Here is a 113,881-nt window from a genome sequence, read left to right on the forward strand (position 1 = left end):
TCCGGCTAAGAAAAATCTGTTAATCGAGAGCCCGGCCCTTGCGCCGGGCTTTTCGGATTCATACTTCTGTCATCGCGATGGTTAATCTGGCGGCTTGGGCTTATGTCAGTGCGATGACAAGATTTATATAACTATTTCAATGGCTTGTGAGAGGTCCTTATCAAAAGGATGTCTCTGACTGGGGGGGCGTTCGGCCCATTCTGAGTCAAGCGAATTTTTATTTTTTTTCTTTTTCGCCAGCTAAGCAAAGAGCGAAAAATCAAAACCCTTGATTCAACAGGGATTCTTCTCGGACTCGGAATGCGGCAAGCAAATGGCGGCCGGAGAGTCAACGGCCAGCGCTTAAGGTTGCGTAAAAATCGCGATTGATCTTGCCCATCGATCCTGCCTAAATGCCCTCCACAGGGGACACGGACCACATCTGTAAAAAGAAGCAAAAGAGGCCATTTCGAAGAAATGGTTTCGATGTTTCTGTCCTTTGTATCAGGGCGGCTCCGCGTCGTTCAATCAGACAAGTCGAAGGTGAAAAAACCGGATGGTTCATACCACTCCGGACGGGAAACTTTCGTCCTGTGATTGTGAGGCGGCCATCTGCAGCACCTGCGTCCGGTCGGACGCCTAGAGGTCGCTGCGGCGCTTTGACGGCTGCCTGTCTTGCCCTTTGATCGGCTACGACAAAGGAAAGATGCAGGAGGCCTCGATGGAGGGTGCAAGCGGCGCCCGACGCGAGGCCAAGGTCCAACGCGCGGCTCATCGCTTCGTACGAGGGTGCGACGAGCTGTTGACGAGGAGGAGGATCCGGTACGGCGCGGGAGCGCGTCGAAGGGATTGTTGACGAGAGGCGCGAGGGGACATCCTCCGGCCCAGCAGGGCAGGTGGGTGCGCGTAGCGCGCAGCGAGGCGGGAGATGAGGAGCCCGGCGTCGTCTGCGACTGTGACGTTCGGCGAAAGCGGCATGGCCCATACGGGCGCCGCGGGCGACGGACATAAGAGATGAGGCCGGCAGCGATGACGGCATCTGAACATGAATTGGAAGGCGGCAAAATGCAGATGAATTTGGTGACGGCGGGCGCACTTCAGAAAGAAGGAGACGCATTTCAAGCCGGAAGCAATCTATCTCAGGCGGCGGGGGAAAAAACCGACATGAGGCACGACGCACTGTTCGAGCGGGTAAGTGCGCGTCTCAAAGCTCAAGTCGGTCCGGATGTCTTTGCAAGCTGGTTTGGGCGTCTGAAGCTCCATTCCGTATCCAAGAGCGTTGTGCGCCTTTCGGTGCCGACCACGTTCCTGAAGTCCTGGATCAACAACCGTTATCTTGACCTCATCACCTCGATCTTCCAGCAGGAAGACGGCGAGATCATGAAGATCGAGATCCTGGTGCGCACGGCAACCCGTGGCGCCCGTCCGACCACCCAGGAAGAAGCGCTGCCGCAGGCGGCAGAAGCATCTCCGGCTCAGCCCGCGCGCCGTCCGGCCGCAGCCCAGCCGGTGGCAACCGTTGCCGCGGCGACTGTCGCAAGCATGCAGAGGCCGACCCAGGCGCCGCTCTTCGGCTCGCCGCTCGACCAGCGCTACAATTTCGAAAACTTCGTCGAGGGTTCCTCGAACCGCGTGGCGCTTGCCGCCGCCCGGACGATTGCGGAAGCCGGCGCCGGTGCGGTGCGGTTCAACCCGCTCTTCATCCATTCGAGCGTCGGTCTCGGCAAGACGCACCTTCTGCAGGCGATTGCCATCCAGGCGCTGCAGAGCGCGCGTGCGCCGCGCGTCGTCTACCTGACGGCCGAATACTTCATGTGGCGTTTCGCCACCGCGATCCGCGACAACGACGCACTGTCCTTGAAGGAGTCGCTGCGCAACATCGATCTCCTGATCATCGACGACATGCAGTTCCTGCAGGGCAAGTCGATCCAGCATGAGTTCTGCCACCTGCTGAACATGCTGCTCGATTCCGCCAAGCAGGTCGTCGTCGCAGCCGACCGCGCACCGTGGGAACTGGAATCGCTCGACAGCCGCGTTCGTTCGCGTCTCCAGGGCGGCGTCGCCATCGAGATGGACGGCCCGGACTACGACATGCGCCTGGAAATGCTGAAGCGCCGCCTGGACACGGCCCGTCAGGACGACGGTTCGCTCGACATTCCCGGCGAGATCCTGAGCCACGTGGCACGCAACGTGACCGCCAGCGGCCGCGAACTGGAAGGTGCCTTCAACCAGCTCCTGTTCCGCCGCTCCTTCGAGCCGCAGCTCTCGCTCGAGCGCGTCGATGAATTGCTCGGCCACCTCGTCAACGCCGGCGAACCCCGCCGCGTGCGCATCGAGGACATCCAGCGCGTCGTCGCCAAGCACTACAACGTCTCGCGCCAGGAGCTCGTCTCCAACCGCCGCACCCGTGTCATCGTCAAGCCGCGCCAGATCGCGATGTATCTGTCGAAGACGCTGACGCCGCGCTCCTTCCCGGAGATCGGCCGTCGCTTCGGCGGACGCGACCACACGACCGTGCTGCACGCCGTGCGCAAGATCGAGGAGTTGATCTCGGGCGACACCAAGCTCAGCCATGAGATCGAGCTGCTGAAGCGCCTGATCAACGAATAGTCGAGCCGCATTGCCGCAAAAAAAGCCCGGGTTCGCCCGGGCTTTTTTATTTTACCGGACCGCTTTCAGTGCCGGCCGTGGCGGACGCTTCGTCACCGCATTCCCCACACCCTGCTCGGCTCGTGCCTGTTCGATGATCCAGGCGCGAAAGGCCGTGACCGGCGGGCGGTCGAGTGCGGCCGGCGGGTAGACGAGATGGTAGGCAAGCCCGGTCATCACGCCCTCAGGGAAGGGGGCTTCCAGCACACCCTCCGCAAGCTCGCGCGTGACCAGCGACAGGCGCACCAATGCAACGCCGTCGCCGGCCTTGGCCGCCTCGATCGCGCCGTTGCTGTTGACGAAGACCGGCCCTCGCCCGGCGTCCACCCCGTCGGCGCCCGCCGCATCCAGCCACAGCCTCCAATCCTGACGGTGGACGTCGTGCAAGAGCACATGCGCGGCAAGGTCACCCGGCATGTCGAGTGGGTTCCTGGCGCGTAGTGCCGGGTGAAGGACCGGCACCGGGTCGTCATCGATCAATCGTTCGCTCACAAGACCGTCATAGCGACCAAGCCCATGACGGATGGCGATGTCGACCCCATCGCTGTTGAAGTCGGTCAGCCGATTGGTGGTGCTGATGCGCACGTCGATGCCGGGCACCTGTAACTCGAAGGCGCCGATGCGCGGCACCAGCCACTGCGCGGCAAAGGTGGGCGTGCAGCTGACCGTCAGCACCGGCGCACGCTTGCGCGCCGTCAGTTCCTCGGTCGCCTCGCGCATCATTCGGAACGCGCGCCTGAGCGTTGCGAAATAGGTGCTGCCGTCCTCCGTCAGCGCCAACTGTCTCGGCCGGCGCTCAAACAGCGTCACTGCTAACGCCTGCTCCAGTTCGCGCACCTGCAGGCTGACGGCGCCAGGCGTCACGTTCAGTTCTTGCGCGGCCTTGGTAACGCTTAGATGTCGCGCGGTGGCCTCGAAGGCGCGAAGCGAGGCAAGCGAAGGAAGGTATGTCGACATGGTTTAGCCAAACTCAATCATGTGGCGAGAAATGATCGTTTGTTCGAAGCTCAATATCCTGAGAATAATGGCACAAAGTCAAGATGGTAGATGCCATCACGGTTTAGCCTGACAAACAAACGAGGGTTAAGGCAATGACACAAGCAACGCAGGCCAAGGTCATGGGCGCCCGGGAATGGGGCATGTTGATCCTGCTCTCCATTCTGTGGGGCGGCTCCTTCTTCTTCATCGGCGTCGCCGTCAAGGCGTTGCCTCCGGTCACGATCGTGGCGCTCCGCGTCAGTCTCGCGGCGCTCGCGCTGCTCGCCTTCGTTCGACTGATGGGACTGTCGATGCCGCGCGACCCGCGCGTGTGGTTGGCTTTCTTCGGGATGGGGCTGCTCAACAATCTCATCCCCTTCTCGCTGATCGTCTGGGGGCAGACGCATATCGCAAGCGGCCTTGCCTCGATCCTCAACGCCACCACGCCGCTGTTCGGCGTGATCGTCGCGCATCTCCTGACCGATGACGAGAAGCTGACAGCCAACCGGTTTGCAGGCGTCGTCGTCGGCTTCCTCGGGGTTGCGATGATGATTGGCCCGGCAGCGCTCGGTGGGCTCGGTTCGAACCTGCTTGCCCAGGTCGCCGTGCTCGGCGCAGCGCTCTCCTATGCGCTCGCCGGTGTCTTTGCCCGCCGCTTCAAGCGCATGGGCGTGGTGCCGATCGTGACTGCGACCGGTCAGGTCTCGGCCGCAAGCATCATGCTGGTCCCGCTGTCGCTGCTGATCGATCATCCCTGGACGCTTCCCATACCCGGCTTCGACGTCTGGGCGGCGATCGTCGGCATCGCGCTGATTTCCACGGCGCTCGCTTACGTCCTGTTCTTCCGCATCCTGGAAACGGCCGGTGTCACAAACCTGATGCTGGTGACCTTCCTGATCCCGGTCAGCGCCATCCTGCTTGGCGCTTTGTTCCTCGGCGAAACGCTGGAACTCAAGCACTTCCTGGGCATGACCTTGATCGCGGCCGGTCTGGCGGCGATCGACGGGCGGCTTCTGCGCCTCTTTTCCCGGCCGGCCATCGACACCAAGTTAGAGTGCCGCGACAACGCTTGAGCATTTCTGATTTGCACGCATTGCGGGCCGGTGGGCGAAAGCACCACCGGCCCTGTTTTTTTCATCCGGGTTGTCGGCTATTGCTTGCCGCCACCGTCTTTGTTTCAGGAGCTGGAGTTCCGATGCTTTACGCCGTGTTTTGCTACAATCAAGAAGATGTCACGAACGCCTGGACCAAGGAGCAGGACGAAAAAGTCATGCATGATCTGTTGGCCGTACAGAGCAAATATGCGGAGGCAGGCCGGCTTGGGCCGGTGGCGCGCTTGATGCCGACGACGGCGGCGACGACGCTCCGGCACAGTCACAGCGAGACGATCGTAATCGATGGCCCGTTTGCCGAGACGAAAGAGCAACTGCTCGGTTTCTATGTCATCGACTGTGCGTCTCTCGATGATGCGCTCGAGTTCGCCCGTGATCTGAGTTCTGCCAATCCGGCCGCCGGCTCCTATGAAATCCGTCCTCTTGCCATCTACAAACCCAGTGAGCTTGCTTCATGACAGACACAGCCTGGATAGACCTCGCTCTCGTTTCGGCCCGGCCGCAGGCCGTGGGCGCGCTGTTGCGCTATTTCCGCAACCTCGACACTGCCGAAGAAGCGTTTCAGGAGGCCTGTATCCGGGCTTTGAAGACCTGGCCGAAGAGCGGCCCGCCGCGCGACCCCGCCGCCTGGCTGATCTTCGTCGGCCGCAACAGCGGCATCGACAAGGTGCGCCGCCAGTCCCGCGAGACGGCGCTGCCGCCGGAGGAAATTCTTTCCGACCTCGAGGATCAGGAGGGCGCGCTCGCCGACCAGCTCGACGGCTCCCACTATCGCGACGACATTCTTCGCCTGCTGTTCGTCTGCAGCAATCCGGCGCTGCCGGCAACGCAGCAGATCGCGCTGGCGCTGCGCATCGTCTCGGGCCTTTCGGTCAAGCAGATCGCCCGCGCCTTCCTCGTCAGCGAGGCGGCGATGGAACAGCGGATCACGCGGGCCAAGTCGCGTGTCGCGGCCGCCGGCCTTGCCTTCGAGACCCCGGATGCGGCCGACCGGTCAGATCGGCTCGCCGCCGTCGCCACGATGATCTACCTCGTCTTCAACGAGGGCTATTCGGCGATGAACGGCCCGGAAAGCGTCTCGGCCGACCTGTGCCAGGAGGCGATCCGGCTCGGACGCCTGCTGCTTCAGCTTTTCCCGGCCGAGCCGGAGATCAAGGGGCTGACGGCGCTCATGATGATCCAGCATTCGCGGGCGCGCGCCCGCTTCGACGCCGATGGCGCCGTCATCCTGCTTGATGACCAGGACCGCAGCCTGTGGGACCGCTCGCTGATCGACGAGGCCTTGGCGCTGATCGACAGGGCGATGCAGTACCGCCAACCGGGCGCCTACCAGATCCAGGCGGCGATCGCGGCGCTGCATGCCCGCGCCGAGCGTGCGGATGAGACCGACTGGGCGCAGATCGACCTGCTCTACCAGGCGCTCGAGCGGCTGCAGCCCTCTCCGGTGATCACGCTCAATCGCGCAGTGGCGGTTTCGAAGCGTCAGGGGCCGGAAGTCGCGCTGGCGATGATCGCGCCCTTGGCGGAAAAGCTCTCCGGCTATTTCTATTTCCATGGCTTGAGCGGCCATCTCCTGAAGCAGCTCGGCAAGGTCCGCGAGGCGCGTGTGGCCTTCGACCATGCGATTGCGCTTGCGACCAACGCGGCCGAATGCGCTTACATCCGCATGCAGCTCGACAAGCTCGATGAAACGCCTGGTATCGAGATCTCCGAAAGAAAAATCTGACGGTGCCTGTCGGGATCCCTCATGCGCTTTCGTCCTTGGACCGAGAACGAAATCCAAGGAGAGAAATCAGTGACCACCAGCCTCGTTATGCCCGCCCCAACGGCAAAGTCGATCATCCTCGGCCGCTTCCTCAGCGGCGTGCTAGTCGCCTTCCTGATTTTCGATGCCGTCATCAAGCTTGTGCCGCTTGCTGTCGTCACCGAAACCATGGTCGCGCTCGGCTATTCCGCCGACCAGGGTCTGGCGCGGCTGCTCGGCATTCTCACATTGTTGTGCACGGTGCTCTATGTGATCCCGCGCACCTCGATCCTCGGCGCCATTCTGCTCACCGGCTATCTCGGCGGGGCGATGGCGACGCATCTGCGGGCCGGCAGCCCGCTCTTCACCCATCTGCTTTTCGGCTTCTATCTCGGCGTGATCGCCTGGGGCGGCCTCTGGCTTCGGGATCCGCGGCTGCGCGCCCTCATTCCCTTCAGCAACTGACAGAAACGGAGCGCTCGAAAGACGACCATGACCAAAAAAGTCAACGACTACATTGCCGGCCTCTCCGGTGTCCCGGCCGACGTGGCGAAGCGCCTGCATGGTGCCCTCCTGGCCACAGGCGCGCTCAATGACGCCGTCAAATGGGGCCATCCCATCTATGAGGCCGGCGGCGCGGTCTGTCTGCTCAAGGGGGCAAAGGATTGCGTGACCTTCGGTTTCTGGCGCGGCGCCGAGATGCTTGATCTCGACGCACGCCTGGAGAAGGGCGGCGGCAAGGGCGACATGGCCTATATTCGCCTGCGCACCACCGATGACGTGGACGACGCTCAGGTCGCCCGGCTGGTGGCTAGGGGCATCGAGCTCAACCGGCTGAAGGGCGATCCGATGAAAGCCGCCTAGACGAAACAAACTTGCATCGTGGCCGAAGAAACAGAGCGCCTTTATCGGCTGCGATGCAATATCTCTTCACGGGAACAGGAATTCACGCCAGATCCCGCGAGGCAGCCATGATCCTCTACTATCAAACCCACTCTCCCTTCGCCCGCAAGGCGCTTGTCTTTGCTCACGAGATCGGCCTTGCCGACCGGCTGAAAGTCATCCACCACGAGACGAGCCCAACGCGGCGCAACGACGAGGTCTATGCCGAAAACCCGCTCGGCAAGGTTCCGGTGCTGTTGCGTGAGGGCGAAGAGCCGATCTTCGACAGCGATGTCATCTGCGCCTATCTCGATACGCTGCACGAGGGACGCAAGCGGATCCCCGAGGTCGGCGAACCTCGATGGCGGGCGCTGCGCATGCAGTCGGTGGCGCAGGTTCTTGCCCAGACCGGGATCGGCTTGCGCTGGGAGTGGGAGAGGCGCCCCGAACATCTGCGCTATCCGGAACTCGCCAAGGGCTACGAAGAAAAGATCGAGGTGACCTACGATTGGCTGGAGCAGACGTTATCGCCCGAGGAAGACGTGGATATCGGGCAGATCGCGCTGGCGACGGCACTGTCCTGGATGGCGTTTCGCTACCTGCCGTCGTTTCGCAACCGTCCGAGGCTGACCCGCTGGTTCGATGCATTCGAAGGCCGGCCGTCGATGCAGGCCACGCCGCTGTCAGGTGAAACGTTCGATTGAGTCTGTAGCCGGCGAAGACCGCCTGCCCTCAGGGGCAGGCGAGATCAGCGACCACGGCGTCGAGGATCAGCATGCCGGCCGGCGTGCAGCGCAGACGCGAATTGCCCAGCCGCTCGATGAAGCCGTGATCGATCAGGAACTGCTCGCGCTCCGGGTCCGGGTCGCGGCCGGACAGCGTCTGCCATCGCGCCAAGTCGACGCCTTCCTTGAGGCGCAGACCCATCAGCAACAACTCGTCGGACTGTGCTTCGAGATCGAGGGATTCCCGCTCGATCATGCCGTGACCATGGGTCTCGACGAGCCGCAGCCATTCCTCCGGCTTGCGCTCCGTAGAGGTCGCGATCTTGCCATTGCCGATGCCCAGGCGCCCGTGGGCGCCCGGGCCGATGCCGGCATAGTCGCCGTAGCGCCAATAGGTGAGGTTGTGCCGGCTCTCGGCACCCGGGCGGGCGTGGTTTGAAACTTCGTAGGCCGGCATGCCGATGGCGGCGGTAATGTCCTGCGTCGCCTCGTAAAGCACTGCCGACTGCTCGCCATCAGGCACGATCAGCTTGCCGGCCTTCTGCAGGCCGTAAAAGGGCGTGCCCTCCTCGATCGTCAGCTGGTAGAGCGACAGATGGTCGACCGCATAGGAGACGGCTTCCTTCAGCTCATGCTCCCATTCTTCGACCGTCTGGTTCGGACGGGCATAGATCAGGTCGAAGGACATGCGCGGGAAGATCTCGCGCGCCAGCCGGATCGCCTTCAGCGCGTCCTCGACATTGTGCAGCCGTCCGAGGAACTTCAGATCGCGGTCGTTCAGCGCCTGGACGCCGAGCGAGACGCGATTGACACCGGCAGCGCGGTAGCCGTGGAAACGCGTCGCTTCGACGCTCGACGGGTTCGCCTCCATGGTGATTTCGATGCCGTCGGGCACATGCCAATGGCGAGCGATGCCCTGGAGGATGGCATCGACCGTCGACGGCTCCATCAAGGACGGCGTGCCGCCGCCCATGAACACGCTGGTGACCGTGCGCGGGCCGGAGAGTTCGCGCACCTCTTCCATTTCCTTAAGGAAAGCTGCAACGAAACGCGGCTGGTCCACCGGCTGGTGGCGCACATGGCTGTTGAAGTCGCAATAGGGGCACTTGGCCGCGCAGAACGGCCAATGCACGTAGACCCCGAAACCGGGGTCCATGCCGTCACCGATCGCCGATAGCGTGGCAGTTTGCATTATTGCGTCTCTCATGGTCACTTTCAGTAGAGAGCGGGATGCGGGCGGAAAACCGCACGCACTTTTCCTCATCCCGCTCAGATCAGGCTCCGAGGCAGGTCTCGGCAAAGATCTTGAAGGCGCGGGCGCGGTGCGACAGAGCCTCTTCGTCACCCGGCTTCCAGCCGTGTTTCTCGTCGGCGCTCATCTCGCCGAAGGTGGTCTCGTAGCCCTTGGGCTGGAACACCGGATCATAGCCGAAGCCCTGGCCGCCGCGCGGCGGCCAGACGACGAAACCTTCGACCTCGCCGCGGAAGAGCTCGACATGACCGTCCGGCCAGGCAAGGCAAAGAACCGAGACGAAACGGGCGGTGCGCTCGGAAGGCGTTTTGGCGCCTTTCTCCTGCAGCGCATCTTCGACCTTCTGCATGGCCATGGCGAAGTCGCGGCTGCCATCTTCGCGCTCGGCCCAGTTGGCCGTATAGACGCCGGGCGCTCCATCGAGCGCGTCGATCGCGAGACCAGAATCGTCCGAAAGTGCCGGCAGGCCGGAGGCCTTGGCCGAGGCGAGCGCCTTGATCGCGGCGTTCTCCTCGAAAGTGGTGCCGGTCTCGTCGGGCTCGATGAAGTTGAGGTCTGCGGCCGACTTCGCCTCGAAGCCGAGCGGGCCGATGAGATCGCGGATTTCGCGGATCTTGCCGGCGTTGTGGCTGGCGACGATCAGCGTCTTGTTGTCCAGTTTGCGCATGGTGTCTCGTTTCGTGTTCATTCGATGGACCAGAGGCCCGGTTCCGCACATTCAAGGCTGTTGCCGGCCGGGTCGCGGAAATAGAAGGACCGCGCCCCGTTCGGCCAGCGGGTGTCCGCTTCGATCGCGATGCCCGCCGCTTCCAGTTTCGCCTTCCAGGCGTCCAGCGCTGCGGCGGAAACCCGGAAGCACATGTGGCCCTGGCCGCTCGTGCCGTGCGGGATCGGCGGCTTCAGCGTTTCGGCCGGATTGAAAATCAGAAGCACGCCCGGTCCGCAGCGATAGAAGACGTGGCGGTTGCCGGCACGCGTGATCTTTGCGAGCCCGAGAATGCCACCGTAGAAGGCCTCGGCGGCATCGAGATCACCCACGTAAAGGGCGGTCTCGAGAATGCCTTCCAGCGCCGGGGCCATCTTGACGTTCCTTCCTCAGCCGGCGATCGCCTGCTTCTGCAGCGCGACCAGTTCGGCAATGCCGGTCTTGGCAAGGCCCATCAGGCTCGCGAATTCCTCTTCCGAGAACGGCTTGCCTTCGGCCGTGCCCTGGATCTCGACGATGCCGCCGGAGCCGGTCATGACGAAGTTGGCGTCGGTCTCGGCAGCGGAATCTTCGAGGTAATCGAGATCGATTACCGACTGGTTGGCGAAGATGCCGCAGGAAATGGCGGCGACATGATCCTTCAGGACCTTCTCGACCTTGACCATGTTGCGGGCTTCCATCCACTTCAGGCAGTCGTGGAGCGCGATCCAGGCGCCGGTGATCGAGGCAGTGCGCGTGCCGCCATCGGCCTGGATGACGTCGCAGTCGATCGAGATCTGGCGTTCGCCGAGCGCCGGCAGATCGACCACGGCGCGCAGCGACCGGCCGATCAGCCGCTGGATTTCCTGGGTGCGGCCGCTCTGCTTGCCGCTGGCAGCCTCGCGTCGCATGCGCTCGCCGGTGGCGCGCGGCAGCATGCCGTATTCCGCCGTCACCCAGCCCTTGCCGCCATTGCGCAGCCAGGCCGGAACCTTTTCCTCAAGGCTTGCAGTGCACAGCACATGCGTGTCGCCGAACCGCACCAGACAGGAGCCTTCCGCATGCTTGGAAAAATTGCGCTCGAAAGAAACCTTGCGCATTTGATCGGTTTTTCTGCCGGATGGCCGCATCGTCAACTCCTATCGTATCTCGTGAGCCTTCTACTGCATAATTCCCTAAATCGAAATCGATTTAGGGACAAAATTATGCAGCAGTTTAAGGTGCTGCAGCGACCTTTGGCGCGTCCAAGGATGCGCGGCGCTGCAGAGCATGGCAGAGGTAAAGGGATCCGGTGGAAAGCCGGGCATTCGACCGTTTTTTCCCTTTTGCCAACGGACCGCAGGGACACTATATTCCGGCCACGGCAGGATGTGCCTGCATATGTGGAGTGACATGGTACTGCGCAATCCCGGAGCAAAGGAAATCGCCGCGGCGCTCGACGAGCGCTCGGGCGAAATCTTCCGTCGCATCGTGGAGACCTATCTGACGAGCGGCGAGCCGCTCGGCTCGCGCAACCTGTCGCGGCTTTTGCCAATGGCGCTGTCGCCTGCCTCCGTGCGCAACGTGATGAGCGATCTCGAAGATCTCGGTCTCATCTATTCGCCGCATGTCAGTGCCGGTCGCCTGCCGACCCAGACGGGCCTGCGCTTCTTCGTCGACGCCTTCATGCAGGTCGGAAATCTATCGCCCGAAGATCGCGCCTCGATCGACCGCCATGTCCGGCGCGACGACCATACCCAGCCGGTCGATACGCTTTTGACCGAAGCGAGCCAGATGCTGTCGGGCATGTCGCGCGGCGCGGGTCTCGTCATCACCGCCAAGGCCGATCCGGTGCTGAAGCATGTCGAGTTCATCCGCCTGGCGCCGACCAAGGCGCTGGCCGTGCTCGTCGGCGAACATGACCAGGTGGAAAACCGCATCATCGAGCTCCCGGCCGGCGTCACCAGTTCGCAGCTCACGGAAGCGGCGAACTTCCTCAACGCCCATCTCGCCGGACAGACGATCGCCGAGGTGCGGGCGCAGCTCGAAAAGGTGAAATTGACGGTGCGCGGCGAGCTCGACGCGCTGTCGCAGGATCTTGTCGAGCGCGGTCTCGCCATCTGGTCGGGCAACGAGGGCGACGAGAAGCCGGCGCGCCTGATCGTGCGCGGCCGCGCCAACCTGCTCGAAGGCCTCGAGGGTGCCGAGGACATCGACCGGCTCAGAATGCTGTTCGACGATCTCGAAAAGAAGGACAGCATGATCGAGCTGCTCGATCTCGCCGAAAGCGGCCCTGGGGTGCGGATATTCATAGGCTCGGAAAACAAGCTGTTTTCGCTTTCCGGCTCGTCGTTGATCGTCGCGCCCTATCGCGATGGCGAGGACCGCATCGTCGGCGCCGTCGGCGTCATCGGGCCGACGCGGCTCAACTACTCGCGCATCGTTCCGATGGTCGATTATACCGCGCAGCTGATGTCGCGGCTTTCGCGCTAAGGGCGCTTTTCGTTGCTGCATGTCTCATTGATCGATCTCGATGAAGGACAAAGACATGCAGCAAATCAAAGTGCTACAGCGACCTTTGCGCGTCTGATAAGACGCGCGGCGCTGTAGGAGCGCGATTGAACCCTTGATTTTTCGGCCCCAAACCTCGATATCGGCTTCAAATCCAGTCCCTAAGCATTTTTGCTGAAACGCAGGCTCGCGCTTGCGGCGTGGAAATGCGAAGGACAATAGAGACGACACTGCGGAGAACGTCATGACCGACGATACGAACAAGCACGGACCCGAGGCCACCGACGAGGTATTCGACGCCGCACCGGACGCTGCCGAGGCAGCAGCCGTTGCCGAGCCCGATCCGTTGGAACTCGCCCGGGCCGAAAGCGCCGAGCTGCGCGACAAGTACCTTCGGCTTGCCGCCGAAATGGACAACCTGCGCCGTCGCACCGAACGCGACGTCAAGGATGCCAAGTCCTACTCCGTCGCTGGCTTTGCCCGCGACATGCTGGCGGTATCTGACAACCTGCGCCGCGCGCTCGATGCCATTCCCGCGGAAGCCAAGGAAGCCGGTGAGGCCGGTCTCAACACGCTGATCGAAGGCGTGGAGATGACCGAGCGCTCGATGCTCTCGGCGCTTGAGCGCCACGGCGTCAAGAAGCTGGAGCCGGAAGGCCAGAAGTTCGACCCGAACTTCCACCAGGCGATGTTCGAAATCCCGAATGCGGATGTGCCGAACAACACGGTGCTGCAGGTCGTCCAGGCCGGCTACACCATCGGCGACCGCGTCCTGCGTCCGGCCATGGTCGGCGTTTCCAAGGGCGGCCCCAAGGTCGTCGCTGGCGAAAACGGCGACGCGCCGACCGCCTGATCCTGCTGATCAGAATTCAACAAGAACGCCGCGCGAACTTCGCGCGGCGTTCTTGTTTGGGCTGAGCGCAGCGGCGTGCGTTCGTTCGCCGGCGCTATCCGAACAGTTGCTGCAGGTGATCGTTGAGGAAACGTCCCTCGGGATCGACCTTGGCCCTCAGTGCCCGGAAATCGCCCGCTCGGGGGTAGAGTGCCGTCACATCCTCGGCACCGAGGAAATGCAGCTTGCCCCAGTGCGGCCGCGAACCGTACTGCCTGAGGATCGTGTCCACGTCCTTCAGATATTCCCAATAGTCGGTGCCGGGTTCGCCCGAGACCGAAAGCGTGATCGAATCCTGCTCGAAGAAGGGGCTGATCCAGCCGGTATCGCCGGCGGTGAAGCGATACTCGATCGGGTAGATGCAGGTCGGGTGCTTTTCCAGCATCAGCTTGCGCACCGCCTTTACCGCTTCCTTGCCGTGGGCGACGGGCACCGCATATTCGAGCTCGTGGAAGTTCGGCACGTATTCGATCGGGTAGATCTCCGAGGAATAAGCGATCTTCTCGAACCCGCGCTCCATCGGCGCTTCCTCGGTGATGTCGATCACCTTCATCTCGCAGACGTCGGAGGTCCTGTCCGTGGTCGACACCGAGGCCGTGTCCGGCAGGCAGTAGCAGTGGCGGCTCTCCGGAACCGGGCACCAGAAGAAACCGAAATGGCGGTGCTTGGCGGCAAGCTCGTCGTGCTGTTCGATCATTTCGTCGAAGGTGCAGCGCCAGAGCTTTTCATGGAGATTGTAGCTTTCCATCGCCTGTAATGTGATCTCCGAGATCACGCCGAGCATGCCGACCGAGACGCGCGCCGCCTCCAGCAGATCCGGCGTGGTCTCGTCGACCACGAGGATGCTGCCGTCGGGCTGAACCAGCCGCATGCCGACGATCTGCGAGGCCATGTTGCCGAGCCTGGCGCCGGTGCCATGTGTGCCGGTCGTCAGCGCGCCGGCTAGCGCCTGGCTGTCGATATCGCCCTGGTTGATCAGCGACAGGCCGTTCTCCTTCAGCACCTTGCCGAGCTGGTTGATAGTGGTGCCGGCCTTGACCGCCACGCGCTTGCGGGTGCTGTCGATGTTGACGACGCCCTGCATGCTCGAGAGTGTCAGCTGTAGCCCGCTGGTAAGCGCCACTGGCGTGAAGGAATGTCCGGAACCGGCGCAGCGAACGTTCAGCCCTTGCGCGGTTGCCTCGCGCACCATTTCGGCAAGTGCCGCCTCACTCTCCGGCGCGCCGCGATGGCGCACGATGCATGATTGGTTTCCGACCCAGTTGCGCCAGTGGCCACCTGCCTGAAGCATTTTCCCCTCCCTCAAACCGCGGTGAAGCAATTGTCGACGAACAGATGCGTGCCGTTGATGAAGCTCGCCTCGTCACTCGCCAGAAACAATGCCGCGTTCGCCACTTCCTTCGGATCGCACATGCGGCCCTGCTGCGCGGCGATCGCCGCTTCCGAAACGTCGACGCCGTATTTGCTGAGCCCGACGAGCTCGCGCTTGCCGTGGTCGGTGGCGATGAAGCCCGGGCAGACGGCGTTGCAGCGGATTCCGCGGTCGCGGAATTCCACGGCGATGGCGCGCGCGAACATGTGGCAGGCGCCCTTGGTGGTGTCATAGAGCACCTCCATCGGCGTTGCGGCCACGGCCGAAATCGACGAGGTGCAGACAATGCTGCCGCCGCCGGCCGCAAGCATGCCTGGCAGTACCGCCTTGGTCATCAGGAACATGCTGCGCACATTGACCGCCATCAGCCGGTCCCACTCGTCCTCCTCCGTTTCGAGGAAGGGACCGACGGCGAGGATGCCGGCGTGGTTGAAAAGCACGGTGATGGCGCCGAGGGCCGCTTCAACCGCCTTGACGGCGGACGTCACCTCGGCCGACACCGAGACGTCGGCCGGGGCAAAAATCGCCTCGCCGCCGTTGGCGCGGATCGAGGCGGCCACCTCTTCGCCTTTGCTGCGCGGCAGATCGACGATGCCGACCTTGGCGCCTTCGCGCGCGAAAAGTTCGGATGCGGCAAGACCGCAGCCTCCCGCGCCACCGCTGATCAGCGCCACCTTGCCTGAAAGCCTGCCTGCCATCGTAATCCTCCCCTTGGCGCATCCTTCGCAGCGGTCGCCGATGACGACCCGCGACGGATCCGGTTTCTCACTCCCCTGGAATTATTGTTGACGAGTGAGGGGCTGTCGATATCCCATGGGGGATACGTAGGGTTGGGGGATGACAAGGGAATGCTCGCAAGCGAGTCCGTCGATATCTCGGCGATGATCGGCCTGATCGGCACGGAAGATTTCGGCCGAGCGCTCGATCGGATGCTCCGATCGGTCACCGGCTTCGATCTCTCGGTCGCGTTTGCCTATCCTTACGATGCAAGGCCGATCGTCCTGCATGACGGCTATACGGCCAAGGTGTCGGCAAGTGCGCTTTCCGCCTATCTCGGCGGCGCCTACCTGCTCGATCCCTTTTACGTCGCCTGTTGTGCCGGCCAGCCGGCAGGGCTCTGGCGAATGCGCGAGCTTGCGCCGGACCAGTTCTTCCTGTCCGACTTCTCGTCGTCGGCGGAAGTGCATCCCTGCGTGTCGATGGAATCCGGCGTTCTCGTCGAGGAGGTGGGCTTCGTCATCCCGCTCGATGGTGGCCTGCAGGCGACCTACTCGTTGATGCGCGGCCGCGGCGGCGAGCCTTTCAGCGAGACGGAGCTGGCCAGGCTGCGCGTCTACGAGCCGATCGTGCGCGAGGCCATCAGGTCGAACTGGCGCCAGCAGGGCCAGACGATTGCGCCGTCGCCCTCCGAGGAGGGCGACGATGCGATGGAGGCGGCGTTCGAAAGCCTGTGTTCAGATCTACTGACCAAGCAGCAGCGCAACATCGTGCGCCTCATCCTTAGGGGCCACAGCAACCTGTCGATCGGCAAGGTGATGAACATCGCCGAGGGCACGGTTCGCATCCACCGCAAGAACATCTATCGCCGGCTCGGCATTTCGAGCCAGGGTGCCCTGTTCCGGATTTTCATTGATCATTTGAACGGGCGTCAGCTCTACTGAAGCAGGCTTCGAGCGACTGTGCGCATCCTGCCGGATGCGCCCCGTTGTTCAAGCTCAGGCCGCGTGCGAGGTCGCGTCGTCGTCGAGCAGCGTGTAGATCGCGCTGGCGGAATCGCTCGAGCGGATCTTGGCGACCATGTCCTGGTCGCGAAGCACGCGGGCGATACGCGACAGGGCTTTGAGGTGGTCCGCGCCGGCGCCTTCCGGAGCGAGCAGCAGGAATACGAGATCGACCGGCTGGTCGTCGAGCGCCTCGAAATCGACGGGCGTGTCGAGACGCGCGAAAATGCCGATGATCGAGGGGAGATTGTTGAGCTTGCCGTGCGGAATGGCGATGCCGTTGCCGACGCCGGTGGAACCAAGGCGCTCGCGCTGCAGGATCACGTCGAAGATTTCACGCTCGGGAACCCCGGTGATCTTAGAAGCTTTTGCCGCCAATTCCTGAAGGAGCTGTTTTTTCGAGTTGGCCCTCATGGCCGGGATGATCGCATTTTGATGCAGTAGACCTGCCAATGCCATTCTTTTGTCCTCGTTCGCCGGTTAGAGCCGGACAACATCATCACAAATGCGTCGCAATGGCTCTAACCATCTTTGTCATGGCGGATCCCATGCACAGAAAAGTCACATTTCCGGCCTGGCCGCTGAGTTGCGGGAGAGGGACGCCGGCACGCCGGCATCCCTCTTTTTTCGCTCATGCTTTGATATTGGCAGCATCGATCCAGCCAATATTTCCATCGTTGCGCCTGTAGACGATATTCAGTTCGGCCTTGCCGGGAGTGCGGAACATCAGGACGGGTTCGTCCGTCATGTCGAGCGCCATCACGGCGCTTGCGACAGACATCGTCCTTAATTGTTTCGAGCTCTCAGCCACGATGGTCGGCGCATAATCCTCGGGAACTTCGTCGTCCTCGAACGGCACCGAATCCATCACTGTGTAAGCCACCTCGGCAGCGTTCTGTCCGTTGCCGTTGTGGTGATCCTTCAGCTTGCGCTTGTAGCGACGCAGACGCTTTTCGATGCGATCCGACGCCGCGTCAAACGCAGCCTGTGGATCGTTCGCCTGGCCGTTCGCCTGCATTACCACGCCCGTATCGAGATGAAGCTTGCAGTCGGCGCTGAAGCGCGGCCCGGATTTTTCCACAGTGACCTGGCTTGAATATCCTCCGTCGAAATATTTGGTAACGGCCTGCTCGATCTGCTCGCCAATGCGGGCGCGGAACGAATCGCCGATTTCCATCTGTTTACCGGATACACGCACACTCATGGAGTTTCCTCTCTCGTTCGTGATTTGCGCAGCCAGTCTATTCCAAGCGGTCCCGTCATCCAAGCCTTTCAGACTTGCGAGCGCGCCTCTGTCGCAGCCACCGGTCGCACCGGAGGCTTCCGGGGTGAGCAGTCCCCGGCAATTGCGGCGGGCTCATATCGCCTGTGTCGGAGAGAGTCAATCGAAGGTCGCAAAAAAGTTAATGCGCCTTAACTTCCGGTGCTCAGAAACCGGCGGCCTTGGCGAGCGCGCGCTTCTCCCGCCGGCGCTGCACGGAGGAGGGGATATTCATCGCTTCCCGGTATTTGGCGACCGTGCGCCGCGCGATATCGATGCCGGCCTTCTTGAGGACGTCGACGATGTCGTCGTCAGAAAGCACCGCCTCGGTGCTCTCCTCGTGGATCAGCGTGCGGATCTTGTGGCGCACGGATTCCGCCGAATGGCTGTCGCCACCCTCGGCCGAGCCGATCGAGACGGTGAAGAAATACTTGAGCTCAAACAGCCCGCGCGGCGTCAGCATGTACTTGTTCGAGGTGACGCGGCTGACGGTCGATTCATGCATCTTGATGGCGTCGGCGACGGTCTTGAGGTTCAGCGGCCTGAGGTGCCCGATGCCGTTGACGAGGAACGCGTCCTGCTGGCGCACGATCTCGGTGGCGACCTTCATGATCGTGCGGGCGCGCTGATCGAGGCTGCGCGTCAGCCAGTTGGCATTTTGCAGGCATTCGTTGAGGAAGGCCTGGTCGGCGCTGTTTTTCTGTGTGCCGCGTGACACCAAAGCGAAGTAGTCCTGGTTGACCAGAACGCGCGGCAGCGCATCCGGATTGAGTTCGACCATCCATGAGCCGTCGGGCGCTGCCCGCACGACGATATCGGGCACGATCGCCTCGCTGACGCTGGTCTCGAAGCTGGTGCCGGGCTTCGGGTCGAGCTTGCGGATTTCCGCCAGCATGTCGATCAGGTCTTCCTCGTCGACGCCGCAGATCTTCTTCAGCGTCGCGAAATCACGCCGCGCCAGGAGTTCGAGATTGGCAAGCAGCGCCTCCATCGCCGGATCGAGCCGGTCGCGGGCGCGCAGCTGGATGGCGAGACACTCGCCGAGCGAGCGGGCAAATACACCGGGCGGATCGAACTGCTGCAGCGTCAGCAGCACCCTGAGGACATCGGCATGGGCGGCACCCAGCCGTTCGCCGACCTCGCCGAGGTCCGCCTGCAGGTAGCCGGCGTCGTCGAGCAGATCGATGAGATGCTGCGCGATCAGTCGATCGGAAGGAGCCGGCAGCGCGAAGGGCAATTGCTCCAGGAGCGTTTCGCGCAGGCTCTTGCGGCCGGCGACGAAATCGTCGAGGTCGTAATCTTCGCCCTCGCCGCCGCCGGGCATCGATTTCCACTGGCCAAGCAGTTCCGGCGCATCGGCGCGTTGCGGCGTGGTGTCGTCCTGGAAGACATTGGCGAAATCGGCATCGAGCTGGTCGTCGAGCCGCTCGCCGCTTTGCGACGTGGCGCTGTCATAGAGATCCGCCTGGCCGCCGCCGTCGTCGCTTCCGCCTCTCTCGTCTCCGCCGGCCATCTCGCCCTGCTCCGGGGCGACCTGATCGTCATTTGCCTGAAATTCGAGCAGCGGGTTCTTTTCGACTTCCTGTGCGATGAACTGGTTGAGCTCAAGATGCGTCATCTGCAGCAGCTGGATCGACTGCATGAGCTGTGGCGTCATCACCAGAGACTGGGACTGGCGCAGATGAAGGCTGGCGGACAGGGCCATGCTGACGCGAAACTCCCGAGAAATCTCCAGGGGCCGCGGTGCTTCTCCGGTCGCCGGTCGGGCCCTTTTCTTAATTGGCCCAAAAATTGCTTATCGGAAAGGTTTGGTCAAGCGCGTTCGCGGGCGGAACCGCCCGCGAGGCGGTCTCAGAGGCTGAAATTGTCGCCGAGATAGAGCCGACGCACGTCAGGATTGGTGACAATGTCGTTGGCGCGACCATGCGTCAGCACTTCGCCGGCATGGATAATGTAGGCGCGATCGATGAGGCCGAGCGTCTCGCGGACATTGTGGTCGGTGATCAGCACGCCGATGCCGCGCGAGGTCAGGTGCCGGACAAGCGCCTGGATGTCGGCGACCGAGATCGGGTCGACGCCGGCAAAGGGCTCGTCGAGCAGCATGAAGGTCGGGTCGGTAGCAAGCGCGCGGGCGATTTCGAGACGGCGGCGTTCGCCGCCGGAAAGCGCGATCGCCGGCGACTTGCGCAGATGCGTGATGTTGAACTCGCCGAGCAGGTCGTTGAGCTTGCTTTCGCGCCGCTCCAGGTTCTTGTCGTGAACTTCGAGCACGGCGCGGATGTTCTCCTCGACCGTCAGCCCGCGGAAGATCGACGCTTCCTGCGGCAGGTAGCCGACGCCGAGGCGTGCACGCCGGTACATCGGCATGGTCGTCACGTCATTGCCGTTGATCTCTATCGAACCCTCGTCGACGGGGACGAGGCCGGTGATCATGTAGAAGCAGGTGGTCTTGCCGGCGCCGTTCGGCCCGAGCAGGCCCACGGCCTCGCCGCGCCGCACCACCAGCGACACGCCGTTGACGACCCGACGCTCGCGATAGGCCTTGGTCAGTCCGCGGGCAATCAGGGTGCCGTCATAGCGCGCCTTATCGACCGCATGGCCGGAAGCGACCGCAGTGGTCGCCGACGGCTTGCGGACGCGTTTGCGCTTGTGGAGGAAGGGAAGTTGCACGAGCGGTCTACGTCAGTTCGTCTTGCGGGACTTCGGGTCGAGCTGGATCTGCACGCGGCCGCCGCAGGCTTCGAGCTGGGCCTCACCGGTTTCCATCTGGACGTTAAGCTGGCAGCCGACGAAGACGTTCTTGCCTTCGGAGAGAACGACCTTGTCGCCCTTGAGAACGAAGACCTGCTTGGTCATGTCGAACGAGCCGGTATCGGCCGTCGCCTGCTGCGTGCCGGAGCTCAGGAACACCTTTTCGCTGACCTCGATACGGTCGATGTCGGCGTCGCCGCTCGAAACCGAGCCGCCGCCGGACTTGTAGAAGACGACCATATTGCCGGCCTGCAGCGTCGTCGTGCCCTGCACGACCTTGACGTTGCCGGTGAAAATCGCCTTGCTTTCCGGGTCCTTGATTTCGAGCTTGTCGCTCTCGATCTGGATCGGCTTGTCGTTGGACAGCTCAAGGCCCTTCATCTTGCTCGACGTGGCCTGCGCAAAAGCGCCGGAGGCAATAATCAAAGCGCCCGCTCCGGCAATGGCCAGGCTGGCGGAAATCTTGAAAAATGATGCGGTTGTGACCGACATGGAGTGCACCGGGTCCTATTTCGCGTTTTTGCGGATGGCGGCGGGCTCGACGTTCACCCTCACCATACCCTCGAAAATTACAATACGTCCCTTATCCGTCATTCGCAGCGTCTGCGCAATGATCGAACCACCCTTCATGCTGATCGCAACGGGCTGCTTCGTTTCCATCTCGCCGGCATTGATGTCCAGATAGGCCGACTGGAAGTCGGCGTTGATGCCATTATTGACGGAAATGGTGAACGGGGCGTTCATGTCGAGCGTATTGGCGCCGCGATCATAGATGCCGTTGGTGGCGTCGACGGTCGCTATCATCGAATCCTTCATCGGCATTTCTGCATGGATCGTCTGCAGCGTGATGATGTCGGGGTTGGCGATATCCTGAAGCGCCCGCTGGGCCTTCATCGAGTAGCTGATGCCCTGCTTGTTGCGACCGGAGATCGCCGGATTCTTCATGACGATCTTGCCGTCCTCGATCGTCGCGGTCTCGATCTGCAGGTCGACGGGCATGAACGCGCGCACGAAGGACACGGCGGCAAAAATGACGGCAATGACGCCGGCGATGATCGGCAGGATGATCTTCAGGCGGCGCACGCGCGCGGAATGCCGTGCGGCGAGCGCATAGGCGTCGGCGGAGCTCGCACCCGTATCGGCAAAGATGCCCGGGGCTGGCGCGTGGTTCAACATGGAAGGGCCTGTCGGTTCTACTGCTTTTGTCGCTGACCCAACGTGGGGGTCATTTACATACATTGGTGTAAGTCGTCGCAAATATGGATATTTTTTGCTGACGCACAATGGCGCCGCAAAAAAACTCGGGTGAAGCGCAAAAACGCCAGCCGCGGCTTTCAACCGTGGTCAAGCGCGTCTATGGAATATGCCTCTTCGCGCGCAGATAGCACGTTCCCGCGGAAACTGACAGAAGCAGCGCCAACAAATCGGGAGAAACCCACATGGACGAACTCGCCATCGCCGATCGCCGCAGCCTGCGCCGGAAGTTGAGCTTCTGGCGCTTTGTGGTCGCGGGGCTGCTTCTCCTCGTCGCGCTCGCGATCTTTGCCTGGTCCGGGGCTGCCGACGACGTCGGCCACAACAGGCAGCATGTGGCGCGCGTTGCCATCACCGGCCTGATCCAGGATGACCGCGAACTGCTCGAGCGCCTGCAGAAGATTGCCGACAACGATAGCGTCAAGGCGCTGGTCGTGACCATTTCATCGCCGGGCGGCACCACCTATGGCGGCGAGGTTATCTATAAGGCGATCCGCAAGGTGGCGGCCAAGAAGCCGGTCGTTTCCGACGTGCGCACGCTTGCCGCCTCGGCGGGCTACATGATCGCGCTCGGCGGCGATACGATCGTTGCCGGTGAGAGCTCGATCACCGGCTCCATCGGCGTCATCTTCCAGTATCCGCAGGTCAAGGAGTTGATGGACAAGCTCGGCGTCTCCCTGGAATCGATCAAGTCGCGGCCGCTGAAGGCGGAACCTTCGCCCTTCCATCCGGCGAGCGACGAGGCGAAGGCCATGATCCAGTCGATGATTGACGACAGCTACGCCTGGTTCGTCGACCTGGTTGCCGACCGCCGCAAGTTGCCGCGTCCGGATGCGTTGCTGCTCGCCGACGGACGCATTTTCACCGGTCGCCAGGCGCTAAAGGCCAAGCTCGTCGACAAGCTCGGCGGCGAGGACGAAATTCGCGCCTTCCTCACGGAGAAAAAGGTGTCGAAGGACCTGCCGATCGTCGATTGGGAAGCCCCCCGCAAGACCCTGCCTTTTGGCCTCGGCGCGCTGGTCGGCAACTGGATCAAGATGTTGGGATATGACGCTTTTCCGGCAATGAGCGGGCTCGAAAAAATTGCAGGCGACAAGTTGTTTCTTGACGGTCTTGTTTCGGTTTGGCAGGTTGATGGCCAATGAGCAAGGCGACATATACCCAGCCTGAGCCGTCGAGCGATGTCGGTGATTTTGCAAATGCCGCGCACCGCCTTGCGGAAATCACAATGCAGACCGAAAAAGCAAAACAAACAAGAATTTGAGGGGGCGACAGTGATCAAGTCAGAACTGGTGCAGATTGTTGCGGCTCGCAATCCGCATCTCTACCACCGCGACGTCGAAAATATCGTCAACGCGGTCCTCGATGAGATCACCGACGCGCTCGCTGCAGGCAACCGGGTCGAACTGCGTGGCTTCGGCGCCTTCTCGGTCAAGAACCGGCCGTCGCGGTCGGGGCGCAACCCGCGCACCGGCGATTCCGTTTTTGTCGAGGAAAAATGGGTACCGTTTTTCAAGACCGGCAAGGAACTGCGCGAGCGGCTCAACCCGGGCATGAACGGCGAAGACGAGGATTGATCATCCTTGGCGGTCGCCAGAGACCCCTAACGACCCCTTTTATACGAGGCCCGTTGCCGGCAAGCGTCCGGCAAAGCGCACGGGCGTCGGTGAGATGGAGCGATTGAATGTTCAAGAAACTGATCAACATCGTTGTTCTCGTGCCGGTCGCTATCATCCTGATTGTGCTGAGCGTGGCCAACCGCCAGAGCGTAACGCTGGCGCTGAACCCCTTCCGGCCGGAAGACAGCGTGCTTTCCGTGAGCGCGCCGTTCTTCGTCTTCCTGTTCCTTGCGGTCATCGTCGGCGTCATCCTCGGTGCCGCCGCGACCTGGTTCAGCCAGGGCAAGTACCGGCGGCGCGCGCGCAACGAGGCGAACGAAGCAGTGAAGTGGCACCGCGAGGCGGAGAAACACCGCAGCCAGGCGGAAAAGCTCGCAACCCAGGCGACGCTCGCAGCGCCGCAGAACTGATCAGAAGTTCACAAGCCTGCGAAGACCGAGACGGGGCGCCCGTTCGGTCCGCGTCGCCTCTTTAGCTCGCAGCTTCCGCCGTACCGCCGACGGCGGCGCTAAAATCGGCGAAGAATTGCTGCGCCAGTTTCTTGGCGGTTGAGTCGATCAGGCGCGAGCCGAGCTGCGCGAGCTTGCCACCGATCTCCGCCTTGACGTCGTAATGCAGCACCGTTTCGTCCCCGTCCGCTGTTAAGGCGACGTCGGCGCCGCCCTTGGCAAAGCCGGCGATGCCGCCCTTTCCTTCGCCCGAGATCGTATAGCTCTGCGGCGGATTGAGATTGGAGAGCACGACATTGCCGGTGAAGGAGGCCGAGACCGGGCCGATCTTGATCTTCACCACGGCCGCAAGCTCGGTTGGCGACGTCATCTCCAGCGACTGGCACCCGGGAATGCATCGCTTGAGGATTTCCGGGTCGTTGAGGCCGCGCCACACCGCGTCGCGCCCAGCCGCAATCCGCTCTTCGCCGGTCATGTCCATGCGTTTTCCTCCCCCCATGCGACGCCGCGCGCCCGATATCGACGCGCAAATGTCGCTTCGACACACTAGACCTGCCGCGGAATTTTGTCGCGAAGCCGGTTCCAGCCCAAGAAAATTCGCAGCGGGTTCTTGCGCGTTATCTTCGCAAAACGGAAACGGCTTTGCCAAGAGCATCAGCGATGCTATTTGCAGCTTCAAGAGATGCCGCGGCTTCAGGCTGCGGCGACAAACCTCATGGCGTCCGCCGGCCCGTCCCGGATACTGCGCAGGCAGGCGGCCCATGCACTAACAAAGCCCAGGGATTTCAGCGTGAAGGAAAAGGACCGGCGGTCGAAGAATGCCTCCGTGACGACGGCCAAGGGCCGTGGTGCCGAAGCGCGTGGCGGCGGCCGCCACGATCAGAAACGTTCGGCACCGCCGAAGGGCGGCGGCTTCAAGGAACGGCCGGCGCGACCGGCGGCAGCACAGACGGCGGAGACGCGCGAGAAGCCAGCAAAACATACGCCTGCACAGGAAACGCCGGCGCGGGTGATCGCGCGGCGAACGGGGGAAAAGCCGGCCGAGCGCATACCGCTCATTCTCGAAACGTCGGACGCATCCGGCTATCACCTGATCGACAGCGGCGCCGGCGAAAAACTTGAGCAATACGGTCCCTACCGCATCGTGCGCCCCGAGGCGCAGGCGCTCTGGCCGCGCAGCCTGCCCGATAGCGTCTGGGAAAAAGCCGACGCGATCTTCACCGGCGACACCGACGAAGACGGCATGGGGCGCTGGCGCTTTCCTGGCGCCGTGCTCGGCGAGACCTGGCCGATGCAGCTTCTCGGCACCGATTTCCACGGTCGCTTCACCTCGTTCCGCCATGTCGGTGTGTTCCCGGAACAGCTCGCGCACTGGAGCTGGGTGAAGGATCAGGTGGAAAGGGCTGGGCGGCCGCTGAAGGTGCTGAACCTCTTCGGCTACACCGGCGTCGCCTCGCTGATCGCCGCCAGGGCCGGCGCCGAGGTGACCCATGTCGACGCCTCCAAGAAGGCAATCGGCTGGGCGCGCGAAAACCAGCAGCTGGCGCGGGCCGAAAACCTGCCGATCCGCTGGATCTGCGACGATGCGATGAAGTTCATCCAGCGCGAAGAGCGCCGCGGCAGCCGCTACGACATCATCCTGACCGACCCGCCGAAGTTCGGCCGCGGGCCGAACGGCGAGGTCTGGCAGCTTTTCGACCATCTGGCGGCGATGCTCGACATCTGCCGCGAGATCCTGTCGCCGGAGGCGCGCGGCCTGGTGCTGACGGCCTATTCGATCCGGGCGAGCTTCTACTCGATCCATGAACTGATGCGCGAGACGATGCGCGGCCACGGCGGCCGGGTGGAGTCGGGCGAGCTCATCATCCGCGAGGGCGGGCTTGACGGCCGCGAGCCGGGCAGGGCGCTTTCGACCTCACTCTTCAGCCGCTGGGTACCGCAATGACGAACGACAGAAGCGAACACGGCACCGGTCGTGTCGGTCAGGTGAAGGAGGTCACGAGCCTCACCAACCCGATCATCAAGGACATCCGCGCGCTGACGCAGAAGAAGCACCGCGACGAGACGCGCTCCTTCATGGCCGAGGGCCTGAAGCTGGTGATCGACGCGCTCGACCTTGGCTGGAAGATCAAGACGCTGATCTATGCCAAGGCGGCCAAGGGCAAGCCGCACGTGGAGCAGGTGGCGGCAAAGACCTTCGCCAAGGGCGGCCTGGTGCTGGAAGTCAGCGAGAAAGTGCTGTCGACGATCACGCGGCGCGACAATCCTCAGATGGTCGTCGGCATCTTCGAGCAGCGTTACCAGTCGCTGAAGGACCTGGAGCCGCAGCTGGGCGAAACCTATGTGGCGCTCGACCGCGTCCGCGATCCCGGCAACCTCGGCACCGTCATCCGCACCGCCGATGCCGCCGGCGCTTCCGGCGTCATTCTCGTCGGCGAGACCACCGATCCGTTTTCGCTCGAAACCGTGCGTGCGACCATGGGCTCGGTCTTTGCCATGCCGGTGGCGCGCGCCAGCGTCGAGGACTTCATCCGCTGGCAGAAATCCGCCGGCGTGAAGGTCGTCGCGACCCATCTCGCCGGCGCTGTCGACTATCGCACCATTGACTACAAGACCAAACCGGTCGTGCTTCTGATGGGCAACGAGCAGTCGGGTCTGCCGGAGGAACTCGCTCGAGAAGCCGGTGCGCTTGCCCGCATCCCGCAGGCCGGCCGCGCCGACTCGCTCAATCTGGCGATTGCCACCGGCATCATGCTGTTCGAGGCGCGCCGCCACCTTCTGACCCTGGATGCCCGCGCATGAGCGAGAAGCAGGTGCTGTTTTCGCGGCCGCTGCCGATCGCGGTCTTCATCGTCTTCGCGCTCATCGCCGACCAAATAATCAAGTATCTGGTCGAGCTTTACCTGCCCTTCAATCAGGCGGTCCATGTCGTGCCGATGCTGGCGCTCTACCGCACCTACAACTACGGCGTCGCCTTCTCGATGCTGTCGGGCATGGAGGGCTGGTTCATCGTCGGCATGCGGCTCACCGTCTGCGCCTTTGTGCTCTGGCTGTGGAAGCGCACGCCGAAGGATCGGTTCTTCGCCCATTTCGGCTATGCGCTGATCATCGCCGGCGCGCTCGGAAACCTCGTCGACCGGCTGCTCTTCGGCTACGTCATCGACTACATCCTGTTCTATACGGAGACGTGGTCTTTCGCCGTCTTCAATCTGGCCGATACCTTCATCACCATCGGTGCCGGCGCGATCATTCTTGACGAACTATTGCACGCGAAAAAAGCGGATCGCTAAGATTTTATCGAAGCCTTGAAGCCATTCGGAACGCCTGTCGTGTTAGCCGGAACGCATGAGCGAACCGTCACGACTGCTAGAGCGGATCGAAACCGGCTTCAGGAGAGACGCCCGGGCGGGTAAGGCTGCGTCGGTTTCGGCGCTTCCGCTCGATGGGCCGGCGTCCCGTCAGGTGTCGGCGCAGCCGGCTTCCGGCGCGCGCTCTGCGCTTAGTTACGTATCCATGGCGCTGCTCGGCCTGGTCGCTTCCGGCCTTGTCCTCGTCGTCGGCATGACTGCCGGCTTCCACCTGTTCGCCGCGGCGATTGCCGCGGCCGGCGTGGTCGGTGCGCTTTTGCTCGCCGTCGAAGCCATCCGCGCGTTTGATAGCGTGCCGGTTTCCGATGAGGTGGAGCGGGACCAGGATTGGCACCGCTCCGAAACCTCGGCGTTGCTTTCGACCATTCACGATGCGCTGGGTGACCTTGCGATCATGCGCGGCATGGACGGAAAGATCGTCCACGCCAATGCTGTCTTCCATCAGGTCTGCGGCCGGTCGGATGTCCGGGGCATGGCCTGCGGCGCCCTCGGCCTGAGCTTCGAGCCGAAGGCTGCGCCCAATCATTACCTCGTGCGCATCGCCGCGGCCGAAGGCATCCGCCTTTTCGATTGGCATGACGTGATCGCCCGCGATCCGGCGAGCGGCAAGCTCATGCGTCACAGCATTGCGCGTGATGTCACCGAGGAAGCGCGCGCCGCGCGCGAGCGTGAGGCGGCGCGCCGGCGGGCCGAGGAGGCGAGCCAGGCAAAGTCGCGGCTGCTCGCCACCGTCAGCCACGAGATCCGCACGCCGCTTTCGGGCATTCTCGGCATGAGCCATCTGCTCGGCCAGACCCGCCTGTCGAGCGAGCAGCAGAACTATCTCGCCGGCATGCAGCAATCCGGCCACGCTCTGGTCCAGCTCGTCGAAGACCTGATCGACTTCTCGTCGCTTTCAGCCGGCCGCTTCCAGTTTCGCCCCAGCCGCCAGGATCCGCGCGGCGTGATCGAGAGCGTCGTGGAAATGCTCTCCAATCGCGCCCACGAGAAGGGCATCGAGATCGGCGCCACCGTTTCCGTCGACGTGCCCGCGCTGATGGCTTTCGACGCGGCGCGCCTGCGCCAGGTGCTCTTCAACGTCATCGGCAACGCGGTCAAATTCACGGAAGTCGGCGGCGTCTTCGTCAGCGCCGACACGATCGAGGATTGCGTGCGGATCCGCATCGACGATACGGGGCCGGGCATGTCGCCCGACGACCTGAAGCGCATCTTCGAGGAATTCGAGCAGGCCGGCAACGACGAGCAACGCGCCAAGGGCACAGGGCTAGGCCTCGCGATCTCCAGGCGCATCATGCAGGCCTGCGGCGGCAGTCTCACGGCCGCAAGCGCGCCCGGCCGCGGCAGCCGCTTTGAAATCCGCCTGCCGCTTGCCGAAGTCGAGGCGATTGCGTCGGAGCGCCGCTCCACCCTCGCCGGGTCGCATGTGCTGGTCATGGCTCCCGATGGCCCGGCCTCGGCGGCGCTGGCGGCAACCATCGCGACGCTTGGCGGGCGCTGTCATCGCGCAACGACGCTTGCCGCAGCCCAGCATGTTCTTGCCGATGTGCAGGCAGGTGGCGCGCCACTCACCGACGTGATCGTCGACCACCGGCATGCGCAGCAGTACGAGCAGCTCCTCGCACTCCAGCCGGCCATCGGCCGGCTGGAGGTTCGCCGTACCTATCTGATCAATCCGGAGGAGCGCAACAGCCACCCTGTCAACCAGATGGATGGCTACGAGGCCTGGCTGATCCGGCCCTTGCGCGAAAAGTCGCTGATCGAAGTGCTGCTCGGGCGCCTGAAGGGCATCGAAAAACGCGACGCGATCAACGACAACAGGCCGGTCCTGCGCGAGGAGCCCGCCGTTGAACCCGTCCGCCGGCCGGGACACGGCATCCTGCTGGCCGAGGACGATCCGATCAATGCGTTGATCATCCGCACGCTGTTGCAGCGTTCGGGACACGCGGTGCAGCTCGTCAGCGACTTCGCGGGGGTCGCCGAGACGCTGCGAGCCCCTGCCGGAAACGCCTTGCCGGAGCTTCTCGTCACCGACCTCAATATGCCGGGTGGCGACGGGCTTTCCATGATGCGGCACATCCGTAATGACGAGGCAATACGCTCCTTGCCAAGGTTGCCGGTCATCGTGCTGACTTCCGATATCCGCGAGGATATGCGCGACCGCCTGCTTGCCGCCGGCGCCGATGTGGTGTTGGCGAAACCGGCCGACCCGCAGGTGCTGACCTCGGAGATCGCGCGTCTGCTGCGCAAACGGTAACTCTTGCGATGGTTACGGTATTGATCGGGCGGCGGGGGTTGTACGCAACTTTCATGTCACTATGTTGTTGCAGAAACGTGGTCTAAGCCCCCGCAGACAGATTTGATTCGGGATAACGCGGATGGCCATCGAGCTACTGGATTCAGCGAACGTGGTTGACACTTCTCAGGCTTGCATCGGCACGAAAGCTGCCGTCCCGACGACCGACGTGCTTGGCCGGATCGCCAATCTTGAGACGCGCCTTGCCCGCACGGCATCGGAAATCGATGCTGCCCAGGCCGTGCGCTACAAGGTTTTCGTCGAGGAGATGAAGGCGCAGGTCGGCCCCGAGGCCGATCGGCGCAAGCGTGACGTCGACAGCTGGGACGCGATCTGCGACCACCTGCTGGTTCTCGACACCTCGATCGAAGGCGACGCCGAAGATCAGATCGTCGGGACATACCGGTTGCTGCGCCAGGATGTGGCTGAGCGCTCCGGCGGCTTTTACTCGTCTTCCGAATTCGCGATCGACGCGCTTCTCGCCCGTCATCCGACCAAGCGCTTCATGGAGCTCGGCCGCTCCTGCGTCCTGCCGGACTACCGGACCAAGCGCACGGTCGAACTCCTGTGGCAGGGCAATTGGGCCTATGCGCTCAAATACGGCATGGACGCGATGTTCGGCTGCGGCTCGTTCCCGGGTGTCGTTCCGGCCGAGCATGCGCTGGCGCTGTCCTTCCTGCACCACAACATCCGCGCCCGCGACGACTGGGCCGTCAGCGCACGGCCCGAGCTGCACCGGACGATGGATTTGATGCCGGCCGAGGCGATCAATGCCAAGAAGGCGCTCGCCGCTCTGCCGCCGTTGATCAAGGGCTATATGCGCCTCGGCGCGATGGTCGGCGATGGCGCCGTGGTCGATCATGCGTTCCGCACCACCGACGTTCTGATCGTTTTGCCGATCAGCAATATCTCGGGCCGCTACCTCAACTACTACGGCGCAGATGCCGGACGTTTCGGTGGCGCCGCCTCCTGACCGGGTCCCGGTGAGGTTAACCAATTATTAATGATGGATTTGACTTTCAAGGTCGAAAGAGAGACATGTATTGTCATGTTCTTCTCTAATTTCATGACGAACGAATAGAGAAAATAAATGGAGAAACTGCCGATCTTCCGGGGGTCGACAGGTATATGGTTCCCAAGACTCCGTCTTTCATTACCTTAAACATAAATGCATTGCCTGTTATTAAGCCCGCCTCCTTTTCGGAAAGCGGGCTTTTCTTCTTTATAGTTGTATCGAATTGCTACCAATCGGGGTCGCGCGTTGACCCGAATGAAGGCGGCTGCACCAAAATGAAGCAGCCGCCGGACCGGCAATGCCGGTCCTACATGCCGGCGTTGTAGGCCGCGATCGCCGCCATGTTGACGATGTCGGAATCCTTGGCCGACATCGAGACGATCTGGATCGACTTGTCGAAGCCGACGAGCAGCGGGCCGATCACCGTCGAGCCGCCGAGTTCCTGCAGCATCTTGGTCGAAATCGATGCCGAGTGGAACGCCGGCATCACGAGCACGTTTGCCGTGCCCGAGAGGCGGCAGAACGGGTATTGCTCCATGACGCGAGCATTGAGCGCCACGTCGGCGGCCATCTCGCCGTCATATTCGAAATCGACGCGGCGCTTGTCGAGGATATTGACCGCTTCGCGCACCCGCTCAGAGCGTTCGCCCTGGGGATGGCCGAAGGTGGAATAGGCAAGCATTGCCACGCGCGGCACGTAGCCAAGCCGCTTGGCGAGGCCGGCTGCTTCCTCGGCGATATCGGCAAGCTCCTCCGAAGAGGGCATGTCGTGAACCGCCGTGTCGGCGACGAGCACCGTGCGGCCGCGGCAAAGCGCGATCGAGACGCCGATGACGCGGTGGCCGGGCTTCGGGTCGATGCAGCGACGCACGTCTTCGAGTGCCGTCGAATAATTGCGGGTCAGGCCCGTCACCATGCCGTCGGCATCACCGAGCGCCACCATGCAGGCGGCGAAGTGGTTGCGGTCGTTGTTGATCAGGCGCTGGGCGTCGCGGAAGAGGAAGCCCTTCCGCTGCAGGCGGGCATAGAGATAGTCCGTATAGGCGCCGACGCGCTTGGAAAGCCGCGCATTGACGATCTGGATGCCGGGGCGGTCGAGGTCGATGCCCTCGCGCTCTGCCGTCTCGCGCATGCGCTCCTCGCGGCCGAGCAGGATGGCGGTGCCAAGCTGCTGGTTGGCATACGCGATTGCAGAACGCATGACCTGCACCTCTTCGCCCTCTGCAAAGACGATGCGCTTCGGCTGGCGCCGGACGCGCTCGTAGATGCGCTGCAGCGTCGAGGCGATCGGGTCGCGGCGGGCGGAGAGTTGCCGGCCATAGGCTTCGAGGTCGGTGATCGGTTTGCGGGCGACGCCGCTTTCCATCGCCGCCTTCGCAACCGCCATCGGGATCGCCGAAATCAGCCGCGGGTCGAAGGGGACCGGGATGATGTATTGCGGACCGAAACGCGGACGGTTGCCCTGGTAGGCTGCGGCGACATCGTCAGGAACGTCTTCCTTGGCAAGGCTCGCCAGCGCTTCAGCCGCTGCGATCTTCATCTCGTCGTTGATGGTCGTCGCGCGCACGTCTAGCGCGCCACGGAAGATATAGGGGAAGCCGAGCACGTTGTTGACCTGGTTCGGATAGTCAGAACGGCCGGTGGCGACGATCGCGTCGTCGCGGATGCGGGCGACTTCTTCCGGCGTGATTTCCGGATCCGGGTTGGCCATGGCGAAGATGATCGGCCGCGGCGCCATCGAGCGCACCATGTCTTCCGAAAGGGCGCCCTTGGCCGAGAGGCCGAAGACCACGTCGGCGCCGTCGAGCGCTTCGGCGAGCGTGCGGCGCTCGGTCTTGACCGCATGCGCCGACTTCCACTGGTTCATGCCCTCGGTGCGGCCTTCGAAGATCACGCCCTTGGTGTCGCAGAGGATGATGTTGTCAGAGGCAAAACCCATCGACTTGATGAGCTCGATGCAGGCGATTGCCGCCGCACCCGCACCGTTGCAGACGAGCTTCGTCGTCTTGAAGTCGCGACCGGTCAAGGCCAGCGCGTTGATGAGGCCGGCTGCGGCGATGATCGCCGTGCCGTGCTGGTCGTCATGAAACACCGGGATGTCCATGACCTCGCGCAGCTTCTGCTCGATGATGAAACAGTCCGGTGCCTTGATGTCTTCGAGGTTGATGCCGCCGAAAGAGGGCCCGAGGAAACGCACGCAGTTGATGAACTCGTCGACGTTTTCGGTATCGACTTCAAGGTCGATGGAGTCGACGTCGGCAAAGCGCTTGAACAGCACGGCCTTGCCTTCCATGACAGGCTTTGACGCAAGTGCGCCGAGGTTGCCGAGGCCGAGAATGGCCGTGCCGTTCGAGATCACGGCCACCATGTTGCCGCGCGTCGTGTAGTCATAGGCGGTGTTGGGGTCCTCGGCGATCGCCTTCACGGGGACTGCGACGCCCGGAGAATAGGCAAGCGACAGGTCGCGCTGGGTGGCCATCGCCTTGGTGGGAGAAATCTCCAGCTTTCCGGGACGACCCTGCGAGTGAAAATCGAGCGCTTCCTGCGCGGTGACGCTCGTCATGGTGCGATCGGTCTTGTCGGTGGCCGGCATGTTTCCTCAATCCTCCTGTGGGCGAGCCTTGCGGCGCGCCTCTTTATGGTTGTCGTCTATAATTCCTTGGCGATAGTGTGCCATCTCTTTTTTCGGGACAATCATGAATTTCGTGACAGACTATTCGACCCGCGCGGGGGAGGTTTTATCCGCAGCCGAATTGGCGAGCGAGGAAAGCCGTTCCACGGCGACGCCGATGATGGAACAGTTCATCGAGATCAAGGCGAACAACCCGGATTCGCTGCTGTTCTACCGCATGGGCGACTTCTACGAGCTGTTCTTCCAGGACGCGGTCGAAGCCTCGCGCGCGCTCGGCATCACGCTCACCAAGCGCGGCCAGCACATGGGTCAGGAAATTCCGATGTGTGGCGTGCCGGTACATGCGGCCGACGATTACCTGCAGAAACTGATCGGTCTCGGCTTTCGCGTCGCCGTCTGCGAGCAGGTGGAAGACCCGGCGGAAGCGAAGAAGCGCGGCAGCAAGTCGGTGGTGCGCCGCGACGTCGTGCGCTTGGTCACTCCGGGCACGATCACCGAAGAGAAACTGCTTTCGCCGTCCGAGACCAACTATCTGATGGCGCTGGCGCGCATCAAGAGCGGGTCCGAGCCTGCCTACGCGCTCGCTTGGATCGACATTTCGACCGGCATCTTCCGCCTCGCCGAGACAGCCGAGAGCCGGCTGCTTGCGGACATCCTGCGTATCGAGCCGCGCGAACTGATCCTTGCAGACACCGTGTTTCACGACCCGGAACTAAGGCCCGTCTTCGACGTGCTCGGCCGCGTTGCCGTGCCGCAGCCGGCGGTCTTGTTCGACAGCGCCACGGCGGAAGGGCGCATCAGCCGCTACTTCGGCGTCAAGACGCTTGATGGCTTCGGCACGTTTTCCCGTGCGGAACTCGCAGCCGCTTCCGCGGCGATCTCCTATGTCGAGAAGACCCAGCTTGCCGAACGCCCGGCACTCGGCACGCCGGAGCGCGAAAGTGCCGCCTCGACCTTGTTCATCGATCCGGCGACCCGCGGCAATCTCGAACTGGTGAAGACGCTGTCCGGCGCGCGCGAGGGCACGCTGCTGAAGGCGCTCGACCGCACGGTGACAAGCGGCGGCGCCCGCCTTCTTGCCGAGCGGCTGATGTCGCCGCTGACCGACCCGGACCGTATCAATGAGCGTCTCGATTCCATCGAGATCCTGGCGGACCAGCCGTCCTTTGCCGGCGACCTGCGCGATGCGCTACGTCGCGCGCCGGATATGCCGCGCGCCCTGTCGCGACTGGCGCTCGGGCGCGGCGGCCCGCGCGACCTCGGTGCCATCCAGGCCGGCTTGCACGCGTCTGCGTCGATTTCGCGGTTGATGGCGGCGGGCACCCTCTCGGACGAACTGAAGGATGCGCGCGCCGCAATCGATGCGCTTCCCGCAGGCCTGCTCGGCCTGCTCGATGCGACGCTTGGCGACGAGCTGCCGCTTCTGAAGCGCGACGGCGGTTTCGTCTGCGAAGGCGCCAATGCCGAGCTCGATGAGGTCCGGGGCCTGCGCGACCAGTCGCGCCGGGTGATCGCCGGGCTGCAGCTGCAATATTCCGAAGAGACCGGCATCAAGTCGCTGAAGATCAAGCACAACAACGTGCTCGGCTACTTCATCGAGGTGACGGCGGGCAATGCCGGCTCGATGACCGACACCGACGCCGGTCGCGCCCGTTTCATCCATCGCCAAACGATGGCGAACGCGATGCGCTTCACCACGACGGAACTGGCCGAGCTTGAAAGCAAGATCGCCAACGCCGCCGACCGGGCGCTGTCGATCGAGCTCGCAGCCTTCGACCAGATGACGGCGGAGGTCGTTGCCGCGGCCGAGGTGCTGAAGGCGGCAGCGTTCGCGCTTGCGACCCTCGACGTCTCGGTCGGGCTTGCGGTCCTTGCCGAGGAGCAGGCCTATGCCCGCCCCACCGTTGACCGCTCGCGCATGTTTGCCATCGACGGCGGCCGACATCCGGTGGTCGAGCAGGCACTGAAGCGCCAGGCATCGAATGCCTTCGTCGCCAATGGCTGCGATCTCTCTCCGCCTGAGGGCGAGGAGGGTGGCGCGATCTGGCTGCTCACCGGTCCCAACATGGGCGGTAAATCGACCTTCCTGCGCCAGAACGCGCTGATCGCGATCATGGCGCAGATGGGCACCTTCGTTCCTGCCGCGAGCGCCCATATCGGCATCGTCGACCGGCTCTTCTCCCGCGTCGGCGCCTCCGACGATCTGGCGCGCGGTCGCTCGACCTTCATGGTCGAGATGGTCGAGACCGCGGCGATCCTCAACCAGGCGACCGACCGCTCGCTGGTGATCCTCGACGAGATCGGTCGTGGCACCGCCACCTTCGACGGCCTGTCAATCGCCTGGGCGGCAGTCGAGCACCTGCATGAGGCGAACCGCTGCCGCGGCCTCTTTGCCACCCACTTCCATGAACTGACCGTGCTCTCGGAAAAACTCGGCCGTCTCTCGAACGCGACGATGCGCGTCAAGGAATGGCACGGCGATGTGATCTTCCTGCATGAGGTCGGTCCGGGCGCCGCCGACCGCTCCTATGGCATTCAGGTCGCGCGTCTCGCTGGCCTGCCGGCCTCGGTCGTGGCTCGCGCCAAGGACGTGCTCGCCAAGCTCGAGGACGCCGATCGCAAGAACCCGGCGAGCCAACTGATCGACGATCTGCCGCTGTTCCAGGTGGCGATCCGTCGTGAAGAGGTGAAGCCCGCCGGAAACTCCAAGATCGACGAGGCGCTGAAGGCGCTGAACCCCGACGACATGACGCCGCGCGAGGCGCTCGATGCGCTCTATGCGCTGAAGAAGGAACTGAGCGCCGCCAAGGCGGGATGACAGGACGTGCGTGCGGTTTTCCGCTCGCACTCTATCACCCGTTGGCCGAAGCGGCGCTACGCCTTTTTCCTGTGCAAGCCGTCTGTAAAAAGGCTATACAGCGCCGCACGCTTTTGCGGGCGCGGCGCTCGAATTGTTGTGTGGTCTTTATTCGGCCTCGGTCGCAAGGATCATGCAGGAGCGCTTGACAGCGAACGACCACGCAACCAGTCGGACAGGACGCCCCTCGGCACTTCATGGGCAGACACGAAACCTTCTTTCCCGAAATCCTCGACGTCGCAGCGCTCCGGGCAAAATGCGACTTCATCGCCTCGGCCCACGCCGAACAGCGCGACCCGATGCGTCAGGCATTGCTGGCGGCTTTCAAGCAGGCAAATGTCGCCGGCCGGGCGAAGGCCCGCGAGCTGTTCAACGCCGATGGTGCTGGCATTCTCTGCGCCGAACGTATTTCCTGGCTGCAGGATCAACTGATTACAGTGCTGCATGATTTCGTGCTGAACGAGATCTTCGACGCAGCCAATGCACCGCCCGCGTCCCGGATCGCCGTGACGGCGGTCGGCGGCTATGGCCGCGGCACGCTGGCGCCGGGTTCAGACATCGATCTTCTGTTCCTGCTGCCGGTCAAGAAGGCCGTCTGGGCCGAGCCGGCGATCGAGTTCATGCTCTATATACTCTGGGATCTGGGCTTCAAGGTCGGCCACGCCACCCGCACCATCGACGAGTGCATCCGGCTATCGCGCGCCGACATGACGATCCGCACGGCCATCCTCGAGACGCGCTATATCTGTGGCTCCGAGACATTGTGCGCCGAGCTTGAAACGCGCTTCGATCATGAGATCGTCCGCAACACCGGCCCGGATTTCATCGCCGCCAAGCTTGCCGAACGCGACGAGCGCCACCGCAAGGCCGGCGACACGCGCTACCTCGTCGAGCCCAACGTCAAGGAAGGCAAGGGCGGGCTTCGCGACCTGCACACGCTGTTCTGGATCGCCAAGTACTTCTACCGGCTGAAGGACACCGCCGACCTCGTCAAGCTCGGCGTGCTTTCGCGGCAGGAGTACCAGCTCTTCCAGAAGGCCGAGGACTTCCTCTGGGCGGTGCGCTGCCACATGCATTTCCTCACCGGAAAATCCGAGGAACGGCTCTCTTTCGACATCCAGCGCGAGATCGCCGAGGCACTCGGCTATCACGACCATCCGGGCCTTTCAGCCGTCGAACGCTTCATGAAGCACTTCTTCCTGGTGGCAAAGGACGTCGGCGATCTCACCCGTATCTTCTGCGCAGCACTCGAAGATCAGCAGGCCAAGGACGCGCCCGGCATTTCCGGGCTCATCGGCCGCTTCACCCATCGTAGCCGCAAGATTGCCGGAACGCTCGATTTCGTCGACGACGGCGGTCGCATCGCGCTTGCAAGCCCCGACGTCTTTAAGCGCGATCCGGTCAATCTGCTGCGCTTCTTCCACATCGCCGATATCAACGGGCTGGAATTCCACCCGGCGGCACTGCGCCAGGTCACGCGGTCGCTGAGCCTGATCAAGCCGGCGCTGCGCGAAAACGAGGAGGCGAACCGCCTCTTCCTGTCGATCCTCACGTCCCGCCGCAAGCCGGAGCTGATCCTCCGGCGCATGAACGAAGCCGGCGTGCTCGGCCGCTTCATTCCGGATTTCGGCAAGATCGTCTCGATGATGCAGTTCAACATGTATCATCACTATACGGTCGACGAGCATCTGCTGCGCACCGTCGACGTGCTGTCGCGCATCGAAGGCGGTATCGAGGAGGAGGCCCATCCGCTCGTCGCCAAGCTGATGCCGGGGATCGAGGAGCGCGAGGCGCTCTATGTCGCCGTGCTGCTGCACGACATCGCCAAGGGCCGGCCGGAGGATCACTCGACCGCCGGCGCCAAGGTGGCACGCAAGCTCTGCCCGCGCTTCGGGCTGTCGCCGAAGCAGACGGAGCTGGTCGCCTGGCTGATCGAGGAGCATCTGCTGATGTCGATGGTCGCCCAGACGCGCGACCTCAACGACCGCAAGACGATCGTCGACTTTGCCGAGCGGGTACAGTCGCTTGATCGGTTGAAGATGCTGCTCGTCCTGACCGTCTGCGATATCCGCGCCGTCGGCCCGGGTGTCTGGAACGGCTGGAAGGGACAGCTTCTGCGCACGCTCTACTACGAGACCGAGCTGTTGCTGTCGGGCGGCTTCTCCGAGCTGTCGCGCAAGGAGCGTGCGGCCCATGCCGCCGTCATGCTCGGCGAGGCCTTGACGGACTGGTCCGAGAAGGAGCGCGAGGATTACGTGCGCCTGCACTACCAGCCCTATCTCCTGACGGTGGCGCTGGAAGACCAGATCCGGCATGCGCGCTTCATCCGCGAGGCGGATGCCGCCGGCAAGGCGCTGGCGACGATGGTGCGTACCCACCAGTTCCACGCGATCACCGAAATCACCGTGCTTTCGCCCGACCATCCGCGGCTTTTGACCGTGATTGCCGGTGCCTGTGCGGCCGCCGGCGCAAACATCGTCGACGCGCAGATCTTCACGACCTCGGACGGCCGTGCGCTCGATACCATCCTCGTCAACCGCGAGTTCGCCGTCGACGAGGACGAGATGCGCCGGGCAGCGAGCATCGGCAAGCTGATCGAGGACGTGCTTTCGGGCCGCAAGCGGCTGCCGGAAGTCATTGCCAGCCGCACCAAGGTGAAGAAGCGCACCAAGGCGTTTACCGTCACGCCGGAAGTGACGATCAGCAACACGCTGTCGAACAAGTTCACCGTGATCGAAGTCGAAGGCCTCGACCGTCCAGGCCTCTTGTCCGAGATCACCGCGGTGCTATCCGATCTTTCGCTCGACATCGCCTCGGCCCACATCACCACCTTCGGTGAAAAGGTGATCGACACCTTCTACGTCACCGATCTCGTCGGCCAGAAGGTGACGAGTGAAAACCGTCAGATGAACATTGCCGCCCGCCTCAAGGCCGTCATGGCCGGGGAGGGGGACGAGGCGCGCGACCGCATGCCCTCGGGCATCATCGCGCCGCCCCCGGGCGTTTCCTCCGCTCAAAGAACGACAAAAGCCGAAACATGAGTCTGGTCAAGAAATTTGCAACCGTCGGCGGCGCGACGCTCGGAAGCCGCCTGTTCGGCTTCATCCGCGAAACCTTCATGGCGGCAGCGCTTGGCACCGGCCCGGTTGCCGACGCCTTCAACACCGCCTTCCGTCTGCCCAACACCTTCCGCCGGCTGTTTGCCGAGGGCGCCTTCAATTCCGCTTTCGTGCCGCTCTTTGCCCGGGAAATCGAGGCGAACGGCATGGATGGGGCGCGGCGTTTCTCCGAGGAGGTCTTTGGCGTCCTCTTCACCGTGCTCCTGTTCCTGACGATCGCGATGGAACTGACGATGCCCTTCATCGTCAGCAACCTGATCGCGCCCGGCTTTGCCGACGATCCGGAAAAACTCGGAAGCACCATCGTCTTTGCCGCGATCATGTTCCCCTATCTCGCCTGTATGTCGCTGGCGGCGATGATGGCGGGCATGCTGAATTCGCTGCACCGCTATTTCGCGGCGGCGATCGCGCCGGTCTTCCTCAATTTCATCCTCATCGGCGTGCTCGGCTATGCCTGGTATGCGGGCCAGGATCCGATCGCGGTCGGCTACGGCCTTTCCTGGGGCGTCATGGCCGCCGGTCTCGTCCAGCTCGCAATCGTCTGGATCGCCGTGCGCGATGCCGGCATCAAGATCGGCCTTCGTCGCCCGAAGATGACCGCCAACGTGAAGCGCCTGCTCGTACTGGCGCTGCCGGCGGCGATCACCGGCGGCATCACCCAGATCAACCTCCTGATCAACACCAACATTGCGTCTGCCCAGGAAGGTGCGGTGTCGTCGCTCGTCTATGCCGACCGTATCTATCAGCTTCCGCTCGGCGTCGTCGGCATTGCCGTCGCAACCGTGCTTCTGCCGGAGCTCGCCCGCGCGCTGCGTTCGGGCAATGTCAACGAGGCCTCGAACCTGCAGAACCGCTCGGTCGAGTTCACGCTGTTCCTGACGCTGCCGGCCGCCGCCGCTTTGCTCGTCATGTCCGAGCCAATCGTCCGGTTGCTGTTCGAGCGCGGCAAGTTCTCGCCGGAATCGACCATCATCGTCGGTCATATCCTGGCAATTTACGGCCTCGGCCTGCCGGCCTTCGTGCTGATCAAGGCCTTCATTCCCGGCTTTTTCGCGCGCGAGGACACGCGCACGCCGATGATCTTCGCCGCGATTTCCGTCGTCGTGAACGTGTCCCTGGCGCTCACCCTGTTCCCACGGCTTGGCGCGAGCGGCATCGCCACCGCCGAGATCGTTGCCGGCTGGGTGAATGCCGTGCTGCTTTTCGCAACGCTTGTCTGGCGCGGCCATTGGGGCAGGGACATCCCGCTTCTGACCCGTATCCCGCGTCTCGTCCTCGCGGCGGCGGGCATGGCGGCGGCGCTGTATTACGCTGTCGGCTGGTTCGCTTTCGAACTGTCCTCTGCCGCGTCCCTGCTGACGCGGGCAACGACGCTGACGGGCCTGGTCGCAGTCGCCATGGTGATCTACTTCGGGCTCGCCTTCGGCCTCGGCGGCGCGAGCCTCGGCATGATCCGCCGCAACATCAAGCGGGGCGCGAAAGCGCCTGCGGAGCCTGCAGCAACGCCGGAGGCGGGTGACTGATGCGCCAGACGATCGCACGCATTGCCCTGGTCGTGCCGGATTATGACGCCGGCATCGCCTTCTATTGCGGCAAGCTCGGTTTTGATCTCTTGGAGGACACCGTTCTCGACGCCACCAAGCGCTGGGTCGTCGTCCGTCCCAAGGGGGCCGTCGAAACGGCGCTGCTGCTTGCCAAGGCTGACGGCGAGCGCCAGCAGGCGGCGGTCGGCAACCAGACCGGCGGGCGGGTCGGGTTCTTCCTGTTCACCGACGATTTTTCCCGCGACCATGCGGCGATGCTGGCCGCAGGCGTCGTCTTTCTGGAGGCGCCGCGCCATGAGCCCTATGGCACCGTGGCGGTCTTCAGCGATCCCTTCGGCAACCATTGGGATCTGCTGCAGCCGGCGGGATGAAGGGGCTTCTCCGAGCCTCTTGATTGCCTCTCATCCTGCGTGCATAAGCCAGTCCGTTAGCTACATGGGCGATCATGCCCTGGGGCCCTCCACCAGCCTATTGAGGACGACATGAACGAATTTAAGCCGCTCGTATTCTCCGGCGTTCAGCCGACGGGCAATCTCCATCTCGGCAATTATCTCGGCGCGATCCGCAAGTTCGTGGCGCTGCAGGAAAACAACGATTGCATCTATTGCGTCGTCGACCTGCACTCGATCACCGCGCAGCTCGTGCATGAGGACCTGAAGGGGCAGATCCGCTCGATCGCCGCCGCCTTCATCGCTTCGGGCATCGATCCGAACAAGCATATTGTCTTCAACCAGTCGGCCGTGCCGCAGCACGCGGAACTCGCCTGGATCTTCAATTGCGTCGCCCGCATCGGCTGGATGAACCGCATGACGCAGTTCAAGGACAAGGCCGGCAAGGACCGCGAGAATGCGTCGCTCGGCCTGCTGGCCTATCCGAGTCTGATGGCGGCCGACATCCTCGTCTATCGCGCCACCCATGTTCCCGTTGGCGACGACCAGAAGCAGCACCTGGAGCTGACGCGTGATATCGCCCAGAAGTTCAACATCGACTTCATGGAGCATATTCGCAGCGCTGGTTACGGTGTCGACATGGTTGTCGGCGAAGAGCCGATCCATGCCTACTTCCCGCCGGTCGAGCCGCTGATCGGTGGCGCTACGCCGCGCGTCATGTCGCTGCGTGACGGCACCAAGAAGATGTCGAAGTCGGATCCCTCCGATCTCTCGCGCGTCAACCTGATGGACGACGCAGAGACGATCTCGAAGAAGATCCGCAAGGCCAAGACCGATCCGGACGCGCTTCCGAGCGAAGTGGACGGTCTGAAGGGTCGTCCCGAGGCGGACAACCTCGTCGGTATCTACGCGGCGCTGTCGGACAAGACCAAGGAGCAGGTGCTCGCCGAATTCGGTGGGCAGCAGTTCTCGGTCTTCAAGCCGGCGCTGGTCGACCTTGCGGTTGAGGTTCTCTCGCCGATCACGGCCGAGATGCGCCGCCTGATGGGCGACACCGCCCATATCGACGCAATCCTTAGGGATGGCGGCGAGCGGGCGCGGGCGCGGGCAGAAAAGACGATGCGCGAAGTGCGCGAAATCATCGGCTTTCTGCAGTAAATTGATTGGGTCCGGGGAACTCCCGGACCCAGTTTCATTTTGATGGTCGGACTTCGCTAGCCGAAGTGAACCTCGACCGGAAAGCCTCGGGCACTTTTCCGTGCCCTCGTCCGAAACGCAAAAATCAGACCTTGCGGCGGCTCGCGCGGGATGTATTGTTCACCCTATGGTCTCGACCCGACTCTCTCGACTTGAAGGACACCGCCGCAAATTCATGGCGGTGATAGACGATACCCCGGAATGCGGGCGCGCCGTGCACTATGCGGGCATGCGCGCCAAGAATTCCAATGGTGGCCTCGTCCTGCTCTATGTGATCGCCGACGGCGACTTCCAGCAATGGCTGGGGGTCGAGGAAATCATGCGTGCGGAAGCACGCGAGGAGGCCGAGGCGACGCTCGCCAAGGTGTCCCAATCGGTCCGCGAGCGGATCGGCATCGAGCCCGAGGTCGTCATCCGCGAGGGCACGGCCACGGAGCAGATCCACGCGGCGATCGAAGAAGATCGCGACATCGCCATTCTGGTTCTCGCGGCCGGCTCGGCGAAAGAAGGCCCCGGTCCGCTGGTGTCGTCCATTGCCGGCAAGGCCGCGGCCTTTCCGATCCCCGTCACGGTCATCCCGGATGCCTTGACGGATGAGGAGATCGACGCGCTCAGCTGACCTGCGTCGCTATGTGCTCTTGCGACTAGACGGCCATGCTCCTATATTCTTTTGAATTATTCTAAAAAGCTGGGCGGATGCCGCTCCGGCGAAACGGAGACAGACATGTTCATTCAGACCGAAGCCACGCCGAATCCGGCGACGCTGAAGTTTTTGCCGGGCAAGGTCGTCCTGGAAAACGGCACGGCCGAGTTCCGCGACGAGGAAGAAGCACGCGCCGGCTCGCCGCTCGCGGCACGGCTGTTTTCGATCCCCGGCGTCACCGGCGTCTATTTCGGCTACGATTTCATTACCGTCAGCAAGGAAGGCCAGGAATGGCAGCACCTGAAGCCGGCGATCCTCGGTTCGATCATGGAGCACTTCATGTCGGGCCAGGCGATCATGGCTGGCAGCGGCCGCGCCGAGCAGTCCGACGAGGAAGACGAGTTCTTCGACGAGGGTGACGAAACGATCGTCGCCACGATCAAGGAACTGTTGGAAACCCGCGTACGTCCGGCCGTCGCCCAGGATGGCGGTGACATCACCTTCCGCGGCTTCAAGGATGGGACTGTGTTCCTCAACATGAAGGGCGCCTGCTCCGGTTGCCCGTCGTCCACCGCGACGCTGAAGCATGGCGTGCAGAACCTGCTGCGCCACTTCGTTCCCGAGGTGGAGGCCGTCGAGGCCGTCTGATATAGCGCGCGCCTGTCCGGCGCGCCGGTTTCGCGTATCGATTTTGCCGCAAAGCCCGATCGGCTTTGCGGCTTGTGGCGTCTGAAAGATCCTGCGTTGAAATGATTGTACTTGCGCTCGACACGTCCGGTTCCGGTTGCTCCGTTGCCGTCTATGACAGCGAAACGGAAGCCGTGCTCGGGCGTTCCGGGGCCGATCTCGGCAAGGGACACGCCGAGCGGCTGATGGAGTTCGTCGACGAGGCATTGGCTGCGTCCGGCCGGTCGCTTGACGCTATCGACCGCATCGCCGTCACTGTCGGCCCGGGATCCTTCACCGGCATTCGCGTCGGCGTAGCGGCCGCTCGCGGCCTGGCGCTTGCGCTCGGCAAACCCGCCGTCGGCGTCTCGACACTTGCGGTCGTGGCCGAGGGGCTGCGCCGGACGGCCGCCGGAAAGCCCGTCCTTGTCGCCATCGACGCCAAGCGGGACGAGGTCTATCTCCAGGCTTTCGATGCGACCGGTAGCGCCACGGGTGAGCCCGAAGCACTCTCCGTCGGAAGTGCGCGCGAACGATTTGCCGGTTTCGACGGCGTCATAGGCGGCTCCGGCGCGCATCTCGTCGCTGCCGATCTACCGCTCAAGCCTTCAGAACTCATCGATGTCGCCGCCGTCGCCAAACTTGGTGCCGCTGCCGATCCAGCCTCGGCCAAGCCGCGTCCGTTATATCTCCGAGGCCCCGACGCCAAGCCGCAGGCGGGCTTCGCGATTGCCCGAGCATAGACCGAGATGAGCTTCACCGATTACTTCACCCGCCGCACCGAGTTCGACATCTTCCCCTTGGAGGAGGCGGACCTGATTGCCGCGGCGGCGCTGCACCGTCAGCGTTTCGCGGCCCCGTGGAGCGATGGCGAAATCCATGCGCTTCTGGTCCAAGAGACGGTGTTCGGCTTTGTCGCCCGGCAGACCAATGGCAGCTTTCGCCCGGCATTCGGTGGGTTTGTCCTGTCGCGTGCGGTTGCCGGTGAGGCGGAAATCCTGACGATCGGTGTCGAGCCGCGTTATGCGCGCTCCGGTCTCGGCTGGCGGTTGATGCAGGCGGCAATGCGTGAAGCGCTGGTCAAGGGCTCCGAGGCCCTGTTCCTCGAAGTCGACGAGACCAACCAGCCGGCAATCGGGCTTTACCGTAAGCTCGGCTTCAACAAGGTCGCCGAACGCCGCGCCTATTACCAGGACAAGGCCGGCCAGCGGACCGCCGCGCTTGTCATGCGGCTCGATCTTCGCTAGTCCCGACACGGACAGGGGCAGGATGAGGAAGGCCAAGGCGGTCTTCCGCCCGCATCCCGCATTACCCTATCGGAACAGGTCACGATGATCGCGCCGCGGTTCGGCTCCAGATCATCGAGATTCTCAAGGTCTCGCGCAGGAAAACTCTTCCCGGATGGTCAATTGGCTACGGATCGCGATCTTCGCAGCGCTTCTGGCGCTGGTTTCGCTCGTGCTGATGCCGCTTCAGGTCGTCTGCCTCTGGCTTGATCTGAAACCCCGGCGCCGTCTGCCGCGATATTGGCACCGGCTCGCCTGTTACCTTCTTGGCATAAAGGTGCGCGTTCATGGCATGGCGGATCGCCGCCGGCCGCTTTTGATCTGCGCCAACCACGCCTCCTGGAAGGACATTCTGGTGCTCTCCTCGGTTGCCGACGTCGTCTTCGTCGCCAAGTCCGAGGTGAAGGGCTGGCCGGTCTTCGGCGTGCTTGCCCGGCTGCAGGCGTCGATCTTCGTCGAGCGCGAGCAGAAGCGCTCGACCGGCAAGCAGGTGAGCGAAATCGGCGAGCGCATGGCGGCCGGTGAAATCGTCGTGCTCTTTCCCGAGGGAACGACCTCCGACGGCAACCGTCTGCTGGAGATCAAGACCTCGCTTTTCGGGGCTGCCGCTTCCGCCGTGCCGCATTCGCCGACCGGTCTCGTGCATGTGCAGCCGGTCGCGATCTCCTATACCGGTATCCATGGCATGCCGATGGGCCGCTTCAACCGGCCGATCGCCGCCTGGCCGGGCGACACCGAACTGGTGCCGCATTTGCTCGGCATCCTGCGTGAGGGCGCGATCGAAGTCGACGTCGATTTCGGTGAGGCCATCGATTACGACCGCCATACCAATCGCAAGGAGGTGAGCCGCACGGTCGAGCAGCGCATCCGCAGCATGCTGTCGGATCGTCTGCGCGGGCGGGCTTGAAACGCCCCGGGCAAGGACCGCTGCGCCGAAAATACTTCAACTTCCGACCGCTTTGCACTAAAGAACCCGGCATGACCCAGGAAACCGCCCTTCTGTCGACGACGCCCGCCACGGGCGACGAGCGCGCCCCGGCCCGCAAGGTCTTCGTCAAGACCTACGGCTGCCAGATGAACGTCTACGATTCCGACCGCATGACGGACGCCCTGTCGCGGGACGGCTACGTCTCGACCGATGTGCTGGAAGACGCAGACTTCGTCCTGCTCAACACCTGTCACATTCGCGAGAAGGCGGCAGAGAAGGTGTATTCCGAACTCGGCCGCCTGCGCGATCTGAAGAAGGAAAGGGCCAAGGAAGGCCGCGAGATGGTGATCGGCGTTGCCGGCTGCGTCGCGCAGGCCGAAGGCAACGAGATCCTGCGGCGCGCACCGGCCGTCGACCTGGTGATCGGCCCGACCACCTATCACCGGCTGCCCGAGGCGCTGAAGCGCGCCCGCAGCGGCGAGCGTGTCGTGCAGACGGAGTATGCCGTCGAAGACAAGTTCGAACACCTGCCGGCACCCGACAAGGCAAAGACCCGCATGCGCGGCGTTACCGCGTTCCTGACGGTTCAGGAAGGCTGCGACAAGTTCTGCACCTTCTGTGTCGTGCCCTACACGCGCGGCTCCGAGGTTTCCCGCCCCGTCGCCCAGATCGTCTCGGAGGCGGAAAAGCTGGTCGAGGGCGGCGTGCGCGAGATCACCCTGCTCGGTCAGAACGTCAACGCCTGGCACGGCGTCGGGCCCGATGGCCGCGAATGGGGCCTTGGCGACCTGCTTTCGCGTCTTGGCGAGATCGGGGGTCTTGCCCGGCTGCGTTACACCACCAGCCACCCGCGCGACATGGACGACAGCCTGATCGAGGCGCATCGCTCGATGGTAAAGCTGATGCCCTACCTGCACTTGCCGGTGCAGTCCGGCTCCGACCGTATCCTGAAGGCGATGAACCGCAGGCATACGGCGGCGGAATATCTGGCGCTGATCGCGCGCATCCGCGCCGTCCAGCCGGACCTCGCATTGTCGGGCGATTTCATCGTCGGCTTCCCCGGCGAGACCGATGAAGACTTCGAGGACACCATGCGCCTCGTCGAAGCCGTGGGTTATGCACAGGCATTTTCATTCAAATATTCGACCCGTCCCGGCACGCCGGGCGCCGAGCTCGGCGACCAGGTTCCCGAGGACGTGAAAGCCAAGCGCTTGGAAAAATTGCAGGCTTTGCTGTTTTCCCAGCAGCGCGCCTTTGCCGAGTCCTGCGTCGGCCGCGAAATCGACCTGCTTTTGGAGAAGGAAGGGCGCATGCCCGGCCAGCTCGTCGGGCGATCGCCGTGGCTGCAGCCGGTGAATGTTGATGCAAAAGCATCGCAAATCGGTGACATTATCAAGGTGCGAATCATCAAGGCCGGGCCGAACAGCCTGTTTGCGGAGATGATCGGGTAAGGACCGAAAACAAGGAGCCTGAACCGCTTGAACGGACACGAATTGATCTCTTCATCCACGCGCCAGTCGAAAACAACTGCGACAGACGCCAATCACTTCGTGCTGACCTTCGAGAACAATCGGTTCGCCAGCGAGCTCTTCGGCCAGTTCGATCAGAACTTGAAGCTTCTCGAAGAGCGCCTGCGCATCGACGCTCGGCCGCGCGGCAATTCCGTCGCGATCTCGGGTGACGTCGTCGCCACCAACCAGGCCCGCCGTGCTCTCGATTATCTCTACGGGCGGTTGCAGGGCGGCGCGTCGATCGATACGTCTGATGTCGAGGGTGCGATCCGTATGGCGGTTGCCGCCGACGATCAGCTACAATTGCCGACCATGGAGCGTAAAGCCAAATTGACAATGGCGCAGATTTCGACGCGCAAGAAGACGATCGCCGCGCGTACGCCAACGCAGGATGCCTATATCCGAGCGCTCGAGCGGTCCGAGCTCGTCTTCGGCGTAGGCCCCGCGGGTACCGGCAAGACCTATCTTGCCGTCGCCCACGCCGCACAGCTGCTTGAGCGCGGCGCCGTCGATCGTATTGTGCTCTCTCGCCCTGCCGTCGAGGCGGGCGAGCGCCTGGGCTTCCTGCCGGGCGACATGAAGGAGAAGGTCGATCCCTATCTTCGGCCGCTCTACGACGCGCTCTATGACATGATGCCGGGCGACAAGGTCGAACGCGCGATCACCGCCGGGGTCATCGAAATCGCGCCGCTCGCCTTCATGCGCGGCCGTACGCTCGCCAATGCTGCCGTCATCCTCGACGAGGCACAGAACACCACATCGATGCAGATGAAGATGTTCCTGACCCGTCTTGGCGAAAACGGCCGGATGATCGTCACCGGCGATCCGAGCCAGGTGGACCTGCCGCGCGGCGTTAAATCGGGCCTGGTCGAGGCCCTGCAGATCCTGAGAGGGGTCGAGGGCGTTTCGGTGGTCCGCTTCAAGGATGTCGATGTCGTTCGCCATCCGATGGTGGCGCGCATCGTCAAGGCCTACGAATCCCATACGGCCGTGCACGACGAAAGCGAGCAGGGCGACCGCTAACAGGCGGTCGCTGCGATCATGACGGCTTTGGATATCCAGATCAGCGTGGAAGAGGGCAACTGGCCGGACGAAGAGGCGTTGCTCGCCTTCTCGTCGCCCGTGCTCGAAGTGGCGGCAGCCTTTCTCGCAAGCGAAGAAAAGCAGCCGTTGCCGAAGATGCCGCCGGAGCTCTCGCTCGTCTTCACCGACGATGCCTCCATGCGCGCGATCAACGCCGAGTGGCGCAACCAGGACAAGCCGACCAACGTTCTGTCCTTCCCGGCCTTTCCCGTGACGCCCGGATCGATGCCCGGACCGATGCTCGGCGACATCATCGTTGCCCGCGAAACCCTCGAGCGCGAGGCGGTGGAGCTCGAGAAGTCCTTCGATCAGCATCTGACGCATCTTCTCGTGCATGGATTCCTGCATCTTTTCGGCTATGATCATATGGAAGATGATGAAGCCGAAAGAATGGAAAGCCTGGAGACTCGCATTTTGGCGCGTCTTGGCTTATCTGACCCCTACGGGGATCGTACCCCGGATTAACAGTTTGGACCGATGAGCGATTATAAAACACAGCCTGTCGCGCTGGCGACCGAGGAGGCAGATGCCTCCGGAGAGGCGGAGGCGGGCAGTAGTAGCACCGCCACTCGACACGAGGGCACGAAATCCACTTCCACCTTCTGGAGCCGGGCCGCGCGCCTTTTGCGCGGCGCAAGTCCATCGAGCCTGCGCGAGGATCTTGCTGACGCGCTGCAGACCGATGCCGACAGCAACACGGTCTTTTCGCCCGGCGAACGGGCGATGCTCAACAACATCCTGCGCTTCCGCGAGGTCCGGGTCGAGGACGTCATGGTCCCGCGCGCCGACATCGAGGCGGTCGATCAGAGCATCACCATCGGCGAGCTGATGGTGATCTTCGAGGAATCCGGCCGCTCGCGCATGCCGGTCTATAGCGACGGGCTCGATGACCCTCGCGGCATGGTCCACATTCGCGACCTGCTGTCCTACGTCACCAAACAGGCCCGCAATCGCCGGCGTAACGGCAAGGCCCAGGCGTCGACGACGGCTGCGTCCGAAAAGACGCCGCGCTCGCCCAAGGCAAGTTTCGACCTTTCACGTGTCGATCTCGGCAAGTCGTTGGAAGAGGCGGGCATCGTCCGCCAGCTTCTCTTCGTGCCGCCCTCTATGCTGGCCTCCGACTTGATGCAGCGCATGCAGGCGGCCCGTATCCAGATGGCGCTCGTCATCGACGAATATGGCGGAACCGATGGCCTCGTCTCGCTCGAAGACATCGTCGAGATGGTCGTCGGCGACATCGAGGATGAGCACGACGATGACGAAGTCATGTTCGCGCGCACTTCGGACGATGTCTTTATCGCCGACGCTCGTGTCGAGCTGGAAGAGATCGCCGCGGCGATCGGTCCCGACTTCGACGTGCGCGAACAGCTCGAAGACGTCGACACCCTCGGCGGCCTGATCTTCGCTTCACTGGGCCGCATTCCCGTACGCGGCGAGGTCGTTCAGGCGATCCCGGGCTTCGAGTTCCAGATCCTCGACGCCGACCCGCGCCGCGTGAAGCGCGTCCGCATCATGCGCAAGCGCCCGCCCGCCCGCCGCCGCGTCCTGAGACCGGAAGGCGAGACGATTGCGGAGACCGGTGCGCTCAATCGCGCCAACGGTGCAGCCGCCCCCGAGGCAGCGGCCGACGAACAATAATTGTCCGGTTCCCGCGCGTTTCTGCGCGCGCGGGAAGTCCTCCCCCCACCTGTGACATCTCCCGAGGCTGTGTCGTAAACACCGACCAAGGGCCGGAACCGTCGTCTCGCCCCCCTAATCCAGCCCCGAAAGGGGACAGGCAGCCGGTTTTTTGAAAGACTGGCCCCGATTGATTCGGGTGTTGTTTCGCTCCTTCGCTGTGGCAGGCTGCGGGATCGACTGGAGGCTGTATGGCAAGATTGGCTGGCAGGGTGATGCTACTTTCCGGGTTCCCCCGGGCTTTGCTTGCTTTCTTCGCGGGGCTGCTCGCGGTTCTGGCCCAGCCGCCCTTCGGCATCTTCGCCTTTGCTTTCGTCGCTTTCCCGATTCTCGTCTGGCTGCTCGACGGTGCGACCGGAAGTCCGGACGGTGGCTTCATCCGCCGGCTCTGGCCGGCTGCGGTTGTCGGCTGGTGGTTCGGCTTCGGTTACTTCCTCGGTGGTCTCTGGTGGCTCGGCAATGCGCTGCTCGTCGAGGCCGACGAGTTCGCCTGGGCGCTGCCGCTCGCCGTCGTGGGCCTGCCGGCCTTTCTCGCGCTGTTCTATGCGCTGGCGACGCTGATCGCCCGCCTTTTCTGGTCCGACGGCGTCGGGCGCATCGCCGCACTCGCCCTGGGCTTCGGGCTTGCCGAATGGCTGCGCAGCTTCCTCTTTACCGGCTTTCCCTGGAATGCGATCGGCTATGCGGCCATGCCGATGCCGCTGATGATGCAGTCGGCAAGCGTCATCAATCTCGCGACCGTCAACATGCTCGCCGTCTTCGTCTTTGCCGCTCCCGCCCTGATCGCGACGGGCCGCGGGAGCCGGATCGGGCTCACGATCGCCGTCGTGCTTTTTGCCGGCCATGTGGGCTTCGGCTTCTATCGCCTGGCGCAGCCGGCGCCGGCCTCGCCCGAGCCGCCGCTGGCCGTGCGCCTCGTCCAGCCGGTGATCGACCAGGCAAAGAAGCTCGATGACGGCGAGCGTGCCGCGGTGTTCGAGGAGCATCTGGCTTTGACTGCCGTGGCTCCGGAGAAAGACGGCAAGCGGCCGGATATCGTCGTCTGGCCCGAGACGTCGATCCCTTTCATCCTCACCGACAATCCGGACGCACTGGCGCGTATCGCCGAGGTGCTTGATGACGACCAGATCCTGATTGCCGGCGCGGTGCGCGTAGAGGATGCCGGCGCCGGTCTGCCGCCCCGCTACTACAACTCGATCTACATGATCGACGGTCGGGGCCAGATCATCGGCGCTGCCGACAAGGTGCATCTGGTGCCTTTCGGCGAATATCTTCCCTTCGAGGATCTGTTGTCTTCCTGGGGCCTGAGTTCGGTCGCCGCGTCGATGCCCGGTGGCTTCACAGCGGCCAAGAACCGTTCGCTGCTGACGCTGCCCAGCGGCCGCACGCTGTATCCGCTCGTTTGCTACGAGGCGATCTTCCCGGACGAGATCGATGGGGCCGCGCGCCGGGCCGATGTGCTTCTCAATGTTACCAACGACGCCTGGTTCGGAGATACGCCAGGCCCGCGCCAGCATTTCCATCAGGCACAATTAAGGGCCGTTGAAACCGGCACCCCCCTTGTCCGAGCGGCAAACAGCGGTATATCAGCAATTGTTGATGCACGTGGGGTTTTAATGGTAGGATTATCCTACAATTATAGGGGAGTGGTCGACACACTTCTGCCGGGAAGGATGCCTACCCCGTTGGACGACGCTATGCGAAGCCGCGTTTTCTGGCTGGGTGCGATCTTCCTCCTTCTGGTTGCAGTGTTTTCGCGTTTTGGTTTTAATATTAGGAAGAATTGACCTAAAACCCCTAAAATTGCATAGTGGTCCGCACCATCGTCCTTGTTGTGCTGGCTCTGTCCTTATCACCCTGGCGGTCGCTTCGGTGAGCGTAGGTCTCATGCTGGGCGATGGATAAACGAAACAGCGTGTTTGGGAACGCAGATATGATCGAAAACAAGAAGAAGCCGAACCCGATCGACATTCATGTCGGAAGTCGGATTCGTCTTCGCCGTACGATGCTTGGCATGAGCCAAGAGAAGCTCGGCGAAAGTCTGGGGATCACTTTCCAGCAGATCCAGAAGTACGAGAAGGGCACGAACCGCGTCGGCGCCAGCCGGTTGCAGAACATTTCAGGCATCCTGAACGTTCCGGTTTCCTTCTTCTTCGAAGACGCCCCGGGCGATAACGCTGCCGGTCAGTCCGGCATGGCAGAAGCTTCCAGCTCGAACTACGTCGTCGATTTCCTGTCGTCCTCCGAGGGGCTGCAGCTCAACCGCGCTTTCGTCAAGATCACCGACCCGAAGGTTCGCCGCCGGCTCGTCGATCTCGTCAAGGCACTCGCTGCGGAAGCAGAAAGCGAATAGTTCCAACGTTCCCGTCGGGACTTGAAAAACAAAGCGGCCATTTGTGCCGCTTTTTTCTTGCGCGCCTTTCCCTCCGGCGCACCAAAGTGATTGGCTGCAATGGCGATATAAAGATATATTTATGTCGTTGTGTGCTTGTTTTTCGGTCGCAAAACCACTAACACCGTGCCAGCGCTTTTTCTTCATTGAGGGGACTTCCCGCATGCGTGCAAACTACCTGTTCACGAGTGAATCCGTAGCCGAAGGTCATCCGGACAAGGTGTGTGACCGTATCTCCGACGAGATCGTGGACCTGGTCTACCGCGAAGCGGCCAAGACCGGTGTCGATCCCTGGGGCGTGCGTATCGCCTGCGAGACGCTGGCGACCACCAACCGTGTCGTGATTGCCGGCGAAGTGCGCCTGCCGCCGAGCCTTCTGAAGAAGGACAAGGACGGCAACGACGTCATCAACCCCTCGAAGTTCAAGTCCGCCGCCCGCAAGGCGATCCGCGAGATCGGCTATGAGCAGGACGGCTTCCACTGGAAGACGGCGAAGATCGACGTGCTCCTGCACTTCCAGTCTGCTCACATCGCTCAGGGCGTCGACAGCGCTGCCGACAAGCAGGGCGAAGAAGGTGCCGGCGACCAGGGCATCATGTTCGGCTACGCCTGCCGCGAGACCGCCGAGCTGATGCCGGCGCCGATCTACTATTCGCACCGCATCCTCAACCTGCTCGCCGCTGCCCGCAAGAAGGGCGAGGGCGAAGTCGCCAAGCTCGGCCCTGACGCCAAGAGCCAGGTCACCGTACGCTACGTCGACGGCAAGCCGGCGGAAGTCACCTCGATCGTTCTGTCGACGCAGCACCTCGATGACACCTGGGATTCGGTCAAGGTTCGCTCGGTTGTCGAGCCCTATATCCGCGAAGCCCTCGACGATCTGAAGATCGCCGACGACTGCACCTGGTACATCAACCCGACCGGAAAGTTCGTCATCGGCGGCCCGGATGGCGATGCTGGCCTCACCGGCCGCAAGATCATCGTCGACACCTATGGCGGTGCCGCACCGCACGGCGGCGGCGCCTTCTCGGGCAAGGACACGACCAAGGTCGACCGTTCGGCCGCCTATGCTGCCCGTTACCTGGCAAAGAACGTCGTTGCCGCCGGCCTGTCCGACCGTTGCACGATCCAGCTGTCCTACGCCATCGGCGTCGCCCAGCCGCTGTCGATCTATGTCGACCTGCACGGCACCGGCAAGGTTTCGGAAGACCAGGTCGAGGATGCGATCCGCAAGACGATGGACCTGTCGCCGACCGGCATCCGCCGTCATCTCGACCTCAACAAGCCGATCTATGCCAAGACGTCTGCCTATGGCCACTTCGGCCGCAAGGCTGGCCGCGACGGTTCCTTCTCCTGGGAGAAGCTCGACCTCGTGAAGCCGCTGAAGGCTGCGATCGAGCAGAGCGGCGCCGTCAACGGCCGCGCTGCCGCCTAACAGGCGATGGGGCGCGGCGTCACGCCGCGCATTGAAGATAGCGCAACGTCCTGCTATCAGGCGATTGCGAAAATCAAGGCGGGCGCTCCGACAAGGAGCGCCCGCTTCGTTCATTTTGATTTTGGGTTGGCCTGATCCAGATCGGTATGACCAAGGGAAAGACGACATGACCGAACCGCGCCGCGCCAGAGCAACCGAGGCCTTTTTCGGCCGCCGCAAGGGCAAGCCGTTGCGCGAGCGGCAGGCGGCGCACCTGGAAACCGTGTTGCCGACCCTGAAGCTCGACCTTTCGAGCCCGCCTCCGGCGGACCTGAAGACCCTCTATCCGCAGGGCGTGGACCGCATGCGCCTCGAAATCGGTTTCGGCGGCGGCGAACACCTGATCCACCGTGCGGCCGAAGCGCCGTCGACCGGCTTCATCGGCGTCGAACCCTTCGTCAATTCCATGGCCAAGCTCGTCGGTCATATCGAGGAGCGCGGCGTCAGCAACGTCAGGCTCTATGACGACGATGCCACCCAGGTCCTCGATTGGCTGCCGGCCGCGTCGATCGACCAGATCGACCTGCTCTATCCGGACCCGTGGCCGAAGCGCAAACACTGGAAGCGCCGTTTCGTCTCCAAGGTCAATCTCGATCGCTTCGCCCGCGTGCTGAAGCCCGGCGGCGTGTTCTGCTTCGCCTCGGATATCGATACCTATGTCAACTGGACGCTGTTGCACTGCCGCGATCACGCAGCCTTCGAGTGGACGGCAGAGACGGCTTCCGATTGGCTGACGCCCTATGAGGGATGGCCGAGCACGCGCTACGAGGCCAAGGCACGCAGGGAAGGGCGAAGCTCCGCCTATCTCACCTTCCGGCGCGTCTAAAGCAATTCCAGGAAAAGTGCGAAGCGGTTTTCCGTCCGGAATTGCGGACTGGAAGATCAATTCCAGGAAAAGTGCGAAGCGGTTTTCCGTCCGGAATTGCGGACTGGAAGATCAATTCCAGGAAAAGTGCGAAGCGGTTTTCCGTCCGGAATTGCGGACTGGAAGATCAATTCCAGGAAAAGTGCGAAGCGGTTTTCCGTCCGGAATTGCGGACTGGAAGATCAATTCCAGGAAAAGTGCGAAGCGGTTTTCTGTGCGGAATTGCGGACTAGCAGATCAATTCCAGGAAAGGTGCGAAGCGGTTTTCCGCTCGCGCTTGCGTCGCTCTCGAGAGCGACGGCTTCCATTCAAGCGTCCGATTGCCGTCTCCACCGACGGCAGCCTGTCAGTGCAGGGTGACCGTCTTCAGATCATCCTCGGCCGCCTTGAAGAAGGTGCTGGAACGATTGTCTGTCAGAAGGATCGGCGTGCCGTCGGCGCCGAAAAGCGCCCAGAGATCGATACCCGGTCCCATCTCCGGCGCTTCCGGGAAGCAGCGCGAGACTTCTTCCGAGCGCATTTTCCGGATGTAGCCGATTTCGCCTTCGCCGAGATGTGCGAGGTCGTTCTTCGACAGCGACGAGCTGATGTCTTTCAGTCCCATGGTGACACTCCGTGGTCGCCGGTGAGGGGAGAATCCCGCCGGTTATCCTACTCTGGGACTGAAATGTTAATTTTCTTTACCATACGAACCGGTTCGGGACGAACGAGGTCGACGGAGAGCAGGCCGTTGCGCAGTTCCGCGCCCAGAACCTTCATGCCGTCGGCGAGAACGAAAGTGCGTTGAAACTGGCGTGCCGCAATGCCGCGGTGCAGGTAATCACGGTCGCCGTTGTCGATCTGCCGGCCGCGGATGACGAGCTGGTTCTCTTCGGTGGTGACTTCCAGATCTTCTTCGGAAAAGCCTGCCACGGCGAGCGTGATGCGCAACCGTTCCGGTTCGTCGGTCGAGGCATCGCCGCGAACGCGTTCTATGTTGTAGGGCGGGTATCCGTCGTTGCCCTTGGCAATCCGCTCAAGGGTCTTTTCCATCGTATCGAAACCCAGCAGAAGCGGGCTCGTAAAAGGGGTAATTCGGCTCATTCTTCAAGTCCTTGCGAGATCAAGCGACCGTTGTTCGGACCTGCCTTGCAGCATCCTTTCCGCAATATGGTAGCTGTGCGCAATGAGTGCAAGCCGCTTGCCTCCGGCGTGCACGCAAATCATAGTCCGCTCTCGCAGAATCCGGGAATGGGACAAAGGAACGCCAGGGCGTTTACTCCCGTCCGGCCCAATGCAACGTATCGATCGCGCCGAACAACGTGGTCCAGGGAGGACGAGAAAGTGCCCGTGCCGAGAAAGATAATCATAGACACCGACCCCGGGCAGGACGATGCCGCCGCCATCATGCTCGCCTTCGGCAGTCCGGAAGAGATCGACCTGCTCGGTATCACCGCGGTCGCCGGCAACGTGCCGCTGGCGCTGACGGCCCGCAATGCGCGCATCCTGTGCGAGCTCTGCGACCGGCCGAAGGTTCGGGTGTTCTCGGGCGCCGACAAGCCGATTGCTCGCCCGCTGGTGACCGCCGAGCACGTGCACGGCAAGACCGGCCTTGACGGCCCGGAGCTTGCCGAGCCGACAATGAAGCTCGAGGAGCAGCATGCGGTCGACTTCATCGTCGAGACGTTGCGAAAGGAGCCAGAGGGCACCGTGACGCTCTGCACGCTCGGCCCGCTCACCAACATCGCGCTGGCCCTGCAGAAGGCGCCTGACATTGCGCAGCGGGTCAAGGAACTGGTGATGATGGGTGGCGGCTTCTTCGAAGGCGGCAACATCACGCCCGCCGCCGAATTCAACGTCTACGTCGATCCCGAGGCAGCCGACATCGTCTTCCGTTCGGGCGTTCCGATCGTGATGATGCCGCTCGATGTCACCCACCGGGTGCTGACCCACAAGGCGCGCGTCCAGAAGATCCGCGACATTGGCAGCCGCCCGGCGATCGCCATGGCCGAGATGCTCGAATTCTTCGAGCGCTTCGATATCGAGAAGTACGGCACCGATGGCGGCCCGCTGCACGATCCGACGGTCATTGCCTATCTGTTGCGCCCCGAGCTTTTCACCGGCCGCGATTGCAACGTCGAGATCGAGACCAAGTCGGAGCTGACGGCCGGCATGACCGTCGTCGACTGGTGGCAGGTCACCGGCCGGCCGCACAACGCCAAGGTTATGCGCTTCGTCGACGACCAGGGCTTCTTCGACCTTTTGACCGAGCGGCTGGCTCGCATCTGAGCCTCGGCTCAATCATCGTAGTTCAAACAAAAACGGCGCCCCGAGAGGCGCCGTTTTCTTTTCTCGTTCCGTTGATCAGAACTCTTCCCAGTTGTCCTGGGCAAGCGCGTTGGCGCCGGAGGTCTGGGTCAGCACCCGCTGCGTCGAAGCCGAGTAGCTGCTTCGCGCTGGGTTCGCCGCCGGAGCGGGCCGCGCCTCGCGGGCGGGGGCCGGGACCGGAGCGGGGCGTTCGGCCGCGCGCATGCGCTCGGCCGTGCCACGCAGCATAGCCGCCGAGGACGGTTGGGCCGATGCGGTCGCCTGCGCGACCCGGAAGCGGGCCACGAGCGTGTTGAGCGTTCGGGCTTCTTCGTTGAGCGCCATGCCGGCCGCGGTCGTTTCCTCGACCATGGCGGCGTTCTGCTGGGTTACCTGGTCCATCTGGTTGACGGCGGAGTTGATCTCCTTCAGGCCGACGGCCTGTTCCGAAGCGGAGCTGGAGATCTGGCGGATGAGGCCGTTGATCTGCACGACCTGCTCGGCGATCTTTTCGAGCGCGCCACCGGCCTTGCCGACGAGATCAACACCTTCGCGCACCTGGCCGGCCGAGGTGTTGATCAATGTCTTGATCTCCTTGGCGGCATTGGCAGAGCGCTGGGCGAGTTCGCGCACTTCCTGGGCGACGACGGCAAAACCCTTGCCGGCCTCACCTGCACGCGCCGCTTCGACACCGGCGTTCAGCGCCAGAAGGTTGGTCTGGAAGGCGATTTCGTCGATGACGCCGATGATGCGGCTGACTTCGTGCGAGGACTGCTCGATGCCCTTCATCGCGGCAATCGCCTTCTGCACCACCTCGCCCGACTGTCCGGCATCGCTGCTGGCCACATCCACCGATTTGGCGGCGACCTTGGCGTTTTCGGCGCTGGCGTTGACCTGCGAGGTCAGCTCGTCAAGAGCCGCTGCTGTCTCTTCCAGGCTTGCAGCCTGCTGTTCGGTCCGGTGCGACAGGTCGTTGGCGGCGCTGCTGATTTCGCTGGTGCCGTTGCCGATGTTGACGACCGAATGGTTGACGGTGCGGATCGTCTCTTCGAGGCTTTCCATCGCCGCGTTGAAGTCGCGCTTGAGCTGCGCGTATTCGCCCGGGAAATCGTCGGTGATGCGGAATGCGAGATCGCCGGACGACAGATGCGAGAGACCCTTGCCGAGGCGGGCGACGATGTCGCGCTGAAGCGCGCTCGATTCTGCACGCTCGGTTTCCGAGCGGCCGCGTTCGCGCTCGGCCTGTTCGCGCTCATGGCGGGCTTCGCCTTCGAGGCGCTTGGTGTCGGCAAGCTGATGGCGGAAGCCTTCGAGCGCCTTGGCGACTTCACCGGTTTCGTCGGAACGATCCTGGCCGGCGATCGCCTTGGTGTAGTCACCGTGGCTGAGGTCGTTCACGTCCTTGACGAGGCTTGCCAGCGGCTTCTGCACGAAACCACGAACCGCGAGATAGAGACCGAGCAGCACAGCGCCGAGCACGACGAGGCCGCCGACGATCATCATGTAGGTCTGATCCTTGACCGGCGCATTGATCGCGGTGCGCGGCACGTCGACGAGCACGACCCAGCTGGTGTTCACGCCCGAGAGAGTGAACGGATAGACGAGACGGTCGAAGGGTTCGTTGCCGTCATAAGAGAGGTTGGAGATGATGCCCGGCTTGCCGGAGGCGAGCGCGTTCTTGACGACCTCGTTGCCTTCTCCGTCATACTCCTTGAGCAGAAGGTCCGGGATCGGTGCGACCAACCATTTGCCGGTCTGCGACAGCAGGTAGACGCGACCGGTGTCGAAGGGCTTCAGCTTCGAGAGGCCATCGCCGAGCGAGGCGAGCGAAATGTCGACGCCGGTGACGCCGAGAAGCTTGCCGCCGGACATGACCGGGTAGGCGATCGAGCTCATCGCGGTCGGAACGTCGGTGTCCTGCGCGGTGTAGGGCTGGGTGATGGCACCCTTGCCGCTTTTTGCCGCGAGTTTGTACCACTCGGCCGCGTAGTCAGCGCCGAAAGTGGAGTACTGGATTTCGTTGGTGCGGCTCTTCGACCAGTAGGGCGTGAAGATGCCCTTGTCGTTACCGCCCAGTTCCTTGTTGTTGACGAGGTCTTCCTGGCGACCATCGAAAGCTTTGGGTTCTTCCGCGAACCAGCTGCCGAAGGCGAACGGGTTCTGCTCGAGGTTTGCCCTGAGGATGTTGATCACCCCGGTGCGCTCCAGCGACTTTTCGGCATGTGCGCGGCCGAGGATGCCCGCCATCGAGCGGGCAGCACTTGCAAGCTCGCCGATGTCGCCGGCAATGTCGGAGGCAATCGCGCGGGCTTCGCCGCCTGCCTGTTCGAGGACCAGCGTTTCGACGCGGTCCTGGGTCTGGGATATGAGAACGAAATTCGAGGCAAGCAAGACAAGTGCGATCGTGCCGCCTGTCACCGCGATCAGTTTGGTCGCCAGCGATTTGGCTTGGAACTTGAACATGAAATCCTCACGTGCTGGGAGGTTCGCAGGTTTTCACCTGCGGTGGACGCATTTCGCAATGGGGGTGAACTCCATCATGGAGCGTCAGATGCCGACCGGCATGTTGGAGACGACCAGGCGCTTTGGCCGGTTTTCTCACGGTCCTGAATAGACTGGAGATTCTTAAGATAGGGCCAACACGGACGCTGTTTTACGCATCGCTTGCATAAAATTGCACGCAAAGTTTTATGTCCGCGACATCGGCTGTCCGGATTGCGCAAGCGGCCGTCGGGAGGGTGAAATCTATGCGGGCCAGGGCCTGGGAAAAATGAGACGGGCGACTTCGCCCGTCTCAAGTGCGTGCTTTCTGGCGCAGGATTTAGAGACGCGACGCCACGTCCGCAGCGAGCGGGATCGAGGGCTGGGCGCCGCTCTTCAGGCAGGCGAGGGAGCCGGCGACTGCTGCGCGGCGCAGAGCGTCGGGGAAGGCGATGCCAGCATCGAGGCTGGCTGCGAGATAACCGCAGAAGGTGTCGCCGGCGCCGACGGTATCGACCGGCTCGATCTTCAGGCCCTTGGCGCGCTGGATCTCGCCTTCATGTACGGCCACCACGCCTTCGGCGCCGAGCGTGACGATGACCGTCTGGCCAGTCTCCGCGTGCAGCGCCTTCATCGCTTCTTCGCGCTCAGTGCTCCCGATACCGCTCTTGCCGGCCAGCAGTTCGAATTCGGTTTCGTTGGCAATGACGATATCGGCCATGCGGCCGAGGCGGGCTGCGTCCGGTGTCAGCGGCGCGATGTTGATGACCGAACGCACGCCCTTCTGTTTGGCGGCGGTGAGCGCCTTCTCGACCGAAGCGGCCGGAATTTCGAGCTGCAGCATCAAGGTATCGCTGGGCTTCATGCCGTCGACGGCCTTCACCGCATCGGCTTCATCGACCGTCGCATTGGCGCTGGCGACGACGACGATGACATTTTCGCCGTCACCGCCGACGAGGATATGGGCGGTGCCGGTCGGCTCGCTGACCGTCTTGGTCAACGACAGGTCGGTGCCTGCACCCTTCAACAGTTCGAGCGCGCCGTCGGCAAAGCTGTCCTTTCCTACCGCGCCTGCCATCTGCACCGTCGCGCCGGCACGTCGTGCGGCCAGCGCCTGGTTTGCGCCCTTGCCGCCGGCGGCGGTCGAAAAGCTGGTGCCGGCGACGGTTTCGCCGGGCTTCGGAAGGCGCGCGGTGGTGGCGATCAGATCCATGTTGATGGACCCAAAAACAGTAATCATGTGAAACTATCCTGTCGGCTTTGCGAATTGGGCCGGAGAGTGCCCGACAGCCTCAGTCCTCGTCAACCACCCGCAGGCGCAATTGCCCGACCCGATTGTCGACCGCGGCACGTGGTTCGTCCGCGTCCCGTGTGCCGCCTTCCGCTTGCAGCTCTAGGGCCTCGATCTTGGCCCCGCGGCGGGTGAGCTTGCTGGAGGAAACGAGGATGTCCTCGACATCCTTCTGGCTCATGGCGAAATGGCCCTGCAGCTTGCGCACGCGCTCGTCGAGACGGTCGAGATCCTCCATCAGCCGCGCGACTTCGCCCTGGATCAGGTGCGCCTGCTCGCGCATGCGTGCATCCTTGAGGATCGCCTGGATCACCTGGATCGACAACAGCAGCAGGGAGGGCGAGACGATGACGATCCGCTGGCGGTGCGCCTTCTGCACGATCGCTTCGAAATGCTCGTGGATCTCCGCAAAGATCGATTCCGAGGGTACGAAGAGGAAGGCGGTATCCTGCGTTTCACCTGGGATCAGATACTTGCCGGCGATGTCGCGCACGTGCGTTTCCATGTCGCGGCGAAAGAGTTGGGCGATCTGCTGGCGCCGCTCCGGGGTCGGAGCATCCCGCATCGCGTTCCAGGCTTCGAGCGGAAATTTGGCGTCGATGACCAGCGGCGGCTGGCCGTTCGGCATGCGGATGGTGCAGTCGGGCCGCACCCCGTTCGACAGCGTCGCCTGGAATTCGAAGGCACCCATCGGCAGCCCGTCGGCGATAATCGCTTCCATGCGCGACTGGCCGAAGGCGCCGCGCGTCTGCTTGTTCGATAGAATCGCCTGAAGTCCGGCCATGTCCTTGGCGAGCGACTGGATGTTGTTCTGGGCCGTGTCGATGACCGCGAGGCGTTCCTGCAGCCGGCGCAGGTTCTCGTGTGTCGCCTTGGTCTGCTCGCTGATCGAGGCGCCGATGCGATGGGTCATGCCGTCGATGCGCTGGCTGAGTGTCTGGTTGAGCTCCGCCTGCCGGGCGCCGAACACCTCGGCCATGGCCGCGACCCGCCCTTGCATCTCCGTCTGTGCTGCCAGCAGCATTGCCATCTGTTCCTGCCGCTCGTCGTCGCGGGGATTGCGCCGGCGCGAGAGCGCCATCAGGCCGGCAACAGCCAGCACAAGGCCGGCGGCAATCGTCAGATGGCCCAGGGTAATCGGCAGGGTGCCGATGAAAAACAACGGCTGGGCGAAGGGAAGGGGCGCGGGTTCCATGCGCCAAACCTAACAGATTCTCTCGCGAAGTGTAGATCAAAACAAGAACATATGTGCGCGGCGGTTAACGCCCGACGAGGGACGAGCGGGTGCCGCAGGTGGCAAGGCAATTTCCTTGCGCGTCGATGGAAAGATCGGCTATGGGAGCATCATGACCATCAAGCCGCTTATCATCCTTCCCGATCCTGTGCTTCGCCAGGTTTCAACGCCGATCGAAACCGTCGACGCGGACGTCCGCCGTCTGGCCGATGACATGCTCGAAACCATGTACGATGCCCCCGGCATCGGCCTTGCCGCGATCCAGATCGGTGTCGCCAGGCGCATGCTGGTGCTCGACGTTTCGAAAGAGGGCGACGAGAAGACGCCACTTGTCTTCATCAACCCCGAGATCGTCGCTTCGTCCGACACCTATTCGGTTTACGAGGAAGGCTGCCTGTCGATCCCGGACTACTACGCCGAGGTCGAGCGCCCCGCTGTCATCACCGTCAAGCACCTCGACCGCGACGGCAAGGAACAGACGATCGAGGCCGAAGGCCTGCTCGCCACCTGCCTGCAGCACGAGATCGACCACCTGAACGGCGTGTTGTTCATCGACCACATCTCCAAGCTCAAGCGCGACATGGTGATCCGCAAGTTCACCAAGGCTGCCAAGACGCGCGGCGCAAAGGCGATCTGAGCCTTCGATCGCGGAAGATCACGCGAAATTTTGAAGGCGGAAACCCATTAAACATTCCAGGAAGAGCGTGAAACGGCTTTCTTGGAATTGTCCTGTTTTTAGAGAATGAGATCATTTCGCCGTTTCCCCGCATGAAGTGATCTGAAAGGACGGAGTTACCGCCTTGTCGCTTCGCATCATCTTCATGGGCACACCGGAATTTTCGGTGCCGACACTGGCGGCACTTGCCGAGGCGGGCCATCAGATCGTCGCCGCCTATACCCAGCCGCCGCGGCCGGGTGGCCGCCGCGGGCTCGATCTGCAGAAATCGCCGGTGCACCAGGCGGCCGAACTGCTGGGTATTCCGGTGCTGACGCCGGTCAACTTCAAGGACGAGGCGGACCGCCAGACCTTCCGTGATTTCGACGCCGACGTCGCCGTCGTCGTCGCCTATGGCCTGCTTCTGCCCGAGGCCATCCTCACCGGCACCAAGCTCGGCTGCTACAACGGCCACGCCTCGCTGCTGCCGCGCTGGCGCGGTGCAGCCCCCATCCAGCGCGCGATCATGGCCGGCGACCACGAGACCGGCATGATGGTGATGAAGATGGAAAAGGGGCTCGATACCGGCCCGGTCGCCCTCACCAAGACGGTTCAGATCGGCGAGACGATGACCGGGGGCGAATTGCACGATCGCCTGATGCAGGTCGGCGCCAGTCTGATGCGGGAAGCGATGGCAAAACTCGAGGCCGACGATCTGCCGCTGACGGTCCAGGCCGAGGACGGCGTCGTCTACGCCCAGAAGATCAGCAAAACGGAAACCCGCATCGATTTCGCCCGTCCCGCCCGCGAGGTCCACGACCATATCCGCGGCCTGTCGCCATTTCCGGGCGCCTGGTTCGAACTTGAGATCGCCGGCAGGCCGGAGCGCATCAAGGTTCTGAACTCGGAGCCCGCTTCCGGCGAGGCCGAGGCCGGCACGGTGCTCGACGATAATCTGACGATTGCCTGCGCCGAGGGCGCCGTTCGGCTCACCCGCCTGCAGCGCGCCGGCGGCAAGGCGTTGGGTGCGGCCGACTTCCTGCGCGGAACGCCGGTTGCGCCCGGCACGAGGCTCGGCTGATGCCGCGGTTCAAGCTGACCGTCGAATATGACGGCTCGGACTATGTCGGCTGGCAGCGGCAGGACAACGGAGAGTCCGTCCAAGGGGCGATCGAAAAGGCGATCCTGTCGCTGACCGGAGAGACCGTGTCGATCCGCGGCGCCGGCCGCACCGATTCCGGTGTGCACGCCAGTGGCCAGGTCATGCATGCGGATCTCACGCGTCCGTGGAAGCCCTACACGCTGCGCAACGCGCTAAATGCCCATCTGGGGCTTGCGGGCGAGCGGGTGGCGATTCTCGAGGCCGAGGAAGTGTCCGAGGAATTCGACGCGCGCTTCTCGGCGCTGCGCCGCCACTATCTCTACCGCATTATCTCGCGGCCCGCGCCGCTGGCGCTTGAAGCCCGGCGCGCCTGGTGGGTGCCGAAGCCGCTCGACCATGAAGCCATGCATGCAGGCGCCCAGCGCCTCGTCGGCCATCATGACTTCACCACCTTCCGCTCCGCCCATTGCCAGGCGGCGAGCCCGGTGCGCACGCTCGATCGGCTGGACGTCGCGCTTGTCGCCGGCGTCATCGAGATCCGCGCAACGGCGCAGAGCTTCCTGCACAACCAGATCCGCTCCTTCGCCGGCTCGCTGAAGCTGGTGGGCGAAGGCAAGTGGACGCCGGATGATCTGCAGGCAGCGCTTGAGGCCCGCAACCGCAAGGCCTGCGGCCCCGTGGCGCCGCCCGATGGGCTTTATTTCCTTCAGGTGGACTACTGATCCCGAAGTCCTAGCTTGTCGGGATCAGACCGAAGAAGCGCTGCAAGAGATCGCCGATCATCATCGACGGCAACAGGAACAGCGCCGTCAGCGCCGAGGCAAGCAGCGTCTGGTTGCCGGTCACCATGCGCAAGAGCCGGAAGAGCACCGCAACGCTGATGACGAGCAGCGTCAACCAGATGAAGCTCGTCAGCCCCTGGCTCCCGGGAATGACGACACGGATCGCCGCCGGCACCGCCATGGCGTAGGAGAGCGGAACCGAGAGCCAGTTTGTGGTAACGACGATCGGTACCACCGCTCCGGCAAATCCGAGTGGGCGCGAGAGAATGGCGATCAGCACCAGCGGCAAGAGCCAGCTGACGAGATCGACGACGAGCAGCTTGAAGATGAAGCCGATGCCGATCGTGGTGCCATCAGGCATGACCGAGAGGTAGTAGAGCCGCCAGGACGCCCAGGTGACGGCGATCGCCGGCAGGCACCAGAGCATGGACGTGAACGAGCGCCAGAGGCCACTCTCGCTGAAATCGAGCCAGCGGAAGCCTTCTTCGTTACCCTGCGCCAGGAGCCAGAGCCCCCGGATATAGGCAAGCACCTCATCAAGCAGCGGCATGGCCGAACCAGCGGGCGATGAAGGTTTCATAGATATTGGTCAGGGTCTCGAGGTCGGCGACGGCGACCCGTTCGTCGACCATGTGCATCGTCTGGCCGACGAGGCCGAACTCGACCACCGGGCAATAGTCCTTGATGAAGCGCGCATCCGAGGTTCCGCCGGTCGTCGACAGCTTCGGCTGGCGCCCCGTGACGGCTTCGACCGCGCCGGAGAGCGAATCGATCAGCGCGTTGTTGCGCGTGAGAAACACGTGGCTCGGGCGCTCGGCCCAGACGATTTCGTAGCGAACGGGGGCGCGGTCCGGACGCAGGCTACCGCTTGCCGCGGCACGGTCGAGCCGGGCGATGATCTCGGCCATCAGGCTATCCGCCGTCCATGTGTCGTTGAAGCGGATGTTGAAGGCGGCCGTCGCCTTGGCCGGAATGACGTTGACGGCACTGTTGCCGACATCGATCGTCGTCACTTCGAGATTGGAGGGCTGAAAGCTCTCGGTGCCGTTGTCGAAGGGTGGGTCCATCAGCGCCTGCGTCAGCTGCAGGATGCCGCGCACCGGGCTGTCGGCGAGATGAGGATAGGCCGCATGGCCCTGCACGCCGTGAACGGTGATGCGGCCGGACAGCGAGCCGCGCCGGCCGATCTTGATCATGTCGCCAAGGCTCTCCGGGTTGGTCGGTTCGCCGACCAGGCACGCATCCCAGCGCTCGCCCTTGTCGGCCGCCCATTGCAAGAGCTTGGTGGTGCCATTGATCGCCGGTCCCTCTTCGTCGCCGGTGATGAGGAAGGAGACCGAGCCCTTCGGGGCGCCATGCTTTTCGACATGGCGGGCGATTGCCGCGACGAAGCAGGCGATGCCGCCCTTCATGTCGACGGCGCCGCGGCCATACATCTCGCCGCCGGCAATGTCGGCCGAAAACGGACCGTGGCTCCAGGCGGCCTCGTCGCCGACGGGAACGACATCCGTATGCCCGGCAAACATCAGATGCGGGCCTTCGGTTCCAAGCCGCGCATAAAGGTTCTCGATGTCGGGCGTGCCAGCCTCCTTGGCCATCACGCGGTCGACCGCGAAGCCGAGCGGCTTCAGCATGGCTTCAAGGGCTGCAAGCGCGCCGCCTTCGGCCGGGGTGACTGAGGGGCAACGAATGAGGGTGGCGAGATTGGCGATCGGATCGGTGGAGGTCATCTAACGTTATGCCGTCTGCATGGCCACGAAGGGCCTTGGGAATGGAGGCTGCTGGTTTATCCGATCGCCAGCGAACTGTCACGCAGGATGGGGCACGCGAGACGGGAACTGTGGCGTCGAACGCAGAACGGCGCCGCGCCTGGGCGGAGGCGCAGCGCCGCAGCTTCAACGGGCCGGAAGGATCCGGCCCGCCTGAAGATCGCGAAGGGAATGGAGAAGGGCTTATTCTCCGGGTGCGAGATGCGGCGCCTCGATATGGGCTCCCGCGTGCTTCAGAGGCCGCTCGCCAGCGAGCTTGCGGATCAGCACGTAGAACACCGGCGTCATGAAGATGCCGAAGGCGGTGACGCCGATCATGCCGGCAAAGACCGCGATACCCATGGCCGAGCGCATTTCCGCACCGGCGCCGGTCGACATGACAAGCGGCACCACGCCCATGATGAAGGCCATCGAGGTCATCAGGATCGGGCGCAGACGCAGCCGGCTCGCTTCGATCGCCGCCTTGACCGGCGTGCTGCCCGACAGTTCCAGTTCGCGGGCGAACTCGACGATGAGGATGGCATTCTTCGCCGATAGCCCGACCAAGACGATCAGACCGATCTGGGTGAAGACGTTGTTGTCGCCTCCGGTCAGCCAGACACCGACGAGTGCCGCCATGATGCCCATCGGCACGATCAGGATGATGGCGATCGGTAGCGTCAGGCTCTCATACTGGGCCGCAAGCACGAGGTAGACGAGCAACAGCGCCAGCGGGAAGACCAGGATGCCGGAGTTGCCAGCCAGGATCTGCTGGTAGGTCAGGTCCGTCCATTCGTAGTCGATGCCCGGAGGCAGGGTTTCAGCGGCGATGCGTTCGATGGCTTCCTGCGCCTGGCCGGACGAGAAACCCGGTGCCGGGCCGCCGTTGATGTCGGCCGACAGGAAGCCGTTGTAGCGGATCGCCCGTTCGGCGCCGACCGTCTGCTCGACCTTCAGAAGCGCCGACAGCGGGATCATCTCGCCGGATTGCGAACGCACCTTCAGCTTGCCGATGTCGTCGGCATGGCTGCGGTAGTTCGCATCCGCCTGGACGCGCACGCTGTATGTGCGGCCGAAGGCGTTGAAGTCGTTGACGTAGAGCGAGCCGAGGTAGATCTGCAGCGTCTCGAAGACGTCGGTGACGGCCACGCCGAGCTGGCGTGCCTTCACGCGGTCAAGGTCGGCATAGAGCTGCGGCACGTTGATCTGGTAGCTCGAATAGAGACCGGCCAGCTCCGGTGCCTGGTAGGCCTTGGCGAGGAAGGCCTTGGTCGCCTCGTCGAGCGCCTGGTAACCGAGGCCGTTCTTGTCCTCGAGCTGCAGCTTGAAGCCGCCGGTCGTTCCGAGACCCTGGACGGGCGGCGGCGGGAACATGGCGATGAAAGCATCCTGGATGACGCCGAATTCCTGGTTGAGCTGCATGGCGATCGCGCCGCCGGACAGTTCAGGCGTCTTGCGTTCCTCGAAGGGCTTGAGCGCGACGAAGACGATGCCGGAGTTCGACGAGTTGGTGAAGCCGTTGATCGACAGGCCCGGGAAGGCGATGGCGTTTTCGACGCCCGGGTGCTTGAGCGCAATTTCGCTCATCCGCTTGATCACGTCTTCCGAGCGGTCGAGCGTGGCTGCGTCCGGAAGCTGGGCAAAGCCGATCAGGTACTGCTTGTCCTGCGCCGGTACGAAGCCGCCGGGGACCGCGCGAAACAGCGTGAAGGTGACGCCGAGAAGCACGACATAGACCACCATGATCAGCGACTTGCGTGTCAGGATGCGACCCACACCGCGGCCATAGGCCTCCGAGCTTGCGCCGAAGAAGCGGTTGAAGCCGCGGAAGAACCAGCCGAAAAGCCTGTCCATCAACCGCGTCAGCCAGTCCTTCGGCGCGTGGTGGTCCTTCAAGAGAAGGGCAGCCAGCGCCGGGGAGAGCGTCAGCGAGTTGAGCGCCGAGATCACGGTCGAGATGGCGATCGTCAGCGCGAACTGGCGATAGAACTGGCCGGTGAGGCCGGTGATGAAGGCGAGCGGCACGAACACCGCGACGAGCACCAGCGCGATCGCGATGATCGGACCCGAGACTTCCTGCATGGCGCGGTAGGTCGCCTGGACCGGCGACAGTCCCTGCTCGATGTTGCGTTCGACGTTTTCCACCACGACGATCGCGTCGTCGACGACGATGCCGATCGCAAGCACGAGGCCGAAGAGGCTGAGCGCGTTGATCGAGAAGCCGAAGACATACATGACGGCGAAGGTGCCGACGATCGAGACCGGAACGGCGACGAGCGGAATGATCGAGGCGCGCCAGGTCTGCAGGAAGATGATGACGACGAGCACGACCAGCGCGATCGCCTCGAGCAGCGTGTCGACCACGGATTCGATCGAGGCGCGCACGAACTGTGTCGTGTCGTAGACGATGCCGTAGTCGACGCCTTCAGGCATGGTGAGCTTCATCTCGGCCATGGCCTTGCGGACGTCGTCCGAAATCTGGATCGCGTTCGATCCAGGCGCCTGGAAGACCGCCATGCCGACGGCCGGCTTGTTGTCTAGCAAGGAGCGCAGCGAGTATTCGGACGCGCCCATTTCGACGCGGGCGACATCGCCGAGCCGAGTCACTTCGCCCTGGGCGCCGGATTTGACGACGATGTTCTCGAAATCCTCAGGCGTCTGCAGACGGCCCTGCGCGTTGACCGAAAGCTGCAGATCGAGACCTGGGACGGAAGGCGAGGCGCCGATGACGCCTGCCGCCGCCTGGACGTTCTGGCCGCGCACCGCGTTGGCGATATCGCCTGCGGCAAGGCCGCGCTCGGCTGCCTTCTGCGGGTCGATCCAGATGCGCATCGAATAGTCGCCGCCGCCGAAGATCTGCACCTGGCCGACACCTTCGATGCGGGCCAGCCGGTCCTTGACGTTGAGCACACCGTAGTTGCGCAGATAGTTGATGTCGTACTGGCCGTTCGGCGAAAGCAGGTGCACGACCATGGTCAGGTCGGGCGAGCTCTTGACGGTGGTGACGCCGAGGCGGCGCACCTCCTCGGGCAGCCGCGGCTCGGCCTGCGAGACGCGGTTTTGGACGAGCTGCTGCGCCTGGTCCGGATCGGTGCCGAGCGCGAAGGTGACGGTCAGCGTCATGAGGCCATCGGCGGTCGCCTGGCTCTGCATGTAGAGCATGTCTTCGACGCCGTTGATCTGTTCTTCAAGCGGTGTCGCCACCGTTTCGGCGATGACGGCCGGGTTTGCGCCCGGATACTGCGCGCGCACGACGATCTGCGGCGGGACGACTTCGGGATATTCGGAGATCGGCAGACCGGTCATGCCGATCAGGCCGGCCACGAAGATCAGGACCGATAATACGCCCGCGAAGACCGGGCGGTCGACGAAGAAGCGTGAGAAGTTCATGGTATCCCCCTTGGGATGCGTTCGGGCAGACCTCCGGCGGGCGCGGCGAAAAAACGCGCCGCGCGGCCATGTCTGCAGAGTGATGCCTTGGCTGGAGCCTCTTCACACCGGGCGAAGAGGCGCCGGGATTACTTGGCGATAGAGGCGGTCGTTTCCTCGACCTGCTGCGGCGCCACGACGACGCCGGGGCGAACCCGCTGCAGGCCGTTGACGACGATGTTCTCGCCGGACTTCAGGCCGCTTTCGACGATGCGCAGACCGTCGGAATTCGGCCCCAGCTTCACCTGGCGATACTCGACCTTGTTGTCGGTGCCGACGACGAAGACGAATTTCTTGTCCTGGTCGGAGCCGATGGCGCGGTCGCTGATCACAAGCTTTTCCTCGGGGTCCGGCTCGCCGATGCGGATGCGGACGAACTGTCCGGGGATCAGCCTGCCGTCGGCGTTTTCAAGCGCCGCGCGTACCCGGATCGTGCCGGTTGCCGCATCCACCTCGTTGTTGATGAGCTGGATATGGCCCAAGATCGGCGTGCCCTCGTCGGCGGCGGTGCCGACCTGGACCGGCAGGCGCTCGATCGCGTTGCCGCCGGCCGATGCTGCGAGCCGGGCGAGAGCGGTGGTGACCACTTCTTCGCTGGCGTTGAAGCTCGCATAGATTGGATCGACCGAGACGAGCGTTGTCAGCACAGGCGAGGCGGAACCGGCAGCAACGAGGTTGCCGGCGGTGACGTCGAGCCGGCCGACGCGGCCGGAGATCGGCGCACGGACCTCGGTGTATTGCAGATCGAGTTCGGCCGTGCGCAGCGCCGCCTTGGCCGAGCGCACCTCCGCCTGAGCTTCGTCATAGGCGCTGGCGCGCTGGTCGACGCTGCTCTGCGGCACGGCGCTGGTGGTCACCAGCTTGCGGCCGCGCTCGAGCTCGATCTTGGCGAGCGAAACACGCGCTTCGGCAGCCTCGACCTGGGCCTTTGCCCGCTCGACGGCTGCGGCATAGGGCTCGGGATCGATCGTCACCAGGAGGTCACCTTGCTTGACCAGCGCACCTTCGCGGAAGTGGGCTTTCAGGATGGCGCCGCCGACGCGCGGGCGCACCTCGACACGCTCGATCGCTTCAAGGCGTCCGGAGAATTCCTCCCAGGTGGTGATGCGCTTGGACTGCGCCCGCGCCACCGAGACCGGCACGGCCGGCGGAGGAGCGGCGGACGCATCGGTCGCGGCATCGGCCTCGAAATGCTGCGGCAGGCCGAACATGACGGCGGCGCCGCCGCCGACAGACAAAAGGATACTCAGGCCGGCGCCCCAGAGGGCCCGGCGGGTCACTGTCGATGTCATCTTTTCTCTCCTTGCCGGTTGGGAGCCGGCGCTTTGCGTTCGATGCCAGATCGGGGAATGAGCCTCTGAGCGGCCCCGCCTAACGCACCGTCATTTCCGCCGGCTTTGCCCCCGCCTTCTGGAAGAAGCGGGCGAAGATGCCGGTAATTTCCTTCTGCTGTGCCGACCAGCTTTCGCCGGTGCCTGCGTTCTGCGGCAACCATCCGGCGCGTCCGGGCAGCACGTGGGATTCGACCGCCACGCCCGCCTTGCGCAGGCGCTCGGCATAGGCTTCAGCCTCGTCGCGCATCGGGCACTCTTCGCTGGTCACGATCAGCGAAGGCACGAGGCCGGCGAGCCGCGTACAGTGGGCCGGCGCGGCGTAAGGGTGGGTGAAGCCACCGTTCTGGCCGAGATAGCGCTGCCAGCCGTCGGCGATCGATTGCGCCGAGGACTGGGGACAGTATTGACGGAACGATGCCGTTGCCAGGCACGGATCCAGCATCGGCGACAGCAGGATCTGGCCCTTGAGATCGGTCAGATACTGGTCTCGCGCCATCAGCGCGGCCCCGGCGGCGACATTGCCGCCAGCCTCTTCGCCGGCCACGAACAGCGACGACTTCTTGTGTGCGAACTGCGGGCAGCGCGCGCGCATCGACGACAGCATGGCATAGGCGACATCGAGGGCCGCGGGAAAGGGGTTGAGGCAGGCCGCGGAATATTCCGGAGATATCACCACCGCTCCGGCTGCCGCGAGTGCCTCGGCAACGCGCTCGCCGGCAGCGATCGTTCCGCCGACGAAGGAGCCGCCATGCAGGTGCAGTACGATCGGCGGCGGATTAAGCAGGGTCTCGCCGCGGTAGACGCGTGCGGTGCACGAGCCTTGGCCCGTCTGCATCGTCTCCACTTTGAACTGTTCGCCCATCTCTCTTGCCTTCGGCCCGAGCCAAACCCACATGTGGCGACAACACGCCACGACAGGAGAATAGCATTGTCTTCTGTCTGGAATAGTCTTTTCAATCTGATTACACTATTCGTATTCTCGAACAATTACGGCTCTTGAAAATGGACCAGCTCACGGCCATGCGCGCCTTTCTCCGGGTCGTCGAAACCGGAAATTTCACCCGCGCTTCCGCTTCGCTGAATATGCCCAAGGCGACATTGACCAATCTCATCCAGGGATTGGAGGCGCATCTGCGCACAAAACTTCTGAACCGCACCACCCGCCGGGTGCTGGTAACGCCCGATGGCGCGCTCTATTACGAACGCGCGGCACGCCTTTTGACCGACCTCGACGAACTCGACGGCAGTCTTTCGAGCGCCCAGACCTTGCCGAAGGGACGGCTCAGGGTGGAGATGGCAAGCGCGATTGCCAACCTGATTGTGATCCCCGCGCTACCGGAGTTTCACAAGCGTTATCCCGACATCCAGATAGACCTCGGGGTCTCGGACAGGACGGTGGACTACGTGGCCGAGAATGTCGATTGCGCCATCCGCGTCGGTGCGCTCACCGACCAGTCCCTGATCGCGCGCCGCATCACCGAGATGAGCTTCGTCGCCTGCGCAGCGCCCGATTACCTCTCGCGCCACGCGATCCCGCAGCATCCGTCGGATCTCTCGAAGAACTGCTACGTCGTCGGCTACTTCCGGCCGCAGACCGGGCAGCAGTTGCCGTTCTACTTCAAGCGCGGCAACGAGGAGATCGAGGTGAACGGCCGCTATGCCGTGGCGGCGAATGAAGCCACCACCTATCTCGCGGCGGCGCGAGCCGGCCTCGGCGTCATTCAGGCGCCGCGTTTCATGGTGCGCGAGGACCTCGAGACCGGCGCCATGCGGCCGGTGCTGGAGGATTGGGAAGTCGAGCCCATGCCGATCTATCTCGTCTATCCGCCGAACCGGCATCTGAGCAGCCGGCTGCGCGTCTTTGCTGACTGGGTGGTCAAGATCGTCGCCCAATCGCAGCTCGACGCTGCCTGACCGTCACGCGCGCTGGCTCGGTGCCATGCATGATCCGCATTGCGCTGAGCGTCCGGGTGGAGTGCCGGGACCGCTCGCTCCCGGTCCTCGGAATAACAAAAAAGGCGCCGCGATCGGATCGCAACGCCTTGTTGATTGGCTTTTGGGTTGCCGTCGCCGGGCTCAGCCCTGGCGGTTCTTGGCGTTGCCCTTCGGCTTGGTTTTGGGCTTGAAGCCGCCGTCCTTGCCAGCGTCCGGCTTGCCCTTCTTCTTGTTGCCCCAAGGCTTTTCGGCGCCCTTCGCCGGCGGCCTGTCCTCGGTATGGGCAGGCCCATCGCTATAGGCGGCCTTCTTTTCGAACTTGCGCTTCGGCTTGAAGTCGCCGCGGTCGTCATTGCGAGCGGCGTCGTCGGAATAGGGGCGCTTCTTGGCAAAGCCCGGCTTATCCTTGGAGAAGTTCGGCTTGTCCCTCGAGAAACTCGGCTTTTCCTGGCGCTGCTGCGACAGATCCGGCGCGCCGGCGAGCGGCTTCACGCGGATGCCCTTCTCCAGCATCTTGTCTTTGCCGATCGCTGACAGGAAGCGTTCGGCACCCTCGGCGGTCATCTCGACGAAGGTCTCTTCCTGCTGCATTCGGATCGCGCCGATGTCGCGCTTGGTCAGCTTGCCGTGACGGCAGAGCATCGGGATCAGCCAGCGCGGCTCGGCACTCTGCTTGCGGCCGACGGACAGCGAGAACCAGCTGCCGTCGCTGAAATCGGCCCGCTCGGCGCCGAAGTCCTCGCGCGGGGCACGATCATCGCGCGGTGCGCGTTCGTCGCGGCGCGGCTTGGCGCCGACAGCGACTTCGATCAGGTCTTCCGGAGCGGACCGTCCCGAACGGAACTGGCGTACGAAGGCGGCGGCCATCTGCTCGGCACCGTGGCGCTCGATAAGTGCTGCCACGATCGCCTGTTCGTCCTCGCGGATCGGCTCGGCAAAGCTCGTATCGGCAAGCAGGCGCTCGTCGTCACGTTGGCTGACCTCGTCGGCCGACGGCGGGCGTGCCCAGGTCGCGGTAATCCGGCCCCCGTCGAGCAGGCGCTCAGCCTTGCGGCGCTGGTTGACCGGCACGATCAGTGCGCTGACGCCCTTCTGACCCGCGCGTCCGGTGCGGCCGCTGCGGTGAAGCAGCGTCTCGGAGTTGGTTGGCAGATCGGCGTGAATGACCAGTTCCAGGCCCGGCAGGTCGATGCCGCGGGCGGCAACGTCGGTCGCAATGCAGACGCGGGCACGGCCGTCGCGCATGGCCTGCAGGGCGTGGGTGCGTTCGTTCTGGCTGAGCTCGCCCGAAAGCGCCACCACCGAGAAGCCGCGGTTGTTGAAGCGGGCGGTCAGATGGTTGACCGCGGCGCGGGTCGAGCAGAACACGATGGCGTTGCGCGCTTCGTAAAAGCGCAGCACGTTGATGATCGCGTTTTCGCGATCGTTCGGCGCAACGGTGAGCGCGCGGTATTCGATATCGACATGCTGCTTCTGTTCGGAAGCGGTGCTGATGCGTACGGCGTCGCGCTGGTAGTTCTTGGCGAGCGTTGCGATCGACTTCGGCACGGTCGCCGAGAACATCAGGGTGCGGCGATCGTCAGGGGACTCTTCGAGAATGAATTCGAGGTCTTCGCGGAAGCCGAGGTCGAGCATTTCGTCGGCTTCGTCGAGAACGATGGCGCGCAGCGAAGAAATGTCGAGCGAGTTGCGGCGAATATGGTCACAAAGGCGACCGGGCGTGCCGACGACGATGTGGGCGCCGCGTTCCAGCGTGCGCTTCTCGGTGCGCATGTCCATGCCGCCGACACACGAGGCGATCGTCGCGCCGGTCTCACCGTAGAGCCACTCAAGCTCGCGCTTGACCTGAAGCGCCAGTTCGCGCGTCGGTGCGATGGCGAGCGCCAGGGGGGCACCGGCAGGCCCGAAGCGGCGTTCATCGCCAAGCAGCGTCGGCGCCAGCGCCAGGCCGAAGGCGACCGTCTTGCCGGAACCGGTCTGCGCCGAAACCAGGGCGTCGCGCCCGGCGAGTTCCGGATCGCGCATCGCCTGTTGAACCGGCGTCAATTCGTTGTAACCGCGTTTTGCCAACGCCTCGGCGATCGCAGGCGCGATCCCTTCGAATTCAGTCATATCTTGTCTTTCGGATATCGGTCGTAGAGCCCAGGACGAACGGATCGTCTCGGCGCCAATTGCCGCGGCCAACACGTCGCGGGCCTGTCATGGCGCGCTACATACGCGCTCACGCGGTTCTTGTACAGGGGCGAAGGGTTCAAGGGCCGGGTTCGTCGCTGCGCGCGCCGAACTCGTTGGGCCCCTGATCGCCCGGCCAGAGGCAAAGGGCGATGAAGACGACCGGGCTCAAGACCGGGATAAACAGAGTGAGGGAAAGCGGGCCGGGATAGCCGATATCGTGCAGGCGCTTGATCGCCAGCATGGCGATGGAGGGCAGCGAGACGAGGCTCGAGACGACGAATGCCAGCGTCCAGAGCGCCAGCACCGTCTCATTGCCCTCGTTGGCAACCATTCGGGCGACCATGAAGCCGCCGATCAGGAACCAGAATAGCCAGGAGAGAAAGAAGGGCAGGCGGCCGATGCGACCGGAGGGGCTGAAGAACAGCCAGGTCATGCTCGGCTGCGGCCCCTCCGGTGTCATCGCGATCAGTCCCGAAGCAGTTCGTTGATGCCGGTCTTCGAGCGGGTCTTCTCGTCGACGCGCTTGACGATGACGGCGCAATAGAGGTTCGGCGCCGGCTGGCCGTTGCCCATGGTCGAGCCCGAGGGCATCGAACCTGCGACGACGACCGAGTAGGGCGGCACTTCGCCATAGGTCACTTCGCCGGTGGCGCGGTCGACGATCTTGGTCGACTTGCCGATGAAGACGCCCATGCCGAGGACCGAGCCTTCGCGCACGATGCAGCCTTCGACGACTTCCGAGCGGGCGCCGATGAAGCAGTTGTCTTCAATGATCGTCGGGCCGGCCTGCATCGGCTCCAGCACGCCGCCGATGCCGACGCCGCCCGAAAGGTGCACGTTCTTGCCGATCTGGGCGCAGGAGCCGACCGTTGCCCAGGTATCGACCATCGTGCCTTCGCCGACATAGGCGCCGAGATTGACGAAGGAGGGCATCAGGATGGCGTTGGGGGCGATGTAGGCCGAACGGCGCACGACGCAGTTCGGAACGGCGCGGAAGCCGGCCTTCTCGAACTCGTTGACGCTCCAGCCGTCGAACTTCGAGGGCACCTTGTCCCACCAGACCGACTGGCCCGGGCCGCCCTTGACGATTTCCATCGGGTTGAGGCGGAAGGAGAGCAGTACGGCCTTCTTCAGCCACTGATTGACCGTCCAGTTACCGTCTTCGCCGCGCTGTGCGACGCGGACCTTGCCGCTGTCGAGCAGGTTCAGCGCCGTCTCGACGGCATCGCGCACCGCGCCGCGCGTTCCGGTGTTGACGGAGTCGCGGTCTTCAAAGGCGGCTTCGATCGTCTGCGACAGGGAGGCGAGGTCGTGGTTCGTCATCGGAATTCCTTAAAGTTCGGCGGTTATCCTGCGAAAGCTCTACTGCATAAATCCGAAAATCGGAATCGATTTAAGGACAAAATTATGCAGCAGATCTAGCTGCTGCAGCGACCTTGACACGTCCTGAGCGGCGGTGGCTGCACGACGTGATCCTGAAATGTTGAAGGGCTTTTCAGGTCCCTGGAGTGGCCGGGGCTTGGCAAACTGAGGCGAACACGGCACTACAGCGCCGCGTACCCGTTCGGGATGCGCAAAGGCCGCCGCAGCGCGCTGATGCGCTTGCGACCTTCATGACCGAGGATTGAGGATAGGACGCGTCTGGACGAGATGCCGATTGTCCGGAACGCGACGGGAAAGACGAGAATATGGCACGCATGAAGAAGCGCGCTCTGCGCCGCAAAGATGGGGTCTGGGATCCGCTGGCCGACAGCTCGCAGAGCCGGCAACGCGCACAGACCGTTCCGGTCACGCCGCAATCGGCTTCGCCTTCCTATCGCCTCGCCTATATCGACGACGATTTTCTCTGCCGCGAAGAACTGCGCCCGATCCGGCTGCAGCTCGAACTCCTGAAGACCGAAATGATGCTGGAAGAGCGCGGCATCAACTCCACCGTCGTCATGTTCGGCGGCGCTCGCATTCCTGAGCCCGGCGGCGACGCCTGGGCAGCGAAGAACGAGACGCAGCGCAAGAACCTCGAAGCCGCCTCGGTCTATTACGAGGAAGCACGCAAGTTCGCGCGGCTCTGCTCCGAGCATTCGGCCAAGCTGCACTACAAGGAATATGTCGTCGTCACCGGCGGAGGCCCGGGCGTGATGGAAGCCGGCAATCGCGGCGCCGATGATGTCGGCGCGCCGTCGATCGGCCTCAACATCGTGCTGCCGCACGAGCAGGCGCCCAATCGCTACGTGACGCCCGAACTGTCGTTCAACTTCCACTATTTCGCCATCCGCAAGATGCACTTCCTGTTGCGCGCCAAGGCCGTCACCGTTTTCCCGGGCGGCTTCGGTACGCTGGACGAGCTCTTCGAGACGATGACGCTGATGCAGACCGGGCGTCTTGCGCTGGTTCCGCTCATTCTCTTCGGGGAAAAATTCTGGCGCTCGATCGTCAATTTCGAGGCGCTTGCCGAATTCGGCACGATCGCGCCGAACGACGTCGATCTGGTCCAGTTCGTCGAAACGGCTGATGAAGCCTGGGATATCATTTCCCGCTTCTATGAAACGGTCGACCCGAAGTCCGTTCCGATGGCAAATGGCCGCCGCTGATCGCAGCGGTCCAAAAAAAGCGCATAGCCCCTCGCTGGGGGAGCAAGGGGCTATGGGCTAGGCAGGAGCCTCTCCACCGGGCGGTGGGGAGAGAGAAGAGCTCCCGTCAGATCTTTTTGGTGAAGTCGGCCGCGTCTATGACGCCGTCGCCATTCTTGTCGCGCCGCTTGAACATGGCTTCCGCGGCGCTTGAAACTTCGCTGGCGCTCAAGGAACCGTTGCCGTCGGCATCGACGCGCTTGAAGGCCTTCGGGCGCAGCCCAGGCAGCATGGCCGGGCGGGCTTCCCTCAGCTTGGCAAGGGCGGTCTCGCGCTCCGTGCCTGTCTTGGCCTTGGCTTCCTTCCAGGTCTTGCGCGCCTCACGGAAGGCCTCGCGCTTGACCTTCATTTCTTCGGCGCTGATCTGCCCGTCGCCATTGGTATCGAAGGTTTTGAAATTGTCGGAGATCCGCGCCTGGAACTCGGTGAGCGAAACCTTCTGGTCCTTGTTGGTGTCGAGCCGCTCGATCATGTGCTGGCCGCGCTGCTCGGGCGTCATCTTTTCGCGGGCAGCAAAGGAGGGGGAGGCCATTCCGGTGACGGCGACGGAGAGTGCAGCCACGCCGAGGATCAGGGTCTTGTTCGGCATCATGCGTCCTTTCGATCGGTTGTTTCTGATCGCAAGGATAGACGCGGGTGCAGCCGACGCCAGTTAAACTTTGGTAATTTAAGTCATTGGCCGAAAAGAGGTTTTTCGGCGGCAAAATTGTGTCGCAGCGGGCGGGACGCCGTCTTTGCGGCGTCCGCCAGCGCCACTCTAGAGATCTGTGAGGAGGCTCCGCAGGAAGCCGGCGAGGTCTTCCGTCACGTAGTCGATCTGCTCGTCGGTGTCGTTCGACTTTTCCCACGATTCCGCAAAGGTGTATTCGAGGTTCTGCGGCACCAGCAGCACCGTCTTCATGCCCAGCGCCTTCGGCACGAGGAGATTGCGCGGCAGGTCCTCGAACATCACGGCATTGCGGGTATCGACCCGGTGCAGGCTCATGAACTTGTCATAGGTCTCGCCCGCGGGCTTCGGCACGAAGTCGGCGGCGACGATATCGAAGATGTCGTCGAAATGGTCGAGGATGCCGAGCGCCCGGGCCGTCATCTGCGCATGGGCAACGCTGCCATTGGTGAAGATGAACTTGCGGCCGGGAAGCGACTTGATCGCTTCGCCGAGCGCCGGGTCGGCCGGAACGATCGAATAGTCGATCGCATGGGCCTGCTCGAGGAACTCGTTCGGGTCGATGCCGTGATGGACCATCAGGCCTTTGAGCGTCGTGCCGTGGTCGCGGTAATAGTCCTTCTGCAGCTTCTTGGCGTCGGCCGGATCGAGCGACAAAAGCTTCGCCACATAGGCCGTCATGTTGCGGTCGATCTGCGCAAACAGGTTGACGTGGTGGGGATAGAGCGTGTTGTCGAGGTCGAAGACCCAGTCGGTGACATGGGCGAATTCGGAGCGGGTCGGCAGGCGGGCGAGCTTTTTCATGACCGCCTTATGACACGACCGACCGTGGCGGCAAACGGGAAAATGGCGATGCGGGGCCGGGCGTAATGCTGGCGCATAGATTAGCGCTTTGAATTGGCGGTTGTGCGTGGCATCTTCCGGCTCGCGCGGTTTTTGGCTCGGGGATGCGGATGCCAATGTCGAACGAAGTATTCTATCTGCTCTTTCTGTTCGGGTTTTACACGTTCACCGTCGTTACCTATTTCGCGCTTGGCTATGGCATCACATGGCTCAACGAGCGCAATCCCGAGCGAAAGATCCAGAAGGGACGCGGTTCCGACAAGCGCCGCAGCGCCGAGATCCGCCAGAGCCTCAAATCGATGTTCAGCGCCTGCCTGCCGCTGACGATCGGTCTTTACGCCCAGCAGAAGGGCTGGGCGCCGGCGCCCTGGACGCTCACCTGGTGGAACGCCCTGCCGCTCTTCGTGCTCAGCATGATCCTCTACGATGCCTGGTTCTATTTCATGCACCGGCTGCTGCACACCAAGTGGCTCTATCCGCTGCATGCCCTGCATCATAAAAGCGTGGCGCCGACGATCTGGAGCACCTATTCCGAGGACGTCTTCGACAACTTCCTGCTTCAGAGCTTTTCGGCCGTCGTCGTTTTCGTCGTGCCGTTTCCGCCGCTGGTGCTCATCGCCCATCGGCTGTTCGAACATTTCAACGGCATGATCGGCCATTGCGGCTTCGAGTATTTTGCCGCCTCCACCGCGCGCTACCCGTCTCCGCTGCTGTGCACGACGTTCCATGATCAGCACCATTCGGGCTTCAGGTACAATTACGCCAACTACTTCTCCTTCTGGGACCGTGTGCTCGGAACGCTCGCGCCGAACTACGATCAGCGGGTAAAGACCTTCGAGGACGAGGCGCCCCGGATCACGATCAGCGAGGGCACGGAGCTCGCAGAGGCGCGGGAAAGGGCGGAGTAGCAACCGGTCCGTTAGGTGGTCCTTGGCAACGAGCCGGCCTGCATGCTAGCTCGAAACGATGGAAACCTGGGTCCTCATCACCATCGCCGCGGCCTTCCTTCAGAACGTCCGCTCCGCAATGCAGAAACACTTGAAAGGCGTCATGGGCACGACGGGCGCGACCTTCGTGCGCTTCGGCTTCGGCCTGCCGTTCGCCTTCCTCTATCTCGTTGTGCTCTGGCAGGTGGTGGGCCGTCCGCTTCCGGTGCCGAACGGCACTTTCTTCCTCTGGGCGGTGATCGGGGGGCTGGCGCAGATCGCCGCAACCTTCCTGCTCGTCCATCTCTTCTCCTTCCGCAACTTCGCCGTCGGCACCGCCTATTCGCGCACGGAACCGGCGCAGGCAGCGCTTTTCGGCCTGATTTTCCTCGGCGAAAAGGCGAGCGAGGGCACGCTGGTGGCAATCGCCATCTCGGTCGTCGGCGTGATGCTGATTTCGGTGGCGCGCACGACCCTGAGTGCGCGCACGCTGGTGACCTCGGTATTCTCGCGCACGGCCGGCATCGGCTTGCTGTCCGGCACCTTCTTCGGCCTTTCGGCCGTCGCCTACCGTTCGGCGTCGCTGGCTCTGGCGCCGAGCCTGCCGGCACCCGACTACATGATGCAGGCAAGCTTCACGCTCGGCTTCGTCATCCTCTTGCAGACCGTGGTCATGCTGATCTGGATCGTGCTGCGCGAACGCGACGAGCTGCCGCGCATCGCGGCTGCCTGGAAGCCGGCCTTTGTCGTCGGTTTCGTCGGCGCGTCTGCCTCCTTCGGCTGGTTCATGGCGATGACCCTGCAGCAGGCGGCCGTCGTCAAGGTCGTCGCCCAGGTGGAAATGCTCTTCACCTTCGCCTCGTCCTTTTTCATCTTCCGCGAATGGATCAACAGACTGGAGCTATTGGGTTGCCTGCTGATCGTGCTCGGTGTCGTCATGCTGGTGCTGATCTGAAAAATAGACGCCCGAAAACCGGCGTCTCCCGAGCCGTGGTCATGCTAGAACCGCGGCATGTTGTTCGATCTTCCCTCCGATGAAACGCTCTACGACGCCTTGATGGCGCGCAGCAGCGAATACGAAGGTTCGGCCTTCGTCTGCGTCAAGACAACAGGCGTCTTCTGCCGCCTGTCCTGCCCGGCCCGCAAGCCGAAGCGGGAAAATACGATCTTCGTCAGCTCGATCGGCACCTGCCTGGAGACGGGGTTCCGTCCCTGCCAGCGCTGCCGGCCGCTTGCCACGTTCGGCGCCAAGGATCCGCTCGTCCAGGAGCTTCTGCAGGCGCTGGAAGCAGCACCGGAGCGCCGTTGGAGCGAGGACGACATCGTGCGCCGCGGGCTTGATCCCTCGACCGTCCGGCGTGCCTTCAAGCGCGCGCTCGGCATCACCTTCCTCGATCTCGCGCGCCATCGTCGCCTGGGGCTCGCCGCCCGCCAGCTCGCCGACGGTGGTCGGGTGATCGACGCCCAGCTCGAGGCAGGCTACGAGTCGCCGAGCGGGTTTCGCGTAGCCTTCCAGCGCCTGCTCGGCGATGCGCCGGCGGCAGCCCAGGGGAGGGCGCTGCTCTCGTCCGACTGGATCGAAACGCCGATCGGGCCGATGGTCGCGGTTGCCGATGCGACGCACCTCCATTTGCTGGAGTTCCACGAACGCAAGGCGCTGCCGACGGAGCTGGAGGCGTTGAAGCGCGCGACGCGCTCGGCCATCGTCCCCGGCCGGACGGCGCCGATCGATCAGATCGAAGGCGAGTTGAAGAGCTATTTCGCCGGCGAGGCGGGCGGATTTCAAACTCCGCTTGCGCCCGGGGGAACGCCCTTCGAGCGCAACGTCTGGGCGAAGCTCGTGAAGATTCCCGCCGGCGGGACACGTTCCTATGGTGACATTGCCCGCGAGGTCGCTACGATCCAGTCCGCACGTGCGGTCGCCAAGGCCAACGGTTCCAACCGGATCGCCATCGTCATTCCGTGCCACCGTTGCATCGGCGCGGATGGCTCATTGACCGGTTACGGTGGCGGGCTCTGGCGGAAACAGTGGCTGCTTCGGCACGAGGCGAAAATGAAACCAGTCAGCCTGTTGGTGGAGGAAACACAATGAACCAGAAGGAAAAGGCGCTCGCCTTCGCCGCCCTGCATAAGAAGGGTGACCCGGTGGTGCTGTACAACATCTGGGACGCCGGCAGCGCCAAGGCCGTGGCAGAGGCCGGTGCCAAGGCGCTTGCGACCGGAAGCTGGTCGGTGGCGGCCGCCCACGGCTTCGGCGACGGCGAGAAGGTGCCTCTGGCCTGGCTTGCCGATATCGCACGCCTGGTCGTGGCGAGCACCGACCTGCCCGTCAGCATCGATTTCGAAGGCGCCTACTCCGACGACGCGGCGACCGGTGCCGCCAATGTCTCGCGCATCCTCGACGTCGGCGCCATCGGCATCAACTTCGAGGACCAGATCGTCGGCAAGGGCGGCGTGCACCCGGTCGAAAAGCAGGCGGAGCGCATCCGCGCCATCCGCGAGATGGCTGACCGGCGCGGCATCCCCCTGTTCATCAATGCCCGCACCGATCTCTTCCTGCAGGAGGGTGACGAGAGCCGGCATGCCGGCCTCGTCGACGAGGCGATCGCCCGCGGCAAGGCCTATGCCGAAGCGGGCGCCAGCGGCTTCTTCGTACCGTGGCTGGTGGACGAGGCGCTGATCGCCAAGGTCTGCGCCGCCTCGATCCTGCCCGTCAACATCATGATGCGCCCGGCCGCACCCGACCTGAAGACGCTCGCCCGCGCCGGCGTGTCACGCGTCAGCTACGGCCCGGGCCCATACCGCGTGATGATGGAAGAATTGAAGGCGGCGGCGACCGAGGTCTACGCTCCGCGCTGAGCTCGGGGCTCGATGAAATCGCGCTGCGCAAGTTGCGCGATTTCACCGCGAAAACGTACGTTTTTGGCCGCAGCCTGGAGCTGTTATTTCCGCAATCTTCAGCTTTATCGTGTCTCTGGCAATTCTTTGCGACCCAAGAGGCACCGTATGAAGATTGTTCTGCTCAATCCGCCGCATACGGCCATCGGCAGCCGTATTCCCGACGATCATCTTCCGCCGCTCGGCCTGCTCGCCGTTGGCGGGCCGCTCATCGATGATGGCCACGCCGTGCGGCTCATCGATTGCGAATTCGGCCCTTTGGGCTTCGAAGAGATTGTCGCACGCGTGCTCGACGACTGCCCGGATCTTCTGCTGATCGGTCATTCGGGGTCGACGTCGGCCCACCCGACGGCCAAGCGTATTGCCAGCGATGTCAGAATGACCGCACCGTCCGTCCGGGTGATCTATGGCGGTGTGTTCCCGACCTATCATTGGCGCGAGGTTCTAAGCGAGAGCGGCGCCTTCGATTACGTCGTCAGGGGAGAGGGCGAAGAGACAGTGCGACGGCTCGTGCGCGCCCTGTCATCCTTAGAACCCTTGAGCGAGGTTCCGGGCATCGCCTATCGCGATGATGACGGGGTTGCGCTCGCCACCCGTCCGACCGAGGCGATCGCCAATCTCGATGCCTACCGCATCGGCTGGGAGTTGATCGAGCATCGGCACTACAGTTATTGGGGCGGAAAACGCGCTGTCGTGCTGCAGTTTTCGAGAGGGTGCCCGCATTTGTGCAACTATTGCGGCCAGCGCGGTTTCTGGACGCGATGGCGGCACCGGGATCCGGTCGCGTTCGCTAAGGAGATCGCCCGCCTCCACCGTGAAGAGGGCGTGGAACTGATCAATCTCGCCGACGAAAACCCGACCTCGTCGCGCAAGGGCTGGCTCGCCTTCCTGAACGCCATGATCGCCGAGAACGTGCCGGTGCAGATCGTCGGCTCGACGCGGGCAGACGATATCGTGCGCGATGCCGACATATTGCACCTCTATCGCAAGGCCGGTGTCGTGCGTTGGCTGCTCGGAATGGAAAACACTGATGACGCGACGCTGAAGCTGATCAAAAAGGGCGGGACGACCACGAGCGACCGGCAGGCAATCGCGCTCCTGCGCCAGCACGACATTCTTTCAATGGCCACCTGGGTGGTCGGCTTCGAGGAGGAACGCCTGAGCGATCTTTGGCGTGGTTTCAGGCAGCTTCTTTCCTACGACCCGGACCAGATCCAGGCGCTCTACGTCACGCCGCACCGGTGGACCCCGTTCTTTGGCCTCGCCAGGGATCGCACCGTCATCGAGCCGGACATGCGCAAGTGGGATTACAAGCATCAGGTGCTGAAGATGAAGCACCTTCACCCGGTCGTGCTTTTTCTGAGCGTGAAATTGATCGAGGTCGCGATCCAGGCGCGGCCAAAGGCCCTTGCGCGCGTCCTCCTGCACCGCGACCCGCAGCAGCGCCATTCGATGCGGTGGTACACCCGCATGGGGCGCAGGGTCTGGTTTCACGAGCTCTACGAATTCGCCTTCCGCCGCCGCCATTTCGCCGCCGGGCCGTCGCTTGAGGTGTTCTGGGGAGCGCCGCAGGAGGCCGAGGAGGAATCGATGTTACCGCCCCGCAGGCGCCATCCATCGGACAGCGCGGCCGCATAAAAAATCCGGAAGCTGTGTGAGACGGCTTCCGGATCCTCGTCACGTTATTGCCGATCGGGTTGCGTCAGGGCACGATCAGCGTGCCGGCGCCGCGCTCGGTGAAGATTTCGAGCAGCACCGAATGGGCCGTCTTGCCGTTGAGGATGACGACGCCCTGAACGCCCGCCTTGATCGCGTCGATGCAGGTCTCGACCTTCGGGATCATCCCGCCGGAAATCGTGCCGTCGGCGATCAGCGCGCGGGCCTGGGATACTGAGAGTTCCTTGATCAGGTTGCCCTGCTTGTCGAGCACGCCGGGAACGTCCGTCAGGAACAGCAGGCGCGTGGCGTTCAGCGCACCGGCGATGGCGCCGGCGAAGGTGTCGGCGTTGATGTTGTAGGTGTGGCCGTCACGGCCGGGCGCGACCGGCGCGATCACCGGGATCATTTCCGAGCGGGCGAGCAGGTCGATCAGCGTGCGGTCGACTTCGACCACTTCGCCGACGAAACCGAGATCGAGGACGCGCTCGATATTGCTATCCGGATCCTTGACGGTCTTGCGTGCCTTTTCGGCGAAGACCATGTTGCCGTCCTTGCCGCAAAGGCCGATTGCCCATTCACCCGTCTGGTTGATGAGCGCGACGATCTCCTTGTTGATCGAGCCGGCGAGCACCATCTCGACGATCTCGACCGTCTTTTCGTCGGTGACGCGCAGGCCGCCTTCGAACTTCGATTCGATGCCCATCTTCGTCAGCATGGCGCCGATCTGCGGGCCGCCGCCATGCACGACGATCGGGTTGACGCCCGACTGCTTCAAAAGCGCGATGTCGCTTGCAAAAGCGCGACCGAGCTCGCTGTTACCCATGGCGTGGCCGCCATATTTGACGACGATCGTCTTGTTCTCGTAGCGCTGCATGTAGGGCAGGGCCTGGGTGAGCAGGCGTGCCTGGATTTCACTTTCATTGGCGGACATGGCGGACCCTCGAAAAATACCGGCTGCTGTTTAGCGCAAGTTCCGGATCGATGGAATGATCGGAGAGCAACATAAAGGCCGAATGACGATACGGCTGGTTCAAAGTGAACTGCGCCCTATCTCTGGAGAGATGAGGCTTCGGGGCGCGTTCTATGATCGATGAGGATATAGCCGGCCTGCTTGGCCGCGTTTCGCTCGGCGATCGCGACGCCTTCGCCGAACTGTATCGGCAGACCAGTCCGAAACTCTTCGGCATCTGCCTGCGTATTCTTGGCAATCGGGGCGAGGCGGAAGAAGCGCTGCAGGAAATCTACGTCAAGATTTGGCAGCGGGCTGGCCGGTTTTCGCAAGGACAGGCGGCTGCGGGTTCCTGGCTGGCGGCAATAGCGCGTAATCAGGCCATCGACTTCATCCGGGCGCGCAAACCGGCTGCCAATGTGATTGACGAAGCCTACGATTTGGCTGATCCTGCTGCCGATCCGGAAAAGTTGGCAGTCGTGAGAGCAGAAGGCAGGCGGATCGACGCCTGCATGGAGGAGCTTGAAGAAGACCGCGCGGAAGCGGTGCGGCGCGCCTACGTCGAAGGCCTGAGCTACCAGGAACTGGCTGACGTCTTCGCGGTGCCGCTGAACACTATGCGGACTTGGTTGAGGCGCAGTCTCCTGAAGTTGCGAGAGTGTATGGAGCGATGACGACACCAACCCCAGAGGGCCGGGACTTTCGCCGCGACGAGGTGATCGCGGGCGAGTATGTGCTCGGCGTGTTGTCTGCCGACGATCGCCGCAAGGTCGAGGCCCGGCTTGCTTCCGATCGCAACTTTGCCGCCATGGTCGACCGCTGGCAGAGCAACCTTTCCTCCTTCGACGACGCCTATGATCCGGTGGTGCCCCCACCTAGGACGTTCTCCGCGATCGAACGGCAACTTTTCGATACGTTGCGGTCGGAACCTGTACGGTCCCGCGGGCTCTGGCACTCGCTGGCACTCTGGCGAGGATTGGCGCTTGCCTCGTTCGCCGCCCTGCTGGTGATGGGCGCCTCAATGGCCGGCCTGTTCGAGACGCGGTCGACCGGTGCCTCGCTTGTTGCCGAGCTCTCGGGGAAAGGCAGCGCCATCGATCTCGTCGCCCGCTTCGACCGGGCATCGGGCCGCTTGCAGGTAACGCCGGTGGCCGCCAGCCAGGCGGAACAGAAATCCCTCGAACTTTGGCTGATCAACGGCAGCAATCCGGCAATCTCGCTCGGTGTCCTGCCGCAGACCGGGGAGGGCGAAATCGCCGTGCCGTCGACCTTCCGCTCGCGGATCTCCGCCGGCTCGGTTCTTGCCGTCAGCGTCGAGCCGCTCGGCGGTTCGTCGACCGGCGTGGCCACCGGACCGATCATCGCGCTCGGCAAGGCGCGAAACCTCTGAGCGCGTGATATCGATAAATATCCTTATTTATCAATCGACTAACTTCCCTGAAAATTCCTGAAACTCTTTCTCCCGTCGTTCCGTTGCTTGTCTTGTTCCCCCCGTAGGGAACGGCAGCTTCGGCGGGCGGCCCATGCGCCGCCTCCCTCAACAGGAAGGAAGAGAAGATGTTCACGTCTGCCATCCGCTTGGTCGCAACAGCGTCCGTCCTCGCAGCAAGTGCCTTCGTCGCCCATGCCGAAAATCCGATGGTCGGCGGCGCGCCGATGTATGCGGAGAAAAACATCGTCGAGAACGCCGTTAATTCCAAGGATCACACCACGCTGGTCGCGGCCGTCAAGGCAGCCGGGCTGGTGAAGACGCTGGAGGGCAAGGGGCCGTTCACGGTGTTTGCGCCGACGAATGCCGCCTTTGACGCACTGCCGGCCGGTACCGTCGACACGCTTCTGAAGCCGGAGAACAAGGACAAGCTCGCCAAGGTCCTGACCTGCCATGTCGTTGCCGCCGACGCGATGTCGGCGGCGATTACCGAGATGATCAAGAAGGACGGTGGCGAGCATGACGTCAAAACGGTCGGCGGCTGTGTGCTGAAAGCCAGGGAAGACGGCGGCAAGCTGATGCTGACCGATGAAACCGGCGGTACGGCGACGGTAACGATCGCCGACGTCAAGCAGTCGAACGGCGTCATCCATGTGATCGACAAGGTGCTCCTGCCGAAAGGCTGAGTTCGGCGGCGCCTGGCCGCTGCCGGCGGCCTGGCGCTTGCCATCGGTCGTATGACCGATGGCCCTTCACCGCGTCACGATGCTTTGAACGGCATTGTTTTGCAGCGGGTGTGTCCGGGCGGTATCGTCTATCGCGACATCCGACAAATCGACAACGTACAGCGCACCGCGCGAATGATCGTGACGCGCTTTGGGCCAAGTGGGAGGTTAGCATGATCAGCCGGCGCGTCTTCCTGATGGCAGGCACGGCATTGGCCGCAGCATTCGCGTTGCGCGGGCTCACGCCACTTGCATGGGCAGCGGGAATGGAGCCCTTCGAGGTCGTCAAATCTGATGCCGAATGGCGGGCAGCCCTCACCGACGACCAGTACCGGATCCTTCGGCACGAGGACACGGAGCGTCCCTTTACAAGCGCGCTTAACCACGAGAAGCGCAAGGGCACCTTCCAATGCGCAGGTTGTGCACTGCCGCTCTATTCGTCCGAGGCGAACTACGACAGTGGCACGGGCTGGCCGAGCTTCTGGCAATCGCTCCCCAATGCCGTGGCGACATGGGAAGACAATTCGCTGCTCATGACCCGTACGGAATGCCATTGCCGCCGTTGCGGCGGCCACCTCGGTCACATCTTCGACGATGGCCCGCCACCGACCGGCAAGCGCCATTGCATCAATGGCCTGGCGCTCGCCTTCGTGCTGTCTCGATAAGCCAGCCGGACGATTAGGCGCCGGCGGGCGGTGCAGCCGCTGTTGTGCCGGAGAGCGCTGCCTGCAGCTTCTGCTCCTGTTCGGGCGAAAGCGACGTTTTCAGCACGCGGCCGCGCAGGTCGGGGAATTCGGCGAGAACCTTTTCCGGCTGAACCTTGCGCACCAGGATGAACAGAGCGGAGGAATTGTTCGGGATGGTGTTGCCGAGCGACTTGATGAATTCGTCGTCGATACCGTAGTCGCTGAGCGAGCCCGAGAGGGCGCCGGCACCCGCGCCGAGCGCACCGCCGATTGCAAAGCCTGCCAGCGGATTGAGGAACAGGAGGCCGACCAGGCCGCCCCAGAGCGAGCCGGAGAGCAGGCCCGAGGTGGCGCCGACGGCGGTCAGGTTGAGGCTCTGCTTGAGGTGGACCTTGCCTTCGGTGTCGCGCACGACGACCACCGCATCCTCGAGGTCGATCAGATATTCCTTCTTCAGCCCGGCGAGCCGGACCAGAACCCTGTCAGCCTCCTCGGGGGAATCGAACCCGACAACGATCAAATCGGACATGTCTCACTCCTATCTCTGGCCGCGCCACCGTTCTGGACGCAACGCAGAGATAGAGCGGATTGCATGTCGGGGTAGTGACAGAGATCAAAGACATCGATTTCGCATGGGGGCCCGTGCTCTCCGCGCGATGCCGGATGCCCTGCAGCCCTTTAGCGCGCGATCGCAGTGCCGATCGCCGCCCGCAGCTCTTCGAGCCCTTCGCCCTTTTCCGAGGAAGTTGCGAGGACTTCCGGGAAGGCGGCGGGATGCTTCTTGATCTTTTCGAGCGTCTCGGCGATCAGCCGCGGCACGCCGGCGGCCTTGATCTTGTCGGTCTTGGTCAGCACAAGCTGATAGGAGACGGCTGCCTTGTCGAGCAGGTCGAGCACCTCATCGTCGTTCTTCTTGATGCCGTGGCGGCTGTCGATCAGCACGTAGACGCGCTTCAGCGTCGAGCGGCCGCGCAGGTAGTCGAAGACCAGTTTTGTCCAGGCATCGACCTGTTCCTTCGGCGCCTGGGCATAGCCGTAACCGGGCATGTCGACGAGCGCCATCGGCGGCAGGTCGTCGGCCTCGCCGGAAAATCCATCCGGTACGAAGTAGTTGAGTTCCTGCGTGCGGCCCGGGGTGTTGGAGGTTCTTGCCAGACCCTTGTGGCCGACCAGGGCGTTGATCAACGACGACTTGCCGACGTTCGAGCGACCGGCAAAGGCAATCTCGGCCGGTCCTTCCGGCGGCAGGAATTTCATGGCGGGGACGCCGCGAATGAAAATCCACGGCCGGCCGAACAACGGCTTGTCGTCTTTGGGTCTGGTATCGGCCATCGGCGGTCGGTCCTTCATCGAGAAAGTCCTTGGCTTCAAGGTTTTGGCCGTGGATGTCAAGGCGTCGGCGTGCGGACCGGCCGTGTGGGGATGGTTTGCGTCCGCCGGAATTCGTTGAGCAGGTAGGCCAGCAGCGCCAGGAGAACGAAGGTGCCGCCGACGATCGTCCGGCTGCTCGGCACCTCGCCATGGATGATCGCGACCCAGAGCGGCCCCAGCACCGTTTCCGCCGTCCCGAGCAGCGCGGCCAGCGCCGAGGGCACCAGCCGGGCACCGGTCACGAAGAGCGCCATGCCAAGCCCTAGGTTGAAGGCGCCGAAGACGAAGAGCAGCGCGAGCTCGCCTCCAGTCACCGCCAGGCCCGAGGACTGACTGGCGGCAATGCCGCTTGCGGCAAAGCAGCCGAAGCAGGTCGCCGGCGTCATGCGCACATGCGGGTATCGGCGGGTAATGACGGTTGCCAGCGCGAAGACGACGGGGATCAGCAGCGCCAGCGCATCGCCGACCGGTGACATTGTTCCCGTCAGGCTTTCCGAGACCATGATCCCGACGCCGAAGATGACCGCGGTGATCGCGCCCCAGGTGAAGCGCGAGACCCGCTCGCGAAACAGCACCCAGCTCATCAGCGCCGCAAACAGCGGCACCCCGGCGCCGAGCAGAACGACATTGGCGATCGTCGTGTAGGAGATCGCAATGATGAAGGAGGTCGAGGCGATGGTGAAACAGAGCCCGACGGCGATGCCCGGCCAGCCCATGCCCTTGAACAGGGCCACCGTGCCGCGCGGTCCGTCACGCACCAGCATGAAGGCGAGCAGGAACAGGCCGGCAAACAGGCAGCGCCAGAAGACGATCGTCCAGCTGTCGGAAATGTGCAGGAACCGCGCAATCGCGCCGCCAAAGCTCCAGAAGAAGGCCGAGCCGAAGACGAGCAGGGCGCCAAGCTTCTCGTTGGCGGCGAACGGGGCGGAGGTGGCCGACGGGTCGGTCATGATAAATTGTCCTGGAGCAGGGGCGCGCTGATTTCAATAACGCCAGATGCCCGGACCGCACGTCCGCGTCAACGCCATCCGCGTGTCGCGCCGCGGCGTGGAAACAAAAAAGCCCCGGACCGAAGTCCGGGGCTCTGCGATTGTGGTACCGGCAGGCGTCATTCCGCCGGTTTGGGCTTCTTCGAGAACAGGCCCTTCAGATTATCGAAGAGCTCGATCTTCACGCCCTGGCGCTTCATGATGATCGACTGCTGCAGCACCGAAAGCGTGTTGTTCCAGGCCCAGTAGATCACGAGACCGGCCGGGAAGGAGGCCAGCATGAAGGTGAAGACCACGGGCATCCAGGTGAACAGCATCGCCTGGGTCGGATCCGGCGGCGTCGGGTTCATGCGCATCTGCACGAACATGGTAACGCCCATGATCAGCGGCCAGACGCCGAGGTGCAGGAAGGCCGGACCGTCGAACGGCAAGAGGCCGAAGAGGTTGACGATCGTCGTCGGATCCGGCGCCGACAGATCGTGGATCCAGCCGAAGAACGGCGCGTGGCGCATCTCGATGGTGATGTAGATCACCTTGTAGAGCGCGAAGAACACCGGGATCTGGATGAGGATCGGCCAGCAGCCTGCCAGCGGGTTGATCTTCTCTTCCTTGTAGAGCTGCATCATCGCCTGCTGCAGCCCCATGCGGTCGTCGCCGAACTTCTTCTTCAGTTCCTCCATCTTCGGCTGAACCTTCTTCATGTTCGCCATCGATGCGTACTGCTTGTTGGCAAGCGGGAAGAACAGACCCTTGACGACGATCGTGGTGATCAGGATCGCGATGCCGAAGTTGCCGAACAGACGGAAGAAGAAATCCATCATTTTGAACATCGGCTTGGTGATGAAGTAGAACCAGCCCCAGTCGATCAGCTTGTCGAAGTTGGGGATCGAGTAGGCCACTTCATAGTTGTCGACGACAGGAACTTCCTTGGCGCCGGCAAACACGAGGTTCTTGATTTCCGAGGACTGACCGGGCGCGACCGTGATGGCGTCGCTCTTGTAGTCGCTCTGGTAGCGCGCGCGACCGTCGGTGAAGTGCGTGAAGCGCGTGTCGTAGGGGGTTGCCTGCGGCGGAACGATCGCCGCTGCCCAGTACTTGTCAGTAATGCCGAGCCAGCCGCCGGTTGCCTTGCCCGGCTCGACCGACTTTTCGTCCTCGATCTTGCCGTACTTCAGTTCCTGCAGGCCATGCTCGCCGAGCACGCCGATGAAGCCTTCATGAAGTACGTAGACGCTCGGCGTCGTCGGCTTGTTGAAGCGGGTCACGCGGCCGTAGGAGGAAAGGCTGAGCGGCTCGGCTGCACCGTTCTTGATGCTGTCGACCACCTGGAACATGTAATGTTCGTCAACCGAGATGGTGCGGTTGAAGGTGATGCCCTTCTCGTTGGTGAAGGTCAGCGTCACCGGGGTCGCCGCGGTCAGCTTGTCGCCGCCCGAAAGCGTCCAGACGGTCTGCGGGCCGGGCACGGTGCCGGTTGCGTCGCTGCCGACATAGCCAATTTCGGCGAAGTAGCCGTCGACCGTTTCGGCCGGGCTGAAGAGGGTGATGACCGGGCTCTTCGGATCGACCGTCTCGCGGTATTCCTTGAGTTTCAGGTCGTCGAAGCGGGCACCGGTCAGGTTGATGGAGCCGGAAAGCGCCGGCGTGTCGATCGCAACGCGGGCCGATTTGGCAATCGCCTGGTCGCGGTTTTCACCGGCGCCCGGGATCGCGCCGCCGCCCGGCAGAGCCTGGCCCGGCGTCGCTTGAGTCGGCGTTGCCGACTGCGATTGCGCCTGCTGGGCCTGCAGCGCTTCCGCAGCGATGCGTTCCTTTTCCATCTTCGGATTGACGTAAAGGAACTGCCAGGCAATGAGGATCAGCACGGACAGGCCAATCGCCACGAAATAGTTGCGGTTTTTTTCCATCATAGTTTCCTGGAACCGGCCGGCGGCCGCTTCTGTTTCGGCTTGTTTTCGATGCGCTCGTGAAGGCCCCGGGTCAAGGCGTCGAAGGGAGCATTCAGGAGTTCGCGTCGGGCGACAATCACATAGTCGTGTCCGGGTTTCATTGCAAACCCGGCGGAAAGCCGCACCGCCTCTTTCAGGCGTCGGCGCATCCGGTTTCGCTCGACGGCATTGCCGTGTTTCTTGGTGACGGTGAAGCCGACGCGGGCTTCGCCTTCCGGATCGTTGCGGTCGAGCACTTCGAGGAGAAACAAGGGGCCTCTGCGGCCTTCTCCGGCCCGAACGGCCAAAAACTGCGGACGGCTTTTCAGCCGCCCGACAGTCGTTTTGTCTTTATCTGACGTCATGTGCCCGGACACTGGTTTCGGGCAACTTCGGCTTAAGCCGAAAGACGCTTGCGGCCACGGGCCCGGCGGGCCGAGAGGACCTTCTGGCCACCCTTGGTAGCCATACGCGAACGGAAGCCGTGGCGACGCTTGCGGACAAGCTTGGACGGTTGGTAGGTACGCTTCATTTATTTAATACCGCGGTGTGCGGCCCTTCTTGGGTTTGCGTGTAGCAAGGAGCGTTTACGTTATCGGACATGGCTCCGCCATTTCGGGCAGGAGGGCTTGACCGGACGTGCGCGGCTTATAAGGGGAATTTTCCCGGAAAGTCAATTGCGGGCGGCGATTCAGTGGCGACAGCACCGCAAAAACCGCCGGCGCACCCGCCAAAGGCGATCCGTCGGGCCGCGAAAAGGAAGGCCAACTAGCCGAGATTGGTAAATGGAGCCCTAACTGGATCTCCCCAGAATGCCGGTCGAGGGCGACGAGCTTTATTAACCACGCCTATTTTAGGGTCCCTCCGGTGCATATGGGGCGGCGGCATGTCCGATAATCGGAAGCTCTCGTCACTCCGTGGAGGTCGGGATGAAAATACGCGGTAAGATCAATCTAATTGTCGGCATCATGAGCGTGCTGGCGGTTGCGGTGACCGGCATGTCGCTGGTTGCTGTCAGTAAATACAACGAAAAGTTCCACCAGTACGAGAACGTGGCGAAGCGCGCCTTCTACGCGGAACGCCTCAATCGTCTGGTGACCGCGGTCGTCATGGAATCGCGTGGCATCTATGCCGCCCCGACCATCGAGAAGGCCAAGCCCTTTGCCGAGGGCATTCGCAAGAATCTCGACAAGATCGACACGCTGCTCGCCGATTGGCGCCCGCTGATCCCCGCCGACACCAAAGCGTCCTTCGACACGCTGGTCGCCCGCGCCGCGGAATTCAGGACCTTCCGCGTCGAGACGGCGCGGCTTGGCGAAGAAGTTTCACCGCAGGCTGGCAACGAGCAGGGCAATACCGACGCCAATCGCGCCAACCGCAAGGCGTTCCAGGAGCAGATCGACGGCGTCGTCGACATCAACCTGAAGACGCTTGAAGTCGTGACGGCTGACGTTGCCACCTTCGAGCGCAGCGTGATCATCACGATTCTTGCTATCGCCGGCCTTGGCCTCATCGCCGGCATTGGAGCGGCCTTCTACATCGCCACGAACCATTTGAGCCGTCCGATCCTCGAGTTGACCGGCAAGATGAAGCAACTGGCTGGCGGCGATCTCACCGCGGACGTGCCCTTCGTGGGCCGCAAGGACGAGATTGGCGAAATGGCAGAAGCCGTTCAGGTCTTCAAGCAGAACGGCCTGGCCGTACGCGACCTCAACGCGCAGGAAGCGGTACTGCGTGAAAAGAGCGCCGACCTGCAGTCGAGCATCGGCGTCGTTGTTGCGGCCGCTGCCGCCGGTGATTTCACCAAGCGCATCGGCAAGGACTACGAGAACGACGACCTCAACCGCTTTGCTGGCAGCGTCAACGAGCTGGTCGGCAGCGTCGATGCCGGCATCGCCGAAACCCGCCGGGTGATTGCGAGCCTTGCGGCCGGCGACCTGACCCAGAGCATGAACGGCCATTATCAGGGTGCCTTCGCCGAGCTGCAGAAGAACGTCAACGAAACCCTTTCCACGCTGCAAAAGACGCTGCGCGAGGTCCGTGTGACCACCGACTCGATCAACGGCAATTCGTCCGAGCTGCGTTCGGCCGCCGACGATCTGTCGAAGCGGACGGAGCAGCAGGCCGCAGCCCTTGAGGAAACGTCTGCAGCGCTCGACCAGATCACGGTTGCGGTCAAGAGCTCCACCGAGCGGGCGCAGGAAGCGACCGTCATGGTCAACGAAGCCAAGCACAGTGCCGCGCAGTCGGCGGCCGTCGTGCGCAACGCCGTCGACGCCATGGGCCGCATCGAGCAGGCCTCGAGCGAAATCGGTCAGATCACCAACGTGATCGACGAAATCGCCTTCCAGACCAACCTGCTGGCGCTGAACGCCGGCGTCGAGGCAGCCCGTGCCGGCGATGCGGGCAAGGGCTTCGCGGTCGTCGCGCAGGAAGTGCGTGAGCTCGCCCAGCGTGCCGCAAGTGCCGCCAAGGACATCAAGTCGCTGATCTCGAAGTCGGGCAGCGAAGTGGCAACCGGCGTCCGCCTGGTACAGGAGACCGGTTCGGCACTTGGCGAGATCGAGGAACGGGTCCTGAAAATCAACGACCACATCCACTCGATCGCGACGGCCGCGCGCGAACAGTCGACGGGCCTCAGCGAAGTCAGCACTGCCGTCAACCAGATGGACCAGGTGACCCAGCAGAACGCCGCCATGGTGGAAGAGGCGAATGCCGCAACCCACAAGCTCTCCGGCGAAGCCAACAATCTCGCGAGCCTGATCGCCTACTTCAAGGTCGACAATGTTGCCGCCCGGCCGATCGCCGTGGCTCGGGAGACGGCCCAGCCGGTCGCATCGCCCGCCCGGCGCATGATGGGCAACGTCGCCCGCGCGTTTGGCGGCGGCGGCTCCGCTGCGGCGGTTGCCAAGGACGATTGGGAAGAGTTCTGATCGGCGAATTGCCTCGCCAAGTGATTGGAGCCCGCGGTGCCATAAGGTGCCGCGGGCTTTCTGTTTCGTGAGCCTTCCAGGCTTGCCCTCGATCAGGCCGCACGGCTGTCCTTGTCGTCGGCAAGGACCGCCACTCGAACTGTTCCCTGGGTGACTTACACCGATGCCAATTCTGTGCAGGTAGGTCGAGCCGAGGCGGCGGCGCGCCGAAATTTGCTTCGGCGATGCAAGGGGAGAAAAATGGGCGGGACGCGATCCTTTGTCATGATCGACGGCACGAGACGAAGAGACAGCCGCGCCTATGCCGCACCCTCTAAGGTCCGTCTGCGATTGGAAAAACGGTGGCCATCTCCTATTATGCGCCCCAGGCGCGATGCCCCATGGCCCGGATGTTCATACGGGGTCCCAGGCGTTTTGGTTGACGGGCAGGAAAGTTTGTAAGGCATGGCGGAAGAAACACGTCCGGCGATGGCAGGCGAGGCATTGAGAACCAGTGCCGGGTTTTTCCGCGGCCTATCCGGCAAGCTGCTGCTCTTGACCATTGTCTTCGTCATGCTGGCGGAAGTGCTGATCTTCGCGCCGTCGGTTGCCACCATGCGCATTCGCTGGCTCGAGGATCGGCTGAATACGGCAGCCGCTGCTGCCGTCGTCGTCGATGGTCTGCAGAATGTCGAACTGCCGCGCAGCGTCCAGAAGGACACGCTGATGGCGACCGGCACGAAGGCGATCGTCATCCGGCGCAAAGACGCCTCGCGCATGATCGCGCTCACCGACATGCCGCTTGAGATCCAGGGCGAGTACGACGTCGCCAATTCCACAGCCGTCGCAGCCATCCGCGATGCTTTCGATACGCTGCTCTTCGGCGGCGACCGCGTGATCCGCGTCTATGGGCCGCTCGGCGAAAGCGATGCGACGATCGAGCTCCTGATGAAGGATGCGAGCCTGCGCAAGGCCATGCTCGTCTACTCGCGCAACGTCTTTGTCCTGTCGCTGATCATTTCGCTGATCACCGCGGCGCTGATCTTCCTGGCCATCAACCGCATGCTGATTGCGCCGATCCGGCGCATGACGGCCAACATGCAGGAGTTTTCCAACGATCCGGCCGATCCGGCCCGCGTGCTCGTGCCGCCGCAGGGGCACGACGAACTCGCCGTCGCCGGGCAGCATCTCGCCAGCATGCAGCGCGAGCTGCAAAAGACGCTGAAGCAGCAGAAGAGCCTGGCCGAACTCGGGCTCGCCGTGTCGAAGATCAACCACGACATGCGCAACATCCTGTCCTCGGCGCAGTTGATTTCCGACCGCCTGGCCGACGTGGACGACCCGGTGGTCAAGCGCTTCGCGCCGACCCTGCTGCGCACCATCGACCGCGCCGTCGGCTACACCCGCGAGGTCCTGTCCTACGGTCGCACGACCGAGGCCGAGCCGCATCGACGCTTCGTTGCGCTGAAACCGCTGGTCTCCGATGTCGCCGAATTGCTGGCGATCGATCCGCAATCCGGCATCGATTTCCAGATCCAGATGCAGGACGACCTCGAGGTCGACGCCGACAGCGAGCAGCTCTTCCGGGTGGTGCACAACATCTGCCGCAACGCCGTGCAGGCGCTGACCAATCACGAGCCGGAGGATGGCCGCCCACGCACCGTTGCCGTTTCCGCCATGCGCATCGGCAGCGTCGTCACCATTTCCGTGGATGATACCGGGCCCGGCATGCCGCCCAAGGCGCGGGAAAACCTGTTCGCCGCTTTCCGCGGCTCGGCGCGCTCCGGAGGCACGGGGCTTGGGCTGGCGATCGCGCGCGAACTGGTGTTGGCCCATGGCGGCACGATCGCGCTCGTCGAAAAGCCGACGCCGGGCACGCTGTTTCGCATCGAGCTGCCCGACCGGCCGGTGCCGCTCGACGCCTTCCGTTCGAAGTTCCGCCATTAGCGCCGCACATTCACCCTCTTGAGTGTCGAGCCGGAGCCGTTGGTGATTCCATATTTGGGCGGGGTCTGACCGACCACCGCGCGCGGCTCGTCTGGCGCATGGGCGGCGGAGGTGGCACCCTTCAATTATTTTTCGCAGCCAGGTCCTGCGGCGGCACCCCTTACTTTCCAGCGGGTTCAGCGCCGGCGCGGTTGCCTCGGTCCACAGCAAAGCGGGCGTGCCGTCGTAAAAATGAAATTTTTTACAGAACGGCGCTTGCAATCCCCGAAAGGACCCTTTAGAGAACCGCTCACGCAAGCGGTTCGACCGCTTCAGGCAAAAGCACCCGTAGCTCAGCTGGATAGAGCACCAGACTACGAATCTGGGGGTCAGGAGTTCGAATCTCTTCGGGTGCGCCATTCTTTTCAAAGACATAGATGATGTCTAGATCCGGTTCTTCCGGATCGCCACTTGGGTCGCGCGTCGCGACCTTGCGTTTCGCGACGCGCCTCTCACATCCTTCAAGTGTCGTCATGAGATCGAGCCCTGCGATCGCGGATCGCCAAGGAGAGCGCTCAAGAAGCTGACGCTGCCGACAACGGAAGCGGAGTCGGCGCGGGCCGAGCCAGTAGGGCAAGTGAACCTATTAGCGTAACCTGACGTCAAGTGTAGATTAAGCATATGCCAAATCCAATTGGTGCCGCGCTTACTTTTGCCGCGCCTCGGAGATCAGCCCGTGCATGCGGGCGATGTTGTTTTCGAGGTCCCGTTTGAATGCAGAGAGTTCGTCGAGTTGGGCGTTCGTCTTGTCGAGTTGGGCTTGCAGGATTTCCAGCACGCGCTCCTTGCCCCGGATGCCGCTTGCATCCTCGAAATAGAGGTCGATGACAGCGGCGATCTCGTCGAGGCTGAGACCGAGACGTTTCAGCGCCGCGATCTTCTCCAGTCGTTTCGCGGCGGTCTCGTCATAGTATCGGTAGCCGGCCCCTTCGCGCTCGGCCGGCTTCACCAGGCCCAGCCGCTCGTAGTAATGGATCGTGCGGTGGCTGACGCCGGCCCGTTCCGACAGTTCCCCAATTTGCATGAGCGACGACAATCCGGCACCTATCTAAAGCTGACGTTGGGTGTAGATTTAGAAGGCAATCTACCATTCGTCAATGGCTGTCGTGCCGCTTGTTTCGCGCGCGTCAGCGGGAGCTCCGGCAACGCTGACCCTCGAAAGGATTAGGAGACAATAATATATGTTAGTATATAATGATTTACACTGCTCGCGCGCGGTGTCGCGGCGGCAATGAGCCGGGCTGCAACGATCAAGAATCCGATCACGAAAGCGCGGGCGGGTTCACGATCTTTTGACGCCGAAGTGTGAAAATCGGTCCCTCGGCTCCCTATATGAAGGAGGAAGGGGCCGCTGAAGAAAGGAGGTGCCGATGTATCGCTATATGATGAAAGAACTGCTGGTGATTGTTGCTGGCCTTTCGGTTTGTGCCTTCATGATCCTGTTCTTCCTGATCCATTCGACGCCCAACCTCTGACGGTCGCCGAAACGCGCATCTTGAGCGCTTGAACGCCGGCATCAATGCCGTTGCGCCAGGATTTCCATAGTGCGCCGATCCTTCTCTCCCGCGAAATAGCGCGCAAGCGCCGCTCCGAACGGCCCCCCGTCTTTCTCGACCTCGGCAAACAGGGTCATCGATGACCGGAACTTCATGTCATCGGGGCTGGAGAAAATGTCGTGGGCCGATCTGCCCGTAACCGCATTGGTCCGCTCGGTGCATTCGCGCAGCCTGGGGCCGAGCACCGGATGGGCGAGATAGGCCGACGCTTCGCCGAGCCCGGATATCGCATAGCGCTCTGCCATTGCCGAATGGCCAAGGCCAGCAAGCTGCGGAAAGACGAACCACATCCAGTGCGTTCGCTTTTGGCCGTGCGCGAGTTCATCGAGGACCGCGGCATAGACGCGGTCCTGTGCGGTGACGAACCGCTGCAGATCGAAGGGATCGCTCATGTCGCTGCCCCCTTGGTCGCCCCGTCGGTGAGGCGTCAGTTACCAGCGATCATGAACATGAACCTTCACCAGCCGCGCGTAAACCGCGGCAATCGCCGCCTTGGTCTCGTCGTCGATGGCGGCAAGCGCGCTGGCAGCGGCGTTGGATTGCGCCTGAGCCTCATTGCGGGCGCCCGGGATCACCACGGAGACCGCCTGCTGCTCGAGGATCCAGCGGAGCGCAAACTGCGCCATCGGCACGCCCTCGGGCACCAGCGGGCGAAGCTGCTCGACGGCTTCCAGCGCCGCCTCGAACGGCACACCGGCAAAAGTCTCGCCGACATCGAAGGCTTCGCCATGGCGGTTGAAGTTGCGGTGGTCGTCGGCTGCGAATGCGGTATCCTTGCTGATCTTGCCGGAAAGCAGCCCCGAGGCGAGCGGCACGCGCACGATGACGCCAACATTCTTTTTCTGCGCTTCCGCGAAGAACAGCTCGTGCGGACGCTGGCGGAAGATGTTGTAGATGATCTGCACGGTCGCAACGCCGGGATATCCGATCGCCTTCAGCGCTTCCTCTACTTTTTCGACTGAGACGCCATAGTGGCGGATCTTGCCCTTGGCAACGAGCCGGTCGAGCGCGCCGAACAGTTCCGGCCTATAGTAGACCTCGGTCGGCGGGCAATGTAGCTGCACCAGATCGAGCGTCTCGACGCCGAGATTTGAAAGGCTGCGGTCAATGAAGGCCTCGATGTTTTCGCCAGTATAGCCTTCGGTAACATGCGGGCTCAGCCGGCGGCCGGCTTTGGTTGCGACGAAGGGCTTGTCGCCCCCGCGCTCCTTCAACACCGCTGCAATGATCTTTTCGGAGCGGCCGTCGCCATAGACATCGGCGGTGTCAACGAAGGTGACGCCAGCATCGAGCGCGGCATTGAGCGCGCGCTTGCCGTCTGCCTCGCTGACATCGCCCCAGGAGCCGCCAATTTGCCAGGCGCCGAAGCCGATTTCGGATATGGTTGCGCCGGTCTTGCCAAGAACTCTCGTCTTCATCGTGCTGTCTCCTGTTTGTGCGTCGCGGATCATACGCTGGCTGGGGCGCTTCTAATATGACTGTTCGGATCGAGTAAATTAGCGCGGGACGTGGCGCAGGATACCGCGCACATTTTTCGGCAGTGACCCGTTCGTTACGGTCGGTGCTGCGTCATGGGGTTTCTCGGACCTAAGAGGCAGAGGCTAGTCGTCCAGCGAAACCACGGCCTTGCCGCGGCTGAGGTCAACGACCATGGCGAGGATCGCCTCCGCCTCGTCCTTGCGAACCTCCACCGTCAGCACGGGCCCCTTGTCGGTGAAGCTCTCATTGATGATCGCCACATCGCGCGCGAGAAGCCGCGCCTTGATCAGCGCCATGTCGGAAAAGTCGAGGGCGACGGTGGCGCGCACGGTCTCGATCATCTCGATCTTTTCCGCCGCCCTGAGGCACAGCGCCGCCGTGCCGCCATAGGCGCGCACCAGGCCGCCGCTGCCGAGCAGGATGCCGCCGAACCAGCGGGGGACCACGACCGCGACGCGGTCGAGCTCCTGGCCGTCTATGGCCGCGAGGATCGGTTTCCCGGCCGTGCCGCTCGGCTCGCCGTCGTCGCTGAAGCGATAGGCCTGGCCGATGCGCCAAGCCCAGCAATTGTGGTTGGCGGTGGGGTCGGAGTGGGAGGCGAGGAAGTCTTTTGCCGCCTGCTCATCGGCAATGGGCGCGGCAAAGGCCAGAAACCGGCTCTTCTTGACGTCCTGGTTTGCCGTTTCGATGCGCTTGAGGGTGAACATGGCTGCTTCCGTTTCTCAGACGCTGATAACGGATTGTTGGGGGCGGCGCCACGGTGGATGCAGCTTGTGCTCTGGTAGATGCGGTCACGATGGAGACCGCACACACTTCGCCGTTGTCCCGGAACGAGTGCAGGGGCGAGGACGCCCTATTGGTGAAATGTCAGTCAGTTTAGCCCTCTCCCACGACGGGAGAGGGCGCTTCGCAAGATATGGAACCGATCAGCCGATCGCCATCAGGCTGGCATTGCCGCCGGCCGCTGCCGTGTTGATCGAGGTCGAGACCTCCTCGAGCAGCCAGTTCAGGCAATAGGCGTCGGGGTTCTTGACGATCTCTTCGCTCGAAGCCGCCTGGACGAGAACGAGCGGGCCGGGAAGGCCGGCGATCGTCTTGCTGACTTCGCGCACGCGGGCGCCGTCACCTTCGACGAGCGCGCCTGCGAACGGACCGTCGGCGGCCCAATCCTTCGACCAGGAAAGGCGTGCGGCGATGCTCGCCGGCAGATCCTTCAGCGAAGCATGCAGACCGGAAGCCGCGTCGACGACGACGGTGTTGCCGGTCGCAAGGGCGGCACCCAGCTGGTGGTAGAGGCCGGTTTCGGTGGTCGGAACCAGCAGCACGCGGCCACGCGGATGCAGCGCATAGAGGTTGCGCTCGCCGACCGGGCCCGGAAGTTCCGAGTGAAGCCCGAGGGCCGAGTTGCTGCCGGCGGTGCGGGCGGCTTCGGCTTCCGCCTTTTTACCCTTGCCGTCGAGCCACTTGGCAAAGTCGAGCAGAACAGGATCGGTGTGAACCGAGCTGTGCTGCGGCGGGACCGGGGCGGTGGCGACGAGGCGGCCGAGATAGAGCGGGCCGCCAGCCTTCGGGCCGGTGCCGGAGAGGCCACGTCCGCCGAAGGGCTGAACGCCGACGACGGCGCCGATTACGTTGCGGTTGACGTAGAGGTTGCCCGCCTTCACCCGCGAGGTGACGTGGGCGATGGTCTCGTCGAGGCGCGTGTGCAGACCGAAGGTGAGGCCGTAGCCGGTGGCGTTGATGTCGTCGATCAACCGGTCGAGATCGTCGCGGCGGTAGCGGATGACGTGCAGAACCGGACCGAAGACTTCGCGCTTGAGGTCCGAGAGCTTGTCGAGCTCGATGATCGTCGGCGGCACGAAGGTGCCCTGTTCGGTGCCGGAAGCAAGGCCGATCTGCTCGACTTTGCGGCCGAGGCCGCGCATGGCATCGATGTGCTTCTCGATGATGCCCTTGGCCTCAGCGGTGATAACAGGGCCGACATCGACCGAGAGCCGGTCGGTGCGGCCGATCTTGAGCTCATGCAGCGCACCCTTCAGCATCGAAAGCGTGCGGTCGGCAACGTCTTCCTGCAGGCAGAGAACACGCAGCGCCGAGCAGCGCTGGCCGGCGCTGTCGAAGGCCGAGGCGATGACGTCGCCGACGACCTGTTCGGCAAGTGCCGAGCTGTCGACGATCATGGCGTTCTGGCCGCCGGTTTCGGCAATCAGCGGGATCGGCCGGCCGGCGGGCGACAGTCGATCGGCAAGCTGCGCCTGGATCAGGCGGGCGACTTCGGTCGAGCCGGTGAACATCACGCCGGCGATCTCAGGCGCGGCAACGAGCGCCGCACCGATGCGGCCGTCGCCGGGGAGCAGCTGCAGCGCGTCGGCGGGAATGCCGGCCTCGTGCAGAATGCGCACGCCTTCGGCGGCGATCAGCGGGGTTTCTTCAGCGGGCTTCGCCAGCACCGGGTTGCCGGCGACGAGCGCGGCGGCAATCTGGCCGGCGAAGATCGCCAGCGGGAAGTTCCATGGGCTGATGCAGACGATGGGACCAAGCGCCTTGTGAGCCGGGCCGAGCGTGCGACGCGTCTGTTCGGCGTAGTAGCGTAGGAAGTCGATCGCTTCGCGCACTTCGGCAATGGCGTTCGGCAGCGACTTGCCGGCTTCGCGGGCGATGAGGCCGAGCAGGGTTGGCATGCGCGCCTGCATCAGGTCGGCAGCGCGGGTAAGGCAGGCGGCGCGCTCGGCGGGCGAGACGGCGGCCCAGCTCGCGGCGGCCTTGGCGGCAAGCGTCGCTGCCTGGCGGGCGTCGGCTTCCGATGCCTCGGTGACCGAGCCGACCACGTCGCGGTGGTCGCCGGGGTTGACGACGGCGCGGGTTTCGCCGGAGGCAGGCCCCGTTGCCAGCTGCGGAACGGCCTTCCAGTTAACCGTCGCACTTGCCTGGAGCGCTGCGGTCAGCGAGGTCAGGCCGGCTTCGTTCGAAAGGTCGAGACCGGCGGAGTTGCGGCGCGTGTCGCCGAAGAGGTTGTCGGGCAGCGCGATCTGGTCGTGCGGTGCGCCGACGACCGGCATCGCGCGCACGATCTCGACCGGATCGGCAATCAGTTCGTCGACCGAGACCTTCGGGTCGGCGATGCGGTTGACGAAGGAGGAGTTCGCACCGTTTTCGAGCAGGCGGCGAACGAGATAGGCAAGCAGCGTCTCGTGCGTGCCGACCGGCGCGTAGATCCGGCAGGGACGGTCGAGATTGCCCTTGCCGACCACCTCGTCATAGAGCGGCTCGCCCATGCCGTGCAGGCACTGGAACTCGTACTTGCCGACCTTGAAGTCCTTGCCGGCCATTTCGTAGATGGTCGCCAGCGACTGCGCATTGTGGGTCGCGAACTGCGGGAAGATCACGTCGGTTGCGGCCAGCAGCTTCTTGGCGCAGGCGATGTAGGAGACGTCGGTGTAGATCTTGCGGGTATAGACCGGGAAGTCTTCGAGACCGTCGAGCTGCGCGCGCTTGATCTCGGCGTCCCAGTAGGCGCCCTTGACGAGGCGCACCATGACGCGGCGGCCGGCGCGGCGCGCAAGGTCGATGATGAAGTCGAGCACGTATGGGCAGCGCTTGCCATAGGCCTGGACGACGAAGCCCATGCCGGCCCAGCCGGCGAGATCCTTGTCGAGGCAGAGTTCTTCGAGCAGGTCGAGCGAAAGTTCGAGACGGTCGGCTTCCTCGGCGTCGATGTTGAGGCCGATGTCGTATTTCTTGGCGATAACGGCGAGCGCCTTCACCTTCGGCAGAAGCTCTTCCATGACACGCGACGCCTGCGAACGGGCGTAGCGCGGGTGCAGCGCCGAAAGCTTGATCGAGATGCCGGGGCCTTCATAAATGCCGCGGCCGGCCGATGCCTTGCCGATGGCATGGATCGCCTGCTCGTAGTCACGGTAGTAACGCTCCGCGTCGGCAGCCGTCGTCGCCGCTTCGCCGAGCATGTCGTAGGAATATCGGAAGCCCTTCTGCTCGAGTGCGCGCGAACGGCGCAGCGCCTCGTCGATGGTTTCGCCGGTGACGAACTGTTCGCCCATCATGCGCATTGCCATGTCGACGCCGCGGCGGATGACCGGCTCGCCGCAGCGGGCGATCAGGCGGGTGAGCGCGGCGGAAAGGCTGCGGTCGTTGACGGTTGAGGTCAGCTTGCCGGTGACGACGAGACCCCAGGTGGCGGCGTTGACGAACAGCGAGCGGCCACCGCCGATATGCGACTTCCAGTCGCCGTCGGCGATCTTGTCGCGGATCAGCGCGTCACGGGTTGCGGTGTCCGGAATGCGCAGCAGCGCTTCGGCCAGGCACATCAGCGCCACGCCTTCCTGGCTGGAGAGCGAATATTCCTGCACGAGGCCTTCGACGCCCGAACCCTTGTGCTTGGCGCGTAGCGCCTCGATCAGCTTGCGCGCCGTCTTGGCGGCGGCCGCACGGGTGGTGGCGTCGAGCGTTGCGGCTTCGACCAGTGCCGGCAGCGCTTCCGTTTCCGGCCGGCGGTAGGCGGCGGTGATCGCCTGGCGCAGCGTGCTCTGCGGTCGGACTGGCGGGGCGAACTCGGCAAACGGAGCCTGAGGCGCGCCGGTCTCTGCAGTGGTCTTGTGAAGCGGTGTCTGGCTCATCGAGCGCTATCCTCCGGGAAGCGGTTTTGAAGGCGCGGCGCGCCCTCGATCGTGGGCGGAAAATACGCTTCCTTTCGCCGTACATCCATCCGGCAAATTTGATCTTTAGCGGAATGTTTCACCGTCCCACGCGCGCGGCGCCGCAGAGGATGCGGAATGTTCGCAATATCGCCGGATGATCCGGTGTTATGCGGCCTTGCCGAAATGCTTCTCGCGGGCCATCAGGCACTCGTCATCGCCCGGCATGCAGGTGCGACAGACGATCGGTCGGATCGCGTAGATCTTGCAGCCGACATGGTCGCCGAGCTTGCCGTTGAGCGCCAAGCAGCGATCGTCCTCGCAACGCATGCCGCCGAGATCGGCGGACACATACTCCGCCGGGATCAGGTCGAGCTCCTCGTCCGTCTCCAGCGAGAAACGCGGCCAGTCGGCCGAATAGGCGCAGCAGGCGCCGCAGCTCTGGCAATCGAAGCTTTCGTCGAGGGATACGGGTTCGGTCATGCCGTCAAACTAGCATGAAGGCCGTGCGTTCGAAATGGCCTTACGCGATGGCGGCATCCCGGCGAGCGATCTCGTAGTCCTCCGTATGCACCAGCACGCCATCGGCGGTCACGACAGCGATGCCATAGGCCGCCGGCTCGTCGACCGACAGCGACGCGTCCGGTGCGTCGAAGGGCATCGGCTGCTGGTGCACCGGGCTCTTGAAGACCGAGAAGGGAATGCCGCGGGAAGAACCACTGATCGTGCGGTGCACATGGCCGGCGAAGATGTGCCGGACATTGCCGTGCCGTTTGACGAGATCATAAAACTCCGCCTCGTTGGCGAGCCGGATCATGTCCATGCCGCTAAAGCCGGTCCTGTGCGGCGGGTGATGCATGAAGATGAGCACCGGCCGGTCGCCGGCATCGGCCAATTGCCGGTCGAGCCAGGCGAGCCGCTTGGCGCAAAGTACGCCGGCATGGCTGGTCGGATAATCATAGGGCGGGGCAAACAGCGTATCGAGCAGGAGGACGCGGCAGTCTGCAAAATCGATCGCCTGCTGCACGAAGCCGTTCTCGTCGGTCTCGGCATCGGCAAAGACGTCGCGGAACACCTCGCGCCGGTCATGATTGCCGATGGTGATGGCGACCGGCGGCGTAAGCTGATCGATGAGCCGCTTCAGGCGCTCGTAGGACGCGCGGTCCGCGTAGTGGGTGAGGTCGCCCATGAAGACCACCCGGTCTGCGTCCGCATGGTAGCGGTTGACATGCGCGATGCCGTTGGCCAGCCGCTGATGGGGGTCAAGGCCGATGATTGTTGTACCCTCGGGCACCATATGCAGGTCGGTGAAGATGATCAGCTTTGTCATGGAGTTCCAGAGGGTTGCGTCCGATTGGCCCAAGCTGTCGCGCCGACGGGCGTGCGTCAAGCCGCATCTTTGGGCTCGACAGACGAACTGCGGCCCGCGGTTTTTCTTGCGGGCGCCCGCGGAAAGCGGTAATGCAGGCGCATCTGATATATCAGCCATGGTCGCCGCTAAGGCTATGGCAAACGCGTTGGAGAAACGGCATGCGGTGGAAGCGCACGATCCAGTTGCTGGACGTTCATTGCGAGGGTGAAATCGGCAAGGTCGCGATCGGCGGCGTGCCGAAGATCCCGGGCAACTCGATCGCCGAGCAGCTCAACCATATCAACACGGTCGATGACAGCCTGCGCCGGTTCCTGTGCCTGGAGCCGCGCTCCGGCTCGATCGGATCGGTCAACCTTTTGGTGCCGCCGAAGCGGCCGGAAGCTGATGCCGGCTTCATCATCCTGCAGGCCGACCAGGCCCATGCCATGTCCGGCTCGAACTCGATCTGCGTCACGACCGCGCTCTTGGAATCCGGCATCATAGAGATGAAGGAACCCGAGACCGTCGTCATGCTCGACACTGCCTCCGGCCTCGTCAAGGCGACCGCCACCTGCCGCGACGGCCGCTGCGAAAAGGTGAAGCTGACGATGGTGCCGTCCTTCGTGCATGAGCTCGACGTCGAGGTCGACACGCCGAAGTGGGGCAAGATCAAGCTCGATCTCTGCTACGGCGGCATCTTCTACGCCCTGGTCGATGTCGGCCAGATCGGTACCACGATCGACAAGGCGAACGCCCGCGAGATCGTCGAAGCCGGCATGATCCTGAAGGACATCGTCAACCGCACCATCCCCGTCGTTCATCCGGAAATCCCGGAGATCAAGGGCGTCGCCTATGTGATGTTCCGCGATGTCGAGGCTGACGGCACGATCCGCACCTGCACCACGATGTGGCCGGGCCGCGTCGACCGCTCGCCTTGCGGCACGGGCAGCTCCGCCAACCTTGCGACGCTGCATGCGCGCGGCAAGGTCAAGGTCGGTGACGTCCTGAAGTCCCGCTCGATCATCGGTTCGGAATTCGAAGTGGGCCTCGAAGGGGTCACGACTGTTGCCGGTCGCGAGGCGATCATCCCGACCATTGCCGGTCGCGGCTGGACCTTCGGTCTGCACCAGGTGGCGCTCGACCCGTTCGATCCGCTGGCCGATGGCTTCGCGCTCACCGATACCTGGGGGCCGCAGGCAGGCGAAATCCGCTAGTCGGTCGCGTTCTTAGGGGGTGTTCTAAACGAAAACGCGGGCCGAAGATCATGGGATCTCCGACCCGCGTGGCCCTTGGGAGGCGTGTTCGATTACTTGATGCGGCTTGCCTTGGGGAGCATGGCTGTCTCAAACCCATCGCTTACGCTGAGTGCGGCGAGCTTCTGGCCGGCAAACGCATCGCCTTCATTGGCGGCCTTGCGGAAGATTTCCCGTGCCGCGGGGATGTCCTTGTTGATGCCTTCGCCGTTCTCGAGCATCAGGCCGAGATTGACCATGGCATCGACATTGCCCCTGTCGGCGGCAAGCCGGTAGAACTTGGCGGCCTTCGCGTTGTCCTCAGCGACCAGCTTTCCTTCATCAAGGATGACCGCGAGATTGAAGGCGGCGACGTCGTCGCCGGCGAGGGATGCCCGCTCGAACCATGCGATCGCGAGTTCGCCGTTGACCGAGGTTCCCATGCCGTCGCGATAGGAGACGCCGAGATTGTAGGCGGCGAGAATGTTGCCGGCGGCGGCGGCCTTCTGGTTCAGCGCGAATTCGGTGGCGGTATCGCCTTCTTCGCCGACGAGAACGGCATAGTTGGTCATGGCCAGCGCGTGGCCATGTTCGGCGGCTTCGCCGAGAATGCGTTGCGACTGGATCTTCTGGCCGGCCTTGTCGAGAACGCGGGCCAGCTGAAACTCGGTGCGGGCGCCACTCTTCTGGTTATAGGCCTCGCGGCAGGCCGACAGCGCGACGCCGATCTTGATGTCCTCAGTGGCAACGGCCGGGAAGACCATATTGCGTTGCAGGTCGAAAATGCTGCCTGCCTCGCGGTCGCAGACGTCGGCTGCGGAAAGCTCGGCGGCGCGGGCTGAAGGAAGTGCGATCGCAGCAACCGCCAGCAAGCTGACGACAGCCAGGAATACGGCGTTGATGATGCGGGTGCCGGATGCGCTGCGATTTTCCATGAAGCTCTCCCTTCTCTTGACGGTGAACTTATCCCTGCTCGTTGGAGACGGCTGTTCCGGCGGGAACAGCCCGGCAACGAAAGCTCGGGCGAAGTGGGGAGGGACTGCTGCGGGCCGGCCCTGCGCCCGCTTGCATCCGGGAGCGCCGGGGCTATCCTCGCAAGGCGGCAGCGATACGGGAGATAAGCGATGGAAGATCTGGCAGCGTCGATGCGCAAGATGCTGGTGAGCCGGCGCGTCGTCGTCGGCGGTCTGTTGCTGACGGCGGCCGGCGGTGGTGCTACGCCCGCCTGGGCAGGCTCAGCCCTTGGCGAGGCAACGGAGATCCGCGGCGATGTCCGGCTGAGGCAGGCAAAAAAGGATAAGCCACTCGCCGTCGGCGGTCAGCTGTTCGAGAACGACCGCGTGCACACGAACGCCGAGAGTTTTGCAACCTTGAATCTGGGCACGGATACGCGCGTGCTTCTGGGCGCCGAAACCGAACTGCTCGTCGATAGCTTCATTGCCGGGCAGGGCGGCACGCTCGAGCTTGGAACGGGCCGCATGGTCTTCGACCGGCCTGAGGGGTTGCCGAAGGTCGATGTCGCCGTCCGCACGGCCTTCGGCATGATCGGCGTGCGCGGCACCAAGTTCTTCTGTGGTCCGAGCCGGGCCGCCTTTGCCGTCTTCGTCGAACATGGAAGCGTTTCGGTCGCGCGCGGCGGCGTAACCAAGATCGTCGCTGCGGGGCAGGGGGTGGAGTTTCATCATCGCGGGGACGTCCCGAGCGAGCCCGCCAACTGGGGCGAGGCGCGCATCAAGGAGGCCTATGCCAGCGTCGGCCTGACGCGCTGAGCTGACGCCGACATTATCCGAAGCGGCGGGTGCAGACGGCGCGCCGCCTCAGTCGGCGACCGTGAACAGTTCCATCGTCGAGAACCCGCGGATCTCGTGGCTGCCAAGCGGGCGAAGCGGCCTTTTGCTTTCCTGAGCGGCAGCGGGCCCGACGCAGATCGCCGTGCCGAGAAACTTGTTTGCCTCCTGAAGGCGTGCCGCCAGATTGATCGCATCGCCGTGGGCCGTGTAGTCGAGCTTGCCGCCGGCGCCGACCTCGCCGACGACGGCCGGTCCGGTCTCGATCCCGATCCGCGTACGGCCGAAACCGTTGGAGGCGAACTGCGGACGCCTGCGCATCTCTTCCGTCAGCGCATGGATCGCCTTGGCGCAATCGATGGCCCTGTCGACATGATCAGCCAGATCCTCCGGGGCGTTGAAGAACGCGTGCACCGCATCGCCCACCACCTTGTCGACCATGCCGCCATGGTCGGCTACCAGCGCGTTGACTTCGGCAAAATAGATGTCGAGCAAGGCGATGAGCTCCCGCGGCTTGAGCCTCTGCGACAGAGTGGAAAAGCTCTCGATGTCGGTAAAGAGCGCGGTCACCTGGCGCTCCTCGCCAGCCATGCGGGCAAGTCCGGGATTGTCGATGTAGCGGGCGACCACCGACTGCGGCAGATATTGCGAAAACTTCTGCCGGGCCGTCGCTTCCGCGCGCCGGACCTGGGCAAATTGCAGGACGCTGGTCACCGCGAGGACGGCAATAAGCGCGACCGAGACGCTGACGGCATCGATGAGCCAGCCGCTGGCATCGTAGACGACGGCAGATGCAGCGACCGCGGCGGCGACGGTGCAAAGGCCGAGCGCCGCCGATGTCAGCGGCCGCAGGCGGGTGGCGGCAAAGGCGATGCCGAGGCCGGCGACAAGTGCGGCCACGGCTTCGGCAAGCGGCAATCGGCCGTCGCGCTGCGGCAGGAAGCCGGTCATGATCGCGTTGGCGATGTCGGCGTGGATCTGCACCGAGGGTTCGAGCGGCATCGAGGCGCTCGGTCTGAGGCCTCCGAGGCTTGGCAGGCTGCTGCCGATCAGCACGAGTTTGCCGGCGAAGCGTTCGGGCAAAGCCTTGCCGGACAAGACGTCGGCCGCCGAAACCGTACGTTCGCTGAGCCGTTCCTGAGAACTTGCGACGAAACGCAGGCTTCCGGTGTCGTCGAGCAAGATCGTTTGCCCGTCGATGCGCATCCAGGCCGGCTGGCCGCCGAGGATGGGCGTGCCGCCGCCCCGCATCTGCCGGGCCGCTTCGATCGCCAGCGTCGGATAGGCGTCGTTGCCGAGGATGGCATAGGCCTGAACCCGGCGTATGCGCGCATCCTCGTCGCCGACGAGAAACGAGGCCGCCGCCGCACTCGCCTGATCCATGAAGGCCCGGCATGACGTTTCCGCGCCGTCGAGAAACCACAGTTCGGGCGCGGTGAAGGGTCGGCTGAGCGCCAGCGGCGGCACGGGACGCGGCAGCTCCTGCACCGTATCGGCGACGAGAAAACCGAGAACGACGGCGGTCTTCGAAAGTGCTGCGGCAAGCGCCGGGTTGCCGTCGGAGCTGGGGTCGCAATCGGCGCTGAAGACGAAATCGACTGCAATCACCTTGGCGCCCGCGGTCGCGAGTCGCGACAGAAGCTCGGCGGTCGCTGTCCGGTCCCATTCACCCGAAGGGCGCGACTGGTGGGCCTGCCGGTCGATGTCGACGACGACGAGGTCGGGCGACTGGGGGGCAGGAACCCATTGCGTCAGACTGTCGAAGAACAACTCGCGCTGGGTTTCGAACAGCGGTCCGGCGTAGAGATAGAGTGCTATGGCCGCAAGCAGGCTCGTGAGGCAACCGCCGGCGAGCGGCGTGAAACGCAAACGCCGGCGTGGCTCAACGACCATGCGGTCTAGTCCTCCTCGGGGTCAGCGATGCTCTGCAGGCGACCGACCTTGCAGGCGATGATGCCTTCGTTGCGCTTGATCGCACCGCTCTCCTCAAGCCACTGGATGGCGCGGTTGACCTTGGGTCGGCTGGCGCCGAGCACGCCGGCGATGTCCGTCTGGCTCATGGTCAGCCTGAGATTGGCACTTTCCGGCAATTCGTTGCCGTGGATCTGCCGGAGGGTCGCGAGGAAGAAGCGCGCCACCCGGGCGTTGAGGTCGTAAAGCGCGATGGTTTCCAGCCGCTCCGTCGTGTCGCGAAGCTGGGCGCAGAGAAAGCGGATGACCGCTTCGGCCGCCTCCCGTCGATTGGTGACGATGTCGAGAAAGGCCTTCTTGCCGATTACATAGCCCTCGGAGGCGGTCGTGGCGGTCGCATCGGCCGAACGGGTCTGACCGTCGAGCACCGCCATCTCGCCGAAGATCGCGCCGGCTTCGTGCTGGCGCAGCATCAGTTCGCGGCCCTGCGGCGTGATCAGCGACAGCTTGATGCGCCCGGAGATGACGACAATCATGTAATTGCCTTCGTCTCCGCGCTGGAAGATCACGGTGCCGGCCGGCCATTTCCGATAGGTCGCGATATTGGCAAGTTCGGCGATAGCGTCCTTGTCGAATTCTTCAAAGATCGGAAACGAGCGCCAGAATGCCGGGCTCCTGTTGATTTCATTCATGACATTCCCCCGCGCGGCGTCCCCTGCCGCGCCGAAATTCTTCGCCCAGCCGCTCCGTCGTTGCAACATAAAAGAACGAGGCGCCGTCGTTGTAGTTCCGCATTGCCTTGCAGTCCTGCGTCGAGAAGTGGCCGATAGAAGGTTGACGATGCGTCATCGGCGTTTCATTTTTGTGAACGATCTGTCGCCCGCGCAACGGCTAGATGATTTTGAAAATACTGATACTTCTGTTGCCAACGAACCGTTTCTCACAGGAGTCTTCCATGTCTCAGAATGTTGTCGTCCTCGTCGGACGCATCCTGCTTTCGATCATGTTTATCACGGCCGGTTTCGGCAAGCTCACCGATCCGTCGGCGACCGCCGGAATGATCACCGGTGCCGGCTGGCCCGCGCCGACGCTGCTTGCCTATCTCGCCGGCGCCTTCGAACTGGTTGCCGGTCTTGCCGTTCTCGTCGGTTTCCAGACGAAGATTGCGGCCTACCTGCTGGCGGCCTTCACGCTCGTGACCGCCTTCGTCTTCCATAGCGGTGCGATCAACATTCCGACCTTCCCGCCGGAAGCCAACGGCCTGCTGAGCGTCTTCAACAGCCTGATGATGATGAAGAACATCTCGGTCGCCGGTGGCTTCCTCGTGCTCGCCGCCTTTGGCCCGGGCGCGCTGTCGATCGACAAGCGCGGCGCCTGAGGCACGGATTTCACTTGATGAAATGCAAGGCCCGCCGGTTCGCCGGCGGGCTTTTTTCGTTGTGTGCGAAGTCTCAGGGATAAATCACGCCCTTGCGCAGGATGACGTTGCCGTAAAGCCGTGGCTCGCTCGTCTGGACCAGCGTGTGGGCGGCCCTGACGCGCGGATAGAAATCGGCGCCGAGCAGAGGCACAACGCGGCGGTTCGGTTCGTGCTTGCCGCAGCACGCGACGATCTCTTGGTGGACCGGGTCGAGCGTGTCCTTGTCCTGTTTGACAGTGGCGCGGAAGATCGCCTCGGGCACAAAATCGTCGATCGGCAAGACGCTCAAGATAGCGTCGAGCACGGGGATCAGCGGGTGCCCGTCGAGCCGGATGAGACGGCGCGCATGTTCCTGGCCGGGGTAGTTGCCATCCACCAGCGCGATCTCGTCGCCGTGGCCCATCGCTCGCAGCGTTGCGAGCAGTTCGGGACTGAGGATCGGGTTTAGGCCTTTCAGCATCAGCCGAGCTCCTTGAAGAGGACATTGGTGTCGAGCAGGTAGCGGGAAAAGAGCGGCAGGCTCGCGCCGCCGATGGCGCGCGCATGGCTGCCGACCATGCCTTCCACCAGTTCGGGAATGGTTACACCCTGAAGGTCGAGGTCGTAGAGCGCTTTGCGCGTGGCGGAAAGCAGCCGCGCCCGCACCCAGGGCGGGAAGCCGCCGTCGATGACGACGGCCGAGAAGTCGACGATCG

The 113,881-nt window shown here is 63.3% G+C and carries 105 protein-coding genes, 1 tRNA gene and 1 pseudogene (1 of these 107 cut by a window edge); 57 read left to right on the forward strand and 50 right to left on the reverse strand.

Features of this window, described 5'->3' with window-relative positions:
- The first annotated feature begins 1,143 nt into the window (after positions 1-1,143).
- Positions 1,144-2,589: a chromosomal replication initiator protein DnaA gene (gene dnaA / locus FA04_RS00005; protein ID WP_034797490.1), complete on the forward strand. Its 1,446-nt coding sequence runs from the start codon at positions 1,144-1,146 to the stop codon at positions 2,587-2,589.
- A 51-nt stretch (positions 2,590-2,640) separates the two neighbouring features.
- Here the strand turns inward: dnaA and gcvA are convergent, their stop codons facing one another.
- Positions 2,641-3,585: a transcriptional regulator GcvA gene (gene gcvA, locus FA04_RS00010; RefSeq protein ID WP_051659373.1), complete on the reverse strand. Its 945-nt coding sequence runs from the start codon at positions 3,583-3,585 to the stop codon at positions 2,641-2,643.
- A gap of 134 nt (positions 3,586-3,719) precedes the next feature.
- On the opposite strand from gcvA, the gene FA04_RS00015 reads away from it, so the two are divergent.
- From FA04_RS00015 to FA04_RS00040, 6 genes are all read left to right on the forward strand, one after another.
- A complete protein-coding gene (locus FA04_RS00015; RefSeq protein WP_234798723.1) occupies positions 3,720-4,679 on the forward strand; it encodes a DMT family transporter in 960 nt (319 codons plus the stop codon).
- A 122-nt stretch (positions 4,680-4,801) separates the two neighbouring features.
- Positions 4,802-5,176, forward strand: a complete 375-nt coding sequence (locus FA04_RS00020) for a YciI family protein (RefSeq protein ID WP_034797485.1) — start codon at positions 4,802-4,804, stop codon at positions 5,174-5,176.
- The gene (locus FA04_RS00025; protein WP_034797482.1) at positions 5,173-6,444 is read left to right on the forward strand and encodes an RNA polymerase sigma factor; all 1,272 of its coding nucleotides are present in this window, start codon (positions 5,173-5,175) and stop codon (positions 6,442-6,444) included. Before FA04_RS00020 ends, FA04_RS00025 begins: the two co-directional genes overlap by 4 nt.
- Before the next feature lie 87 nt (positions 6,445-6,531).
- Positions 6,532-6,927, forward strand: coding sequence for a DoxX family protein (locus FA04_RS00030; protein WP_034797480.1), 396 nt, complete (start codon positions 6,532-6,534; stop codon positions 6,925-6,927).
- 27 nt (positions 6,928-6,954) lie between these two features.
- Complete coding sequence (locus FA04_RS00035; protein WP_051659372.1) at positions 6,955-7,326, forward strand: DUF1801 domain-containing protein; 372 nt, start codon at positions 6,955-6,957, stop codon at positions 7,324-7,326.
- A gap of 107 nt (positions 7,327-7,433) precedes the next feature.
- On the forward strand, positions 7,434-8,048 hold the full coding sequence (locus FA04_RS00040) for a glutathione S-transferase family protein (protein WP_034797478.1): 615 nt from the start codon (positions 7,434-7,436) through the stop codon (positions 8,046-8,048).
- Between the two features lie 28 nt (positions 8,049-8,076).
- Here FA04_RS00040 and hemW read toward each other — a convergent pair whose 3' ends face one another.
- The 4 genes from hemW to rph all read right to left on the reverse strand — a co-directional run bounded on the left by hemW (position 8,077) and on the right by rph (position 11,136).
- A complete protein-coding gene (hemW, locus tag FA04_RS00045; RefSeq protein WP_034797476.1) occupies positions 8,077-9,261 on the reverse strand; it encodes a radical SAM family heme chaperone HemW in 1,185 nt (394 codons plus the stop codon).
- 82 nt (positions 9,262-9,343) lie between these two features.
- Complete coding sequence (gene rdgB, locus FA04_RS00050) at positions 9,344-9,988, reverse strand: RdgB/HAM1 family non-canonical purine NTP pyrophosphatase (RefSeq protein ID WP_034797474.1); 645 nt, start codon at positions 9,986-9,988, stop codon at positions 9,344-9,346.
- Between the two features lie 17 nt (positions 9,989-10,005).
- Positions 10,006-10,401, reverse strand: coding sequence for a VOC family protein (locus FA04_RS00055; protein WP_034797471.1), 396 nt, complete (start codon positions 10,399-10,401; stop codon positions 10,006-10,008).
- Between the two features lie 15 nt (positions 10,402-10,416).
- Positions 10,417-11,136 (reverse strand): ribonuclease PH, encoded by a 720-nt coding sequence (gene rph, locus FA04_RS00060; RefSeq protein WP_034797469.1) that lies wholly within the window; start codon positions 11,134-11,136, stop codon positions 10,417-10,419.
- Positions 11,137-11,398: 262 nt separating this feature from the next.
- Here rph and hrcA point away from each other — a divergent pair, with 262 nt between their 5' ends.
- The gene (hrcA, locus tag FA04_RS00065) at positions 11,399-12,478 is read left to right on the forward strand and encodes a heat-inducible transcriptional repressor HrcA (RefSeq protein WP_034797467.1); all 1,080 of its coding nucleotides are present in this window, start codon (positions 11,399-11,401) and stop codon (positions 12,476-12,478) included.
- A 262-nt stretch (positions 12,479-12,740) separates the two neighbouring features.
- A complete protein-coding gene (gene grpE / locus FA04_RS00070; protein ID WP_034797465.1) occupies positions 12,741-13,349 on the forward strand; it encodes a nucleotide exchange factor GrpE in 609 nt (202 codons plus the stop codon).
- Between the two features lie 94 nt (positions 13,350-13,443).
- Here grpE and FA04_RS00075 read toward each other — a convergent pair whose 3' ends face one another.
- Together FA04_RS00075 and FA04_RS00080 are read right to left on the reverse strand one after the other, a co-directional pair.
- A complete protein-coding gene (locus FA04_RS00075) occupies positions 13,444-14,679 on the reverse strand; it encodes a D-arabinono-1,4-lactone oxidase (protein ID WP_034797463.1) in 1,236 nt (411 codons plus the stop codon).
- An 11-nt stretch (positions 14,680-14,690) separates the two neighbouring features.
- Positions 14,691-15,458: an SDR family NAD(P)-dependent oxidoreductase gene (locus tag FA04_RS00080; RefSeq protein ID WP_034797461.1), complete on the reverse strand. Its 768-nt coding sequence runs from the start codon at positions 15,456-15,458 to the stop codon at positions 14,691-14,693.
- Positions 15,459-15,608: 150 nt separating this feature from the next.
- Here FA04_RS00080 and FA04_RS00085 point away from each other — a divergent pair, with 150 nt between their 5' ends.
- Entirely contained in the window at positions 15,609-16,421 is an 813-nt protein-coding gene (locus FA04_RS00085) for a helix-turn-helix transcriptional regulator (protein WP_034797460.1), read from the forward strand.
- Positions 16,422-16,475: 54 nt separating this feature from the next.
- Here the strand turns inward: FA04_RS00085 and ptsN are convergent, their stop codons facing one another.
- The 6 genes from ptsN to lptC all read right to left on the reverse strand — a co-directional run bounded on the left by ptsN (position 16,476) and on the right by lptC (position 21,669).
- Positions 16,476-16,940, reverse strand: a complete 465-nt coding sequence (ptsN, locus tag FA04_RS00090; protein WP_034797457.1) for a PTS IIA-like nitrogen regulatory protein PtsN — start codon at positions 16,938-16,940, stop codon at positions 16,476-16,478.
- Positions 16,941-17,112: 172 nt separating this feature from the next.
- Entirely contained in the window at positions 17,113-17,685 is a 573-nt protein-coding gene (gene hpf / locus FA04_RS00095; protein WP_034797455.1) for a ribosome hibernation-promoting factor, HPF/YfiA family, read from the reverse strand.
- Between the two features lie 223 nt (positions 17,686-17,908).
- Positions 17,909-19,447 carry an RNA polymerase factor sigma-54 gene (gene rpoN / locus FA04_RS00100; RefSeq protein ID WP_034797453.1) on the reverse strand — a complete coding sequence of 513 codons (1,539 nt, stop codon included), beginning with the start codon at positions 19,445-19,447 and terminating at the stop codon, positions 17,909-17,911.
- 146 nt (positions 19,448-19,593) lie between these two features.
- Complete coding sequence (gene lptB / locus FA04_RS00105; RefSeq protein ID WP_034797451.1) at positions 19,594-20,412, reverse strand: LPS export ABC transporter ATP-binding protein; 819 nt, start codon at positions 20,410-20,412, stop codon at positions 19,594-19,596.
- Positions 20,413-20,424: 12 nt separating this feature from the next.
- Complete coding sequence (locus FA04_RS00110) at positions 20,425-20,985, reverse strand: LptA/OstA family protein (protein WP_034797449.1); 561 nt, start codon at positions 20,983-20,985, stop codon at positions 20,425-20,427.
- A gap of 15 nt (positions 20,986-21,000) precedes the next feature.
- A complete protein-coding gene (gene lptC / locus FA04_RS00115; RefSeq protein ID WP_034797447.1) occupies positions 21,001-21,669 on the reverse strand; it encodes an LPS export ABC transporter periplasmic protein LptC in 669 nt (222 codons plus the stop codon).
- A gap of 263 nt (positions 21,670-21,932) precedes the next feature.
- On the opposite strand from lptC, the gene sppA reads away from it, so the two are divergent.
- The 3 genes from sppA (at position 21,933) to FA04_RS00130 (ending at position 23,776) form a co-directional block, all read left to right on the forward strand.
- Positions 21,933-22,892 (forward strand): signal peptide peptidase SppA, encoded by a 960-nt coding sequence (gene sppA, locus FA04_RS00120; protein ID WP_034797445.1) that lies wholly within the window; start codon positions 21,933-21,935, stop codon positions 22,890-22,892.
- 129 nt (positions 22,893-23,021) lie between these two features.
- Complete coding sequence (locus tag FA04_RS00125) at positions 23,022-23,324, forward strand: integration host factor subunit beta (protein ID WP_034797443.1); 303 nt, start codon at positions 23,022-23,024, stop codon at positions 23,322-23,324.
- A 107-nt stretch (positions 23,325-23,431) separates the two neighbouring features.
- On the forward strand, positions 23,432-23,776 hold the full coding sequence (locus tag FA04_RS00130; protein ID WP_034797442.1) for a lipopolysaccharide assembly protein LapA domain-containing protein: 345 nt from the start codon (positions 23,432-23,434) through the stop codon (positions 23,774-23,776).
- A 61-nt stretch (positions 23,777-23,837) separates the two neighbouring features.
- Here FA04_RS00130 and FA04_RS00135 read toward each other — a convergent pair whose 3' ends face one another.
- On the reverse strand, positions 23,838-24,296 hold the full coding sequence (locus FA04_RS00135) for an SRPBCC family protein (protein ID WP_034797441.1): 459 nt from the start codon (positions 24,294-24,296) through the stop codon (positions 23,838-23,840).
- Positions 24,297-24,605: 309 nt separating this feature from the next.
- Between FA04_RS00135 and FA04_RS00140 the strand changes: the two genes are divergently transcribed.
- The 5 genes from FA04_RS00140 (at position 24,606) to olsB (ending at position 30,449) form a co-directional block, all read left to right on the forward strand.
- Positions 24,606-25,760: a class I SAM-dependent rRNA methyltransferase gene (locus FA04_RS00140; protein ID WP_034797624.1), complete on the forward strand. Its 1,155-nt coding sequence runs from the start codon at positions 24,606-24,608 to the stop codon at positions 25,758-25,760.
- A complete protein-coding gene (locus FA04_RS00145; RefSeq protein WP_034797439.1) occupies positions 25,757-26,617 on the forward strand; it encodes a TrmH family RNA methyltransferase in 861 nt (286 codons plus the stop codon). Before FA04_RS00140 ends, FA04_RS00145 begins: the two co-directional genes overlap by 4 nt.
- Positions 26,614-27,105 carry a signal peptidase II gene (gene lspA / locus FA04_RS00150; RefSeq protein ID WP_034797436.1) on the forward strand — a complete coding sequence of 164 codons (492 nt, stop codon included), beginning with the start codon at positions 26,614-26,616 and terminating at the stop codon, positions 27,103-27,105. The genes FA04_RS00145 and lspA overlap by 4 nt, the downstream gene beginning before the upstream one ends.
- Positions 27,106-27,160: 55 nt before the next feature.
- Positions 27,161-29,437 (forward strand): hybrid sensor histidine kinase/response regulator, encoded by a 2,277-nt coding sequence (locus FA04_RS00155; RefSeq protein ID WP_034797435.1) that lies wholly within the window; start codon positions 27,161-27,163, stop codon positions 29,435-29,437.
- Between the two features lie 121 nt (positions 29,438-29,558).
- Positions 29,559-30,449, forward strand: coding sequence for a l-ornithine N(alpha)-acyltransferase (gene olsB, locus FA04_RS00160; protein WP_034797430.1), 891 nt, complete (start codon positions 29,559-29,561; stop codon positions 30,447-30,449).
- A gap of 349 nt (positions 30,450-30,798) precedes the next feature.
- Here olsB and FA04_RS00165 read toward each other — a convergent pair whose 3' ends face one another.
- Entirely contained in the window at positions 30,799-33,084 is a 2,286-nt protein-coding gene (locus tag FA04_RS00165; RefSeq protein ID WP_034797427.1) for an NADP-dependent malic enzyme, read from the reverse strand.
- Positions 33,085-33,187: 103 nt separating this feature from the next.
- On the opposite strand from FA04_RS00165, the gene mutS reads away from it, so the two are divergent.
- The 18 genes from mutS (at position 33,188) to trmB (ending at position 54,712) form a co-directional block, all read left to right on the forward strand.
- The gene (gene mutS / locus FA04_RS00170; protein WP_034797424.1) at positions 33,188-35,941 is read left to right on the forward strand and encodes a DNA mismatch repair protein MutS; all 2,754 of its coding nucleotides are present in this window, start codon (positions 33,188-33,190) and stop codon (positions 35,939-35,941) included.
- A 236-nt stretch (positions 35,942-36,177) separates the two neighbouring features.
- Positions 36,178-39,021, forward strand: coding sequence for a [protein-PII] uridylyltransferase (locus tag FA04_RS00175; RefSeq protein WP_034797421.1), 2,844 nt, complete (start codon positions 36,178-36,180; stop codon positions 39,019-39,021).
- On the forward strand, positions 39,018-40,622 hold the full coding sequence (gene murJ / locus FA04_RS00180; protein WP_034797419.1) for a murein biosynthesis integral membrane protein MurJ: 1,605 nt from the start codon (positions 39,018-39,020) through the stop codon (positions 40,620-40,622). Before FA04_RS00175 ends, murJ begins: the two co-directional genes overlap by 4 nt.
- The gene (locus FA04_RS00185) at positions 40,622-41,014 is read left to right on the forward strand and encodes a VOC family protein (protein WP_034797417.1); all 393 of its coding nucleotides are present in this window, start codon (positions 40,622-40,624) and stop codon (positions 41,012-41,014) included. Before murJ ends, FA04_RS00185 begins: the two co-directional genes overlap by 1 nt.
- Positions 41,015-41,125: 111 nt before the next feature.
- A complete protein-coding gene (gene trpS / locus FA04_RS00190) occupies positions 41,126-42,190 on the forward strand; it encodes a tryptophan--tRNA ligase (RefSeq protein ID WP_034797415.1) in 1,065 nt (354 codons plus the stop codon).
- Positions 42,191-42,356: 166 nt separating this feature from the next.
- Positions 42,357-42,848 carry a universal stress protein gene (locus tag FA04_RS00195; protein ID WP_034797413.1) on the forward strand — a complete coding sequence of 164 codons (492 nt, stop codon included), beginning with the start codon at positions 42,357-42,359 and terminating at the stop codon, positions 42,846-42,848.
- A 105-nt stretch (positions 42,849-42,953) separates the two neighbouring features.
- A complete protein-coding gene (locus FA04_RS00200; RefSeq protein ID WP_034797411.1) occupies positions 42,954-43,520 on the forward strand; it encodes a NifU family protein in 567 nt (188 codons plus the stop codon).
- Positions 43,521-43,621: 101 nt separating this feature from the next.
- Complete coding sequence (gene tsaB, locus FA04_RS00205; RefSeq protein WP_034797409.1) at positions 43,622-44,281, forward strand: tRNA (adenosine(37)-N6)-threonylcarbamoyltransferase complex dimerization subunit type 1 TsaB; 660 nt, start codon at positions 43,622-43,624, stop codon at positions 44,279-44,281.
- 6 nt (positions 44,282-44,287) lie between these two features.
- Complete coding sequence (locus FA04_RS00210; RefSeq protein WP_034797407.1) at positions 44,288-44,785, forward strand: GNAT family N-acetyltransferase; 498 nt, start codon at positions 44,288-44,290, stop codon at positions 44,783-44,785.
- Between the two features lie 154 nt (positions 44,786-44,939).
- On the forward strand, positions 44,940-45,731 hold the full coding sequence (gene olsA / locus FA04_RS00215) for a lyso-ornithine lipid O-acyltransferase (protein WP_034797405.1): 792 nt from the start codon (positions 44,940-44,942) through the stop codon (positions 45,729-45,731).
- A gap of 71 nt (positions 45,732-45,802) precedes the next feature.
- Complete coding sequence (miaB, locus tag FA04_RS00220; protein WP_034797403.1) at positions 45,803-47,203, forward strand: tRNA (N6-isopentenyl adenosine(37)-C2)-methylthiotransferase MiaB; 1,401 nt, start codon at positions 45,803-45,805, stop codon at positions 47,201-47,203.
- A gap of 27 nt (positions 47,204-47,230) precedes the next feature.
- Entirely contained in the window at positions 47,231-48,286 is a 1,056-nt protein-coding gene (locus tag FA04_RS00225) for a PhoH family protein (protein ID WP_034797402.1), read from the forward strand.
- A gap of 18 nt (positions 48,287-48,304) precedes the next feature.
- Positions 48,305-48,811, forward strand: coding sequence for an rRNA maturation RNase YbeY (gene ybeY, locus FA04_RS00230; RefSeq protein WP_034797399.1), 507 nt, complete (start codon positions 48,305-48,307; stop codon positions 48,809-48,811).
- Between the two features lie 12 nt (positions 48,812-48,823).
- A complete protein-coding gene (locus tag FA04_RS00235) occupies positions 48,824-49,984 on the forward strand; it encodes a hemolysin family protein (RefSeq protein ID WP_034797397.1) in 1,161 nt (386 codons plus the stop codon).
- Positions 49,985-50,214: 230 nt separating this feature from the next.
- Positions 50,215-51,810, forward strand: a complete 1,596-nt coding sequence (gene lnt, locus FA04_RS00240) for an apolipoprotein N-acyltransferase (RefSeq protein WP_034797395.1) — start codon at positions 50,215-50,217, stop codon at positions 51,808-51,810.
- A 146-nt stretch (positions 51,811-51,956) separates the two neighbouring features.
- Positions 51,957-52,376 (forward strand): helix-turn-helix domain-containing protein, encoded by a 420-nt coding sequence (locus tag FA04_RS00245; RefSeq protein WP_034797393.1) that lies wholly within the window; start codon positions 51,957-51,959, stop codon positions 52,374-52,376.
- A gap of 202 nt (positions 52,377-52,578) precedes the next feature.
- The gene (gene metK / locus FA04_RS00250; RefSeq protein ID WP_034797391.1) at positions 52,579-53,847 is read left to right on the forward strand and encodes a methionine adenosyltransferase; all 1,269 of its coding nucleotides are present in this window, start codon (positions 52,579-52,581) and stop codon (positions 53,845-53,847) included.
- A 166-nt stretch (positions 53,848-54,013) separates the two neighbouring features.
- Entirely contained in the window at positions 54,014-54,712 is a 699-nt protein-coding gene (gene trmB, locus FA04_RS00255; protein ID WP_034797389.1) for a tRNA (guanine(46)-N(7))-methyltransferase TrmB, read from the forward strand.
- Positions 54,713-55,097: 385 nt separating this feature from the next.
- Here the strand turns inward: trmB and FA04_RS00260 are convergent, their stop codons facing one another.
- A complete protein-coding gene (locus FA04_RS00260) occupies positions 55,098-55,355 on the reverse strand; it encodes a BQ00720 family protein (protein ID WP_034797387.1) in 258 nt (85 codons plus the stop codon).
- Positions 55,356-55,402: 47 nt separating this feature from the next.
- Entirely contained in the window at positions 55,403-55,834 is a 432-nt protein-coding gene (locus tag FA04_RS00265) for an Hsp20 family protein (RefSeq protein WP_034797386.1), read from the reverse strand.
- Between the two features lie 240 nt (positions 55,835-56,074).
- Between FA04_RS00265 and FA04_RS00270 the strand changes: the two genes are divergently transcribed.
- Positions 56,075-57,019: a nucleoside hydrolase gene (locus FA04_RS00270; protein WP_034797385.1), complete on the forward strand. Its 945-nt coding sequence runs from the start codon at positions 56,075-56,077 to the stop codon at positions 57,017-57,019.
- Between the two features lie 75 nt (positions 57,020-57,094).
- Here the strand turns inward: FA04_RS00270 and FA04_RS00275 are convergent, their stop codons facing one another.
- The 3 genes from FA04_RS00275 to FA04_RS00285 all read right to left on the reverse strand — a co-directional run bounded on the left by FA04_RS00275 (position 57,095) and on the right by FA04_RS00285 (position 62,004).
- Positions 57,095-59,500 carry a methyl-accepting chemotaxis protein gene (locus FA04_RS00275; protein ID WP_034797382.1) on the reverse strand — a complete coding sequence of 802 codons (2,406 nt, stop codon included), beginning with the start codon at positions 59,498-59,500 and terminating at the stop codon, positions 57,095-57,097.
- Positions 59,501-59,858: 358 nt separating this feature from the next.
- Positions 59,859-60,758, reverse strand: a complete 900-nt coding sequence (locus tag FA04_RS00280; protein WP_034797380.1) for a ribokinase — start codon at positions 60,756-60,758, stop codon at positions 59,859-59,861.
- A 52-nt stretch (positions 60,759-60,810) separates the two neighbouring features.
- The gene (locus FA04_RS00285) at positions 60,811-62,004 is read right to left on the reverse strand and encodes a DNA recombination protein RmuC (RefSeq protein WP_034797378.1); all 1,194 of its coding nucleotides are present in this window, start codon (positions 62,002-62,004) and stop codon (positions 60,811-60,813) included.
- 151 nt (positions 62,005-62,155) lie between these two features.
- On the opposite strand from FA04_RS00285, the gene def reads away from it, so the two are divergent.
- The 3 genes from def to truA all read left to right on the forward strand — a co-directional run bounded on the left by def (position 62,156) and on the right by truA (position 64,522).
- Positions 62,156-62,680, forward strand: a complete 525-nt coding sequence (gene def, locus FA04_RS00290) for a peptide deformylase (RefSeq protein ID WP_034797616.1) — start codon at positions 62,156-62,158, stop codon at positions 62,678-62,680.
- 163 nt (positions 62,681-62,843) lie between these two features.
- Entirely contained in the window at positions 62,844-63,779 is a 936-nt protein-coding gene (fmt, locus tag FA04_RS00295) for a methionyl-tRNA formyltransferase (protein WP_034797375.1), read from the forward strand.
- Positions 63,779-64,522 (forward strand): tRNA pseudouridine(38-40) synthase TruA, encoded by a 744-nt coding sequence (gene truA / locus FA04_RS00300; protein WP_034797373.1) that lies wholly within the window; start codon positions 63,779-63,781, stop codon positions 64,520-64,522. Before fmt ends, truA begins: the two co-directional genes overlap by 1 nt.
- A 10-nt stretch (positions 64,523-64,532) precedes the next feature.
- Here truA and FA04_RS00305 read toward each other — a convergent pair whose 3' ends face one another.
- From FA04_RS00305 to FA04_RS00325, 5 genes are all read right to left on the reverse strand, one after another.
- Positions 64,533-65,132 carry a hypothetical protein gene (locus tag FA04_RS00305; RefSeq protein WP_034797371.1) on the reverse strand — a complete coding sequence of 200 codons (600 nt, stop codon included), beginning with the start codon at positions 65,130-65,132 and terminating at the stop codon, positions 64,533-64,535.
- Positions 65,119-66,312 carry a succinyl-diaminopimelate desuccinylase gene (gene dapE / locus FA04_RS00310; protein WP_034797369.1) on the reverse strand — a complete coding sequence of 398 codons (1,194 nt, stop codon included), beginning with the start codon at positions 66,310-66,312 and terminating at the stop codon, positions 65,119-65,121. Before dapE ends, FA04_RS00305 begins: the two co-directional genes overlap by 14 nt.
- A gap of 222 nt (positions 66,313-66,534) precedes the next feature.
- A complete protein-coding gene (locus tag FA04_RS00315; protein ID WP_034797367.1) occupies positions 66,535-69,720 on the reverse strand; it encodes an efflux RND transporter permease subunit in 3,186 nt (1,061 codons plus the stop codon).
- 128 nt (positions 69,721-69,848) lie between these two features.
- Entirely contained in the window at positions 69,849-71,051 is a 1,203-nt protein-coding gene (locus FA04_RS00320; protein WP_034797366.1) for an efflux RND transporter periplasmic adaptor subunit, read from the reverse strand.
- Between the two features lie 79 nt (positions 71,052-71,130).
- Entirely contained in the window at positions 71,131-71,955 is an 825-nt protein-coding gene (locus tag FA04_RS00325; protein ID WP_034797364.1) for an alpha/beta hydrolase fold domain-containing protein, read from the reverse strand.
- Positions 71,956-72,095: 140 nt separating this feature from the next.
- Between FA04_RS00325 and FA04_RS00330 the strand changes: the two genes are divergently transcribed.
- Positions 72,096-73,007, forward strand: a complete 912-nt coding sequence (locus tag FA04_RS00330; RefSeq protein ID WP_034797362.1) for a LysR family transcriptional regulator — start codon at positions 72,096-72,098, stop codon at positions 73,005-73,007.
- A 162-nt stretch (positions 73,008-73,169) separates the two neighbouring features.
- Here FA04_RS00330 and FA04_RS00335 read toward each other — a convergent pair whose 3' ends face one another.
- The 3 genes from FA04_RS00335 to dapD form a co-directional block, all read right to left on the reverse strand.
- Positions 73,170-75,140, reverse strand: a complete 1,971-nt coding sequence (locus tag FA04_RS00335; RefSeq protein ID WP_034797359.1) for a DEAD/DEAH box helicase — start codon at positions 75,138-75,140, stop codon at positions 73,170-73,172.
- Positions 75,141-75,279: 139 nt separating this feature from the next.
- The gene (locus FA04_RS00340; protein ID WP_034797357.1) at positions 75,280-75,663 is read right to left on the reverse strand and encodes a DUF805 domain-containing protein; all 384 of its coding nucleotides are present in this window, start codon (positions 75,661-75,663) and stop codon (positions 75,280-75,282) included.
- Positions 75,664-75,668: 5 nt separating this feature from the next.
- Complete coding sequence (dapD, locus tag FA04_RS00345; protein WP_034797345.1) at positions 75,669-76,526, reverse strand: 2,3,4,5-tetrahydropyridine-2,6-dicarboxylate N-succinyltransferase; 858 nt, start codon at positions 76,524-76,526, stop codon at positions 75,669-75,671.
- 365 nt (positions 76,527-76,891) lie between these two features.
- On the opposite strand from dapD, the gene FA04_RS00350 reads away from it, so the two are divergent.
- Positions 76,892-77,791, forward strand: coding sequence for an LOG family protein (locus tag FA04_RS00350; protein ID WP_034797342.1), 900 nt, complete (start codon positions 76,892-76,894; stop codon positions 77,789-77,791).
- Positions 77,792-77,897: 106 nt separating this feature from the next.
- Here the strand turns inward: FA04_RS00350 and FA04_RS00355 are convergent, their stop codons facing one another.
- Entirely contained in the window at positions 77,898-78,422 is a 525-nt protein-coding gene (locus tag FA04_RS00355) for an EF-hand domain-containing protein (RefSeq protein WP_034797339.1), read from the reverse strand.
- Between the two features lie 165 nt (positions 78,423-78,587).
- Entirely contained in the window at positions 78,588-79,301 is a 714-nt protein-coding gene (locus FA04_RS00360) for a pyrimidine 5'-nucleotidase (protein WP_034797335.1), read from the reverse strand.
- A 155-nt stretch (positions 79,302-79,456) separates the two neighbouring features.
- Between FA04_RS00360 and FA04_RS00365 the strand changes: the two genes are divergently transcribed.
- The 5 genes from FA04_RS00365 (at position 79,457) to bchE (ending at position 84,802) form a co-directional block, all read left to right on the forward strand.
- A complete protein-coding gene (locus FA04_RS00365; RefSeq protein WP_034797332.1) occupies positions 79,457-80,248 on the forward strand; it encodes a sterol desaturase family protein in 792 nt (263 codons plus the stop codon).
- 58 nt (positions 80,249-80,306) lie between these two features.
- Positions 80,307-81,221, forward strand: a complete 915-nt coding sequence (locus FA04_RS00370; protein ID WP_034797329.1) for a DMT family transporter — start codon at positions 80,307-80,309, stop codon at positions 81,219-81,221.
- Between the two features lie 57 nt (positions 81,222-81,278).
- Positions 81,279-82,358 (forward strand): bifunctional transcriptional activator/DNA repair enzyme AdaA, encoded by a 1,080-nt coding sequence (locus FA04_RS00375; RefSeq protein ID WP_034797327.1) that lies wholly within the window; start codon positions 81,279-81,281, stop codon positions 82,356-82,358.
- Positions 82,355-83,125 carry an isocitrate lyase/PEP mutase family protein gene (locus FA04_RS00380; RefSeq protein WP_034797325.1) on the forward strand — a complete coding sequence of 257 codons (771 nt, stop codon included), beginning with the start codon at positions 82,355-82,357 and terminating at the stop codon, positions 83,123-83,125. Before FA04_RS00375 ends, FA04_RS00380 begins: the two co-directional genes overlap by 4 nt.
- A gap of 147 nt (positions 83,126-83,272) precedes the next feature.
- The gene (bchE, locus tag FA04_RS00385; RefSeq protein ID WP_034797323.1) at positions 83,273-84,802 is read left to right on the forward strand and encodes a magnesium-protoporphyrin IX monomethyl ester anaerobic oxidative cyclase; all 1,530 of its coding nucleotides are present in this window, start codon (positions 83,273-83,275) and stop codon (positions 84,800-84,802) included.
- A 64-nt stretch (positions 84,803-84,866) separates the two neighbouring features.
- Here bchE and argB read toward each other — a convergent pair whose 3' ends face one another.
- A complete protein-coding gene (argB, locus tag FA04_RS00390) occupies positions 84,867-85,754 on the reverse strand; it encodes an acetylglutamate kinase (protein ID WP_034797321.1) in 888 nt (295 codons plus the stop codon).
- A gap of 152 nt (positions 85,755-85,906) precedes the next feature.
- Here argB and FA04_RS00395 point away from each other — a divergent pair, with 152 nt between their 5' ends.
- The 4 genes from FA04_RS00395 to msrB all read left to right on the forward strand — a co-directional run bounded on the left by FA04_RS00395 (position 85,907) and on the right by msrB (position 88,591).
- Complete coding sequence (locus FA04_RS00395) at positions 85,907-86,446, forward strand: sigma-70 family RNA polymerase sigma factor (protein ID WP_034797319.1); 540 nt, start codon at positions 85,907-85,909, stop codon at positions 86,444-86,446.
- Positions 86,443-87,162 carry an anti-sigma factor gene (locus tag FA04_RS00400; RefSeq protein WP_034797317.1) on the forward strand — a complete coding sequence of 240 codons (720 nt, stop codon included), beginning with the start codon at positions 86,443-86,445 and terminating at the stop codon, positions 87,160-87,162. Before FA04_RS00395 ends, FA04_RS00400 begins: the two co-directional genes overlap by 4 nt.
- Positions 87,163-87,329: 167 nt before the next feature.
- On the forward strand, positions 87,330-87,887 hold the full coding sequence (locus FA04_RS00405) for a fasciclin domain-containing protein (protein ID WP_034797313.1): 558 nt from the start codon (positions 87,330-87,332) through the stop codon (positions 87,885-87,887).
- A gap of 212 nt (positions 87,888-88,099) precedes the next feature.
- Positions 88,100-88,591 (forward strand): peptide-methionine (R)-S-oxide reductase MsrB, encoded by a 492-nt coding sequence (gene msrB / locus FA04_RS00410; protein WP_034797311.1) that lies wholly within the window; start codon positions 88,100-88,102, stop codon positions 88,589-88,591.
- A 13-nt stretch (positions 88,592-88,604) separates the two neighbouring features.
- Here msrB and FA04_RS00415 read toward each other — a convergent pair whose 3' ends face one another.
- The 6 genes from FA04_RS00415 to rpmH all read right to left on the reverse strand — a co-directional run bounded on the left by FA04_RS00415 (position 88,605) and on the right by rpmH (position 93,432).
- Positions 88,605-89,141 (reverse strand): DUF1269 domain-containing protein, encoded by a 537-nt coding sequence (locus FA04_RS00415; RefSeq protein WP_034797308.1) that lies wholly within the window; start codon positions 89,139-89,141, stop codon positions 88,605-88,607.
- 149 nt (positions 89,142-89,290) lie between these two features.
- Positions 89,291-89,944: a ribosome biogenesis GTP-binding protein YihA/YsxC gene (gene yihA / locus FA04_RS00420; RefSeq protein WP_034797613.1), complete on the reverse strand. Its 654-nt coding sequence runs from the start codon at positions 89,942-89,944 to the stop codon at positions 89,291-89,293.
- Between the two features lie 56 nt (positions 89,945-90,000).
- Positions 90,001-90,933, reverse strand: a complete 933-nt coding sequence (locus FA04_RS00425) for a DMT family transporter (RefSeq protein WP_034797305.1) — start codon at positions 90,931-90,933, stop codon at positions 90,001-90,003.
- Between the two features lie 158 nt (positions 90,934-91,091).
- A complete protein-coding gene (gene yidC, locus FA04_RS00430; RefSeq protein WP_034797302.1) occupies positions 91,092-92,879 on the reverse strand; it encodes a membrane protein insertase YidC in 1,788 nt (595 codons plus the stop codon).
- Complete coding sequence (gene rnpA, locus FA04_RS00435) at positions 92,879-93,277, reverse strand: ribonuclease P protein component (protein ID WP_034797300.1); 399 nt, start codon at positions 93,275-93,277, stop codon at positions 92,879-92,881. The genes yidC and rnpA overlap by 1 nt, the downstream gene beginning before the upstream one ends.
- A gap of 20 nt (positions 93,278-93,297) precedes the next feature.
- Entirely contained in the window at positions 93,298-93,432 is a 135-nt protein-coding gene (rpmH, locus tag FA04_RS34200; RefSeq protein ID WP_060519824.1) for a 50S ribosomal protein L34, read from the reverse strand.
- Positions 93,433-93,829: 397 nt separating this feature from the next.
- On the opposite strand from rpmH, the gene FA04_RS00440 reads away from it, so the two are divergent.
- From FA04_RS00440 to FA04_RS00450, 3 genes are all read left to right on the forward strand, one after another.
- Positions 93,830-95,833, forward strand: a complete 2,004-nt coding sequence (locus FA04_RS00440) for a methyl-accepting chemotaxis protein (protein WP_034797297.1) — start codon at positions 93,830-93,832, stop codon at positions 95,831-95,833.
- 444 nt (positions 95,834-96,277) lie between these two features.
- Positions 96,278-97,759 carry a sensor histidine kinase gene (locus tag FA04_RS00445; RefSeq protein WP_034797295.1) on the forward strand — a complete coding sequence of 494 codons (1,482 nt, stop codon included), beginning with the start codon at positions 96,278-96,280 and terminating at the stop codon, positions 97,757-97,759.
- A gap of 321 nt (positions 97,760-98,080) precedes the next feature.
- A tRNA-Arg gene (locus FA04_RS00450) sits at positions 98,081-98,157 on the forward strand.
- A 287-nt stretch (positions 98,158-98,444) separates the two neighbouring features.
- Here FA04_RS00450 and FA04_RS00455 read toward each other — a convergent pair.
- The 7 genes from FA04_RS00455 to spdA all read right to left on the reverse strand — a co-directional run bounded on the left by FA04_RS00455 (position 98,445) and on the right by spdA (position 106,815).
- Positions 98,445-98,822 (reverse strand): MerR family transcriptional regulator, encoded by a 378-nt coding sequence (locus FA04_RS00455; protein WP_034797291.1) that lies wholly within the window; start codon positions 98,820-98,822, stop codon positions 98,445-98,447.
- 492 nt (positions 98,823-99,314) lie between these two features.
- Positions 99,315-99,746, reverse strand: coding sequence for a DUF1810 domain-containing protein (locus tag FA04_RS00460; protein ID WP_034797283.1), 432 nt, complete (start codon positions 99,744-99,746; stop codon positions 99,315-99,317).
- 39 nt (positions 99,747-99,785) lie between these two features.
- On the reverse strand, positions 99,786-100,772 hold the full coding sequence (locus FA04_RS00465) for an aldo/keto reductase (RefSeq protein WP_034797279.1): 987 nt from the start codon (positions 100,770-100,772) through the stop codon (positions 99,786-99,788).
- Between the two features lie 183 nt (positions 100,773-100,955).
- The gene (locus FA04_RS00470; protein ID WP_034797276.1) at positions 100,956-101,540 is read right to left on the reverse strand and encodes an IMPACT family protein; all 585 of its coding nucleotides are present in this window, start codon (positions 101,538-101,540) and stop codon (positions 100,956-100,958) included.
- A gap of 219 nt (positions 101,541-101,759) precedes the next feature.
- Positions 101,760-105,467: a trifunctional transcriptional regulator/proline dehydrogenase/L-glutamate gamma-semialdehyde dehydrogenase gene (gene putA / locus FA04_RS00475; RefSeq protein WP_034797273.1), complete on the reverse strand. Its 3,708-nt coding sequence runs from the start codon at positions 105,465-105,467 to the stop codon at positions 101,760-101,762.
- 186 nt (positions 105,468-105,653) lie between these two features.
- A complete protein-coding gene (locus FA04_RS00480) occupies positions 105,654-105,968 on the reverse strand; it encodes a YkgJ family cysteine cluster protein (protein ID WP_034797263.1) in 315 nt (104 codons plus the stop codon).
- A 40-nt stretch (positions 105,969-106,008) separates the two neighbouring features.
- Positions 106,009-106,815 (reverse strand): 2', 3'cyclic nucleotide phosphodiesterase SpdA, encoded by an 807-nt coding sequence (gene spdA, locus FA04_RS00485; RefSeq protein ID WP_034797261.1) that lies wholly within the window; start codon positions 106,813-106,815, stop codon positions 106,009-106,011.
- A 200-nt stretch (positions 106,816-107,015) separates the two neighbouring features.
- Between spdA and FA04_RS00490 the strand changes: the two genes are divergently transcribed.
- The gene (locus tag FA04_RS00490; RefSeq protein WP_034797259.1) at positions 107,016-108,050 is read left to right on the forward strand and encodes a proline racemase family protein; all 1,035 of its coding nucleotides are present in this window, start codon (positions 107,016-107,018) and stop codon (positions 108,048-108,050) included.
- Between the two features lie 92 nt (positions 108,051-108,142).
- On the opposite strand, the gene FA04_RS36535 is transcribed toward FA04_RS00490, so the two are convergent.
- Together FA04_RS36535 and FA04_RS36540 are read right to left on the reverse strand one after the other, a co-directional pair.
- On the reverse strand, positions 108,143-108,481 hold the full coding sequence (locus FA04_RS36535) for a tetratricopeptide repeat protein (protein WP_309139233.1): 339 nt from the start codon (positions 108,479-108,481) through the stop codon (positions 108,143-108,145).
- Positions 108,458-109,003: pseudogene (locus FA04_RS36540) on the reverse strand (sel1 repeat family protein); the annotation flags it as partial. The gene FA04_RS36535 and the pseudogene FA04_RS36540, both read right to left, overlap by 24 nt.
- A 210-nt stretch (positions 109,004-109,213) precedes the next feature.
- Between FA04_RS36540 and FA04_RS00500 the strand changes: the two are divergent.
- Positions 109,214-109,837 carry a FecR family protein gene (locus FA04_RS00500; RefSeq protein ID WP_034797608.1) on the forward strand — a complete coding sequence of 208 codons (624 nt, stop codon included), beginning with the start codon at positions 109,214-109,216 and terminating at the stop codon, positions 109,835-109,837.
- Between the two features lie 48 nt (positions 109,838-109,885).
- On the opposite strand, the gene FA04_RS00505 is transcribed toward FA04_RS00500, so the two are convergent.
- On the reverse strand, positions 109,886-111,748 hold the full coding sequence (locus FA04_RS00505) for a CHASE2 domain-containing protein (protein ID WP_034797257.1): 1,863 nt from the start codon (positions 111,746-111,748) through the stop codon (positions 109,886-109,888).
- A gap of 5 nt (positions 111,749-111,753) precedes the next feature.
- On the reverse strand, positions 111,754-112,458 hold the full coding sequence (locus tag FA04_RS00510; protein ID WP_034797255.1) for a Crp/Fnr family transcriptional regulator: 705 nt from the start codon (positions 112,456-112,458) through the stop codon (positions 111,754-111,756).
- Between the two features lie 263 nt (positions 112,459-112,721).
- Between FA04_RS00510 and FA04_RS00515 the strand changes: the two genes are divergently transcribed.
- Positions 112,722-113,144, forward strand: a complete 423-nt coding sequence (locus tag FA04_RS00515; protein WP_034797251.1) for a DoxX family protein — start codon at positions 112,722-112,724, stop codon at positions 113,142-113,144.
- A gap of 73 nt (positions 113,145-113,217) precedes the next feature.
- Here FA04_RS00515 and FA04_RS00520 read toward each other — a convergent pair whose 3' ends face one another.
- Both FA04_RS00520 and FA04_RS00525 read right to left on the reverse strand, forming a co-directional pair.
- A complete protein-coding gene (locus tag FA04_RS00520) occupies positions 113,218-113,646 on the reverse strand; it encodes an RbsD/FucU family protein (protein ID WP_034797249.1) in 429 nt (142 codons plus the stop codon).
- On the reverse strand, positions 113,646-113,881 hold the 3' end of the coding sequence (locus tag FA04_RS00525; RefSeq protein ID WP_034797247.1) for an ROK family transcriptional regulator. Its footprint extends 997 nt past the window's final position; the window shows 236 of its 1,233 coding nt (coding positions 998-1,233); the start codon falls outside the window, past its right edge — the gene reads right to left on this strand; it ends in the stop codon at positions 113,646-113,648. The genes FA04_RS00520 and FA04_RS00525 overlap by 1 nt, the downstream gene beginning before the upstream one ends.

Origin of the sequence: Ensifer adhaerens (genome assembly GCF_000697965.2) — a bacterium.
GTDB classification, from domain to species: Bacteria; Pseudomonadota; Alphaproteobacteria; order Rhizobiales; family Rhizobiaceae; genus Ensifer; species Ensifer adhaerens.

Coding starts and splice junctions, on each gene's coding strand:
- dnaA (WP_034797490.1), top strand. CDS start 1,144: ATGAGGCACGACGCACTGTTCGAGCGGGTAAGTGCGCGTCTCAAAGCT.
- gcvA (WP_051659373.1), bottom strand. CDS start 3,585: ATGTCGACATACCTTCCTTCGCTTGCCTCGCTTCGCGCCTTCGAGGCC.
- FA04_RS00015 (WP_234798723.1), top strand. CDS start 3,720: ATGACACAAGCAACGCAGGCCAAGGTCATGGGCGCCCGGGAATGGGGC.
- FA04_RS00020 (WP_034797485.1), top strand. CDS start 4,802: ATGCTTTACGCCGTGTTTTGCTACAATCAAGAAGATGTCACGAACGCC.
- FA04_RS00025 (WP_034797482.1), top strand. CDS start 5,173: ATGACAGACACAGCCTGGATAGACCTCGCTCTCGTTTCGGCCCGGCCG.
- FA04_RS00030 (WP_034797480.1), top strand. CDS start 6,532: ATGCCCGCCCCAACGGCAAAGTCGATCATCCTCGGCCGCTTCCTCAGC.
- FA04_RS00035 (WP_051659372.1), top strand. CDS start 6,955: ATGACCAAAAAAGTCAACGACTACATTGCCGGCCTCTCCGGTGTCCCG.
- FA04_RS00040 (WP_034797478.1), top strand. CDS start 7,434: ATGATCCTCTACTATCAAACCCACTCTCCCTTCGCCCGCAAGGCGCTT.
- hemW (WP_034797476.1), bottom strand. CDS start 9,261: ATGCAAACTGCCACGCTATCGGCGATCGGTGACGGCATGGACCCCGGT.
- rdgB (WP_034797474.1), bottom strand. CDS start 9,988: ATGCGCAAACTGGACAACAAGACGCTGATCGTCGCCAGCCACAACGCC.
- FA04_RS00055 (WP_034797471.1), bottom strand. CDS start 10,401: ATGGCCCCGGCGCTGGAAGGCATTCTCGAGACCGCCCTTTACGTGGGT.
- rph (WP_034797469.1), bottom strand. CDS start 11,136: ATGCGGCCATCCGGCAGAAAAACCGATCAAATGCGCAAGGTTTCTTTC.
- hrcA (WP_034797467.1), top strand. CDS start 11,399: ATGGTACTGCGCAATCCCGGAGCAAAGGAAATCGCCGCGGCGCTCGAC.
- grpE (WP_034797465.1), top strand. CDS start 12,741: ATGACCGACGATACGAACAAGCACGGACCCGAGGCCACCGACGAGGTA.
- FA04_RS00075 (WP_034797463.1), bottom strand. CDS start 14,679: ATGCTTCAGGCAGGTGGCCACTGGCGCAACTGGGTCGGAAACCAATCA.
- FA04_RS00080 (WP_034797461.1), bottom strand. CDS start 15,458: ATGGCAGGCAGGCTTTCAGGCAAGGTGGCGCTGATCAGCGGTGGCGCG.
- FA04_RS00085 (WP_034797460.1), top strand. CDS start 15,609: ATGCTCGCAAGCGAGTCCGTCGATATCTCGGCGATGATCGGCCTGATC.
- ptsN (WP_034797457.1), bottom strand. CDS start 16,940: ATGGCATTGGCAGGTCTACTGCATCAAAATGCGATCATCCCGGCCATG.
- hpf (WP_034797455.1), bottom strand. CDS start 17,685: ATGAGTGTGCGTGTATCCGGTAAACAGATGGAAATCGGCGATTCGTTC.
- rpoN (WP_034797453.1), bottom strand. CDS start 19,447: ATGGCCCTGTCCGCCAGCCTTCATCTGCGCCAGTCCCAGTCTCTGGTG.
- FA04_RS00110 (WP_034797449.1), bottom strand. CDS start 20,985: ATGTCGGTCACAACCGCATCATTTTTCAAGATTTCCGCCAGCCTGGCC.
- lptC (WP_034797447.1), bottom strand. CDS start 21,669: ATGTTGAACCACGCGCCAGCCCCGGGCATCTTTGCCGATACGGGTGCG.
- sppA (WP_034797445.1), top strand. CDS start 21,933: ATGGACGAACTCGCCATCGCCGATCGCCGCAGCCTGCGCCGGAAGTTG.
- FA04_RS00130 (WP_034797442.1), top strand. CDS start 23,432: ATGTTCAAGAAACTGATCAACATCGTTGTTCTCGTGCCGGTCGCTATC.
- FA04_RS00135 (WP_034797441.1), bottom strand. CDS start 24,296: ATGGACATGACCGGCGAAGAGCGGATTGCGGCTGGGCGCGACGCGGTG.
- FA04_RS00145 (WP_034797439.1), top strand. CDS start 25,757: ATGACGAACGACAGAAGCGAACACGGCACCGGTCGTGTCGGTCAGGTG.
- lspA (WP_034797436.1), top strand. CDS start 26,614: ATGAGCGAGAAGCAGGTGCTGTTTTCGCGGCCGCTGCCGATCGCGGTC.
- FA04_RS00155 (WP_034797435.1), top strand. CDS start 27,161: ATGAGCGAACCGTCACGACTGCTAGAGCGGATCGAAACCGGCTTCAGG.
- olsB (WP_034797430.1), top strand. CDS start 29,559: ATGGCCATCGAGCTACTGGATTCAGCGAACGTGGTTGACACTTCTCAG.
- FA04_RS00165 (WP_034797427.1), bottom strand. CDS start 33,084: ATGCCGGCCACCGACAAGACCGATCGCACCATGACGAGCGTCACCGCG.
- mutS (WP_034797424.1), top strand. CDS start 33,188: ATGAATTTCGTGACAGACTATTCGACCCGCGCGGGGGAGGTTTTATCC.
- FA04_RS00175 (WP_034797421.1), top strand. CDS start 36,178: ATGGGCAGACACGAAACCTTCTTTCCCGAAATCCTCGACGTCGCAGCG.
- murJ (WP_034797419.1), top strand. CDS start 39,018: ATGAGTCTGGTCAAGAAATTTGCAACCGTCGGCGGCGCGACGCTCGGA.
- FA04_RS00185 (WP_034797417.1), top strand. CDS start 40,622: ATGCGCCAGACGATCGCACGCATTGCCCTGGTCGTGCCGGATTATGAC.
- trpS (WP_034797415.1), top strand. CDS start 41,126: ATGAACGAATTTAAGCCGCTCGTATTCTCCGGCGTTCAGCCGACGGGC.
- FA04_RS00195 (WP_034797413.1), top strand. CDS start 42,357: ATGGTCTCGACCCGACTCTCTCGACTTGAAGGACACCGCCGCAAATTC.
- FA04_RS00200 (WP_034797411.1), top strand. CDS start 42,954: ATGTTCATTCAGACCGAAGCCACGCCGAATCCGGCGACGCTGAAGTTT.
- tsaB (WP_034797409.1), top strand. CDS start 43,622: ATGATTGTACTTGCGCTCGACACGTCCGGTTCCGGTTGCTCCGTTGCC.
- FA04_RS00210 (WP_034797407.1), top strand. CDS start 44,288: ATGAGCTTCACCGATTACTTCACCCGCCGCACCGAGTTCGACATCTTC.
- olsA (WP_034797405.1), top strand. CDS start 44,940: ATGGTCAATTGGCTACGGATCGCGATCTTCGCAGCGCTTCTGGCGCTG.
- miaB (WP_034797403.1), top strand. CDS start 45,803: ATGACCCAGGAAACCGCCCTTCTGTCGACGACGCCCGCCACGGGCGAC.
- ybeY (WP_034797399.1), top strand. CDS start 48,305: ATGACGGCTTTGGATATCCAGATCAGCGTGGAAGAGGGCAACTGGCCG.
- FA04_RS00235 (WP_034797397.1), top strand. CDS start 48,824: ATGAGCGATTATAAAACACAGCCTGTCGCGCTGGCGACCGAGGAGGCA.
- lnt (WP_034797395.1), top strand. CDS start 50,215: ATGGCAAGATTGGCTGGCAGGGTGATGCTACTTTCCGGGTTCCCCCGG.
- FA04_RS00245 (WP_034797393.1), top strand. CDS start 51,957: ATGATCGAAAACAAGAAGAAGCCGAACCCGATCGACATTCATGTCGGA.
- metK (WP_034797391.1), top strand. CDS start 52,579: ATGCGTGCAAACTACCTGTTCACGAGTGAATCCGTAGCCGAAGGTCAT.
- trmB (WP_034797389.1), top strand. CDS start 54,014: ATGACCGAACCGCGCCGCGCCAGAGCAACCGAGGCCTTTTTCGGCCGC.
- FA04_RS00260 (WP_034797387.1), bottom strand. CDS start 55,355: ATGGGACTGAAAGACATCAGCTCGTCGCTGTCGAAGAACGACCTCGCA.
- FA04_RS00265 (WP_034797386.1), bottom strand. CDS start 55,834: ATGAGCCGAATTACCCCTTTTACGAGCCCGCTTCTGCTGGGTTTCGAT.
- FA04_RS00275 (WP_034797382.1), bottom strand. CDS start 59,500: ATGTTCAAGTTCCAAGCCAAATCGCTGGCGACCAAACTGATCGCGGTG.
- FA04_RS00280 (WP_034797380.1), bottom strand. CDS start 60,758: ATGATTACTGTTTTTGGGTCCATCAACATGGATCTGATCGCCACCACC.
- FA04_RS00285 (WP_034797378.1), bottom strand. CDS start 62,004: ATGGAACCCGCGCCCCTTCCCTTCGCCCAGCCGTTGTTTTTCATCGGC.
- def (WP_034797616.1), top strand. CDS start 62,156: ATGACCATCAAGCCGCTTATCATCCTTCCCGATCCTGTGCTTCGCCAG.
- truA (WP_034797373.1), top strand. CDS start 63,779: ATGCCGCGGTTCAAGCTGACCGTCGAATATGACGGCTCGGACTATGTC.
- FA04_RS00305 (WP_034797371.1), bottom strand. CDS start 65,132: ATGCCGCTGCTTGATGAGGTGCTTGCCTATATCCGGGGGCTCTGGCTC.
- dapE (WP_034797369.1), bottom strand. CDS start 66,312: ATGACCTCCACCGATCCGATCGCCAATCTCGCCACCCTCATTCGTTGC.
- FA04_RS00315 (WP_034797367.1), bottom strand. CDS start 69,720: ATGAACTTCTCACGCTTCTTCGTCGACCGCCCGGTCTTCGCGGGCGTA.
- FA04_RS00320 (WP_034797366.1), bottom strand. CDS start 71,051: ATGACATCGACAGTGACCCGCCGGGCCCTCTGGGGCGCCGGCCTGAGT.
- FA04_RS00325 (WP_034797364.1), bottom strand. CDS start 71,955: ATGGGCGAACAGTTCAAAGTGGAGACGATGCAGACGGGCCAAGGCTCG.
- FA04_RS00330 (WP_034797362.1), top strand. CDS start 72,096: ATGGACCAGCTCACGGCCATGCGCGCCTTTCTCCGGGTCGTCGAAACC.
- FA04_RS00335 (WP_034797359.1), bottom strand. CDS start 75,140: ATGACTGAATTCGAAGGGATCGCGCCTGCGATCGCCGAGGCGTTGGCA.
- FA04_RS00340 (WP_034797357.1), bottom strand. CDS start 75,663: ATGACACCGGAGGGGCCGCAGCCGAGCATGACCTGGCTGTTCTTCAGC.
- dapD (WP_034797345.1), bottom strand. CDS start 76,526: ATGACGAACCACGACCTCGCCTCCCTGTCGCAGACGATCGAAGCCGCC.
- FA04_RS00350 (WP_034797342.1), top strand. CDS start 76,892: ATGGCACGCATGAAGAAGCGCGCTCTGCGCCGCAAAGATGGGGTCTGG.
- FA04_RS00355 (WP_034797339.1), bottom strand. CDS start 78,422: ATGATGCCGAACAAGACCCTGATCCTCGGCGTGGCTGCACTCTCCGTC.
- FA04_RS00360 (WP_034797335.1), bottom strand. CDS start 79,301: ATGAAAAAGCTCGCCCGCCTGCCGACCCGCTCCGAATTCGCCCATGTC.
- FA04_RS00365 (WP_034797332.1), top strand. CDS start 79,457: ATGTCGAACGAAGTATTCTATCTGCTCTTTCTGTTCGGGTTTTACACG.
- FA04_RS00370 (WP_034797329.1), top strand. CDS start 80,307: ATGGAAACCTGGGTCCTCATCACCATCGCCGCGGCCTTCCTTCAGAAC.
- FA04_RS00375 (WP_034797327.1), top strand. CDS start 81,279: ATGTTGTTCGATCTTCCCTCCGATGAAACGCTCTACGACGCCTTGATG.
- FA04_RS00380 (WP_034797325.1), top strand. CDS start 82,355: ATGAACCAGAAGGAAAAGGCGCTCGCCTTCGCCGCCCTGCATAAGAAG.
- bchE (WP_034797323.1), top strand. CDS start 83,273: ATGAAGATTGTTCTGCTCAATCCGCCGCATACGGCCATCGGCAGCCGT.
- argB (WP_034797321.1), bottom strand. CDS start 85,754: ATGTCCGCCAATGAAAGTGAAATCCAGGCACGCCTGCTCACCCAGGCC.
- FA04_RS00395 (WP_034797319.1), top strand. CDS start 85,907: ATGATCGATGAGGATATAGCCGGCCTGCTTGGCCGCGTTTCGCTCGGC.
- FA04_RS00400 (WP_034797317.1), top strand. CDS start 86,443: ATGACGACACCAACCCCAGAGGGCCGGGACTTTCGCCGCGACGAGGTG.
- FA04_RS00405 (WP_034797313.1), top strand. CDS start 87,330: ATGTTCACGTCTGCCATCCGCTTGGTCGCAACAGCGTCCGTCCTCGCA.
- msrB (WP_034797311.1), top strand. CDS start 88,100: ATGATCAGCCGGCGCGTCTTCCTGATGGCAGGCACGGCATTGGCCGCA.
- FA04_RS00415 (WP_034797308.1), bottom strand. CDS start 89,141: ATGTCCGATTTGATCGTTGTCGGGTTCGATTCCCCCGAGGAGGCTGAC.
- yihA (WP_034797613.1), bottom strand. CDS start 89,944: ATGGCCGATACCAGACCCAAAGACGACAAGCCGTTGTTCGGCCGGCCG.
- FA04_RS00425 (WP_034797305.1), bottom strand. CDS start 90,933: ATGACCGACCCGTCGGCCACCTCCGCCCCGTTCGCCGCCAACGAGAAG.
- yidC (WP_034797302.1), bottom strand. CDS start 92,879: ATGGAAAAAAACCGCAACTATTTCGTGGCGATTGGCCTGTCCGTGCTG.
- rpmH (WP_060519824.1), bottom strand. CDS start 93,432: ATGAAGCGTACCTACCAACCGTCCAAGCTTGTCCGCAAGCGTCGCCAC.
- FA04_RS00440 (WP_034797297.1), top strand. CDS start 93,830: ATGAAAATACGCGGTAAGATCAATCTAATTGTCGGCATCATGAGCGTG.
- FA04_RS00445 (WP_034797295.1), top strand. CDS start 96,278: ATGGCGGAAGAAACACGTCCGGCGATGGCAGGCGAGGCATTGAGAACC.
- FA04_RS00455 (WP_034797291.1), bottom strand. CDS start 98,822: ATGCAAATTGGGGAACTGTCGGAACGGGCCGGCGTCAGCCACCGCACG.
- FA04_RS00460 (WP_034797283.1), bottom strand. CDS start 99,746: ATGAGCGATCCCTTCGATCTGCAGCGGTTCGTCACCGCACAGGACCGC.
- FA04_RS00465 (WP_034797279.1), bottom strand. CDS start 100,772: ATGAAGACGAGAGTTCTTGGCAAGACCGGCGCAACCATATCCGAAATC.
- FA04_RS00470 (WP_034797276.1), bottom strand. CDS start 101,540: ATGTTCACCCTCAAGCGCATCGAAACGGCAAACCAGGACGTCAAGAAG.
- putA (WP_034797273.1), bottom strand. CDS start 105,467: ATGAGCCAGACACCGCTTCACAAGACCACTGCAGAGACCGGCGCGCCT.
- FA04_RS00480 (WP_034797263.1), bottom strand. CDS start 105,968: ATGACCGAACCCGTATCCCTCGACGAAAGCTTCGATTGCCAGAGCTGC.
- spdA (WP_034797261.1), bottom strand. CDS start 106,815: ATGACAAAGCTGATCATCTTCACCGACCTGCATATGGTGCCCGAGGGT.
- FA04_RS00490 (WP_034797259.1), top strand. CDS start 107,016: ATGCGGTGGAAGCGCACGATCCAGTTGCTGGACGTTCATTGCGAGGGT.
- FA04_RS00500 (WP_034797608.1), top strand. CDS start 109,214: ATGCGCAAGATGCTGGTGAGCCGGCGCGTCGTCGTCGGCGGTCTGTTG.
- FA04_RS00505 (WP_034797257.1), bottom strand. CDS start 111,748: ATGGTCGTTGAGCCACGCCGGCGTTTGCGTTTCACGCCGCTCGCCGGC.
- FA04_RS00510 (WP_034797255.1), bottom strand. CDS start 112,458: ATGAATGAAATCAACAGGAGCCCGGCATTCTGGCGCTCGTTTCCGATC.
- FA04_RS00515 (WP_034797251.1), top strand. CDS start 112,722: ATGTCTCAGAATGTTGTCGTCCTCGTCGGACGCATCCTGCTTTCGATC.
- FA04_RS00520 (WP_034797249.1), bottom strand. CDS start 113,646: ATGCTGAAAGGCCTAAACCCGATCCTCAGTCCCGAACTGCTCGCAACG.